A 115343-nucleotide genomic window follows, 5' to 3' on the forward strand; every position below is an offset into this window, starting at 1 on the left:
GGTCAAGCAATCATGTTCTTGCGCAACACCAGCGTAATAAGCTTAAGTGTAGCATGTGTATGCAATTGGGCTCAAAGCTTTGGCCGCCTCATATAAAAATAAAGTATGACGCTTGCTACCAAGGTCATGATTAGCACGTCAGCGCTTATGTTGAAATTGAAACTGAAATAACTGGGATCAATGAAATCCAATAAAACGACCGTGTAAGTGATCGCCAAAATCGCAAAAAAGAGGCGAAACAAAATTTGAGACATTTGCACGTGACTACCTTTATTTTTATTATTCGGCCGCGTTAGCGGACATGTTGTTGCCGGTGCGAGTAAGGACAAAGGGGCGCTCAATTTAGCGCCTAAAAATTCTGACGCAAGAGTTTGCGTCAAGTTCAAACTAATTTCAGTCAGCTGGCAGCGCCATAAATTTATATAAGCTTGAACTTAATTTAGTAATTTCACCTTAAGGTATTATTTGTTAGCGTTTAAGTAACGATAGGGACGGTATACAGTGTTGTTACCACCATATTAAAACGGACAAAAAGGCGCAAAATGAAATATACAGCTAGCCACCTAAAACACACTCTTACTCTCGTTTTGTATTGCCTCACTATTTTTGCTTTAAGTGCGTGCTCAGACGCAGACAGAAGCACAAGCGCATCAGATGCACCAGACAATGATGTACCAAAAGTAGGTTTGGTCATGAAATCACTGGCGAATGAGTTCTTTGTCAATATGTCTGAACAAGCAAAAGCCCATCAGAATGAAAACCAAGCCCAGTACTCACTGTTGGTTAATGGTACAAAAAACGAAAGCGACCTGGCGCAGCAGGTTGCCTTAATCGACCAGATGATCGCTTCAGGCATGGATGCAATCGTACTGGCACCCGCAGATTCTAAGGCCGTTATTCCAGCCGTAGTGCGCGCACTCAAAGCCGGTCTAGTAGTTGTGAATATAGATAACAAGCTAGACGAAAGCGCACTGACTGATTTTGGCGTTACTGTTCCCTTTGTTGGGCCTGACAATGAGAAAGGCGCATATATGGCAGGCCAACTAGCAAGCGAGCAACTTCAAAGCGGTGATGCGGTTATTGTACTAGAAGGCATTCCATCAGCCGTTAACTCCACCCAGCGTCGGGACGGCTTTATGCGCGCCATTAACGAAAAGGGCCTTGAAGTAGTTGCCCTGCAAAGTGCTGACTGGGAACAGACGAAGGCTGCACAGGTCACATCATCCTTACTGATACAACACCCCGATACAAAAGCCATTTTTGCGGCTAATGACAACATGGCACTTGGTGCGCTTGCTGCTGTTAAACGGGCTAATTTGAGCCAAGCTCCCATTATTGTTGGCTTTGATAATATAAAGGCAATAGCACCGCATATTGCCAGCGGCGACGTGTTAGCCACTGTAGATCAGTTTGGCGGTCAATTGGCAGTTTTTGGTATAGAAAAGGCGCTCAGTGCACTTGCGGGAGAGCCACTTGACGACCTTACTGAAACGCCATTGGAATTGATAACAAAAGAGCTTTAAGTTAGTTATCCGTGTTAATTCCGGCAAGTTCAACTAGCGTTGTTAAGGATAAGGTTTGATAAAGCACAATCAACCTCGCCTCACCATAGAAAATCTCCATAAGGCCTTTAACGTGCCAGTTTTAAGGGGTGTCGATTTAAAAATTGCACCGGGTGAAATATGCGCGTTAGTAGGGGAAAATGGTGCTGGGAAATCCACACTCATTAATCTTCTGTGCGGTCTTTTACCAAAAGATGACGGCGTATTGCTTATCGACAACATTGCCTATACGCCCAAGAATGTGACAGATGCTATGGAAAACGGCGTATCCGTTGCCCTGCAAGAGCTCAGTTTAATTGAAAATCTAAATCTTGCAGAAAATATCTTTTTGCGCAAACTGCCGCAATCGGCCAGCCTCATAGACCGCGAACTTATGCACGCCAAAGCCCGTCAACTCTTAGACGACTTCGGTCTTCACAATTGTGATACCTATGAAAAAGTAGAGCGTTTGTCGTTAGCACAAAAGCAGCTTTTAGAGCTTTGCAAAGCCTTAAGTGAAGGCGCGAAGTTGCTTATTCTCGACGAGCCAACCGCCGCACTCAGCCAACAGCAAAGCGATATTTTGCATACACACATGCATCGTCTTGCTGAAGGTGGTATGAGTATTCTTTACGTGAGCCACCGCCTTGAAGATGTGCTCAGCCATTGCGACACCGTCGCTGTGCTAACGGACGGAGCATTAGTGCAAACGGCCCGTGCTAAAGACTGCAGCGTTAAGCAATTAATAAAGTGGATGTCTAAGGGGATTCTTCAAAATCCAAAACGTGAACGAATACAAACCACCACGCTGGAAAAACCACCCGTTGTGTTACGCGCAGATTCATGCACAACTACCAACCTCCCCTTTGCGATAAACATTGAGCTTAAGCAAGGGGAGATTCTTGGCGTTGCAGGCCTTGCCGGCGCTGGACGAACAGAATTACTAGAAGCACTGTTTGGAATCACGCCATGCCTGAGCGGCGGCGTCTATCGAACACTGAAAACAGTTGCTATGGAGCCGGGCAAGGGCATAAAAATAAGAAACAGTACTCATGCGGTATCGCTGAACATCGGTATGTTGTCTGAGGATCGAAAAGCATTGGGGATATTTGGAGAACAATCTTTGGACTTCAATGCGAGCATTGCAAAGCTCAAGCGCGCGACTAAAGGATTTTATTTATCGCAGTCTAAAATTAACGGACTCGCTAATGCGCTTTTTGATTCACTGTCAGTTAAATATGATGCACTGTCACAGTCAATTGAAGAGCTAAGCGGTGGCAATCAACAAAAAATCTTATTGGCTCGATTGCTCTTTGCACAAACGAACGTCTTTCTCTTAGATGAGCCCACCCGCGGTGTTGACGTGAATACCAAAGCACTTATCTACGATAAATTGAAATCGCTAAAAGAAGAGGGGGCAAGCTGTATAGTGGCCTCAAGCGAAATAGAAGAACTATTTAAATTGAGCGATCGCATTATTGTAATGGCTTCAAAACGCATTGTAGGGGAGCTAATGCCCTCCCAGTTCAGCAATGCAAATGTACTGAATCTTGCATTCAGCGACCACAAAAACGCAGAGCTCGCTTGAAAAGATGATGTACGCAGCTCAATGGATGACGGACAACTAATATGCAGTTTGTAAAAAACTATTTTTTAATCATTGTGCTAGTACTTTTAGTGCTGTTTTTCTCTTTGCAAACTAACAATTTCTTCTCGCTTATCACACTCTCAACAATATTAAGTCAATTACCAGCGCTAACATTTGTAGCGGTTGGCATGACGCTAGTGTTGATAGTGGGAGGAATTGATTTATCAGTCGGCTCTTTAATGGCGCTTTGTAGCGCTGTTATCGGAATTCTGATTGTTCAATCTGGTTTATCGTTTACCCTCGCTATTTTCTGTGGGTTAAGTTTAGTGTGCATCGTAGGTGCAGCCAGCGGGTATTTGTCGTCTTATTTAAAACTCCCGTCGTTTATTGTCACACTAGGCGTACTGGAGGCAGCAAGAGGCTTAGCCTATGTCATATCCGACTCGCAAACGATGTATGTGGGTGCAAGTGTGCAGGGATTAACAGATCCCATTGATGGCATAGGTATATCGATAATGATGCTATTGGCATTCGCTGTTGTGATAGTGGCTCACGGTATGTTGAATTACACCGTATTTGGCAGGCAATTAATCGCTATTGGCTCTAACAAGAAGGCGGCTTTAATGAGCGGAATAACGCCTGACCCTCGCGTGTTAGTTGTATTTGTGATATCAGCCTCGCTCGCAGGCTTAGCCGGTCTTGCTAATTTAAGCTATTTAGGCTCAAGCGATCCTAACGCAGGAATTGGTCTGGAGTTATCGGCCATCGCTGCAGCGGTGATTGGTGGCACAAGCTTGATGGGTGGACGCGGCACGGTGCTAGGTACATTCATAGGCGTGCTAATTATCGCAGTTCTCGACAGTGGGCTGGCACAAATGGGGATGTCTGAACCCGCTAAACGCATTATCACCGGCGCAGTGATTGTGATGGCAGTGTTGCTCGATAAGTGGCGCGCCAAGCACTAAGGCTCGTGTGAACGCGTGCTTTGAATTACTAGGTCGTTTTTATCAAATTCGATATTGCATGTAACAATATTGAGGGTAAACAATGAGCTCACATGAATCTTAGAGCCTGTGTCTACTTCAAACTCCTCGTAGTCTAACAAGTCACCCGTATTAAGCTGGCGAATAACCGAGGCTTTCGCCACACCTTCGGAAAAATTGCCGCACAGATACAATACTTCTTTTCGTGCTGAATCAACAAAGATGCCAGAAGCAACTAAGCTTCCAATGATAAGGATAATTACAATAACACGATTAACTAGTGCTAGATTCATAGCGTAATCTACAAATACCTCTATTTGTTTTCTTGTTTATGACACGATTGATTCATCAAGCACCTTCTTTATCAGACCACACGGCAAACTCATTACCCGTGGGATCAATAAAATGAAAGCGACGTCCACCCGGGAAAGAGAAGATATCTTGCGATATTTTGGCGCCGCAAGATTTCACTTTATCACGCGTTTGTTCCAACAAGTCGCTATATAAAACAACTAGTACGCTGCCATTTTCAGCAAGAGCGGGCTTATCAAACAAGTAAAAGCCACCGTCAATTCCCGCATCTTGAAGCGCGACATACTCTTCACCATAATCGACAAATTTCCAAGCAAATGCCTCTGCAAAAAAGCTTTTGGTGACTGCTAAGTTAGTGGAAGGCATTTCGATGTAGTTAATCTTTCCCGTTTGGTCCATGTAGACTTTTCCTTACTGAGTATTTGCTAGTCAGAATATGCGTCGTTGAAGGTAAGCACATGTTTTTTGCCTTCAAATTCATTATATAAGCGTTTATGGGCGTTGAGCGAGAGCACATCATCTCTATTAGGGTATTGCGCTATCCAATCGCACAGCATCTCTAAATTTGCATCTTGCGCCTGTTTAGAGGCGTATTTGTGTGGCTCCCATGGGCGGCGTATTGCATTTTCAATACACTGCTCCACTGGCAAATTCATAAATATTAGCTCATTGGCCTTATCAAGCAACAGAGACAGCAAATCGGCATAACAACCCTCAATCACCCAGTCGTCATGAGCTAGGGTAAACTCTGAAATTGCGTTGTGTGAGTCACCAATACTTTGGCGCGTGGGCGGTTCGCCTGGTAGCCAAGCAATGGTATCTAAATCCATATGCGCTAGTGCGTGTTTTGAGGCAAGTTGTTTAGCCAAGGTAGATTTGCCAGAGCCCGAATTACCGAACACTAATATTCGTTTGTTTTGTGTACTCATGCTGAACTTGAATTGAAGAAGCCCAACATTACCAAGGCAAAAATAACCATGCTAAGCTCCATTACAATGCACTTCCCTTTGAAAGACTAAAATCTACTATAGCGAAGCCGACCAGAAATAACGAACAGAATATGGCATAAATTAGCAAGAAGAGTGTTTTGTTTAGCCCTGATGCTGGCGAAGTTGAGTGACATGCAGTAACTCATCACTTGGGCCCCACAAATAAAACACTTTGCCCCATGTTTCAGATTGAATCTCTGAGATTTTTGTCTTGTGTTTAGACCGTGAACATAACGCGAATGCTTCATCAATATCAGACACACAAATTTGAAGCATAAAATTGCGAGCCAATTCCTCTTGATAAAACCGTTGAAGGAAGAGCAAACACTCGCCGTTTTGAAATACAGTCAAATCGTCCGTCACATATTCTGACTCAAACCCAATTTCCGAATAAAAGGCTAACGATCTCTCGTAGTCTCGACTTGGAACAAATGCCTTAATGTCTATTACGTCCATCACTGCTCCCTGCTTTTATATGTTGCTTGCAAATGGCCTATACAGCCTGCGCAGAATGCCATTGTTCTGATTAGTTTTCATGTATCGCAGGTAATATGCAATAACAAATATAAAAGTAGGGAGAACTAATAAGGAATATTAAAGATCATATTTTGATTTCGCTTGTCGCACAGTTTTTACAACAAGGAATGTAAACAGATAGACAAGCACAAACTGTCCAGTTAAAAGCATGGCAAGCTTGGGCAATAAATCCACTTCTTCCGTGAAAATGGGATGCCAAAAATACACCAGAGACAAATTGCCAGGAAAGAGCAAAACGCTATAGCCAAAAATGGGGCCGCCCCAATAGTCAAAAAAATTCCAGCTAAGTGAAAAGGTTATCAGGCCAATTAACACTGCGGCTAGAGCAGCGTACAGAGCAATTTGTGTGGGTTTGTGGTGCAAAGGTCTTAAAATATCTCTCATGATTGGAGGTCATTGATATACGACATAGTTACGATATCAATTGGAGGACATTTCTACTTTCGTCTTCGACGTCGACGCTAGTTCGAGTATTTGAGAGTATGTTAAGCCATCTAACTTTTTACTTAAAACGGCGTAATTCGTAGTTCTCATATTCGGATCACTTAGCATTTCTTGTGCGCTATCAATATCTGATAGCTGAATCGCCAGTAAAGCCATCAGGAACTCCATCCGCTTTTGTTGTGGTAGCGTGTTAAGGGTATTGTTGATATCTCTTTTTATTGTTGCTTCGTTGCTGCCATCGAAAACAAAATCTATTTGATTACTTGCGCAAGCAATCAAACTAAACAACAGAGCTATTAAAACTATTGATCTCATAATAATCCTTAACGGAAGCATCACACACTCAACCGTTAACTTTTTGTATTTGCAGTCTTAAAAACATCAATTATGACTCTTTCAAAAAATGACATAACTAACGCCATTGCTATAACAATTAATCCGCTAGAGTAGGCCATAATTGAGATTGCCTTGTGATTATCTGAATAAATGTGAATACCAAGAATAGCAATAGAAAAGATAATGAAGAAGACTATCACTCGATTGCGATACCTATTAATTATTGAACGTAGCTCTTTCTCTTTCATATGTTCTTATCCTAAGTATGCAGTGCGGCTAACGAGGCTGTAGAAATAACAAAACGTAAAAATTAGACCGTGCTCTGTGTCGATTTTTTGTAAGTGCAGTGCACTTATTATCCACGATTTGCGCACTCGCGCATTTTTTGTATGTAAATTGTACAACTTTTTAAGCGCTGTTTGATGATTGGTGTTTTCTACAGCCTCAACACCGTTTTATGCGGCAAAAACAGCTCTTGTTTTTATCCGTCTTCAACTTATTGTTATAGCTCGCTACCGACGTTGCTTGATAACGATTCCACAACAATCTGATTTATGCTTTTACCTGTGGCAGAAGCTTTTAAAACGAGGTGCTCATGTAGCTTTGGACTTATACGAACATTAAATTTACCCGAATAGGTTTTCTTGGGCGCTACACCATCTTCCTCACACATTTTAAGAAACACTTTTAAAGAGGCTGAACCCTCTTCATGCAAACCCTTGATGTCAGACGCATAAAAATCAGCACCGCCATTTAAGTTAATAAACTCACCTCTAAACATCTCTATTTCAGGATCGTACGTGATAACAGCGTCGTATCCATTTATGTTCATAATATTTTTCATGGCTTCACCCCATTTGACTCTAACCAACGTCTGACGCTACTAACCGCACCCTTGTCTGTATCAGGGGACGGATGTGGTCTATGAAAGACGCGTCTGTCGCCAAAAAGCCTAACACCAATTCAAGAACCCTCAACCTCGGATATCTCAGCTCCAAGCTCAACAAATAGTAGCTCGATATCTTTCCACTTTACATTACCGCTGACAGGTCTTGAAAATATGAGAGCTAAAGTCTTTTGACGTTTTCTCTTCATTCAATAATGGTAGTACTAAAAGTTAGTACCGTCACTCAGGTCTTAACTAGAGCTATAACACTGAGTTACCGAGTTACCGAGTTACCGAGTTACCGAGTTACCGAGTTACCGAGTTACCGAGTTACCGAGTTACCGAGTTACCGAGTTATCAGATTATGGCGTGACGCTTGCGAATGCAAGCGACATGAAATGAGCTGATAATCTCCGTTAAACGTTTTGTCAGATCACGCTCATGCAGCAAATGAAGGACAAAATAGACAGTAAACCAGGAAGGCATCAATACGGTAAACGCTTAGGGTGCGTTGAGCCTGTTTTTGCTAATATTACCATCAATGAAAAGATGAATTACTTTACCTTACGCGGTAAAAACAAGGTCAACGCGCAGTGGAAGATGTACTGCTTAGTGCATAATATTGAAAAGCTAAGGTTTAGCCTTGGGTAGCGGCTCCCAGCACCCATTAAATTACCTCAGTCGCCCTTCCCATCGCTCCTATAGCCCAACATTACCCTCTCTGTCAGCTGTGAAATTGTCAACAATGGGAAATGCATAAAACAACGGAGAACAAACTTGCTAAGAGATGAGCAACTATCTATTTTAACGCTCGACAATCAAAGAAATAAGCTTGGGAAAGGATAAATTCTACAGTCTCAACACCAGCTTAAGCGGTAAAAATTGCTCTTTATTGTTATCCGCTTCAAGCTTTTTATGCAGCGTTTTCACTTTCAACATCCCAACCAGGGAAAACAAGAATTGCAGGATGACACTTTAAAGCCCTAGCTAGAGATTTAGCTCTTTCTATGCCAAGATTGACACGGTCATTTTCAATTGCAGAAATTGTAGATTGCGGGATATTAGCGAGTCTTGCTAGTTCGTTTTGACTCAATTCTTGAAGCTCCCGAAGAATACGGACAGACTCTCCACTCGATACGGAAATACGCTTGGTCGCTTTTTGAAAATCATCCATTATGACCTCCTTCGATAATCATGTGCTGTTACATCAAGGACTTGAACAAACATTTCTCCATTTTCTACAGAGTAAATAACACGGTATTGTTGATTTAGGCGAGAAGAACGAAATCCTTTCCAATTCCCTGAAAGTGCTTCATCGTTAAAACCCCGAATCAGCCTTACACCAGAGGGGCCCGACAACTCAACAATATCCTTCCATTTCTCATACCGCTTCTGAATTTCAATTGGAGCTTTCGATAACTGCTTATTTAGTTTTTTATGTTCAAATATCGTCCACATACCTAAAAGTATATATACCTTTTAAAGTATGTCAAATCCTCAAGCTGCAACAATTTCTATAACCGGTGGTGGCCGCTTTTGCCAACATCCGGTTCATAGATTTGTTAGGCGGCATTCAGATCTAGACGCTGAACTTTACCCAAATCCAAACTCTGCTTTGCCTGCCATAATTCATAATTATCTTGCATACTTAACCAACTTTCGGGTGTTCGTCCTAACGTTTTGGATAGTCGTAATGCCATTTCGGGGCTTATTGCGCTCTTGCCTTTGACTATTCGGCTTAAAGTAGAAGCGGCTACGCCTAAATGAGTTGCCAATGTGCGGCAACTAACACCGTAAGGTTCAAGATAAATAGATTCTATAAATTCGCCAGGATGTGGCGGGTTATGCATATTCATTAGTGATAATCCTCATAATTTAGAATGTAAGCATTACCATCCTTGAACTCAAATGTTACTCTCCAATTTCCGTTTACAGATATAGACCATATCTCCGCTCGCTCTCCTTTCAATTTGTGAAGGGAAAATCCTGGGATATTAATATCGTCAATTTCATGCGCAGTATTGATAGCAGCAAGCTGCATACGAAGCTTTTTCGCATGGTGTGTTTGAATGCCAGATGTCTTACCTTTTTCGTAAAACAGTCTAAGACCTTTGTGCTTGAACGATTTGATCATGATGGCATTGTAGCGTGATGCGCAACACGACACAAGCAATAGAGCCTAACGAGACTGTAGAATTTATCCAAACAACTCTAAAATTATTTTGACTCAGTGTAACGGCAAATATTGCGCAATTAAACCTTGCTGTGCAGATCTAGGCATGATCTAATGATCATCATTCGCGGCGAGTTCAGCTAATGCCAAACTACAAACCCGATTTATCCTGCCAAGACAAGTTCATCCCTGTTAACTTCACCCAACAAATTTTACTCGGTACCTTTGAATACGCGCTGAATCACATCGTCAATCACCATCTCGATTTTCGCTCATTTGATGCCATGTACAACAACGACCAAAAAGGCGCAGCCGCCTACTCACCCGCCATTATGCTTTAAATCATTCTCTACGCATATGCACATGGGATCGTGTCGAGTCGCAGCCATCTCCAAACGTGTAATTACGCCCACCTCACACACAAAAAGCGACTATCCGCATCCGCAGCCTGTTCACAAACGAAATTATCCAAAACCCAAATTGATAGCTGACATCTTGAGGAACAAAAAGAGAAACTCAAATAATGGTCTTAGGCGACAAATTTACTGTGAAAAACGATTAATTCTAAAGTCTCAACACTTTACATAACCGGCGTTGGCCGCTCTTGCCAATGTCCGGTTTATGTTTTTGTTAACTGTCATTGTATATTACAACCGCTGGTTTCTGATTTTGCACAAACTGATAGCTACTAGCAGCGATTACAAATATCAAACTCAATATATTTAAGAGTAGCGAAAAAGAACGATATCGCCTCTCATTGTCCCGTTTATCATAATGGTCAACGATAGTGATTATTGAATTAACAGCGGCTGAAACTAGGGCCACCAAAAATAACCAAAGACTACCCCCCGTGAGTAGCATCCCATTAGAATAACCCTTTCCAGGAATCAACAAAGAACCGTTTATCCATGCATATATTGCAATAACGGTAAGCAAAATTACCCACAAAAAATTGAAAAGCCTCGTCATAGGCGATATTTGATTTGGTCTATATTCTTGCATAAGTCCTTTTGACAGTTAACGAGGCTGTAGAAAAAATAAAACGCCTAAAATATATCGCGCTCTACGTTGTTTGTTTTTATATTGCAATGGTCAAACCTATCTCAAATTTACGTAGAATCACGAAAATTGTACATAATTTAAACAGCTTCTCAGTCTGAAAATTAAAATCCATTTATTCTACATCCTCAACGCCCCAATAAGGGGCAGTTGCTTACCGGCGATAATCGCGGGAGCGCCGGTGAGTAACTGTCCCAGCGAGCGAAGCGAGTGTGCTTGATTGGTTTGTTAGGTTTCAATGCTAATAAACCTCTCGTAACACTCAGTGCAAACCCAAGTATTACCTTCCTCGTTTTTAAAGGCGGTACCATGCTCTTCCTTGTCTGTACAATAAAATGTCCACCAACAGATTTGACAATGCTCATGATCTAGAACCGCTGATTCTGATTTCCATAATTGCCGTGACCAATGATTCGTCTTTGCCCACTCGATATCTTCTTCGATATCAGAATAAGCCCACTTTTCGCCATGAATAAATACATATTTATCTTCCATGTTACTACTGAAACCTAACGCCCCAATAAGGGGCAGTTGCTTACCGGCGATAATCGCGGGAGCGCCGGTGAGTAACTGTCCCAGCGAGCGAAGCGAGTGTGCTTGATTGGTTTGTTAGGTTTCAATGCTAATAAACCTCTCGTAACACTCAGTGCAAACCCAAGTATTACCTTCCTCGTTTTTAAAGGCGGTACCATGCTCTTCCTTGTCTGTACAATAAAATGTCCACCAACAGATTTGACAATGCTCATGATCTAGAACCGCTGATTCTGATTTCCATAATTGCCGTGACCAATGATTCGTCTTTGCCCACTCGATATCTTCTTCGATATCAGAATAAGCCCACTTTTCGCCATGAATAAATACATATTTATCTTCCATGTTACTACTGAAACCTAACGCCGCGCCAACAGGCAGGCACTGTGGAGGAATTTTTGGTGTAAACTGGCGACCAAAAAAGCCGGAACAGTGACTGTCCTTGTTGAGTGCCTTGTTACACGTTTAATTTGCAGTATGGTCATTAAATAGAACTTCTAAGCCCGGCTGCATAGTACGAACTTTTGGTTGATATAAATAGCAGCTGATTCTAGCGTAATTGTCTGGGTCGCTGCCTACCATACAAGTTTGCTCAAATTTGATTTCACTTTCTTTGAACCTAATACGAAGCACCTTTGCGTCACCATTCAGTGCGGGTTCAATTGTCGCAGTACCTTTGGTGGATCTGCCATTGATTTTACGAAACACCACTAGCTTGCCTTTATTATCTGTGATCTCAACTTTGCCGTGGTAGGTTACGTTTGAATCTAGTGCTTTACCAACAAGTATATATTTGCCCTGCACCATCATGTGCAAGAAGTTATCTTCTGCTGAGCAGAAAAATGGAAATAGTGTTAGCAATATTGCAATCGTTCTTTTCATGACGTGTAACACTTTAGATAAGTGGCGCGCAGTCACAAGTCAAGAAATGAACAATTGCCTCTCGCGTCCACTTGATCGGTTTGTTATACGAGCACGAGGACCTGGCCTTAACTGTTACTCGTATGCTGTTCCGTTGCCCCATGAGCGTTCCCTGTTTAGCCGATGCCACACGGGCTCTCGACGATGTTTGATTCCACACTTTTAGCGTCTGTGGCGTCCGTCAGTAAACGCGTTTCTGCGTGCGCCACAGACGCTAAAAGCGTGTCATAAAAAGCCAAACTCTTCCACTGGGCTTTGGTTCAGTTCGCCAATGTTGGGCCCCTGAAGAGCATAAAATACATAATTGCCCGTGTCGTAATCGTGGTAGAGCGACCCATTACTGGGTCGACCCCACACAGATCCGGACGTGCGGAATTACCGCATCCGGCTCTTCAGTTATATATTCACTCGTGTAAAACATCACCCTAATACCAGTCAACTTCTATTACTCGCTTCCTGACGCGTAATGGCTCAATCTGAAAATAGATTAGCATCTCTTTAAAACTGCGCCAATTGTAACTTCGTCTACCACTGCGTCGGTTGAGCCATTTGTAAAGGCTATGCAATACAAATGCGCTTACTTTCGCTAGGCTGCGACTGTTATCGGGTAGTCCAAAGTAGTGGCTAAACCCCCTAAGCTTGCGCTTTAGTTGTGGCAGCCAAATGTTCAACTTCTGTGAACGCTTGGCTTTAATCCAACGATACAGCTCATTAAGGGTTGACCGCTGTTTCTTCGCTGCGGTCCGACGCCTTAAGCGGGGCTGACCACCGGTATCTTTACCCCAGTAAAATGCAAACCCCAGAAACACAAATTGACGTTTACAGCTGGGATGAAAACGACTGAAACGCATCAGTGACGTTTTCTCTTTTGCCACGTCTAAGTTAAATCTCTGTAATCGTGTGGGTAATGCCTGATAAAAGTACTCAGCGTCTTGAGCATATTGAAACGCACACACAAAATCATCTGCATAGCGTATCATCATGGCGCGACCACGCAGACTCGGCTTTACACGCTTCTCAAACCATAAGTCTAATGCGTAATGCAGATAAATGTTCGCCAGCACAGGACTGATAATTCCGCCTTGTGGACTACCACTAGTCGGCTTATTAAACGCCCCACGAGGCTCTTTTATCCGCGCCTTTAACCATTGTTTGATTAAGCTCAGCAATGCCTTATCGTCTATGCGCTGTTTGAGCATACGCATTAGCCAGTTGTGGTCAATATTATCAAAGAACCCCTTCATATCTGCTTCCACCACATAACCATAGCCCTTAAATTGCAAGTTCAAGGTCAAACTATGCACGGCTTGATGCGCACTTTTATGCGGTCGATAACCATAGCTATGGCGTACAAAATCTTGTTCCCAAATACCTTGCAGTAATTGGCTCACACTTTGTTGCACTAACTTGTCATCTACCGTAGGTAACCCTAATGGCCTTTGCTTGCCATTCGATTTGGGGATATATACGCGCTTTATGTCATTCGCTCGGTAGCATTTCTGCTTAAGCGCCCAACTTAAGCGTCGTATATTTTCTGGCAGGCTATCCTCATACGCCGGCATCGTGATCCCGTCTATACCTGGTTTGGCCTGCTTGTTGAGTTGACCCCAACTTTGATACAGTAAATCAGTATTTAGCTGTCCGTATAAATTCTGAAACCTGTGCTTGGGGTGGGTCTGTGCTTTAAATGCGATGGCGTTTAGTGTAGTTGTCATAGTGGCTCCAGCCCTACTTTGTCCGGCCTATGTGTCTGCTAAACACCTCATATAACTGTCAGCTCCTTCGCCATGTACAAGGCTTTCCCCTGCTCAGACTACTATGGGCTGATCTGACTGCCAAAGCGTCATCGGCTCACCTTGCTTTTGGCTAAGTTTACCTACCCCTTCCTTAGGGAACACCTTTGGCTCTCTCAAGTTCCTAACGCATCTCTTTATACATGCCACGGCTTGATAACTCCGCTGACTCGCCACAACCTCACCAATATCGGTTGCTTTACGTGGACTTCGGCTGTGTTACAGGCCTTGTCAGTCAGATCTTAAGTATTATCGAAGCGATACCAGCACTTCAGGGACACGTATCCCCTATGGCCTATATAATTCGCTGTCTACGCTTCACGTTACTTGTTCATTTGATTGTGTCTGCACACTGGAAAGCAATTCCCATCCTCAAACTCCGCACAACGCGCAAGACTCGCTACAGGTGGCTGGCTAAGCCTTACCCGACAGGGACTTTCACCCTGCAAGATGCATCAAGCTTGCTTGACGCACTAACACCGAACTAAGCGGCGGGTTGTATTGGTTAAAAACTGCGATAATTGAACGGAGTGAAATGCAGTTTTTAACCAATACAACCTGTCCGAAGGAGCGACAGCGACTGGCTTCAGTGTTTTGTTAGGTGCTGATGGCATTTAAAACTCCTGAGCGCCATTGCGACAATGAGTAAGAAATAAACGGCTGTAAGCATTGATACAACCACCGCTGATTTTGTAATACTATCAAACAAGCTAATCACATAGGCTAGAGAAAACACAAAGCCTAATATCGACGTAACAATAATGACGGAGAGAGATGTTTTGATGTATTCCTCAGCAAAGCAAGCAAATAAAAAAAGCACAGCCATGATTAAAATCAACAAGCCTACCTCTTCTGATAACGCTCGCGAGCCTTTGCTCCCAGTAATTACGAACGCACTTAGTACCAACGGCATGCCCAAAAAGAATATAACAGCCTTCAAATGACTCAAGTGTCTAGGGCTAGTTATAAACGATTTCGAAGACGGCCATTTCAATCCATAATAATTAAACATCCGGTAGCACCTAACACTTTGCATAACCGGTTTTGCGGCGCTTTTCCGCAAAATCCGCGTTAATGCATTTGTTATACATGCGTTACCTCTGAGTCCTTAATTGCTCGATAATCTCGATATAAAGCTGACAGAAGAGACGCTAAAAGAGACATAAATAAAATACTACTGACTAGCGAAGTAGTGAAACCTTCGAACCACATTTTTAAGAGTATCGCTGATAATAATGCTATGACCTCGACCGTCCCTAAAATCACCGCCCATAACTTCTGTCGACGAAGCCCATAAACTATCAGTGCATTTAACGAGAGCAATACAACAAAGACTGGTGCTGCAAACGTCAAGCTTACAGTTGGAAGGAAACCTATAATCACGCCTACCGTTGCCCCCATTAACAGCAAAGCAAAGATAATAACGATTATTAATGTCAAAAAACTGAAGCCTAGCGCTGCGCCCTTCAACTTAACCTCCTATGTCAATTAGCGTGTATAACGCAAAGCTAACGGGCACAAATGCAGCGCTATAATGCCGAAGGCGCGCTGCGTTTGTGTCCCAGTGACCGCAGGGAACGAGTTTAGCGCCTTGTTAGCTGCTACCACTTGGACTCGTTCGAAGAGGGTAGAACAGCGATGATAGACTTTAGCAGCTTTTGTTGCTCGCTACTTGGTTGACCCTCTATATTGGCAATGTTTGTTAAGAGTTGTTTGGTTGACTCTGATTGTTCTGGGGTAAAAGATTCAAAGCTTTTAGCGATAACAGACTTTGGATTAGATTTAACGTCTGCGCCATTGCCCAAGATATGAGAGCTAGAAGCCAATAGACTTTTTGACTGATCTGGAGATAGCTTAAATTCCGATTGGAAAAGTTCCAGAAGCCCGTTTTTTTGTTCTTTTGTTATGTCTCCGTCTGCTTTTGCGATTGAGAGCATAAACAAAGCTGCGACATCCATCGGGGAATCTAGAGAATAAGACGGAGGCAATTCGTATTGTTGTCTGAATTTTCGTCTTCGGTTCCAACTGAATGGATTTAACCATCCGATGTCGATGCCGCCTTCCTGTAACCGATTAAGTAAAACCAAAATGGTTACGACTACACCTAAGACTCCTAAAATTATATGCATAAAATTTCCTTATTAGTTAATTTGGCAGCTAACACTAAACTAAGGGGCAATTACTTGTTGGCGAAAATGCGGAACGCGCCAACGAGTAATTGTCCCAGTGAGCAACGCGAACGATCTTGAGTGCCTTGTTAGGTTTGAGCACTTGAAACGACCCCTAAATTCAATAGCTTTTTCTGTGCAGGTAAATCTATCACTTTTGATACTACGACGTGCTGTTTGCATTTCACGGTTAAATTATATGTTTCTGGCTCAGGTGAAATAGTGAAATCCATCGCAAAATTCCCGTTGATCACTCTAGTTTGAAAGTCATAGTCTTGCGCATCAATTTGTTTGAAGCGAAGTGTACAAGTTTTATCTATTTGTCCGCTAATAATTACTGCGTTTTCGCCTATTTTGAATGCGCAGCCAAGTAAACTAGCACTCAAAACAACCAAAAATAAAATTTTAATCATGAAACCTAACACCTTACATAACCGGTGATGGCCGCTCTTGCCAGCATCCGGTTAATGTATTTGTTATACGTTAATCGAAGAAACAATCTAGTCTCAGCTATCATTGTCTATACTCCTTTGACTAACTAACGATTTAAAAAACGTATCACCACTATTCTCGATACTAATCGCATTTTTCGTGAGATCTGCTAGCCTCTCATCAGACATCCAATGCGGCTTTTCATCAACTATAATTAATTCAGGGTATTTCTCTAAAATCTGAGATTTTCCATCAGCATCAATCACTCTCCAAATTCCCCCACAATCATAATCATAGGCAACTAAAAACTTAACTTTCAAAATAGCCTCGTTTACGACTTAAAGAACAACGTATAACACCGATTTGAGCGGCGCAATGTATTTCCTAAAACCTGCATCAATGGAGCGCAGCGTAATGCAGGTTTTAGGAAATACATTGTGTCCGAGCGACCGCTAGGAAGCGACTCTAAATTTTTGTTAGTTGCCGTTATCAACTGGTCGCCATTCCTCATTATAATTCTGAGACTCAATATCAATCCAAAGCTCAACATCGCTGCTCATAAACATGTAACCAAACCCTTCAGGAACAAAGTCCAATTCCGTTTCATAGGTAATGCCAGAGCTCTCAAGTGAAGAATATGGAGTACTGTTATACCCAATTTTTTTAACGCTACGAAGGTTTTCAAATAACAAGTTTTTACCTTCCCAAGAGATATTAAAGCCTTCCCAAGTATTTAATGCCGATTTTGCTAGTAAAATCGGCTCTGGGTTCGTATTTTCATCATTATGAAGAACTACCAATTCAGCCTCTTGAGTTTCGACATTGGCTTGTACACCAAACGAAATAGACTTCCCCTCAACCGTATTAAAAACCAGTATATATGCACCTGATGCAAACTCTTCGTCAAAATGCAATTTCGCTACATCTAGATATAAAAGAAATGAGCACTCATCCGTACAAGTTTTGGGAAACTGATTTGATTCTGCCATTCCTTTTTTAACTGAGTGCTCACTTTTCACAAGCACCTGTGAAAAGCACATGTTGGAAAAGAGAGCAAAAAACAAAAGTGGAATTATCTTCATGGCATCCTCAGGCAACTAACGCAAAGCTAACGGGCAGTAACGGAATGGCAAAATATGCGAAGCATGCCATTGCGTTACTGTCCCAGTGACCGAAGGGAACGAGTTAAGCGCTTTGTTAGCCACCCTTTACATCCGCGATGGAGAAATGATGACTGGCAATGTTAAAACCTTCCCGTAGATAAAATTTATGAGCGGGAAAACGCTGCACGCCTGAATCAAGGTGTATTTGTTCGCAGTTATTTTTAGCCGCAAATTCCTTGAACCAATTTATGAAAAATCTTCCCACGCCCGTTGAGCGATAGTTAGGATTTGTAATTAAATCGTCGATATAAATATGCTTACCCCACGCAAGCTTCTCGCCGACACAAAACCCTGCAACGGCTAGAATTCCATCTGAAGACCTTACATACGCTACTTTGTACCCATACTCATACTGTTTTTGAATTTGATTTGAAAGCGTATCTAAATCGTAACTGGTTCTTAAACTTAACAAGGCTTTTAGAACCGCCTCGTAATCATCATTTTTTTCAAGGAAATGAACTTCCATACCTACTCCGATTTGGGTGGCTAACGCTAAGCTAACGGGCAAAAATACAATGCGATAATGCGAAGCAGCATTGTGTTTTTGTCCCAGTGACCGAAGGGAACGAGTTTAGCGCCTTGTTAGAGCTGGACCGCATATTCGCCCCTTTAAATCTGATGAATTGAGCATACTTGCTGAACAGTTTACAAACAAGCGATGCGTGGGAAACGACGCACTTTTTGGACTAGATGAGCTTAAGCCGCTTGAGAGGTTTAGCCGCGCAAATTGCGATTAAAGAAAGATGAAACAACCTTTTAGTTAAAACGCATATTTGAGCAAGTGGAAGTGAGGCGGCGACGTTTAAACCACCAAAAGCTTGGGCTTAATTTAAAACAACGAGAAACACCTAAGTGACCTTCACAGCTGTTAGTGCAAAACACAATTTAAAACAGATGGATTTTGAAGTTCAAAGAACTGCTGTTTTATCTTGAAAACGGTTTTTGATAGACAGCACTCAATTGAAAAAATGTGCGCGACTGTAAAACCATTAAAATCAATGAAGCAAAGCGCCGGAAAAAAGGCTTGGGCTGACGTACTCTAACACTTTAGATAAGTGGCGCGCAGTCACAAGTCAAGAAATGAACAATTGCCTCTCGCGTCCACTTGATCGGTTTGTTATACGAGCACGAGAACCTGGCCTCAACTGTTACTCGTATGCTGTTCCGTTGCCCCATGAGCGTTCCCTGTTTAGCCGATGCCACACGGGCTCTCGACGATGTTTGATTCCACACTTTTAGCGTCTGTGGCGTCCGTCAGTAAACGCGTTTCTGCGTGCGCCACAGACGCTAAAAGCGTGTCATAAAAAGCCAAACTCTTCCACTGGGCTTTGGTTCAGTTCGCCAATGTTGGGCCCCTGAAGAGCATAAAATACATAATTGCCCGTGTCGTATAACACTTTGCATAACCGGTTTTGCGGCGCTTTTCCGCAAAATCCGCGTTAATGCATTTGTTATACATGCGTTACCTCTGAGTCCTTAATTGCTCGATAATCTCGATATAAAGCTGACAGAAGAGACGCTAAAAGAGACATAAATAAAATACTACTGACTAGCGAAGTAGTGAAACCTTCGAACCACATTTTTAAGAGTATCGCTGATAATAATGCTATGACCTCGACCGTCCCTAAAATCACCGCCCATAACTTCTGTCGACGAAGCCCATAAACTATCAGTGCATTTAACGAGAGCAATACAACAAAGACTGGTGCTGCAAACGTCAAGCTTACAGTTGGAAGGAAACCTATAATCACGCCTACCGTTGCCCCCATTAACAGCAAAGCAAAGATAATAACGATTATTAATGTCAAAAAACTGAAGCCTAGCGCTGCGCCCTTCAACTTAACCTCCTATGTCAATTAGCGTGTATAACGCAAAGCTAACGGGCACAAATGCAGCGCTATAATGCCGAAGGCGCGCTGCGTTTGTGTCCCAGTGACCGCAGGGAACGAGTTTAGCGCCTTGTTAGCTGCTACCACTTGGACTCGTTCGAAGAGGGTAGAACAGCGATGATAGACTTTAGCAGCTTTTGTTGCTCGCTACTTGGTTGACCCTCTATATTGGCAATGTTTGTTAAGAGTTGTTTGGTTGACTCTGATTGTTCTGGGGTAAAAGATTCAAAGCTTTTAGCGATAACAGACTTTGGATTAGATTTAACGTCTGCGCCATTGCCCAAGATATGAGAGCTAGAAGCCAATAGACTTTTTGACTGATCTGGAGATAGCTTAAATTCCGATTGGAAAAGTTCCAGAAGCCCGTTTTTTTGTTCTTTTGTTATGTCTCCGTCTGCTTTTGCGATTGAGAGCATAAACAAAGCTGCGACATCCATCGGGGAATCTAGAGAATAAGACGGAGGCAATTCGTATTGTTGTCTGAATTTTCGTCTTCGGTTCCAACTGAATGGATTTAACCATCCGATGTCGATGCCGCCTTCCTGTAACCGATTAAGTAAAACCAAAATGGTTACGACTACACCTAAGACTCCTAAAATTATATGCATAAAATTTCCTTATTAGTTAATTTGGCAGCTAACAATTTATTAGCGAGCATTTACAATAAATACCACACGACATTTTCGTATCTCACATTCTCATTTATCGTTAGTTATTGTTTTACCTCTTATTTCTAAAACTATCAAGCACGATTGTTAATATCTGGCCTATGTATTTAGCGAGCATGCTTTTAGCGTGCCGCTTGATAAAAATCAGATTTTAGTAAAGGCCAATAATTTCAATAACATTAAAGTGGCTGGAGCTGTATTTTGCAAGACGTCAGACGAGTTATAACGAGAACAGAATGAATTGTAAACGTTGGGATTGAGTAGGAGGAGAGTTTACACTCTCCGTCCTCTCACACCACCGGACGTACGGTTCCGTATCACGGCGGTTCATGTTAAATACTTGAGACGATGATAATAGTCCATTAATGATATTAAACCTAGGCTGTCGAAGAACTTTTTAGGTAGTGCTTGATTCATGTGAGAAGCCCCTGAGTTGAACCACGGTCCTCTGCCATTCGTCGCGCTTGTCGCCGCCCTCGCTTCATCAATACCCAATCCGATTAGTCTCTTAATGCGTGTGTGAACACGTTTCCATTGACGCCATAAAATCTTGCGTAGATGTCGGCGAAGCCAGCCATCCAAGTCAAGAAGTACCTTTTTGACGTCTATATGTCGGAAGTAAGTTATCCAGCCTCGCAGTTTCAGGTTCAGCTTTTCCACCGTACGGTGAATTGACCATCCTCTTGCACTGCGCAGTGTATGTTTTACGTCCTTTTTAAAACGCATTTGCACCGCAGGCGCTATTCGCAATCGAACATTTTGCTTGCGATGACAGACACTATACCCCAAGAACTTTCGTTGCCACGGTCGACCCACATCACTTTTCTCTTTGTTCACCTTTAATTTTAAGGTGCTCTCTAAGAAACTCGTCACGCTTTTCAATACACGATGTCCTGCACGCTCGCTTTTGACGTAGATATTACAGTCATCAGCATAGCGACAGAACTTATGCCCTCGGCGCTCAAGCTCTCTATCTAAGTCGGTCAATATGATGTTCGACAGTAACGGCGATAATGGTCCACCTTGAGGTGTCCCCATCACCCGTTGACTGGTTTTGTCATTCTGTGACACACCTGCCCTCAGATAAGCACGAATGAGTTTAAGCACCGCTTTATCCTTGACATGGCGCGCTATTCTCGACATCAATATGTCGTGATTAACATTGTCGAAGAACTTCTCCAAGTCGATATCGACCACCCATCTATAACCTTCCTCGATATAGGCTCGCGCTTGTTGAACAGCTTGCCCTGCATCGCGATGCGGCCTAAATCCATAACTATTCTCTGAGAACTGCTCCTCAAATATAGGACTTAATACCTGATGTATCGCTTGCTGAATCAATCTGTCCAACACCGTTGGGATGCCTAATTCGCGTTGCCCACCGCCTGCTTTAGGAATACTCACCTTAAGCACCGCTTGTGGACAATAACGCCCTGCCAATAAATCGGCTTTGTGGTCTTGCCAGCGTGTTTGCAGATACGCTTTAAGCGCATCTACACTCATACCGTCAACTCCTGCCGCCCCTTTATTGCGCATAACTCGCTGATAAGCACCTTGCATATTAGGTCTTGATAGTATCTTTTCGAGTAAGGTCATCGTCTCCTCATGAGAGTAAATCCTTGTGCGCCGCGTGGCTTGAAGCCTTATTCACCTACTCTTGCAGATACTGTCTGCACCCCTTGGCGATAATCAGCTATATCTCAGTAGCTGTTTCTGCTCCTTCTACCCTCATCGAGCACTTGGCTCTCAAACCATTTAACATGTTCAGCCCTTCAGTTGACGGCAATCAACCTACTATGGCCTCGGCTGACTTCTGTTTACCCATCTCAATACCTCTCGATATTAATAGCCAGTGGCAGATAAACAGACCTCCCAAGGTAATGCGCGTGACCTTCACACTTATGCCCGCCGTATCTACGTCCGCAGTTTCTGGACAAGTATTGGGCTTTGAAGATAATGGCCTTCTCACCCACTGCGACCGCCTCATATACGATTCCTGTTCGTCAGGCCAGTGCTTTGCTTTCGGCTTTCTTCAGATTTCACCTCACGATGAACACCCTTGCCGTTCAGCTAATTATTCCCCTTGTCGGGCTAATAGTGGACTTTCACCACCAAGTCATCTGATCGCCACCATGCGTATCAGAACAGCACCATTAAGGCGCTACGCGCCATACTTGGCGCACCATACAAAAAGGCCGCTCAATGAGCGGCCTTTTCAATGTGGTTTGAAATACTAGATTAGTCTAGGATTTTCGCTACAACGCCTGCACCTACGGTACGGCCACCTTCACGGATTGCGAAGCGTAAACCTTCGTCCATCGCGATAGGAGCAATTAGCTCAACTTTAAATTTCAAGTTGTCGCCAGGCATCACCATTTCTACGCCTTCTGGCAGCTCAACAGCACCGGTTACGTCAGTTGTACGGAAGTAAAACTGTGGACGATAACCTTTGAAAAATGGTGTATGACGGCCACCTTCGTCTTTGCTTAGTACGTATACTTCAGCTTCAAACTTAGTGTGTGGGTTGATTGAACCAGGCTTAGCCAATACTTGACCACGCTCTACTTCTTCACGCTTAGTACCACGTAGTAGTACACCCACGTTCTCACCTGCACGGCCTTCGTCTAGTAGCTTACGGAACATCTCAACGCCCGTACAAGTTGTTTTTGTGGTTTCTTTGATACCAACAATCTCAACTTCTTCGCCAACTTTTACAATACCTTGCTCAACACGACCGGTAACAACTGTACCACGACCTGAAATTGAGAATACATCTTCAATTGGAAGGATGAACGGCTTGTCGATGTCACGCTCTGGCTCTGGGATGTATGAGTCTAGTGCTTCGCCTAGCTCAACAATTTTCTTTTCCCACTCAGCGTCGCCTTCAAGTGCTTTAAGTGCTGAGCCTTGAATTACCGGTAAGTCATCACCTGGGAATTCATACTCTGAAAGTAGCTCACGCACTTCCATTTCAACTAGCTCAAGTAGCTCTTCGTCGTCTACCATGTCGCATTTGTTCATGAAGACAATCATGTAAGGTACGCCAACCTGACGACCTAGCAAGATGTGCTCGCGCGTTTGCGGCATGGGGCCGTCAGTGGCAGCTACAACTAGGATCGCGCCGTCCATTTGAGCAGCACCGGTGATCATGTTTTTAACGTAATCAGCGTGTCCTGGGCAATCTACGTGTGCGTAGTGGCGAGTTGGAGTATCGTACTCAACGTGAGACGTTGCGATAGTGATACCACGCTCGCGCTCTTCAGGCGCATTATCGATTTGGTCGAATGCTTGAGCTGAACCACCATAGGTTTTTGCCAAAACAGTTGTAATTGCTGCGGTTAACGTCGTTTTACCGTGGTCAACGTGGCCAATTGTACCTACGTTTACGTGCGGTTTCGTACGTTCAAACTTTTCTTTTGCCATTGCTCTACTTTCCTAAGTTTAACGCCCGTTCCAACATTAGACCGGACCAATTCTACATAAATGCTAGTTTTAACTTACAACTACATGCGCGACTCAACAATGGCTTTAGTAACATTGCTGGGTGCTTCCGCGTAATTATGAAACTCCATTGAATACGATGCACGTCCTTGCGTTTGTGAACGCAAATCGGTGGCGTAACCAAACATTTCTGAAAGCGGAACTTTTGCGCGCACAATTTTCACGCCCGCTACTCCCTCTTCCATTCCTTCTATCATGCCTCGGCGGCGATTGAGGTCACCAACAACATCTCCCATCCAATCTTCAGGGGTGGTAACTTCTACCTTCATCATTGGTTCAAGCAATACCGGATTGGCCTCAGCCGCGCCGTTTTTGAATCCCATTGAAGCGGCAATTTTAAAGGCCATTTCTGAAGAGTCAACATCATGATACGAACCATCATATAAGGTGACCTTCACATCCAACACTGGATAGCCCGCCACTACACCATTTTGTAGCTGCTCTTGAATGCCTTTATCTACCGCTGGAATAAATTCTTTGGGCACAACGCCACCTACAATCTTATCGACAAACTCGTACCCTGTGCCTTCTGGCTGAGGCTCGAGCTTAAGCCAAACATGTCCGAATTGACCACGACCGCCCGATTGGCGAATGAACTTACCTTCGGCTTCAACGGTTTTGCGAATCGTCTCACGATACGCCACCTGAGGCTTACCCACATTGCACGACACATTAAACTCTCGCTGCATGCGATCGACAATAATGTCTAAGTGAAGCTCCCCCATACCGGAGATGATGGTTTGGCCTGACTCTTCGTCAGTTTTAACTCTAAACGACGGGTCTTCTGCCGCAAGCTTGCCCAGGGCTATCCCCATTTTCTCTTGGTCGGCTTGGCTCTTTGGTTCAACTGCAATGGAAATAACGGGATCAGGAAAATCCATTTTTTCAAGCGTTATCACGCTGTTGGTATCGCACAAGGTTTCACCCGTGGTGACATCTTTTAAGCCGATAGCCGCTGCGATATCCCCCGCACGTACTTCTTTAAGCTCTGCTCTATCGTTCGCGTGCATTTGTACCATGCGTCCAATACGCTCTTTTTTACCTTTAATCGGGTTATAAACGGCATCACCCGTTTTGATCACGCCAGAATAGCAGCGAAAGAAGGTTAGGGTGCCCACAAATGGGTCGGTGGCAATTTTAAAGGCAAGTGCTGAAAAGGGCTCATCGTCGTCGGAGTGACGCTCGGCTTTAGTATCTTTGCCATCATCTAAAACGCCCGTAATGGCTTTAACTTCAGTTGGCGAAGGTAAGTATTCGACCACTGCGTCAAGAACGGCTTGTACACCTTTATTTTTGAACGCTGAGCCGCAAGTCGCCAGTACAATCTCATTGTTCAGCGTGCGAATTCGCAAGCCTTGTTTAATTTCAGCCTCGCTTAGCTCTTCACCGCCTAAGTACTTATCCATAAGTTCTTCATTTGCCTCGGCAGCCGCTTCAATCATATCTGTACGATATCGCTCAGCGCGTTCAATCTGGTCAGCGGGGATGTCTTCGTATTTGAAGGTAACGCCTTTGTCAGCTTCGTTCCAGTTGATGTACTTCATCTTGATTAAGTCAATGACACCGGTGAAGGTTTCTTCAGCGCCCACATTTATTTGAATTGGCACACAAACGGCACCCAATCGCTTACGAATTTGTTCAACAACGCGCTCAAAGTCCGCCCCGGCTCGGTCCATTTTATTCACAAACACTATGCGCGGCACTTCGTATTTGTTCGCCTGTCGCCATACTGTTTCAGATTGAGGCTCTACGCCTGAGGAACCGCAAAAAACAACAACAGCGCCATCCAACACGCGTAATGAGCGCTCTACCTCAATGGTAAAGTCAACGTGTCCAGGAGTATCAATGATATTGATTCTGTGCTGTTCGAATTGCTGATCCATGCCTTGCCAAAAACACGTTGTCGCAGCCGACGTGATAGTAATGCCTCGTTCTTGCTCTTGCTCCATCCAGTCCATGGTTGCCGCACCGTCGTGCACCTCGCCAATTTTGTGCGAGATACCGGTGTAGAACAAAACACGTTCTGTGGTGGTGGTTTTGCCTGCATCGACGTGCGCAACAATTCCAATGTTACGATAGCGTTGTATGGGCGTTTGGCGTGGCATCTACTTACCTTTTTTGTTTTTGTTAGTTATTTGGTTGCTTGTGCTTGAGCAACAATTGTTAGTACGTAAAATAAAAACAAAGCGTTTTGCATAAAATATGCACAATGCTTTGTTTTTACTGCCTTAAATCGTAAAACAGTCTGCCTTTTAGAGGCAGACTGTTAACAACTTACGACAAATTGTCAGTAGCTTACCAGCGGTAATGAGCAAACGCTTTGTTAGCCTCTGCCATACGGTGAACGTCTTCACGTTTCTTAACCGCACTACCTTTGTTGTCTTGAGCGTCAATCATTTCAGCAGCAAGTCTCTGCGCCATTGATTTTTCACCACGTTTACGTGCCGCTTCTACCATCCAGCGCATACCTAGTGCATTGCGACGAACTGGGCGAACTTCTACCGGAACTTGGTAAGTAGAACCACCTACACGACGAGATTTAACCTCTACCGTAGGGCGGATGTTCTCCAGCGCTTCCTCAAATACTTCTAGGTGTGGCTTACTGGTTTTTTCAGCAACAATATCAAGCGCACCGTAAACGATTTTTTCAGCGGTTGACTTTTTACCGTCTAACATGACGACGTTCATAAATTTAGCAAGTAGCTCTGATCCGAACTTAGGATCAGGTAGGATTTTACGTTGACCTACGACTCTTCTTCTTGGCATCTTAATTCTCCGTGGAATTCAGGGATTTCCCAAAACTCAAATTAACAGTTTGGCCTTACTAACGGAGAACCGTTATGACTTAGGCTTTTTAGCGCCGTATTTAGAACGGGCTTGTTTACGATCGCTAACGCCTGCGCAGTCCAATGTACCGCGAACTGTGTGATAACGAACACCTGGTAGGTCTTTAACACGACCACCGCGAATAAGCACAACGCTGTGCTCCTGAAGGTTGTGACCTTCACCGCCGATGTACGAAGAAACTTCGAAACCGTTGGTTAAGCGAACACGGCATACTTTACGTAGCGCAGAGTTCGGCTTCTTTGGTGTGGTGGTATATACGCGAGTACATACTCCACGACGTTGTGGGCAGGCCTGTAGGGCAGCAACGTTCGATTTCTCGACCGGCTTTTTACGAGGCTTACGCACTAACTGGTTAACTGTTGCCATTAACTAGCTCCTGAATAAAACAATAAAACCCGATGCTATTCTTAGTGAATGCTCGGGTGACGATGCAAGATGTTGTGTATACCAAGTTAATACCAACATCTTGCTGTAATTCTGTTAGAGCCTTTAACAATAAAGCATTGAAGAACTTCAGTAACATCTAGAAGCACAATGACTTATCTAAGCTTTGTACAGATCCCAAAATTAGGGTCGCGAGATGTTATAGATCAATTGCTTGGATGTCAAGAGAGGCGCGGCGTAATTATGAATTTGGCTTTAATTGTCCTGACCATAATAACCCATGACCATCTGGTGTTCTTCAGCGGCCATTTTCTTTAGGCGATGATAGGTTTCAATCTTTTCAGGTCGCTGCATCTGCTCCCCCCATTGCATGATGTACGGAATTGACCAGTCATCCGTGTCGAGCATGGCAGCATCACCTGCTTTTGTTAACTGAGCTTGCAGGCTAGCGTGCATCTTTTTAATGCGATCTGCATGCGCTGGCAGTGAAGCAAGGTTGTTTCTTTCCAAGGGATCCGATTTAACATTGAATAGCTGTGTATGCTTGCTGCCTTTGACGTTGTATTCAATGAGCTTGTAATCATCTTGCTTTATCGCGCGCTGCACGTTTTTGTAGGCGAAAATCGGAGACTCATGAATCACCGTGCTTTCAACTTGCTTTGACCCATTCAACAATGGATAAATAGAGGGCTGTGTCACACTAGCAGGCGCGTCAATGTTCAAAATATCGAGAAGGCTTGGAAACATATCTGAGAGATACACCAGCTCATCACGCGTCTCGCCTACCGGCATGTTTGGCCCTGCTATCAACAGCGGGACGCGCAAACTATGTTCGTAAAGCGATTGTTTGCCAAGTAGCCCGTGCTGACCAAGACTCAAACCATTATCTGAACTAAATATAATGAGCGTGTTATCGAGCATGTTTCGGGCTTTGAGGACATTGAGCATATCGCCAATGCGCGCATCAATGTGAGTGATCATCGCATAATAGGCGGCAAGATGGGTTTTTGCGTCCCTTTGTGTTCTAGGAAGTGGACTCAGCCACTCGTCGCGTACATCCAGCTCACCATTATCAAAAGGGTGTTGAGGAAGTAAATTTGCAGTATCATCAAACTCGTTTGGCTGATACAGCTGAAAATATTCCGATGGCACTTGTTTGGGATCGTGTGGAGATTGAAACGCTACATAGGCAAAAAACGGCTGCGCTTTATCGTAGTTTTCTAGAAAATCTATGACTGCATCTGCATATAAATCGGTTGAATGCTTTACAGGGTTGATGCTTGGTGCAGCGCTATAGTTGCCCTTTTGGTCAAAATCATAAAGCGGAATTTGATATTGGTCGCTCATTCCGCCGAAGAATATATGCTCTGCGCCTGAGAAACTGCGTGCAAAGCTGGCCTTGTCGTTGTGCCACTTTCCCGTGTGAAAGGTGAAGTAGCCATTATTTTTAAGTACTTGAGGTAAGGTCGCAATACTTGGGTCAATAAACTCACCTTGCGCGCTTACCTCAAACACATTGCGTCCTGTCATCAGCATAGCTCGACTGGGTGCACACACCGCAGCGCTCATTGCACCCATAATGTGGGCATTGCTGAAACTCACGCCGCGTTGACTCAAGTCATCAAGGTTAGGTGTGATCACAGGCTCTCTTTCCGCATAACCAACCGCACTATGGCGCTGATCGTCAGTCAATATGAACAAAATATTGGGATGACTATCAGCGCTTAACTTTGGGTTTGTTAACTTTGGGATTGATAATGCAGTAGCGCTATGCGCACTTCCGGCAGAAGCAACTCCGGTAGACCCAAGCAAAACATCAACGATTAAAAAGGTGGCTAAAAATACGTTTAGTTGCATATGGAAAGTTAATACAAATTACAAAAACCTACACTACAACTACTCTCTAATAACTCGCAACTACTATGCATTGAGAAGTTTAGTAATCCCATTACATTAAAAGGTTTGCACGTATGCGCTTAGCTCGCTTAGAAATACGCTTTGTTTTCGCTCGCGCGAATGATGCCTTTAATGCTGCGATAGGTGCAAAACAAACCTAGTAGAATACTCATGGGCAAGAGCAAAAATAGCCCCAAAGGAATCGTAGAGACAGCAGCCATTGCAATTAACACAAATAAAAAACAAACAACGCCCCAAAGGCAAGAAAACCAGAAGGTAGATTTGAGTTTTGAATAATGCGACCGCGCTGCTGCGTCATCCGTGTCGCCACTGGCAATTACGGCAATAATGATCGCTGCAATAGGAGCAAAGGGCATGAGCACCCATCCTGCTAAAAGTAAGCCCCACGCGACCATTACGAGTGTCTTACTCTCATCCTTCAGGGTATTGCGTTGTCTTATAGCCGCTGCGGCTGGATTGATAGTCATGTTTGAATCCTTTCTATTACTTGACTTAAATCAGTTGATTTGGGAATTATACAACGAGTGCTACGCTCATGAAAGTTAACTAGAATCAACTTTCTACATCACGATATAAAACCTTTACTACATGTAATCACACCTACCTGTTTTGTTTCTGGGATAGCGCAAGGAGTCGTGCCCAAACAAAGTGTCCAAAGCCATGGAAGGCTTTGGTCAAGCGCCCATGGACGGCGAAGAGCGACTTTGTTTGGGCACGACTCCTTGCGCTATCCCAGAAACAAAAACGCCGAGCGTATGCTCGGCGTTCAAAACGACTTAATGAAGCTTATCGATTATTCAGCATCATCACTATCAGCATTCAACGCTTCAGCAAGCTGTGCTTGCGCTTCATCAGCAGATACTGAAAGTTCTTGGTGCAGAGCAAGGTTCTTACGCTCGGCACGCTGTTGGTGATAAGCAAAGCCCGTTCCTGCAGGAATCAAACGACCTACAATTACGTTCTCTTTCAGACCACGTAAGTCATCTTCTTTTCCTTGTACTGCGGCTTCTGTCAAGACACGTGTTGTCTCTTGGAAAGATGCTGCGGAGATGAAGGACTCAGTAGACAGTGAGGCTTTAGTAATACCAAGCAACTGTATTTCGTAAGTTGCTGGGATCTTACCTTGCTTCTCAAGGTCGCGGTTTGCAATTTTCACTGCAGACACTTCTACCTGCTCACCTTCTAAGAACATGCTGTCACCCGCATTCAGAATGATACACTTACGTAGCATCTGGCGAATAACCACTTCAATGTGCTTATCGTTAATCTTAACGCCTTGCAAACGGTAAACTTCTTGTACTTCGTTTACGATGTAGTTTGACACTGCACTTACACCGCGAAGACGCAAGATGTCATGCGGAGATTCAGGTCCGTCAGAAACAACTTCACCTTTCTCTACGCTCTCACCTTCAAACACGTTAAGTTGACGCCACTTAGGAATCATCTCTTCGTAAGCGCCATTAGCGTTTAGGTCAACCAAGCGCGCTGCTTCGTTGTCTTTCGGCGTAATTGTAAGACGCTTCTTACCTTTGGTTTCTTTACCAAAACCAATCGTACCTGAGATTTCTGCCAAAATAGCGGGCTCTTTAGGCTTACGCGCTTCGAACAAGTCAGCAACACGTGGAAGACCACCGGTAATATCACGCGTCTTCGAACTCTCTTGCGGAATACGCGCCAGTACATCACCTTCAACAGCCATCTTACCGTCAGTGGCTTCGATAGTCGTAAAGCTAGGTAAACGAATTTCCTGTAGAGCGCCGTTTTCACCTTCAAGAATTAGTTTAGGCTCTTTTGCATTTGCCTTAGACAGATCTTTAACAACAATACGCGTTAAGCCCGTTAGCTCATCTTGTTGCATTTCAGTGTTGGTGTCGTCAACGTCCGCAAAGGTAATCTTAGAAGCACGCTCAGTCACAATTGGGTGACTATGCGGGTCCCAAGTAGCCACGATGTCACCAGCACCAATAGACGCTTCATTATCAACAGATAAGGTTGCACCATATGGCACTTTATAACGTTCTTTCTCGCGACCTTGCTCATCAATCACCGTTAGCTCAGTTGAACGAGAAACGATAACTAATTTGCCATCAGAATTGCGCACGTATTTAGCATTATGCAGCTTCAACGTACCGCCAGTTTTCACCTGTACGCTGTTTTCTGCTGAAGCTCGAGATGCTGCACCACCGATGTGGAAAGTACGCATGGTAAGCTGTGTGCCCGGCTCACCGATAGACTGCGCAGCAATAACACCTACAGACTCACCCGAACCAACCATATGACCGCGTGCCAGATCACGTCCGTAACACTTAGCGCATACGCCGTGGTCGTTGTCACAAGTAATGACAGAACGCACCATAACTACGTCAACAGAGTTCGCTTCCAGCATGTCAACCAGTTGCTCGTCGAGCATCACATTTCGCTCAACAAGTACTTCGTCTTTCGTTCCGGGTTTAATGACATCTTCTGCCACAACACGGCCTAGTACACGCTCACGAAGCGGCTCAACCACGTCACCACCTTCGATTAGAGGCGTCATTTTCACGCCTTCAAAGGTACCGCAATCATCATTGGTGATAACCAAATCTTGGGCAACGTCAACCAGACGACGTGTTAAGTAACCTGAGTTAGCCGTTTTAAGTGCCGTATCGGCCAAACCTTTACGCGCGCCGTGAGTCGAGATGAAGTACTGAAGTACGTTCAAACCTTCACGGAAGTTAGCGGTAATTGGCGTTTCAATGATAGAACCATCTGGTTTTGCCATCAAACCACGCATGCCCGCTAGCTGACGAATCTGAGCTGGGCTACCACGAGCGCCAGAATCGGCCATCATATACACAGAGTTAAATGAAGGTTGGTCTTCTTGCTCGCCGTCACGGTTAGTGACCGATTCAGTTTTAAGATTATCCATCATCGCTTTTGCAACGTTATCGTTGGCCGTTGACCAAATATCGATAACTTTGTTGTAGCGCTCACCCGCAGTTACAAGACCTGATTGAAATTGTTCTTGTATTTCAACCACTTCCGCTTCGGCAGCATCGATGATTTCTTTTTTCGCTTCTGGGATAACCATGTCGTCGATGCCTACCGAAGCACCCGCAATCATTGCGTAATGGAATCCGGTATACATGATTTGGTCAGCCGCAATCACGGTGTCTTTCAAACCTAGGGTTCGATAGCACTCATTAAGAAGCTTAGAAATCTGCTTTTTGCCCATGGCTTGGTTGATTAACTCGAAGTTCAAACCTTCGGGCAAAGTAAGAGAGAAAATGGCGCGACCGACAGTAGTGTCAATCAATGAAGTCTTTTCAACTTTTTCGCCGTCCTCGTTCACTTCATATTGCGTGATACGTACTTTAACGCGCGCATGCAACTCAGCCGTGTCGGTGCGATAAGCTTTTTCAGCTTCATTCGGGCTAGTGAAAACCATGCCCTCGCCTTTGCCGTTTACGCGGTCACGAGTCAAGTAATACAAACCTAAAACAACGTCCTGTGAAGGTACAATAATAGGCTCACCGTTTGCAGGCGATAAGATGTTGTTGGTAGACATCATCAGCGCACGGGCTTCAAGCTGAGCTTCAATGGTCAACGGTACGTGTACCGCCATTTGGTCACCATCGAAGTCGGCGTTGTAAGCCGCACATACTAATGGGTGCAACTGTATCGCTTTACCTTCAATCAAGGTCGGTTCAAATGCTTGAATACCTAAACGGTGAAGCGTGGGTGCACGGTTAAGTAATACCGGGTGTTCACGGATAACTTCGTCAAGCACGTCCCATACTTCCGGTGCTTCGCGCTCTACTAATTTCTTAGCGGCTTTGATAGTAGTGGCTAAACCACGACCTTCAAGTTTCCCGTAAATGAAAGGCTTGAATAATTCCAATGCCATTTTCTTAGGCAGGCCGCACTGATGTAAACGCAGGGTAGGACCAACGGTAATAACCGAACGACCGGAGTAATCAACACGCTTACCAAGCAGGTTTTGACGGAAACGCCCTTGCTTGCCTTTAATCATATCAGCAAGTGATTTAAGCGGACGCTTGTTAGAGCCAGTGATGGCTCTGCCGCGACGGCCATTGTCTAGCAAAGCATCTACCGCTTCTTGTAACATACGTTTTTCGTTGCGCACAATAATGTCAGGCGCTGCGAGATCTAATAAACGCTTAAGACGGTTGTTTCGGTTAATCACTCGGCGATACAAATCGTTCAAATCTGAGGTCGCAAATCGACCGCCATCAAGCGGTACTAAAGGACGCAGCTCTGGTGGAAGTACCGGCAGAACAGTCAAAATCATCCACTCTGGCTTGTTGCCAGACTGCTGGAAAGATTCTAGCAATTTCAAACGCTTGGTAATTTTCTTACGCTTGGTTTCAGAGGTTACGCTTGGTAACTCTTCACGCATCGCGGCAACGTCAGAATCAACATCTAGTTCTTTTAGCAGTTCGAAAACGGCTTCTGCGCCCATTTTCGCTTCAAAATCGTCGCCATGCTCTTCTAAAGAATCTAAATACTCTTCTTCATTGAGAAGCTGACCGGCAATTAGGTCGGTCATGCCAGGCTCTGTCACCACGTAGCTTTCAAAATAAAGCACGCGCTCAATATCACGAAGCGTCATATCTAGCATTAAGCCAATACGAGAGGGAAGTGATTTTAGGAACCAGATATGCGCAACTGGGCTGGCAAGTTCAATGTGACCCATGCGCTCACGACGCACTTTCGTTAAGGTCACTTCAACGCCACATTTCTCACAAATAACACCGCGATGCTTAAGGCGCTTGTACTTACCACACAAACATTCGTAGTCTTTTACCGGGCCGAAGATACGCGCACAAAATAGGCCATCACGCTCAGGCTTAAAGGTACGGTAGTTGATGGTTTCCGGTTTTTTCACTTCACCGAATGACCACGAGCGGATCATGTCCGGTGATGCAAGGCCGATTTTGATATTATCAAACTCTTCGACCTTGTTTTGTTGTTTAATAAACTTTAATAAGTCTTTCACATTTCTCTCCCAACGGAGTTTTTTTCATGACCCAGTGGTAGTTTTCACTGCGCACTGGGTCGTCCTGTCTTGTTGCTCTTTCGCTCAAAAGCCGCTTATTGCTCTTCCAGCTCGATGTTGATGCCCAAGGAACGGATTTCTTTCAACAATACGTTGAAGGATTCTGGCATGCCAGGCTCCATTCTATGGTCGCCATCTACGATGTTTTTATACATCTTGGTACGGCCGTTCACATCGTCTGACTTAACAGTAAGCATTTCTTGCAAGGTGTAAGCAGCACCGTATGCTTCTAGTGCCCACACTTCCATCTCACCGAAGCGCTGACCACCAAACTGTGCTTTACCACCTAGTGGTTGCTGAGTAACCAAGCTGTATGAGCCAGTTGAACGTGCGTGCATCTTATCATCCACTAAGTGGTTGAGTTTGAGCATGTACATGTAACCAACCGTTACTGGACGCTCGAATGCACGGCCAGTTCGACCGTCAAACAGGGTAATTTGACCAGACTCTGGAATGTCTGCCAGTTTCAGCAATTGTTTGATTTCTTCCTCTCGCGCACCATCAAATACTGGTGTGGCAATTGGAACACCTTTGCGAAGATTCTCCGCTAGACGCTTGATTTCATCATCACTAAAGCTATCGATATCTACTTCTTGATGCGACTCACCCGAGGTGTACACCTCTTTCAAGAAATCACGAAGTTTAGCCACTTCTTGCTGCTCTTTGACCATACGGTCAATTTTCACACCAAGTCCGTGGGCAGCCATTCCTAAATGCGTTTCTAGGATTTGACCAATGTTCATTCGCGAAGGTACACCAAGCGGGTTGAGTACGATATCAACCGGCGTGCCGTCAGAGTCATAAGGCATATCTTCAACAGGTTGAATAGTTGAAATAACACCTTTGTTACCGTGACGCCCAGCCATTTTATCACCTGGCTGAATGCTGCGTTTAACCGCTAAGTAGACTTTCACAATCTTTAAGACACCCGGCGCTAAGTCATCACCTTGAGTGATTTTGCGACGCTTGGCTTCAAACTTCTTATCAAAGTCCGCTTTAATCTCGCTGTGTTGCTCAGCCGCTTGATCAAGCTCAGTTTGTGCATCATCTGATTTAAGCGCAATATCAAACCACTTTTCACGAGGCATGCTGTCAAGCTTAGCTTGATCTATACCCGATTTAAGCAATAAGTTTTGTGCTCGTGCAAAGATACCGTCAGCTAAGATGTTGAATTCATCACCCAAGTCTTTTTTGACTTGACGTAACTGCATTTCCTCAATCTCTACTGCGCGCTTGTCTTTTTCAACGCCGTCACGAGTAAATACCTGAACGTCAATAACGGTGCCCGTTACGCTATTTGGTACGCGCAAGGAGGTATCTTTAACATCAGACGCTTTTTCACCAAAAATGGCTCTTAGCAGTTTTTCTTCTGGCGTAAGCTGAGTCTCACCTTTAGGCGTCACTTTACCCACTAGAATATCGCCGCCTTTTACTTCTGCGCCAATATACACAACACCTGATTCATCGAGTTTACCAAGCGCAGACTCACCCACATTTGGAATATCAGAGCTTATCTCTTCTGGCCCAAGTTTAGTGTCACGAGCGATACAGCTTAGCTCTTGAATATGGATGGTAGTGAAACGATCTTCTTGCGCAACGCGCTCTGAAATAAGGATTGAATCCTCAAAGTTGTAACCGTTCCAAGGCATAAATGCGATACGCATATTTTGCCCTAGCGCCAACTCACCTAAATCTGTCGATGGACCGTCGGCCAGTACATCGCCAGCAACAACCGGCTCGCCTACATTACAAGTAGGGCGCTGGTTAATACAGGTGTTTTGGTTAGAACGTGTATATTTAGTCAGGTTATAAATATCGATCCCTGCTTCACCTGGCGTCATTTCACTTTCATTAACTTTAACCACAATTCGGCTTGCATCAACAAAATCAACTGTACCGCCACGCTTGGCAACTACCGTTACACCAGAGTCAACGGCAACCGTTTTCTCCATGCCCGTACCCACTAGCGGCTTGTCCGCGCGTAAGGTAGGAACGGCTTGACGTTGCATGTTCGAGCCCATAAGTGCTCGGTTTGCATCATCGTGCTCTAGGAATGGGATGATGCTCGCAGCGATAGAAACGATTTGCTGTGGAGACACGTCCATGTATGTAATGTCTTCGCGCTGAACTAGAGTCGTTTCACCGCGCAGACGACATGGAATCAAGTCTTCTACTAAGCCGTTGTTCTTATCAAGCAATACGTTTGCCTGAGCAATCGCATATTGACCTTCTTCAATCGCAGATAAGTATTCAATGTCGTCAGTCACGACACCGTCAACAATTTTACGATAAGGTGTTTCCAAGAAACCAAAGTCATTAGTGCGCGCGAAACTTGCCAAAGAGTTAATCAAACCAATGTTTGGTCCTTCAGGCGTTTCAATAGGACATACGCGGCCGTAGTGAGTTGGATGTACATCACGTACTTCAAAACCAGCACGTTCACGTGTCAAACCACCCGGGCCTAATGCAGAAATACGACGCTTGTGCGTGACTTCTGATAAGGGATTGTTTTGATCCATAAACTGAGACAGTTGGCTTGAACCAAAGAACTCTTTCACAGCTGCTGAAATTGGCTTAGCGTTAATAAGATCTTGCGGCATTACTGCATCTAGATCACCAAGGCTCAAACGCTCTTTCACTGCGCGCTCAACTCGCACAAGACCTACGCGGAATTGGTTTTCTGCCATTTCGCCCACAGAGCGAATGCGGCGGTTACCCAAATGATCGATGTCGTCTACTTCGTCTTTACCATCGCGGATGGTAATTAACTGCTGCATTACGGCTACGATATCGTCTTTATCAAGCGTACCCGCACCAGTTGATTCATCACGACCTAAACGACGGTTGAACTTCATACGCCCAACAGCAGATAAGTCGTAACGGTCTTCTGAGAAGAACAAATTATCGAACAAGTTCTCTGCTGCGTCTTTTGTCGGTGGCTCACCAGGACGCATCATGCGATAAATTTCAACAAGCGCTTCTAAACGATTGCTTGTAGGGTCAACACGCACGGTGTCAGAGATATACGAACCGTGGTCAAGCTCATTAATATAAAGCGTGTGGAATTCTTTTATGCCCGCTTCTTTTAATGCCTCAAGAATTTCCAGTGTGATTTCGTCATTTGCATTAGCAACGACTTCACCCGTTTCTTCATTGATGTAGTTTGACGCAATGACTTTGCCAAGCAAATACTCAGCCGGAACCGGAAGCTCTTTTACTTTCGCTTTTTCAAGTGCGCGGGTATGGCGAGCAGATATTCTGCGGCCTTCTTCAACAATCACTTTACCCTTAGCATCAAGGATATCGAATTGGGCAGTTTCACCGCGAAGGCGATCTGCAACCACGTCCATCATGAAATGCTCTTCACCAACGCGAACAGATACTTTATCAAAGAACAGGTCAAGGATTTCTTCTGTACCCATTTCCAATGCACGCAAAATGATTGTCGCGGGAAGCTTTCTACGACGGTCTATACGAACAAAAAGATTATCTTTTGGATCGAATTCAAAGTCTAACCATGAACCACGGTATGGGATAACGCGAGCGTTATAAAGCACCTTACCAGAGCTATGGGTTTTGCCTTTATCATGGTCAAAGAAAACACCAGGAGAACGATGAAGCTGTGAAACGATAACACGTTCAGTACCATTGATAACAAAAGTACCGTTTTCGGTCATCAAGGGGATTTCACCCATGTAGACTTCTTGTTCTTTGATATCTTTTACAGTGCCTGGGGCAGCTTCTTTATCAAACAATACGAGTCGCAACTTCACACGCAATGGTGCGGAGTAGGTAACGCCTCGGATTTGACATTCTTTCACATCAAATACGGGCTCACCTAAACGATATGAGACGTACTGGAGCTCTGAGTTACCAGAATAGCTTTTGATGGGAAAAACAGAGCGAAACGCAGATTCCAAGCCATACTGGCCTTCTGGGTCTAGCTCAATAAATTTTTTAAATGAATCTAGTTGTATTGATAGAAGGTATGGAATTTCCAATACCTGAGGGCGCTTGCCAAAATCCTTACGGATACGTTTCTTTTCACTATAAGAGTAAACCATGGGTTCCTCAGCCGACTGATTTTAGACCCAAGTAGCTACACTACTGCAATTTGTGTAACAAACTTCCAACACCCTTTTACAGGATTGCGCTTAAGAATAAACCATAACTGCCGATATTGCGTTAAGGAAATCAAAAACTTATGCACATTCCCGCTCTATTTCACAATTATAAATAAAGGGTAGAAATTTTATAATTGATATAGCGCAAAAAGGCTGATGGTTAAAAACCATCAGCCTAAGCCTAAATAAGGCCAATTAAATAATTAATTTAATTATTTAATTTCAACTTCAGCACCAGCTTCTTCAAGCTGCTTCTTCAGTTCTTCTGCTTCTTCTTTTGCAACGCCTTCTTTGATTGCTTTTGGTGCAGACTCTACCACTTCTTTAGCTTCTTTCAAGCCAAGACCAGTCGCGCCACGTACAGCTTTGATTACAGCAACCTTGTTACCGCCGAAAGAAGTCAACACTACGTCGAATTCTGTCTGCTCTGCAGCAGCTTCACCGCCACCTGCAGCAGGACCAGCTGCAACAGCTACAGCTGCAGTTGCTTCAACGCCGAATTTTTCTTCAGCAGCTTCAATCAACTCAACCAATTCCATAACTGGCATTTCAGCAATTGCGTTTAAAATATCGTCTTTTGTTAGAGCCATTTCTCTAAACTCCTGGGTATAATGTTAAAAATTTAAGTTCCAAAGACCCCAATTACTTGGTGTCTTTAACTGCCGCCAATAACCGCACAAATTTGGAAGGTACTTCGTTGATTGTTTGAACGAATTTGCCAACCGGTGCTTTGAATGTAGCAAGTAGTTTCGCTAATGCCTCGTCTCTGGTCGGTAATGATGCCACTGCGTCCAATTTGTCTGGACCCAATAAACCGCTACCAATAGATAACGCAGTCACTTTTAATTTTTCATTGCTCTTTGCGTAGTCTTTAAACAAACGCGCTGCACCGCCAGGTGCATCTAAAGAGAAACCGTAAATTAACGGACCGGTTAAGGCAGAATCGAGATCTGAAAACTTACTTTCGGCTAAAGCACGCTTAGCAAGAGTGTTACGAATAACTCGTAAGTACACACCTTGTTCACGGGCTTTAACACGTAGTTCAGTAAGTTCCCCTACTTCCATACCACGGTATTCAGCGACGGCAACGGATAGAGCGTTAGATGCAACATCGGAAACCTCTGCTACGATCTCTTTTTTAGCTGCTAAGCCTAGTGCCACTGCTTTCACCTCTTAAAATCTGACAGCTTGTATCAACGCACCATGCGAATCACAAAACAGTCAGGGTTTACAGATTGATACCAACGTCTTCATAACGAATTAATTGATACCGCTCTACGGTGTACATTCCCAGAGAGTCTGAGTCATACCACCGTCTGCGCAGGCGAATCATTAAGCGGGTCATTGAATGCGGGAGTTCTCTTACCTCTCCTGCTGACCTGCACCTGCGGTCTTGGACGGGAGTCAATGCAAACTGCACAATAACTCCAACCCATAACCTTACAGAGACCTTCCTTTACATCAGAAGGTTGAAAATTTAAGCCTGACCTACCGTACCGGCGTCAAGCGTTACGCCTGCACCCATCGTTGTGCTCAAACTAATTTTCTTAATATATGTGCCTTTAGCAGAAGAAGGCTTGGCTTTTTTCAAGGCTTCTAATAATGCTTCAAGGTTTTCTTTAATTTGATGCTCTTCAAAGGCGATTTTGCCGATGCTTGCGTGGATGATACCGTTTTTGTCGTTGCGGTATCTTACTTGACCAGCTTTTGCGTTTTTAACTGCTGTAGCCACATCGGGTGTCACTGTGCCGGTTTTTGGATTCGGCATCAAACCGCGTGGGCCTAAAATTTGGCCAAGTTGACCAACAACGCGCATAGCATCAGGACTAGCCACAACTACGTCAAAGTTCATTTCGCCTTTTTTGACTTGCTCAGCCAAATCGTCCATGCCTACCACGTCAGCGCCAGCTTCTTTTGCTGCGTCTGCATTAGCGCCCTGCGTAAACACAGCAACGCGAACATCTTTACCGGTGCCGTTTGGCAGTACAGTTGCACCACGTACATTTTGGTCAGATTTCTTAGCATCAATTCCAAGATTTACCGCAACGTCAACACTTTCTGCGAATTTAACCGTGGCAAATTCTTTTAACAACGCAACGGCTTCATCAAAACCATACTCTTTAGTTACATCAACTTTTTCATTGATTGCGCGCATGCGCTTGCTTAACTTAGCCATGCTATTAACCCTCTACCTTCAAGCCCATGCTGCGAGCAGAACCCGCAATCGTGTTTACAGCTGCATCTAAGCTCGCTGCAGTTAAGTCTGGATCTTTCGCTTTTGCAATATCTTCTAATTGCGCGCGAGTTACTGTGCCCACTTTTTCGGTATTTGGACGACCAGAACCACTCTTAATGCCTGCTGCCTTTTTCAATAAGAATGACGCAGGTGGGGTTTTCGTTTCGAAGGTAAATGAACGATCTTCATAAACTGTAATAATTACAGGTACTGGAGCGCCTTTTTCAAGCGAATCAGTTTTCGCGTTAAACGCTTTACAAAACTCCATGATGTTCACGCCGTGTTGACCTAATGCTGGGCCAACTGGCGGTGAAGGGTTTGCAGAACCAGCCGCAACCTGTAGCTTAATTAAGCCAGAGACTTTCTTTGCCATGTTTTTGATGCTCTCTATAGTGAGGGTATAGCGCCTAGTAAACACAGAGGATATCTACTTCGCCGGCTTCCCATCGATAAAAAAGGGCGCAAAGTATAGGCTTTTTAATAATTAGACGCAAGCGATGAATCAGTATTATACAAATAAAACTTTATAAGGTGGGTCATTACTCGTTGAATACCTATCTTTCTTGCAATTAGGTAATAGTATCTATACTTATATATAAGGCTCACATACCCCATTGAACAGTATTCGATTAACCCTTTTTGTGATCAGCCGATATACTTTGGATAAGGTCACAAGGTGCACAAGCATCTTTAAGCGTGCTTGTATTAGCACAACATCATAATCATGAAAATATTTAACGACACTATTAATCTTGCTAAACCGCTATCAATGCTGTGCTTATACTGTCTCGAGGTATTGCTTATCGGCGTCATTCCTCTCAGTGTCTGTTAATAACATTGCGACTGGCGCCAAGCTCGGATAGATTGGGAGTCATAGTTAATATCAATATCGACATGCAATCTCCCTAAACAAATAAGATATCATCGATATTTATATGGGAAGACTTGACAGTTTCCCTAACGGGAACGAGGCAGAATCGATTGACCAGCCAACCTGCAGCCCACAGAAAAGGGTTTCACGAAGACCTTGTTGGTAAAGGCACGTAATGGCCGAGATTCAACTGATTAAATCACATCCTGACATCGCGCAAATTGACGCAGATGCATAAGGCGGAAGAGAGTGGCAAAAATTATTATAGAATTGAAAAGATATAAGCATGTATTCAGTACATGAGAAATTCTGTATGAAAAGAGTGGCCAAATGACCACTCTTTCTTTTATTACACGACTAATTTTACAAATTAACTCTGTGGTAAAATTACTGTATCGATTACGTGAATCACACCGTTGCTAGCATCAATATCCGTCTGAATAACGGTCGCATCATTTACCATTACTTTATCGCCATCTACGGTCACATTGATAGCTTGGCCCTGCAAGGAGTTTGCAGAATCCACCATTACCACGTCGGATGCGGTTACTTTCCCTGGTACAACATGATACGTCAGCACTTCAATTAGCTGATCTTTGTTTTCAGGTTTTAACAGGTTTTCGACTGTGCCAGCAGGCAACTTAGCAAACGCTTCGTTCGTGGGGACAAATACAGTGATTGGACCGTCGGCTTTCAGGGCCTCTACTAATCCTGCCGCCTTAACTGCAGCAACTAATGTAGAGAAGTTTTCGTCTGAGGCAGCAATATCAACCACGTCCATTTCACTTTTAGCCATTTCTTTTGCTTTATCTTTCGCATCGCCATAACCTGCAAATGCTGAAAAACTCAATACTGTTGCTAAAAATATTCCGCTTGCTTTTAATATAATTGATTTCATGGTAGGTAATCCTTAATTGTTCACATTTGACAAGTGTCGTGTTCAATACCCATCAAGCCAGAAGAGGGATTTAAGATTAATTATGTTTAATTTTTAATCAATTTAGTGAGATTCAACAATGCGCTTGTTGGATAGCTGAAACGCTTCTGTCGCTTAACAGACATTTTGCTTTGAGCCAGCACTGTCAACTTACAGCCTTGCGGTTTATAGTTACGAGTATACTTTTTCAACTCAGTTGTAGGCCTGATCTCAATGAAACACACTCAAATTAGATTATTCTTGCTGGCGCTTGCGTATAGTTTGTTTATGGCTAGCACCTTTGCCACTTCGCAGGAATCGGAGCAAATCGAGCAAATCGAGCAAGAAAACAATCTAGAAAATGAACCAACAAAAGAGCTTCCAATGTCACTACAACCCATGGTACATACCGCCGAGTGGGCGGTTGACTGGTGGTTACCGCGCCATCAACAAAAATTGGCAGAATTAGAACAACGCAATTTCGATATTGACCTAGTATTTCTAGGTGATTCTATTACTCACAATTGGGAGTCGAAAGGAAAAGAGCACTGGCAAACGTTCTATGCCGAGCGAAAAGCGCTTAACTTAGGATTTGGTGGAGACCGCACAGAGCATGTGCTTTGGAGGCTGCAGAATAATGCGATTGATGGTATTGATCCAAAACTTCTCGTGCTACTAATCGGCACCAACAATACCGGTCACAGGCAAGACCCAGCGGATGAAACTGCCTTAGGCATTCGTGCTATTTTAGATGAATTAGTCACACGCTTACCAAATACAAAAATTCTTATGCTTGCTGTTTTTCCACGCGGTGAAACGGCCTCTGATCCACTTAGAATTTTAAATACACAAGTGAATAAGCAGATCCAAAAGTTTGCTGACAATAATTCGATTTTTTGGCTAAATATCAACCACATGTTTTTAACTGAAGACGGTGTATTACCTAAATCAGTGATGAATGATTTTTTACATCCAGAGTCTGAGCAGTATCGTAGATGGGCATTGGCCATTGAGCCCTATGTAAAACGCTTTGTAGACAATGCACCTAAACCTACTGACGCTGAACCTAAAGATATAAGGTAGTTACTTTTGTTGTTGTCGTAGATTCATTGCCGACGACAAACGCTTAAAAAACGCATTGTAAAAAGCGACTTTATCAATGCGTTTTTCATCATCTTCCCCCATTCTCACCACTACCATATTCCATTGCGGTATCACAAACAGCATATTGTTATTAAAGCCACGAGCGTAAAACATACCTTTGGGTGCATCAGGCATTTGCCATTGACCGTCACGATTTTGCCCGTTTACCCACCAGTTGAACCCGTAGTAACCAACCCCGTCTATACTCTTGCGATCAGTCTCGGCGACAGGAATCTGAAGGCTCACCTGATTTCGCGTGGCTTGTTCGATCCAATCTTTGCTTAACAGTTGCTTACCGTCATCGCTTTTGTCATCTATCATCGTGTTTTGATAGGGATAGTGACCTTCGTTCAGCATGAGCATGCCGTATTTGGCAAGTGATACTGCAGAGAGCTCTATGCCTCCGGGAGCATAGTTCATATCAAAGCCACTAATTGCATCACTTTCATGCCACCACGCCCATTCATTTACTCCCATCGGTTTCATTAGACGACTATCTAGATAATCGTAAAGAGATTCACCAGCAATCTTGGTCAATACTGCGCCTAAAATAATCATTGCTTCATCCCAATATGCATAGGCACTCCCGGGCACAAACAAGGGTGATGCTTGCAAAAATGGCGTCTTCGACCAGTCCTCACTGTCCTCATTCCAGCGATTTTCACCCGCCGCGTTGTAGCCAGACGTCATAGTAGTAAGATGCTTGAGAGTGACATGGGAATAGTGATCACAATATTGCTTATCAATACTGCAAATCTTGGTATCTAGGGTGGTTTTACCGTCTTCAATTAATAAGCCAAGGGCAGTGCTGACGAAGCTCTTGGTAACCGAATAAACGTTGTGCACCTTGTGCACCTCTTCACCTGCGTATACGACTTCGTCGTCTTTGATAATAAGGGTTTGTGAAATCCCATCACTTCCTGCATTCTTTTTAATGTAATCAAGCGCATATAAAAGCTTATCGTTGTCCAAAGCTTTCACTTCGCCGTCTTGCTTCGCGCTTGCCAGCATCCAGGGACCAAGCATCGATGGCTCATCGAGCTCAGCTGCAAGACTCTCAGAGCCAAACGGGACAAGTGTAAAAGCAAATACTATTGCTAATGTGCATAATTGTAGTTTCATAGTTCACAACCCAGACAAAATAGAATGATGAGCATACATTAAATCCAGAATGTAGCTTAGCCCCTCGCTTAAAAATTGATAAGTAAAAATATATAAAGTAATTGTTCAAACGAGATTGCTTTGGTGATCATGATAGGATTGCCAATGATCTTTAAAAGTTAACCCTACACTTTTTATCGAACAAAAATAAGAATGAGAACACATGAGACAATTTGCCGAGCAATTTTTTAAGCTTCAAGAAAAAGGCGCTAGCTTTAAAAATGAATGCATAGCGGGGCTCACTACATTTGCTGCCATGTCATACATTTTAGTGGTCAATCCGAATATTCTGGCAGCTGGCGGAATGCCTATTGAAGGATTAATTACTGTTACTGCATTGGCGGCGTGTTTCGGTACCTTGATGATGGCACTGATGACGAATTACCCCGTCGCACTAGCACCTGGAATGGGTTTAAATGCCTTTTTTGCTTTCACCATTTGCATTGGGCGTGATATTCCTTGGGATGCCGCCTTAGGCATAGTATTTTACAACGGAGTACTATTCGTACTGCTCTCGCTTACTGGCGTTAGAACGAAAATCGCAGATTCGATTCCCCAAGCACTTAAAGTAGGAGTGCAATGTGGAATCGGCTTGTTTATTGCGTTTATTGGACTGAAAAATGCTGGTCTGATTATTGACAACTCTGCCACATTGGTCAGTTTAGGTGATTTGTCTGAGCCGTCTGTGATGCTCGCTTTATTTGGTATTGTGTTCACCTTAATTCTGGTGGTGAAGCGAGTAACAGGCGCCATTTTGATTTCTGTGGTTCTTTTAAGTATTGCGGGTGTATTTATCATGGTCAGTGGACAGCCACTCACCGCGACACCCGATGCGATCGTAGGCCTACCACACTCAATCGGCGATACCTTTTTTGCAATGGATTTAATGTATCCGTTGCTGAACTTTGCACAAACTTGGGATTTAATTTTTGCCCTTCTTTTTGTCAATATGTTTGACACTATCGGCACACTTATTGGCGTATCGCGCAAAGCAAAACTACTCGATAGCACTGGTAAACTTCCTAAATTTGGTCGCGCAATGACCGCTGACGCAGGAGCAAGCGTTGTGGGTGCAGCTCTTGGAACATCACCTGTAACCTCGTATGTTGAATCAGCAGCGGGCGTCTCGTCTGGGGGCAAAACCGGTCTTACCGCAGTCGTCGTTGCACTTTGTTTTTTGTTGTCACTATTTTTAACGCCCGTAATGGAAGTGATTCCGTTGATGGCAACTACGCCAGCATTGGTAATGGTGGGTATTTTCATGATGGAGTCTTTTCGGCAGTTAGACTTCGACGATATGACATCAATGGCAACGGCTACCGTAGCAATGATCGCAATGCCTTTGACATTTAGTATAAGCGAGGGGATCGCAATTGGCTTTATTGTGTACACGGGTATAAAGGTTGGCGCTGGCAAGTTCAAAGAGGTTTCGCTACTTACCTATATACTTGCTGCGGTATTCTTGCTTCGGTATATCTTTGGTTTAACATGACATCAAAGCTGTGCGATTGAGTAGGAGGAGAGTTTACACTCTCCGTCCTCTCACACCACCGGACGTACGGTTCCGTATCACGGCGGTTCATGTTAAATACTTGAGACGATGATAATAGTCCATTAATGATATTAAACCTAGGCTGTCGAAGAACTTTTTAGGTAGTGCTTGATTCATGTGAGAAGCCCCTGAGTTGAACCAAGGTCCGCTGCCATTCGTCGCGCTTGTCGCCGCCCTCGCTTCATCAATACCCAATCCGATTAGTCTCTTAATGCGTGTGTGAACACGTTTCCATTGACGCCATAAAATCTTGCGTAGATGTCGGCGAAGCCAGCCATCCAAGTCAAGAAGTACCTTTTTGACGTCTATATGTCGGAAGTAAGTTATCCAGCCTCGCAGTTTCAGGTTCAGCTTTTCCACCGTACGGTGAATTGACCATCCTCTTGCACTGCGCAGTGTATGTTTTACGTCCTTTTTAAAACGCATTTGCACCGCAGGCGCTATTCGCAATCGAACATTTTGCTTGCGATGACAGACACTATACCCCAAGAACTTTCGTTGCCACGGTCGACCCACATCACTTTTCTCTTTGTTCACCTTTAATTTTAAGGTGCTCTCTAAGAAACTCGTCACGCTTTTCAATACACGATGTCCTGCACGCTCGCTTTTGACGTAGATATTACAGTCATCAGCATAGCGACAGAACTTATGCCCTCGGCGCTCAAGCTCTCTATCTAAGTCGGTCAATATGATGTTCGACAGTAACGGCGATAATGGTCCACCTTGAGGTGTCCCCATCACCCGTTGACTGGTTTTGTCATTCTGTGACACACCTGCCCTCAGATAAGCACGAATGAGTTTAAGCACCGCTTTATCCTTGACATGGCGCGCTATTCTCGACATCAATATGTCGTGATTAACATTGTCGAAGAACTTCTCCAAGTCGATATCGACCACCCATCTATAACCTTCCTCGATATAGGCTCGCGCTTGTTGAACAGCTTGCCCTGCATCGCGATGCGGCCTAAATCCATAACTATTCTCTGAGAACTGCTCCTCAAATATAGGACTTAATACCTGATGTATCGCTTGCTGAATCAATCTGTCCAACACCGTTGGGATGCCTAATTCGCGTTGCCCACCGCCTGCTTTAGGAATACTCACCTTAAGCACCGCTTGTGGACAATAACGCCCTGCCAATAAATCGGCTTTGTGGTCTTGCCAGCGTGTTTGCAGATACGCTTTAAGCGCATCTACACTCATACCGTCAACTCCTGCCGCCCCTTTATTGCGCATAACTCGCTGATAAGCACCTTGCATATTAGGTCTTGATAGTATCTTTTCGAGTAAGGTCATCGTCTCCTCATGAGAGTAAATCCTTGTGCGCCGCGTGGCTTGAAGCCTTATTCACCTACTCTTGCAGATACTGTCTGCACCCCTTGGCGATAATCAGCTATATCTCAGTAGCTGTTTCTGCTCCTTCTACCCTCATCGAGCACTTGGCTCTCAAACCATTTAACATGTTCAGCCCTTCAGTTGACGGCAATCAACCTACTATGGCCTCGGCTGACTTCTGTTTACCCATCTCAATACCTCTCGATATTAATAGCCAGTGGCAGATAAACAGACCTCCCAAGGTAATGCGCGTGACCTTCACACTTATGCCCGCCGTATCTACGTCCGCAGTTTCTGGACAAGTATTGGGCTTTGAAGATAATGGCCTTCTCACCCACTGCGACCGCCTCATATACGATTCCTGTTCGTCAGGCCAGTGCTTTGCTTTCGGCTTTCTTCAGATTTCACCTCACGATGAACACCCTTGCCGTTCAGCTAATTATTCCCCTTGTCGGGCTAATAGTGGACTTTCACCACCAAGTCATCTGATCGCCACCATGCGTATCAGAACAGCACCATTAAGGCGCTACGCGCCATACTTGGCGCACCATAAAAAATCCCCGGCGAGTTAACGACGGGGATTCCAATAATTAACCCGAACTCTGGATAAGAGGCAGTGCAGGAATATAAAAAGTGCTGAGATTTCAGATTGTTAGACTCAGTAGTCCTAATGGCGTGGAGGACAAGGCGTAAAAGTGATTCTATTGCTCACTTTTATAACGCAGTAATCCGCGCCATTAGGGCTGCTGAGCGCTGTCTCTTATCCAGAGTTCGGGTTAATAACAGTGGATTATATGCGTTTAGCCTTAGCCCTTTTCAACCTGACCAAACTCTAGCTCAACTGGCGTAGAGCGCCCGAATATTAATACAGATACTTTCAAGCGGCTTTTCTCGTAGTCTACTTCTTCTACTACGCCGTTGAAATCAGCAAAGGGACCGTCAGTAACACGAACCACTTCGCCTGGCTCAAAGAGTGTCTTCGGTTTAGGCTTATCTACAGACTCTTCAAGGCGATTTAAAATGGCATCCGCTTCTTTTTGCGTGATCGGCATAGGTCGATCCGACGTTCCGCCAATAAAGCCCAGCACTCGTGGGATACTCTTAACCAAATGCCACGAATCTTCATTCATTTCCATTTCGACCAACACGTAACCAGGAAAAAACTTACGCTCTGACTTGCGTTTTTGTCCAGCTCGCATTTCGACGACTTCTTCAGTAGGGACCAGTATCTCACCGAAATACTCTTCCATACCGTGCATCTTAATGTACTCTTCTAGCGTCTTCTTAACGCGTGCCTCATATTGCGAGAATGCTTGTACAACGTACCATTTCTTATCCGCCATCGTCTACGCTCCGATACCCGTGACTAATCCAATGAGAAAAACAAGCACCATGTCGATAAGGTACAACATCAAACCAACGACCGCGGTAGCAAACAAAATAATCAAAGTCATACGAACCACTTCTTGTCGGGTCGGCCATACTACTTTACGCACTTCTAATCGCGCATCTTTGGCGAAGGTTAAAAAGGTCTGCCCTTTTTGTGTAGTCGCGGCAATACCCAAGGCAATGACGACTACTGCCACGGCAACTAGCGCTCGATACAAAACGGATATCTCGTCATACGACTCATACGCATATACAAGACCGCCTAATAGCGCAAACACCACTAGCCATTTAATTATGTCTAATGGGTTAGATGAACTTTCTGCCTTCTCACTCATTCGTGTTACCTTTGCGAAATACCGCGTATTGAGGCGATATTATCAATCTGTTTATTTATCTAAAGTGGCAGGGGTGGAGGGACTCGAACCCCCAACCATCGGTTTTGGAGACCGCTGTTCTACCAATTCGAACTACACCCCTAACTCTGAACACTATCTAATCCCAGTTTGGGATAAAAAGTAGTTACACTACCCTTGTGAAGTTGTGAATCGTGTGGGAATCGTCAGCGTCATAAGGGAGGGAGCGGTATTATACTGACACCGTCAAATGATACAAGCTAAAACCGAATGTGTAAGCGATTATTTTGCACAAAGTAGCTTCAAGTTGCTTTTTTCAGGTATATTTGAACATTAAAAGATGCTTTTAAGATTACGCACATGCAAAACCATGAACAGCAAGCTCTTGCAGATTTCATTGAATACCCAGAAGCTCAAATGCTTAGGCGAGCTGAGGACTTTTATAAAGACATAAAGCGACGCCACAGCATAAGAATGTTCAGCGAGCGCGCTGTTGACAAAGCTATTATTGAAAATTGCATAAAAGCGGCCGGGACAGCCCCGAACGGCGCCAATCGTCAGCCTTGGCATTTTGCCGCCATACATTCGGCCGATGTAAAACGTCAGGTTCGAGAGCAGGCAGAAGCTCACGAGCGAAGGTTTTACGGAGGTTCAGCGGGCGAGCAGTGGCTAGATGCACTTAAACCTTTAGGTACTGATGCACAAAAACCATACCTTGAAACGGCACCATGGCTCATCGCTGTGTTTTCGCAAAAAAAATCAAGTTCTGATGAAAAGCAAAATGGCAGTGCTTCAAAGCAGCAAAACTATTACATTCATGAGTCTGTCGGGATAGCGACTGGCTTTTTGATTACCGCTTTACATCACGCCGGGCTTGCAACACTTACTCATACCCCTAAACCAATGAGTTTTTTGTCTAAAATATGCAAGCGTCCTGACGATGAGCGCCCTTACATGCTTATTATTACGGGCTATCCTTCAGCGGATGCGACGGTGCCAACACATGCTTTACAAAAAAAAACTCTAGATGAAATCGCAAGCTTTTTATAAGGTTAGCTGCGACTAAAATCCGCTTGCGTAAATCGGAGCCGCTCCCACCACCGCTTGCTCTTCATCAAACAGGACAATAGCGGGGAAATACGATACGTAATTGCCTTGAGTAGCTTTATCAGCAACCCAGATCAAGTGATTTCCGTTTCTTAACTTACCTTTGTACTGGATTTGAATATCGGTGAACTCATCATTATAGGTGAGCATAGACCGTTCCAACCAAAGCTGAAATCCAGACTGTGAAAGGCTTTTGCCTCGTTCTGTGCTTGGCCCAAGTGAAGTAGGCAAAGCACGAAGCTCCAGTTGGTGAAAAATGGCACGCATCGTCTTCGTATTTTGTTCATCTACTTGCAAATCGAGAGACAATGAGCACCTTAAGTACTCAGCCGAAATAATCTGATTTGCGAGGGTTTCGCTAATTCTAAAAGCAGCGCGCGCCTGCTCGTATTCCGCGCAACTACTTACCCGCATGCCGCTTTCTAGCGTAAGTGAGGACATTTTGCTCTCGGGTGGCTCTTGTGGACTCTGGCACGCAAACAAAGATAATGCGCTCGTTAAGATTAGAAAGTATATACGCATAATATTCGTCTTAATTTAAACGGCAATGACTGCGATGCTCGGAAAAGCTAAAAAGTTCAAAAACTTAATGTCATGCATGCTCAACATAGTCTGCCTCTTTATTGCGCCTTGAAGGATATCTGTCACCAAAATCTCTCAGCTCCACAATGGCTCCATGCCAATCTTGGTTGATTACGCAGCGCCAAAAGCTAGGACAGCGTTTGGGTAAACTGCCATATTGAAATGATACCGAGGCAATGACGGTTTGCCACCTAGCACTTAAGCTAGCAAACTTCGATTCAGACGCTTCATTGTAATCGTTCACCACGCGCGCAATCATGGCAGCCTTTACCGATTTATTAATGGTAATGGCATGCTCAGAGCTGATTGAAAACGGATGCTGATCCAGATACCGCTTGGCGTCCATTCCTTGTAAGCCCAAATAGGGTGAAAGCTGGCTTATCAATTCAGGTGGAAGTCCTAATTCTCGCAAATCGTGCTCATTTCGAGCACCAATATCAAAACCCACCGCTAAAGTAACACCACTTTTGCTATTTTTTGGATCAGGCACATAAGCCTGTAAAATATTGCCACCTTCAAGTGAGCTTATAAAATCAAAATCAATCTGGTGACCATCACTAGCATTTTGCATATTTACTCCAGATAAGGATGAAACTAGCGCCTGTAGACCGTTACATAAAATAAAAACAGCAGTCTTACAAAAATACGACGATTGTCTAGTGCTTTTTACAACAAACCTGACTACTATGAATTTAAGAAGAATCGATGATACGTTTTTGGAGTGCAAATGGAGTCTTTGAAAGTCGCAGATCATATGAACCGTCGCGCAGTAAAGTTAACGGTTGACATGCCCGTCGCTGAAGCAGTTGAAGCCTTGCTAGTGGGCAAACAAACGGGCGCGCCCGTGGTAGACAGTCATAATAAGCTTGTAGGTTTTTTATCTGAACAAGACTGTTTAAGTCAGATGATTACATCCAGCTACTACCGAGAGCAAGTTTGTCGCGTAAAAGAGCTGATGAAAACACCTGCACTCTCGGTTAAGGGCTATGACTCAATTCTAGAGTTGGCTCAGACAATGCTCAAAGAAAAGCCTAAAGTCTACCCGGTGATTGAGGATAATGGAGAGCTGCTTGGTTCGATCAATCGTTCTGAAGTGTTAAATGCAATTGATATGCAGCTTCGGGATGGTTACAAAAGCCACGCATAAATACGCGCCAAGAGCCCATTATTCAACCCCAATGAAGCCCCCCGTTTGGTGTGCCCATAGCTTGGCATAAATACCGTTTTGCTGAATAAGTTCAGCGTGCGAGCCTGCCTCAACAATTTTACCTTCATCCAACACCAATAGCTTATCGAGTTGTGCAATCGTTGAAAGACGATGTGCAATCGCCAGTACCGTTTTATTTTCCATAATTTTTATTAGGCAGTCCTGAATGGCTGCTTCAACTTCCGAGTCCAGTGCTGATGTAGCCTCGTCCAGAATTAATATCGGCGCATCCTTTAACATGACGCGTGCAATTGCGATGCGTTGGCGCTGGCCGCCAGAGAGTTTTACGCCGCGCTCGCCTACATGAGCATCGTAGCCTGTGCGACCTTTTGCGTCGCTGAGCGATAAAATAAACTCATGCGCCTCAGCCTGTTTAGCAGCTTGAATCATTTGCTCTTCACTTGCATCCATGCGCCCATACAAAATGTTATCGCGTACAGAGCGATGCATAAGTGAAGTATCTTGGGTAACCATACTAATTTGTGAACGCAGGCTTTCTTGCGTCACCTCATCAATTTTTTGTCCATCAATGCTAATAGTGCCTGACTGAATATCATAAAAGCGCAACAGCAAGTTCACTAATGTTGACTTTCCTGCGCCAGAGCGCCCAACCAAACCTATTTTCTGTCCCGGTTTGATATCTATGGACAAATCTCTAAATACGTCAATTTGCTGATTAGCTTTGCCAGCATAGGCGAAGTTGACTTGGTTGAAGTTCACCGCGCCGCCACTAACTTGTAGTGCGGTTGCCTGCGCTTTATCAACAATGTTCGCAGGCACGGCCAGACTGTCAATTCCATCTTGCACCGTACCAATATTTTCAAATAGCGATGATACTTCCCACATGATCCATTGAGACATACCGTTGAGTCGCAAACTTAAACTAACCGCGATAGCGATATCGCCCGGGCTGACTACTCCGTTTATCCACAGATATACCGACAGTGCAGCAATACTGAAAACCAATAGAGAGTTGCTAAACCATACGCAAGCTTGCAAAACCGTGACCAGGCGCATTTGCGGATATACAGTCTGTAAAAAACCATCCATCCCTTCTTTGGCATAGTTTTCCTCGCGCTTGTGATGACTGAAGAGCTTTACCGTCATGATGTTGGTATAACTATCAACAATGCGACCAGTCATAATCGAACGCGCATCTGCCTGTTTTTGCGATACTCGTTTTAATCGAGGAAGAAGCGAGCGCAAAATCAAGATATATATCAATAGCCAAACGAGCAAAGGCATGGCAAGTCGCCAGTCAGTTGCGAATACCAAAACCACAACCGAGATAAAATAAACGCAAACATAAACCGCTAGGTTGAGAATTTTAGTGACCGTCTCGCGCACCGACAATGCGGTTTGCATCACCTTAGTCGCCACACGACCTGCAAACTCGTCTTGGTAGAAAGATAGGCTCTGCCCCAGTAAATAACGATGTGCCATCCAACGAATACGCATGGGATAGTTGCCCATGATCGACTGATGCGTAATCATTGATTCGAGTATGACAAAGGCAGGGAGTATCAATAGCACCAATGCGCCCATCCAAACAAGCGTCCATTTTTCTTCATCTAAGAAGGTCGCTGGGTCTCGCTGTGCGAACCAATCAACAAACTGCCCCATAAAGCCAAATAAAGACACTTCTAAAATCGCAACCAATGCACTGAGCAAGCTAACGCTAAGTAGCACTAACCACATACCTTGAGAATAGTATTTGCAAAATTCAAACAGAGATCGCGGCGGCTGTTTTGGCGCTTCTATTGGGAAGGGTTTAGTTAAGCCTTCGAAAAATGAAAACATTTAGTGCTCTTTATTAGATTACTTTTGAAAGAATAAGCCGTATTTTTGCCGCTAACGCGACGTATCGCAACGCATTGCGACTGCGAGCAGGGCAGAATATGTGTCACTCATGGCCATTAAAGTCACGCATTACAAGAATTTAATTAGCAGCATCACCGCCCAGTATGCACAAATTCCAAATTGCACTAAAAAGAATACAAAGCGCAATATCACTGCCGCGTTGCTGATAGATGAAATATGAATAATAGACTGTGCCAAACGAGCACCGAGTACGATAAACGCTAAGGCATTAGTAATCGCACTTGCATTTATGGCCAAGGCAAGCAGCATTATTCCCCCAATAAAGGGAAAGCACTCTACCGCATTCAAATGTGCGCGGGTAAGCCGCTGCCCTAATGCCCCGACATCTGACCCGTCTGCTTTAAATACAAGAGACGTGCGTTTTTGGAGTTGATTAAATACAGTTCGATAGGATGCTAAGGCCAAAAGCATAATCATTATCCAAATAATGTATCCAAGCAAAGCGAGTATCGTGGCGTTCATAATGATTCCTTGTGACTTTCTATTTTTTCAGATCTAATACTCAAGGATGCGTTTGTTTGGGACTTCTTGCAATAAAAACTTTGCCAAGCGATCATAACAAGCTTACTACAATACTGCTTTTTTCCCTTTGGAACATACTATGACCTACCAAGACATTAACGCTCAAGAGGCAATTGAGCTAATCGCCACAAAGAATGTGCAGTTAGTTGACGTGCGTGAAGCGATTGAGTTTGCTGGCGGCCACATTCCCGATAGCGAACTTCATCCTGTCTCACACATCTCAACTGATGCGATCAAAATGGATAAGGACGCTGTGATTGTTTACTGTCAGAAAGGGGTGCGTGGGGCTAAAGCGTGTAAAAAAATTTGTGCGATGATGGAGCAAACAATAGACACTCCTCGCAAAATTGAAGTGTTTAACTTGTCGGGTGGCATTGAAGCTTGGGAAAGCGATGGACTTGACATTGTACGCTTAAAAACTAAGGTTTTACCGCTTCAAAGACAGGTTCAGTTGGCGATCGGACTGTTGCTCTTGCTGTTCAGTGCAATGAGTATTTTTGTTAACCATGCTTTCGTTTGGGCGATTGTCTTTATGAGCGTTGGGTTAATCATTGCTGGAATAAGCGGTTTTTGCGGGCTGGCTCGACTTGTTGCGATGATGCCCTGGAACAATCGTGTGAGTAACCCGAACTCTGGATAATTCCTAGCTTAGCTTGCGCGCTCTAATACGCTTCCCTTTTACTTTTTCTTCCCTAAACATCGCTAAAATACGCTTTGCACTTCTTAATTTGACTGCCACTAAGGCTTTCTGTGGCCCGACCTGGATTTTACCGATGTCTTTGGCAGGAACTTTCGCCAGTTTTGTAATCGCGCCTAAAATGTCGCCTTTACTCACTTTTTGTTTCTTCCCGGCATCCAGCTGAATCCCAACGTACTGAGGTAGCTTAATGCGATTCGCGTGGAAACGAAGAGATTGACCACCTTTTATGGGAATGTCTTCATTTAGTTTCGCGTTGAAAGCGATAAGTTTGATTTCATCTTCATCGTCAATTAGCGTAACCGCATGGCCCTTTTCTCCCGCTCGACCCGTGCGCCCTATTCGGTGGGTATGAATGTCAAGATCGTCTGAAATTCTATAGTTAATGACTAAATCAACCTGCGCTATATCAAGCCCTCGCGAGGCTACGTCTGTCGCAACAAGCACATTTGCACAGTTGGTGCTAAACAAATTAACCGCATTACTGCGCTCAAATTGCTCCATATCGCCTTGCACCTGCACCACGGAAAATCCATCTAACTTCAGTTGCTCACTCAACTCAACGACTTCCACCTTGGTTTGGCAGAACACGATAGCAGACTCACTTTGCTTCTCAGTTAATATTGCAGCGACTGCGTAAGCTCGTTTATCACTGGGTACCTTGTATGCAACTTGAGTGATGTTGAGTCTTGCAGCATCGTCACCAAGCCTAATAATGCTTGCTTGATGCTGATAACGCTTACTCAAAGCCTCAATTTTGCCACCGAATGTGGCCGAAAAAAGCAGGGTTTGCAAGCGGTCAGCAGATTGTTGAGTTACCGAGTTTTGCCTGAGCTGATCGTGCAATGCATTGAGTATCCAATCCACTTGGTCGGAAAAGCCCATATCCAGCATACGGTCTGCTTCGTCAAGCACCATCGTTCGCACCCCACCTAAGCTTAGTCGCCCTTGCGAAACAATATCCATTACCCGACCTGGTGTACCCACCACGACTGCAGGGGCGTGACGCAATGACGCTAACTGGGGCGCAAGCGCTACGCCACCAAAGAGCGCAAGTATTTTAGTATTCGGGATGTCTCTGGCTAAAAGCTGAAGTTGATAGTTTACCTGTTCAGCGAGCTCACGAGTGGGGCATAACACCAAAGAGTGTGGGTGAGCAGTTTCGTTCTCAGCAGCAGCAAGTTTATTCAATATACCAAGGCCAAAGGCGAGTGTTTTCCCACTCCCCGTTTTTGCCTCAACTGCAACATCTTCCCCGGACAATACTTTGTCTAAACACGCGCTTTGTGTCTGAGTGGGTTGGCTAAACTTTAATTTATCAAGCGCACTGATGAGCGCGGCATTAAGATTGTATTTATCAAAACCTGACACTACGACTGGCTCTTTGAGTTTGAGATCTGATATTCGCTGGACATTGTTTGACCATTGACTTTAGACAGCTTCCACTTAAGTGACTCCCCCGCAAAAAAGGGCACAATTTTGTCCTCTCCTGGTAAAATGGTGCTTTGGGATGATTTTAAGGTGATAAGCTCTGGCACAGTCCATGTTTCCTTATTTAAGGTGATGCTACCTGTGTTTCGCGGTAAACCATAAAAGTCGGGGCCGTAATGGCTGGCAAAGCCTTCTAGTTTATCAAGCGCATTCAGGTCATCAAACACTTTGGCGTAGAGTTCAATCGCACTCCAAGCACTGTAACAACCCGCACATCCGCAGGCTGATTCTTTTTTGTGTTTTTCGTGAGGCGCGGAATCAGTGCCTAAGAAGAACTTAACGCTGCCACTTTTCACTACGTCTCTAAGCGCCTGCTGATGAGTATTGCGCTTTAGCACAGGCAGGCAATAATTATGCGGACGGACGCCACCAACGAGCATATCATTGCGATTAAGCAGCAGATGTTGTGGAGTGATGGTAGCGGCGACATTAGCATCGGACTCGAGTACAAAGTCGACTGCATCTTTGGTAGTGATATGTTCAAACACGACTTTTAAACCTGGGAAGCTCTTTACGATGTCGCGCAAGTAACGGTCAATAAACATTTGCTCCCGATCGAAAATATCAATCTCACCCTCCGTGACTTCGCCGTGAATAAGCAGCAACATCCCCACCTCTTGCATAGCTTCAAACACCGGATACAAAGAATTAATCCCCGACACAGCTGCATCAGAATTGGTAGTTGCTCCTGCCGGATATAACTTACTCGCCACTATCCCCTGTGCTTTAGCCTTTCTAATCTCCTCTGGGCTTGTGTCATTGGTAAGATAGAGTGTTACTAAGGGCTCAAAATCGCTTTTTTTAGGTGCGGCAGCCAAGATTCGCTCTTTATACTGTAAAGCCAACTCAGTAGTGGTGATAGGCGGAACAAGATTGGGCATTGCAATAGCGCGCCTGAAACATCGTGCAGTTGCGGGTACGGTCTCAAGTAACATGTCGCCATCGCGAAAATGTAAATGCCAGTCGTCAGGAGTTTGGATGGTAATTGAGTCAGTCATATTGAGTATCAGTGTATTGAGCTTTAGTTGGAGGAAAAGGCTTATTCGCACACAGCTTTTACGATTATTTATGAAATGCAACGCGCACAACATCCGATTATAGCCTGATATCTTACGTTAACGCATAGTTTTACTTGGCTTTTTGAAATAAACTTAAGCAAGTGAAGGTCTTTTGATTATCTATCTGCGTCTTGAAAACCCTTGCGCACGCTTATGAGTTGCATCCTTAGATGCGTCCTTCGTCGCAAAACAGTACGCTTAAAAGAGGTTATGTCTTAGTAAATGTCCCGCGTTATCAGTATCAGCAATATTGTTTCGAAACCTAGTGCACTCGCACGCATCTATGTGTGGATTTTAGACCGATTGCTAGGTGTTGCAAAAATGAATAGGCTGTATCAACAGCATCAAATGCAGGGACTAAGCAAAGAGGCCTTTGCTGATAAGCTCATCGACCTGTTGGAACTGGACATTTGCGGCCTTGAGGAACTTAAAGCTAAAATTCCCAAAAGCGGACCCGTTGTGATTGCCAGTAACCATCCCTTTGGCGGCATTGAAGGCGTAATTTTAGCGCGAGCCATTGGCCAAGTGAGGCCTGATTTAAAAGTTTTGGCGAACAAAGGATTGGGGATATTTCGTGAGCTCAAAGACTACTTTATTTTCACCAACCCTCTAGCACCTAAAGATCCGCGCAATGGCCCAAGTTTGCGGCAGTGTATCGCGCATGTAAAAAACGGGCATGCGCTACTTATTTTTCCAGCCGGGAAAGTATCATTTTTTGCCAAAGAACACGGCCAAATATCAGAGCACCCTTGGAACAAGGTACTAGGAAAGCTTATCAGCGCTGAAAATTGTGCCTACATCCCTGTTTTTATTAGTGGCCAGAATAGTCCGCTGTTTTACAGGGTAGAGCGGGTATTTTATAAAATGCGCATGTTGTTGTTAGGACGCGAATTACTCAACAAGACAGGTGCCAAAATTAACATCAACGCAGGCAACGCAATTTCCAGCAAACATATAGGCAGCGGAACAAAAGAGTTCAAAGCCGCATATGCACGCGCTTTGAGTTATGCGCAAGATTCGTCGTGGCGCTATGAATGGCCCGCAGATACCGTAGTAAGGCAAAAACCTCTCGCACAGCCGGTGGCCGCTGACATACTCAAACAAGAAATTTCATTGCTTCCTAAAGAGCAATACCTCACTCGCTTTAAAGGTTACGACGTTTACTATGCTTCTAAGCACCAAGCACCCATGGTCATCCATGAAATAGCGCGATTGAGAGAACTGGTTTTTAGGCAGCACAACGAAGGCAGCGGAGAGGCTATCGACACTGACCATTTTGACGCAAGCTATACGCACCTTTTTATTGTGAATTCTGCGACCAGCAAAATCATTGGCGCATATCGCATGGGACAAACGGACAAAATACTTGCTCAAAGCAGTGTTGAGGGGCTCTACTTACACAAAATGTTTGATTTCAAAGAGTCTTTTTTGAACAGACAAACTCCTTGCTTGGAGATGGGGCGCTCATTTCTTATTCCTGAATATCAGGGGTCTTATCAAGGGCTCTTACTCTTGTGGCGAGGCATTGGCGCTTTTGTTTGCAAATTCCCTCAGTATCGAACCTTGTATGGAACCGTCTCAATAAGTAAATTGTACGATCCGCGCAGCGTAAGACTGATTGAAAGCTTATTGATACATGAAAGCACCCACGACGTTTTCCCGCGGGAGCGTTTTCATTTTAAAATGCACCCAGAAATTGAAGCATTCACAAACAATCATCTACACAATCTCGAGCAGAAGTCACAAGCGCTATCAGGTTTTTTGGCAGCCATTGAACATGATGGAAAAGACATTCCGGTGCTGGCCAAGCAATATCAAAAAATGGGCGCTAAATTCCATGCCTTGGGTATCGACAGCAGCTTTAACCACACACCAGGTTTGTTGCTTAGTGTTGAATTAAGTAAGTCTCCTAAACGCTTATTAAAACAGTATTTGGGCGAAGGATATGAGGGCTATCTGCGCAATAAGGGAGAATAAAACTCCCCTTCAGTAAAAGAAATCACAGTCTTGGGTCGCGTTATTATTGATTAATTTAACGAACATGCATCCAAATTAGCGGCCAATTGCATCTTATAAATACACTTTCCTACATAGACCGATGCAATGAATCAATTAAACACCTATTTTACCACTGTGATTACGCTACTATTATTGGGCATAAGCACGAACATAAGTGCACAAACACCACAATTAAATACCGACAGATCTTCAATTGATGAGCACTTAGCTGCTTGGTTGACAGAGCATGACACACCCAGTGCTGCGGTAGCCATAGTGGTGGACGGTAAGCCTTTATGGGCGATCGTCGAGGGCGAGCAGTCTATAGGTAAACATGCGGATCACGCCACACTATACAATGTCGCTTCACTGGCCAAACCTGTGACAGCAGAGCTGGCCTTGCGCTTGAGTGTCGAGGATCATTCGTTTTTATCTGCTAACCCCAGCAAGTGGTGGGTTGACCCTGACATAGAAAACCATAAGTGGCTAGATTCTCTGCGTATTTCACATCTGTTGGCGCATCAAAGTGGATTGCCGAATTGGAGATATCAAACTGATGACTCCCTAAGGTTCTTGTTTCAGCCCGGCAGTGCTAGCGGATACTCGGGAGAAGGATATCAATACTTAGCGAAAGCCATCGAGCATAAATGGCAGCAGCCATTTGAACAAATGATGCAGGAGCATGTTTTCGAGGCAGCCAGAATGTCCAGTACATCGTTCACCCAAACTGACTATTTTGCCGACCATATCGCTCATCCCAAAGGACGTAAGGGCGCCTATGGCAAACCTAGTATTCAAACATCATATGTCGCTGCAGACGACCTATACACAACGATTGATGACTTTTCAAAATTTTTGTCCTTCGTGCTACAAGGCAAAGCATTGACGCAAGGTACAAGGTGGCAATTAGACTTTAATATGGCTGACAAACTATGTGCTTCTGGACGTTTAGGTCAGCATTGTCCTGACGAATTAGGCTTCGTTATGGGCTGGAGTAAACTCAGTTATCCAGATGCAACTTTTTACATCCAAGGCGGTGGCGATTGGGGTGAAAGGACCTTCGCCCTCATTTACCCGGACATGAATCAAGCAATCGTGGTATTTACTAATGGCGCAAACGGCATGCATGTGATTAAGCGTGTCTTTGAATCCATATTACCTCACGAAGGATTGCTCGCGTTTTTAACGATGCAAACAGGCCAATAACTCATGAATACAGATATTCTATTTCCCTTAAGTTTTTTATTGATGATCTTTGTAGTAGTCAAGCTGCTGCTCGAGCATCTTCTTAAACGACGCCAAATGCAGCAACAAACTTTGCAAAGTGCAATTGTGAGTGGAAAATCGATACCGGAGGAGCTTTGGCAGCGTTTTTTAATGTCGGTAGACCCTAAAAGGAATGATTTACGCAAAGCAATACAGTTCTTTGTATTAACCATTATTTTTTTGGGCATCGCAGTTTTGCTGCCTTTCGAAGAGCCCCATGCTCGCAGCTCACTGCTGGTAGTCGCCATGTTTCCTGCTGGTATTAGTGCGGTTTACTTTTGCTATTGGTTATTTTGGTACCCGAAGCTAAATGAGTGAATCTCAACTTGAGCTTCAGCTCATCGTTCGGGCTGCATCCGGTGAGCATTATGCCTACGAACAACTAGTAATACGATATCAAGCATTGGTGTATTCGGTGCTTCTGAACCTATGCCGCCACAGGAGTTTAGCAGATGATTTACTTCAAATGACCTTTTTAAAAGCGTGGGAAAAGCTAAACACATATCGCAACGGCTCCTTTCGGAGCTGGCTGTGCAAAATAGCGGTGAGGGAGTACCTTATGCATCAGCGAAAACATGCACGAGAGAATAAGCTGACTGAGGCGCTTGATCTCGGGGATGAAAACAGTGAAACCAAACGCGATGCAACTGAGTCTTCTTTAGATTTACAAAAAGCACTTGGTCTATTGCGCCATGAAGACGCTCAGCTCATTGTCATGCATATTCAAATTGGCTTCACGCATTCAGAAATAGCCACCTTGATGAACATGCCGCTAGGAACCGTAAAGTCGAAAGTTCGTCGGGGACTGAACTTAATACAAAACACTTGGGAATCTAACAGTCATGAGTGAGTCGAACGTTAAAAGTACGCTAGAAAAAATGTTTAAAGAGCACGAACAGCATTGCTCAAGCAGTATTTCGAGCTTGGCCTTATTTAAACACCTAAAGCAGCGGGAAAAACGCAGGCGTCAACATATGGCACTGTTTTGGGGATTTATCATGCTAAGCGCAGTAGTGTTATTAGTAAGCAACGTAAGCTTGGTAGATTCGATATTTTCTATACTCACGAACATGAGTCTTATGATGCTAATAGCAGTGGGACTTGTTGCGAGTATGTTTATCGCAGCAGTAGCGGATTAAGCTATATAAGCTGCTATCGCTAATTCTTTTTGGTAAACGCAGCAATAATCACAACTCGCGTACCGTTGACTCGCCCCTCTTTATGCAGCGGATTTTATCACAGTCTAATATTACGCACCGGCACTGGGCAGACAAACAAACTTGCGTGCGTGAGCTTAAATTCACAAGCCACTGCCATTGATTAACAAATGCACACCGATGCTGGCCGCATAACCCAGCGCAATCGCGGGTGTCCATTTGAGATGAGAAGCAAAGGTGTATACGCCTCGTGCGGTACCTAACAGAGCAACACCCGCGGCTGAACCTATGGCCAGCATACTGCCGCCGACACCGGCTGTGAGTGTGACCAACTGCCATTGCTCAACTGGCATGACCGGATCCATAGTGAGTACCGCGAACATCACCGGAATATTATCGACGATTGCGGATAGCACGCCCACCAGCGCATTTGCCCAAATAGGTCCGAGGTCGCTATACATCAGTTCGGAAATCATTGCCATATAGCCAAACTGGCTTAGCCCAGCAACGCACATAATTACGCCATAAAAAAATAATAAGGTATCCCATTCAGCGCGAGATACACGTTCCATCACGTCAAACTCTTTCACATCGGCTCTTTCATCCGTCATGTCCTCAAACAATTCTACTGAACCAACAGTTTCGCCATTGTTATTGGTCACAGGCGCTGCGCTAAACATAAGATAGGCACCTGATTGACCAATATTTTCAAAGTAATTTGCGGCATCGTATGCTTTACCTTGAATCGGGTTGTCACGATACAGGCCACCATAGTGCTGGCGCACGCCGACACCGGATTCATCGTCGAGCATAACATCCGCCAAAGTCGGCCGTTCGTCTTTATAAAACGCTTGCCAATGATTTTTTGTGCCGATCATGTCTGAGGCCTTGATGCCAGTAAGCTCTTCCAGAGCTGCATTCCAGTGAGTCACTTCGTGGTCGGTATTGAGCATAAACGCCGGATAGGGTTGGTCATTTAAATGTTCACCGATGTCCTGACCATAAGACTGCAATACGCTCAACGGGTTTTTATGCGCTTCACTGCGTCCTCCAAAAATGGAATCCGCCATTACAGTGCGCCCTTCGACGCGTTTTAAGTAAAACGAATACAGGCCCAAGTAACCCAAACCAAACATCATACCGGCCGCTGGTGGCAGGTGCAGAAAGCTGTGAAAACTTACGGCCGTGACTATAGTGGCAAGGAATAACACCATCATCACTTTTGCACCCAGTTTCATGCGCGCTTTTTCCTTTGTGGCCTGAGGTATGCCATCAGGAAGCGCGAAATGCATCAAGACTGCGGGCACCAACCAGTTGACCAGCGATGGTACAAACAGTGGCAAAAACTGCAAAAACTCAACCTTACCTTTTTGCCATACCATTAAAGTGGTGATATCACCAAACGGTGAAAACGCGCCTCCGGCATTGGCCGCAATCACCACGTTAACACAGGCAATGGATACAAATTTGATATCTTTGCCGCCAACGGCCATCACTACGGCACCCATTAACAATGCAGTGGTCAGGTTATCTGCTATTGGCGAAATCGTAAAAGATAGCGCGCCTGTCACCCAGAACACTTTCTTTAAGGAATAACCACGCGAGACAAGATAGGCGCGCAAGGCCTGAAATACATTACGGTCTTCAAGCGCGTTGATATAGGTCATTGCGACTAACAGAAACAGAAACAGTTCTGCATATTCGATAATCGCATGGCGGATGGCGTAATGTGCTTGCTCTGATGCGCCTACATCATTAAACGCCAGTGCCACCAGGATCCAGATAATACCGGCAGCAAACAGAACCGGTTTGCTTTTGAGCAGATGTATATTGTTTTCCAGCGGAACCAGTGCATAAGCCAAAACGAAAATGGCGATGCTGGCATATCCATAGAAGGTGGCACTGAGCTGAGGTATTTGTTCGAGTGCAGGTGTACCTGCCGCCTCTGCCATGGCAGCAAAAGGAAACAGCAACAAACTCAAAATAGTCGCAGCAATTGGCAAGCGGGAAGAACAAAGCTGAATACGAAACGCCGGAATACCCATATTAATATCCATTAATGAAGATTTTTTGTGTGCTAAATCGATAGTAAGCTAACAACACTAAATTGCGTTTACCATTCTACTTTGGGTGCAGATAAAACTGAGATGAACGCGGGAATGATTTTTTCACGAACGATGCTTTTGCAACTTAATCAAGGTGGCAGTTGCGCTGACGGCGCGTAAGTGCCGAGAGTCAGCGCACTGTAAATAGATTTCATTTATAGTGTAAAGAAATCACATTAATAATCTCCAGCATACCAAGCGAGTTATTGTAATCACTTAACATAGGTGCAAAACCCTATTTGTTTCCAAAATAAGGCTCGGGAACAAGATAGTTGTTATCGTTATTAAAGAGCAAGCGTTCAGATTTCAATAGTTTACGAGACTTTTACAGTTAATAAATATGGTTCAATTGATAGTTGCAAGTTTTCCCATTTTACTTCTGATTTTTTTAATGACGAAAAAACGCAGTATGGCATCTCAAGAAGCCATTCCGCTGTGTGCATTAGTCATATATTTAATATCTTTGTTTTATTACCAGTTTCCAGCTATTGAAGTGCATGCAAAAATCATCAGTGGCTTACTAAGTGCTTTGACGCCGATCAGTATTATTGCGGGCGCTATTTTTCTATTTCGGTGCATGGAACATTCGGGCGCATTGGCACAGATCAAGGTTTGGCTAAACGGTGTAAGCACCCATTCTATCGCGCAGCTTATGATTGTGGGTTGGGCGTTTTCATTCCTAATTGAAGGGATTAGCGGATTTGGAACACCTGCGGCAATTGCTGCACCAATACTCTTTAGTCTTGGTTTTCCTGCTGTAAAAGTGGCAGTTTTTTGTCTTATTCTTAACACAGTCCCCGTCACATTTGGTGCTGTTGGCGCCCCTATATGGTTTGGCATGTCGGTGATAAATATCTCTGAAAACGACCTTGCCGGGATCGCAAAATCCGCTGCATTAATCAACGCAGCGATTGCGCCTTTCATTGTGATTTTAGGCCTACTTTTTGTGGTGGAAAAAGCAAGTATAGTGTTCAGAAACCTACTATTTATTATGCTCTCTATATTTGCCTGCACTTTGCCGTTTGTAATAGCAAGTCATTTTAGTATTGAGTTTCCAACCGTGATAGGTGGCACTGTAGGCATCGTGATCACAATTCTTCTCGCCAAATATTCGATAGGTATTGATTCCAAAGATGCTGAAGAAGATGATTCGATTACAAAAATCGGCGGCCTAGCTTTATTAAAAGCCAGCTTCCCGCTATGGGGAACCGTGGTATTGCTATTTGTCAGTAGGATAGAAGAATTTGGGCTTCAACAATTATTGCGATTATCCCAGCCAGCTCTTCAATTCGACATTCCATTGCTTGGAGAACTATCAATCAGTGTCTCTTTGGTTTTTACACTAAGCAACATTTTGGGCACACAAGAATCATGGAATCATAGCCTTTTGTATATTCCATCTATTTTGCCCTTTGTAGTCATCGGGTTTATGACGCTAATTTGGTTTAACAGTGCTTCTTCAGGACTAGCGCTTGAAGATACAAAAACTAAAATGAAGTATCCTTTTATCTCTCTTTTAGCCGCAATGGCCTTCGTAAATTTGATGATGATGGGAGAGGAGAAATCTGCTGTGCAGACAATTGGTTTGGCGCTGTCATCGTTTAGCCAAGAGTACTGGACATTTTTTGCACCATTCTTGGGGGCACTGGGTTCTTTCTTTTCGGGCTCAGCAACTATTTCGAACCTCACATTTGCCGGCATCCAACTCAGTATTGCTAAGCAATTATCATTGGATTCTCAGGCAATACTGGCTTTGCAAGCTGTTGGCGCGACAATGGGTAACATGGTCTGCATCAATAATATTGTAGCGGTCAGTTCGGTTCTTGGTTTGCATAATCGAGATGGGGAAATACTCAAGCGTAGTTTTTTAATACTGCTTGTTTATGGCGTAATGGCTGGTCTTTTTGGCATTCTAGTCTTGTAACTCCAGTATTTGCTGTGATTGACTACTGTTTCAATATGATTAAGTTTAATAAACCGTTAATTTGGAACAATTGGAAGGAATGCAGTTTTGTATTGGTTTTTTGTACTTTTAGCGCTAATGATAACAGTGATCATAGTCGCATTATTAGGCATGCGATTTCGCGCTCCAAAACATGAAGGGGATAGCTATCGAACCTTATGAAAAAGTTAAGCGTTCGAGGCTAACATATATCAGCATTAGTTGAAAATTACTCAGAACCAATGCAGTGTGTTTTAATTTTTCGATTGCTGAGTGCAGCGCCAGCAAATGGGGGCGATTTATTCTCTATCACTAAAATGTTGGCAACCCCACTCGACCCAGCCCCCACATCGGTCAGCGATACGGTCAAACGACGGTTGTAGAAGACTCAAGGTCATAAAGCTTTACCAATTGACACAACAACTTAGTTTCAAGGCGATGCCGTATGTACTTTTGTTGTTGTGGTATTTCCAGCAAAACCCTTTGTTCTTGGAAAGTGGCATTCAAGGATGTCGAACAAGCACCTAAAAATCTTTAATGGCAAGATACTCGCTAAAGCGCCACTTCAACAATTTAAGTTCCCAGATATGCTTATAGCACAAACCCTCTATCCAAAACCGATACGAATGACGATTATTTGTCTAAAGCCGACTGCCAGGTCAGAACGTTCAAGCAAAAGTGTCAGATTAGATATGAGCCTTTACCGATTAAGCTATGCAAGCTTCTATCTCTAATTTTTTTTGGTAAACGCAGCAATAATCACAATTCGCTGACCGTTGACTCTCCCCTCTATATGCAGCGGGTTTTCTGACAGTCCAATATTACGCACCGGCGTGCCGCGTTTGGCTGTAAAGTTTGCGCCCTTCACATCTAAATCTTTGATGATTGTAACACTATCGCCAGCCTCTAGGATTGCGCCATTTGCGTCTAGCGTGACTTGTTGAGCCATCAAAGGTGCTTTGTGTGCCCACTCGAGCAGCGCATCATCAAGATATAGTATATCCAGAGAATCTTGCGCCCACGCTTGTTCACTATATTGTTTTAGCAAGCGATAACTAAGGACCTGAACAGCCGGGATGGGTGACCACATGCTTTGGCTTAAACATCCAAAGTGCTCGGCGCTCGCAGCAACACCATTGACAAGATGGTCATGGCATATACTGCAAAGTAACACGGCGCTGTTTAGTGAGCTATCTGGGCTGCCATCAAGCAAATACGCTTGAAGGTTTTCTGTTTTTGAACACAGTTCACAGACAGAATCTGCGCGTTTTTTCAATTCATCAATCATTTATTAGGGATGCGATCTTGTTGTTTAAGCGCTTTGAGTAAGATGAGTGATAGTTGCAGGAGCGTATCCAAAATATTCTGGAACTGTCTTATCTTGCATAGCGCAAATAATGCGGATTAAAGCATAGTGATGGATAGCGTGACTGCTAACAAAAATAAGCTCTCGTTCAAGGGTGGACTCACAACTAGCAGATTTTGTATGGCTGATATCAATTTCTGTGGTCACTCGCACATTTTGTTTGCAATCATCGTCACTTAAAGAATTCAACCATCTTTGTAACTGCTCCAGCTCCTCAAGCGCAGCGTTTGGCGACTGTTCCACCTCATTATGACGGTGCCGAACATTATAATTGATATGAGAGAGCGACGAAGCATCGTGAGTGGCCATGGCGCTTTGGATAGCGACAAAATGATCAATAACATGACGCATGTGAGCACCAATGCTGCTGGGAAAGTGTGGCTTTATCACTTTTTGATATTCGGCTCGACTGAGGTTTTCGAGCAACAAAATGGCTTGCTCAAGTATCGCTGAGTAACTGTTCGACATATGTGTTCCTTTTGGTCAGCTTCCGTGTTGTCGTGCCGACTTCTATTAAGCTTCGCATGAAATGCCTCAATAGTGTAGACCTTATCTCCTTCATTTTTATTTCATTTTTAATTTTTTTTCATTTTTGTGATCCAAATCGACTGTGCGCAAAAGCTGAAAACTGGGTTAGAGTAGCCTCCGCTAATCCCGCATACGTATTCAACGGCCTAAAATCGATTGGTTTTGTTAATATTATGTTTCATTTTTTAGGAGTGTTCATGTCTAAGCTACCCATTCACCAGCACTATCCCGATGCTAGCCAACTCGTGTTTGGCACAATGAATTTAGGCGGAGGATGGAATAACAATCCGATAAGCAAAGCAGATCTTACTCAAGCTCATGAACTTCTGGAAACCTGCGCGAGTTTAGGCATTAACATCATCGACTTAGCTGACATATACACCTTCGGTAAAGCCGAAACGGTGATAGGCCAAGTATTTCGAGAAAACAAGTCGCTGCGCAATCGGTTTATTGTGCAGTCGAAAGTGGGCATTCGGCTCGGCCCGGACGTCAAAGTAAATCACTATGACCTGTCAGCCTCTTGGGTCACCAAAGCGGTATATGCCAGCCTAGAGCGCCTAGGGCTTGACGGTATAGACATACTATTTTTGCATAGAAGCGACCCATTAATGGAAATTGAACCGCTGTGTGAAGCGCTGAACAATCTCCACAATCAAAACAAGTTTTCTGCCTTAGCCGTATCGAACATGCATGCAGGCCAAATGGCGCTTATACAAACGCACATAGAAATGCCGCTCATTGCAAACCAACTCGAGCTAAGTCTTGCGCACAGTGGTTTTGTGGAAGAAGGTATGACGACCAATATGGATGAGAACGCGAGTTGTGGTTTTCCTCGGGGGACTTTGGAATTTTGCCAGCAACAAGGTGTGCAGCTTCAAGCATGGGGAGCTCTAGCGCAAGGTAAATATAGCAGTGATTCAGGCACAAGAGGCAATACTGAGCAAGATAGCCATGTTGCTAATACCCAAAGCGTCATCTCCCGCATTGCACGAGAGTATAAAGTGAGCTCATCTGCAATCGTTTTGGCTTGGCTTATGCGCCACCCGCAAAATATTCAACCCGTTGTGGGCAGTACCAAGGCAAGCAGAATTGAAGAAGCGCATCAAGCGCTAGGAGTGAAACTTACGCGAGAACAATGGTACGAAATTTTACAGGCACGTAGAGGTGGCGAAGTACCATAAGGGCTTTTTGCTAAGCGCTCTAATATGGAGTGCTGAAGCTCTCAAGCTCACTTAAGACATAAATGTGCATATCCAAACGGACAAAAAACCTTACGCTTAGGAATCAATATGAAAAATCAAGTAAAGCAATCTATGAAATCACGCACAACTGCATCAATCATAAAATTCAGTACGCTTGCTCTGTCCGTCAGCGTACTCCTTGGTTTAAGTGCTTGTAGCGATTCCCAACAAGCAGAAAAAACCGAGGCGGCAGCTTCGCAAGCGCAAGCAGTAGCGAGCACTTCGTACAGCAACTCCCTTAGCGCCAGCGAACAATTACCCCATTATTTAGAGCGCGATATTACCGACGAAGTTTTCTACTTTGTCATGCCCGACCGCTTTCATAACGGGAAGAGCGAGAACGACATGGGCGACCCCGAAACACCCATATCTTACGGCGGTCTCGATACTACTTCAAAATGGGCCTTTCATGGCGGCGATATGGTGGGCGTCGAAGCGAAACTCGATTACATTCAAAACTTGGGGATCACATCCATTTGGATGACACCTATTTTACGCAACAAAGCGATACAAAAAGACGGCTTTGGTCACCATGGCTACTGGGTGGTTGACTTCACCGAGATAGACCCACACTTTGGTACCAACGACGAGTTGAAAAGCCTTATTGACGCAGCACACGAGCGAAATATTAAAGTATTCTTCGACATTATTACCAACCATACCGCTGACGTAATTAAGTTTGAAGAGTGCCACAATGAAAACGGTAAATTTTTAGAAGAAGACCAAACATCGTGTGAGTTCATTACCGAAGCTGAAATGGCCGCAGGCAAGTCATACACGCCTTTTGTACCTGACGCTGAAAAAGGCGTAAAAGTACCTGAGTGGTTAAATGACCCTAAGTACTATAACAATCAAGGTGACAACTTATGGCAAGGTGAAAGTGTTATCACCGGTGATTTTGCCGGGCTTGATGATATAGATACAAGCTTGCCCGAAGTTCAGGAGAAAATGATTGACATATTTAACAATCTTATCACTGAATTTAAGCCTGACGGATTCAGGATTGATACAGTAAAGCATGTTGATATTGAGTTTTGGCAGCGCTTTGGCCCTGCGATAACAGAACATGCACAATCCATCGGCATTCCAAATTTTCATATTTTTGGTGAGGTATACGATGGCAATCCTGCTGGTTTAAGCAAATATACGACAGCTGGCAAGTTACCCTCGGTGTTAGATTTTGGCTTTTTCTTTAATGTGAAAGACAGCGTGTTGCAAGGACAAGACATTAATCGCTTGGGCACGCTATTTGATAATGACGATTACTATCGCGACCACGATTCATCTGAAGACTTACTTTTGAATTTCTTAGGCAATCATGATGCGGGCCGGGTGGGCCACTTCCTGCAAAGCGGCGGATATTCTGATGATGCCGACTCGCACCTACAAAGAAGTCAATTAGCGCATGCGCTGATGTACTTCTCGCGAGGTGTACCCGTTGTGTATTATGGCGACGAACAGGGATTTAGTGGTGACGGGGGTGATGTCGATGCACGTGAAAACATGGACCCTTCAAAAGTCGATGTTTATAACGACAACATCTTAATCGGCTCCAACAAAACAACCGCAGACGACAACTTTGATACCCAGCACCCGCTTTACAAAACACTTGCAGACCTTGCAAATGTGCGAGTTAACCACGCAGCATTGAGAACAGGCATCCACCAAGTTGCCAGTATTGATGACGATACGGGAATGCTTGCGTTTAAACGAATCCACCTTGAGGAAAATGAAGCAACAAGCACGACTGAGGCCACTGAATACCTTATTGCCTTCAACCTTAGCAATGCAGCAAGACAGTTTAAGCTCGCTGTAGATAGCAATGAGTTTGAACATGTTTATACCTTGGGAGGCAAAGTTGAACATCAAATAGAACAAGGCGTGTTAAGTCTTGAAATGCCAAAACTATCAGCGATTGTGTTGGCAGCCAAAACACCCGTTCCCACTGCTTCAATTGCTCAGGTAAACATCGCAGATATCTTTGAGGAAAATGATCGTAGTTTTATTCCCGTTGAAGTTGCGTTCAAAACTCCGCATGCCACAAATTTGGCAAAAGTATCCTATTTCTTTGTTAATGCCGACGGGAGCGAACGTTTTATTGCAGCTGATGATACAGCGCCATACCGCGCGATAGTGATGCCTGAGCAGCTTGAAGGAATTAAAGAAATACGCGTTGAAGTATCAAATTTTGCGAATGAAACGCTTAGCAAAAGCATGACGCTGTAAACCCTGTGCGCTTATTCTGTTGTAAGCGAGTGAAGCTTCGCTAGGTATCGCTTCTCTTGCTCTTTTGTTTTAGATAAGGTTTTGGCCTGCTCAAGTGCCTTACGACTTGCACCCAACTTGTGAGTATCGAAATGCACCTTTGCTATCAAGTGGTAAGGTTCGTGCAGGTAAGGCGCTTTCTCAGAGGCTTTTTGCGCATATCTTAACGCTAGGCGCATTTCGCCTAATTTATAGTGCTGTTGAGCAATACGTAGCCACTGATAAGGATTGTCTTCATTGATATTCTTCGGTAGATTTTTCCAAATTTTATGGGCTTGATCGTCAAAGCCAATCTCATTTAACAGATTAGCGTAGTTTTCAACAGCATTAAGCGAGTATAGCTCATAATCAAGCATGTCCTGATAAATAGCCGCCGCCTCTTGTTTCAGCCCAGAACGCTTCATCAACAAAGCAAGTAAATTCAATGACTCTGCGTCTTTGATGTCTAAACTAAGACCTTGCGCAATGTATTGATATGCTAATTGAATGTCTTGATCAATCAGCGCTTGGGCGGCGACGTTGCGATAGTACATGCCCAGAAAAGTCTCGGCACTCACGTAATCCCCTCTGACATCGCCTCGATTTGGGAAATAGTCGATGGTAACAAAGGGGCGAGAAACAATGGTGTTCGGCTTGAAGGGCGGGCGCTTTCCATAAACCCGCGTTCGCACATGTGTAGATAAAAGCATAATGTTGCCATGCTTTGAATATACGGGAGCTGAGTTGACGCGCTGATATTCTATTTCTAGTCCGGCATGATTAGCCAGCGCGGTGGTTAAAATTGCTAACGACAAGCAGTTCCCGGACATTTTTTCAAATGCCTCGCCAGCTTTGTAGGTGGCACCATGATAAGTAAAGCTTTCGAGTCTTGATTCAAGAAAGTACGCAAAACGGGTATGCTCTGAGATATGGGCATATTTTTTATCCAAAAAATATGCGTCAAACTCAGCTTTTTGAGCCCTCGAGAGCGCAAAAATGTCGCTGTTCGGGCTCAGGTTCTTTGTAATACTCTGATCAGAAAATGACTGCTCACCTGCTAGTATTGCTGATCCTGCGTTGTGTAAGTGCTCACTAAATATGCTTATTGGTTTGTCATCAAAATTTAAATCGTTTTGTTTGATTTGCGAGCGTAATAAAGCATTATCCCCTCGCTCATCAAATTGGATTGAGCTACACCCTGTTGCAAACGCCAGAGACAAAACGACAACGATACAAAACCATTTGATATTCAATGAGAACTCCGTTTACTCTTTATAAAACAAAAACGCTTTGTGAATGCCTATCATGTCAATTTGTTATCGTCTTGTCACTTCTATTATTTCCATTTGCCTACACGCCAGCGCCCTGTTGCTAACGGCAAGCTTTGCCATGGGTCAAACAAATTCTGAAGAATTAAAACCAGTATTGGGCTCAAACTCTCAAGCTTTAAGTCAAATAGTCGAGATGCGCAAGCGTTCTGCGCTTATTGATGAAATGCTTAACGATAAACTTCAAAATACCCTACCGAATTTAATGAGAAACACAGGAATTGACATGTGGATTCTTATTTCACGCGAATATAATGAAGACCCTGTGCTAAAAACGATGTTGCCGTCTACATGGTTGTCAGCAAGGAGGCGCACAATTTTAGTGCTTTTTGACCCCGGCCATGGAAAGCCGATAGAGCGCTATGCTGTTGCGCGTTATCAAGTTGACACGATGTTTCAAAAAGCTTGGGATAAAGAAAAACAACCAGACCAATGGCAGCGCCTTGCTCAGCTAATAGAGCAAAAATCACCAAAGCGAATTGGTATCAATAAATCAGAACATTTTGCTCTTGCAGATGGCATAACCGCCACTGAATATGAAGCTTTTTTTAATGCGATTGATGAGGCGACTCAAAGCAAAGTAGTGAGCAGCGAAAAGCTCGCTATTGCATGGCTTGAAACACGAACAAAGTTTGAAATGGAATACTATCCCCATATAGTGGCAATGGGGCATGACATTATCAAGCAAGCCTATACCAGCGGTTTTATTATTCCAGGTAGCACATCGACCGAAGATTTAATGTGGTGGTTACGCGATAAATCTAAACAACATGGCCTTGAAAACTGGTTCCATCCAAGTGTCTCTATTCAGCGCGCGGACGCTAAGAAATTTGATCACGTGCAAGCGTTTAGTGAAAGTAAGAAGGACAATATTATTCAGCGTGGTGACCTGGTGCATATGGATTTTGGTATCACTTATTTACGTCTAAACACTGACCAGCAGCAGCATGCATATGTGTTAAAAGAAGGAGAGTCAGACGCGCCAGAGTATTTAAAACAGGCATTAGCTAACGCCAATCGCCTGCAAGACATATTTACGAGCTTGTTCGCGCTAGGAAAAACTGGGAATCAGGTGTTGGCACAAGCACGAAAACAAGCAATATCCGAGGGTATAAAGCCTTCCATTTACACCCATCCACTTGGCTACCACGGGCATGCTGCTGGCACAACTTTAGGAATGTGGGATGCACAAGCTGGTGTGCCAATTCAAGGGGATTATCCATTGCACGCTAATACGGCTTATTCAATCGAGCTAAATGCCGCTACCTTTGTCCCACAGTGGGGGAAAGAGGTGCGAATAATGCTGGAGGAAAATGCATTTTTTGATGGTGAAAACGTTAGCTACATGAATGGGCGACAAACTGCTTTTCACCTCATTGACTAAACAAAAAAGCCAGCGTGAACGCTGGATTTTTTAACAGCTAAGGTGAATCTGCAAGTCAGCTACTGAGATCGAGAAAACGCTCGTTTTAATTCTGCGTCAGTTTTAAATACACCACCCAATGATGATGTCTTGGTGTAAGAGTTTGTATCGCGAATTCCACGAGCTTTAACGCAATAATGGGTTGCGCTTATGCTTACAGCCACGTCATCAGTGCCCGTCAATGCTTGCAGCGCTACCATGACCTGCTGTGTTAATCGTTCTTGAACTTGAGGGCGTTGCGAAAAAAAGCCAACTAGACGGTTAATTTTTGATAAACCTATCACCGTATCTTTCGGTATGTAAGAAACCGTTGCCGTACCGTCAATGGTTACAAAGTGGTGCTCACACGTGCTGGTTAGGCTTATGTTCGTCACCTGAACGGGCTCTTCAATACGCATCTTATTTTCAATTTGTGTAATTTTTGGGAATGCGCGGTAATCCAAGCCCGAAAAGACCTCATTCACATACATTTTAGCAATACGATTCGGCGTATCTTGCAAACTATCGTCATTCAGATCCAAACCGAGCGTCTGCATTATGTCTCGCATGGACGCCTGAATACGGGCGCGCTTTTCTTCGTTTGACAAATTGTTCTCAACCATAGGCGTTTCCAGTCCGCTGGAAATAAGCGCATCACGAACAAGAATGGCTTGCTCGGACAGCGCCAGCTCAGTGGCTTCATGCATTACTATCGCTTCTTTGGCTAACATAAACGGTCCAGTTGTTGTCAGTTTGATGTCATATACGCAGGTTTATATGACAACGGATTACTATTATTATAGCGCCATATTCAACTAAGGCATAAAAAGCGCGATCTACAGATGTATATTCCGCGTAAATAGCTATCCTTAAAGTAAGTACTTATTAATACTTACCTATTTTTAATCATTTGGAATACATACACTGTTTATGAAAACCCCTATTTTAATCACAGGAGGCGCTCAACGCCTTGGCCTCGCTATTGCCAATGATTTACTCCAGCAAGGCATAACGCTGATTATAACATATCGAAGCGACAAGCCGTCAGTGCAGACCTTGCGTGAAGCTGGCGCGAAAATGATTCAAGCAGATTTTGCTAATGATGCAGGCGTCAAAGCGTGTATTAAACGAGTAAAAGCGCTTATTGGTGGTGATGGGCTCAGAGCAATCATTCATAATGCATCAGATTGGGATCAAGAATCCGATAACGCCGACTACAACGCGTTGTTTCAAAAAATGATGCAAGTGCATGCTAATGCTCCGTATCAAATGAACCTTGCATTTAAAGATGCTCTTCAAATTAATGAAGGCTTTGGTGATATCGTCCATATGACGGATTACGTTCAGGAAAAAGGCAGCAAAAAACATATTGCATACGCAGCAAGTAAGGCTGCACTGCATAATTTGACCCTGTCATTTAGCGCGCTAATGGCGCCAAAAGTAAAGGTCAACAGTGTTGCGCCAGCACTGGTTATGTTTAATGAACATGACAGTGCAGAGTATCGTAAAAAAGCACTTAAGAAGTCATTGCTTGAAAACTGCCCTGGCGCGCAAGAAGCTGTCAAAGCAGTCAATTACTTGCTCGAAAGTCAGTATATTACTGGGCAAACGATTCATCTTAACGGCGGGAGGCATCTTAAATGACTCGTTTGCCGAGAAAGCTTCTTTTGACCCTTGCGTTGTTCGGTGCACAATATCTCCATTGCAATGTTGTTCATGCAAACGAAAGTGCGCTGGAACAAGATATTGAAGTAATTAGTGTTAGCGCAACTAAGCGCCCCATCGCACTTTCACAGGTAGCTTCTAGCTTAAGCGTGATTTCAAACCAAGAGATTTCACTTATTGAAGCGCAGCATATTAATCAAGTTATGTCACGCATTTCAGGTACGTGGATCAGCAGAGGGAACGGACAAGAACACCTTACAGCTATCCGCTCTCCTGTGTTGACGGGCGCGGGCAGCTGCGCCGCTTTTTTTATGGCACTTGACGGTATATCCCTTCGCGCTCCTGGATTTTGCAACGCCAATCAACTGTTTGATGCAAACAGTGAACAAGCTGCGCGTATTGAGCTGCTAAAAGGTCCGTCTAGCACCTTGTACGGCACCAACGCATTGCATGGCGCAATCAATATCATTAGCCCTGACGCATTTGACTCAAATGGCGCACTGACAAATCCAAACGCCTCTTTTGGCCTTCAGCTAGGCGCATACGACTTTGCTCGATTATCCGGCGACATCCAAATCGAAAATGGCCAACACGCGTTTAGACTCCTAAGTAATGTGACCCAAGAGAACGGCTTTCAGAGTGACAGTGGCTATGATCAACAAAAAGCAACCCTCATTTATCAAGGCAGAGACTTTCGATTTGGCAGTCAAAACTGGGACAACAAAACGGTAGTCGATATTGCAAATCTCAATCAAGAAACGGCTGGCTTTATCCGTGGTTTTGAAGCCTATGCAGATGAACAAATTAGAGAGACTAACCCAAATCCCGAAGCATTTAGGGACGCAAAGTCGCTACGCGCCTATTCCAGCTTTAGCACACAAATAGATGACTCAACCTTAGCTATCACGCCCTATATCCGATGGAACGATATGCAGTTCTTGCAGCATTTTTTACCCTGGCAGGGCTTAGAAGAAAACAGCCACCGCAGTGCGGGTTTGAAAATACAGTACAACCATTATGGATTGGGCGCAGATTGGATAAGCGGAATTGATATTGACTTTACGCAAGCGAATTTACGAGAAACGCAAGACGAGCCTTTTTCGCCCAGCATTCCTGAAGGTGAACATTACGATTACAATGTTGATGCAAGTGTTTTTGCAGCCTTTGTACAGGGTGAATGGCGCGGGAACAAGCTTGCATTTATCGCCGGGACGCGTATTGAACGCACAGAGTATGACTACGATAATCTATTAAGTGATGGCAGCGCTTGCGCTGATGAGGTTGAAGTGTGCCGCTTTTCAAGGCCAAGTGACCAATCTTTGTCTTTTACCTCGTTTTCTCCGCAAGCTGTTTTAGAGTATTCTGTTAATGATGCATCTTTAGCGTATGTTAAGTATTCACAGGGTTTTCGCGCTCCTCAAGCCACCGAATTGTTCAGACTGCAAAACAATCAACTGGCGAGTGATTTAGACGAGGTGAGAATCGACGCTTTTGAACTTGGCTATCGATTCAATACCGACGCTCACGGCCTGCATATAGCGTATTTCGATATGCAAAAACAAGACGTGATTGTGCTAGATACCGACCGCCAGTTTATTTCTGATGGCGACACTTCTCACCGAGGATTAGAGCTAGAGTATCGTTGGCAAATCACGCCAAACTGGCGATTTTCCACCAACGCCACCTGGCAAAAACACGTCTATGAAAGCGATCTTGCCATTGCCAATACTTCAATTAAAGGAAATCGCATCGATACTGCACCCGATGAGCTTTATGGCGCGCGCCTGCTCTGGGATAGTGGCAACAAGCTCTATTGGGAACTTGCATGGCAATACCTTTCTGAATACTTCTTGGATCCTCAAAATACAGCGGAGTATGAAGGTCACTCATTGCTTGATCTGACTTTAGAATATGAGCTGTCAGATAATGTGCGTTTGAAACTTAGCGTATTCAATCTCACTGACGAAGACTACGCCGAGCGCGCTGACTTTGCATTTGGCGGCTATCGTTATTTTGTTGGCCAGCCAAGGCGTGTTTTCGCCAGCATTAAATGGGACGTCTAAATGAACATCGATAAGCCTGCCGTTCACGGCACCTTAACAATGTTGCCTGAATGGGCGCAGCAAGAGGCAGTTGTGCTAGCTTGGCCTCATATGCAAACCGACTGGCAAGAATGGATTGATGAAGTACGCAAGACTTATCTGCAGCTGATTGAAGCGATTAATCATTGCTCAGCGCTTGTTATATTGCTATGTCCTGAAGACGAGCTTGGGCTGGTAAAGTCAATGGTAAGCATGAATGCCAAAGTCTTGCTTGTTCAAGTAGACTACAACGATACTTGGACCCGTGATTACGTCTTTATTACCTGTGAAAGTGCTAATGGCAACGTGCCTGTTAACTTTAACTTCAACGGGTGGGGTGAAAAATTTGATGCTAGCAAAGATAATAAGGTTAATACACTGCTTAGCAAACTATGCAGACAAGATTTAATCAACCATGCTGCCGTTCTCGAGGGCGGCGCCGTTGAAATTGACCAGAACCAAATGCTGATGAGCACCTCGTCTTGTCTTCTTAACCCTAAACGCAATTCGCAATTAAGCTTAGATGATTACGGCAGTCTGTTTGAGTCTGTTTTAGGAGCACGCGAAAGTCATATATTCAAGCATGGACATCTTGAGGGTGATGATACAGACGGCCACATCGACACATTAGCAAGGTTCACACCCCTTCGTTCGATTGTGATGCAAAGCGCCTTTAATCGACCAGCGGACCTTCATTTCAAACCTTTGAACGCCTTGAAAGCGGAAATCAAAAATGCTTTTCCAGGCTTTGCAATATTCGAACTGCCTTTACCTGAAATACATAATGCAAGTGGCGAACGACTGCCCGCCTCTTACGCAAACTTTCTTATATGCAATAAAGGCATACTGGCTCCTATTTATCAGCAAGAAGAAGATGAACAAGCCATTGAAACGCTACAAAAAGCTTTTCCTAATCACGAAGTCATCCCTATCGATTGCTCAAGCTTAGTGCAGCAATATGGTTCGCTTCATTGTGTAACGATGCAAATTCCTGAAAACACGATGAAAACGGAAATACTTGAGCTTGCAACTAATGGCCTCGCAAGCTATACCGTTTAGATTACGTTTTGACTATGTGGAAGATACTTAGATGACAACAACGACAAAGCAAAGTAGCGTATTGAGAGTTGGGCTTGTGCAGCAAGCTATCACGAGCAACAACAAACACGAAAACTGGCAAGCAAGTGCTCAAAAGATAAAGGCGCTGGTTGAAGATGGTTGTCAGTGCATTTTACTTCAAGAACTTCACTCCACTTTATATTTTTGTCAAAACGAAGACGTTTCTAATTTCGATTTGGCCGAGCCAATCCCGGGCGAGGCTACGGCGTTTTTTGGAGCGTTGGCTGAGCAGCTTCAAATTGTGCTGATTTGCTCCTTATTTGAAAAACGTGCATCTGGTCTTTATCACAACACCGCTGTTGTGTTTGACAAAAAGACCGACATGGCAGGAATGTATCGCAAAATGCATATTCCCGACGATCCAGGTTTCTATGAAAAGTTTTATTTCACGCCGGGTGATTTAGGCTTCCAGCCTATTGAGACCAGCGTCGGTAAATTAGGCGTGTTGGTCTGTTGGGATCAGTGGTATCCAGAAGCCGCCCGTCTTATGGCAATGAACGGCGCCGACATACTGTTTTATCCCACTGCAATCGGCTGGGATCGAAACGACACGATGGAAGAGCGCAAGCGTCAGCAAGATGCCTGGGAAACTATTCAGCGTGCTCATGCAGTGGCAAACTCTGTTCCGGTTGTTGTCGCTAATCGCGTAGGCTATGAAGTCTCGCCAGATACAAATGGCGAAGGCATCGATTTCTGGGGGCATAGCTTTATTACCGGCCCACAGGGAGAGCTACTCGCTCTTGCTAGCGATACACAGGAGCAGCTGCTCATGGCTGACATAGACTTATCGCGCACCGAAGACATCAAGCGCATTTGGCCCTACTTCAGAGACCGGAGAATTGACGCATATGACGGACTTAACAATCGTTGGGGAAAGTAGTTAACCCGAACTCTGGATAAGAGACAGCGCTCGAGTTAGTTAAAAAGCTTAACTATTGGGGAGAAGTCAGTACTGCGCGCGTTTTGGAATCAGATCTCATATTTGCTGCGCTTTGCAACGCTGTTTTTAATGATTCGGCAATGGCCTGATGGTCTTTATGCAAATAGTGATACATTTGATTACTTTCTATTTGCACATAACGGTATTTGCTTTCATCACGCAAAGATTCGGGCAAATACGTATCGCAAGTCACTATTGCGTTGACTCTGCCTGCCTTGAAAAAATGCCAAAGCCTTTCGTTTTCGCTAAGCTCAATCTTGTAATTTTGGCTACCCGATATGTTCAAGCTTGTTTCCGGGAAGCTAAAACCAGAGACGTGCGCGATGGAATAGAGTTGAGAAAGCTTGCAATTCGGACATAAGGTTTTATTGATGACAACAATAGTATTACTGACAGGGAATGGGAGCTTTATTCGAATTAAGTCAGAGTAGCCTCGCGTGTGATTTTCAGCGCGAAGCATAATCCCATCAATCGTTTTAGAATTCGCGCTGACAACACTTCTCGTATAAGGGAGTTCGGTGAAATTTATTCCGACGCCTATATCCTTGTACGCGTCTATTAGCGTCTGATAAATGTACTTATGCTCTTCGTGTAACTCTGTCTTATCTAACACCAAAGAGCTGGCACTTGCCATGCTCGCAAAAGAGAAGATTGCGAGTGAAAACCAAGAACATATTATTATTATTTTGCTTGGATATTTTGTCATCTACTCTGATTCTGTGATGCGTCGGCGCTCGAAATTATTTATAAAACAAACGCTTGCTACTTAAAATCGACTGCGTATAGAGATATTTACAACATAAACAGCTTTGTATGGTAGGTCAATAAAATTTGCATTTTTTTTCCGTCGAAAAGAGATTTAATAACCTCACTATTACTATTAAGCCCCCCAGTGTACTTGCCAAATGCAGGCATTAACAATAAATCTTCGCCCACAATAAACGACTTATCGGTCAGCTTTTTATGACTGAGCTTGTAGCTTGTTTTAGGGTGGTAATGACCCACAATTTGTGAGTCGCAGAACTCGCCGTTCATCGCTTTGAAGGTGCTAATTTCTTCCGGCTCGTGCACAAACAGTACGCCTGAAAAGATACAGTGATGCTGTCGCTTTCCTAGCAGGCTTTCGGGAATATCAGGGTCGTGATTTCCAAGCACCCAAATCCACTTGGTCACTGACCTTACCATGTCATTTATTGCAGCGATGTCATCGCTTTCTAACCTTGAGCCAGCGTTGCCATCATGAAAACTATCACCTAAACAAATAACCACTGAAGGTTGATAAATGCTTATCAAATGTTCCATTCGCTTGATAGTTTCTCGGGTATCAAAGCGTGGAAGGGGATGCGCAAACTGACTGAGAAAACTGCCTTTCTCAAAGTGAAGATCCGAAAACACCAGTAAATCGTGAGCTGGCCAAAAAAGCACCGCTCGCCCATCAACAATTAACTTGTGATCACAAAACTTAACGGGAATGATGGTATTGTCTAATACGTATTGTTTGAGTTGTTCTTGTGCAATCATCTTTTACTACTCAATGCGCTTGGCTTAAAAGCTCACGAATATCGTCCATCATGTCTTCCGCTTCCTGATATAAATTCGCTTGTTCCAGCAAGGCTTGTGTGCCTGCACCAGTGACTTGTTCACTGCGCACATCCAGCACAATGGGAATAGACATTGGTGAGGGCTTTTCTAAGCACTTAAAATCAAAAGCTCCGTCAAAGCGTATCAATAAATCAGCGGTTCGCGACAAATCCAGCAGTTCACGTTCAGCATCTTCACGTGTTACGCGCAACAGCACGTGATCTTTGTCATATTCGCGAAGCGTATCGTATATCAAGTCAGTGGAGAAAGTGACCTGTCGCATAGTTTTTTTAGTGCTATGATATTGTTGCTCTATTAAGCCACTGACCACGGCCACCCGCCTAAATGAACGTTTTAACATCGCCGCCTCTAACATCCAGTCCTCTAATTCATCTCCTAAAATATCTGGATTAAACAGTCTTGGAATATGCTCGCTCGTGACTTTTTTTAGTGAGCAAATAGATAAGCCGTAGTCGGTAATAGAAAAACTTAAAGGCTGCAAGCCTAACTTTTCCATTCTGCGAGTAATAAGCATGCCAAGCGTTTGATTGGCTTTGCGCCCCTCAAATGTATAGAACAACACAAACTCGGTTTTGCGAAATGGAAATTGCTCAATCAACACTCGATCAATGCGGGGAAGTTGAGAAAACTCCCTTTGTAAGTTAAGCCACTCAACCACCTGCTTTGGCAATTTGTTCCAGTTTTCGGGCTGATTCAGCAAGGCTCGCACCGCATCCGCTAAGTAAGTCGAAAGCGGCATCTGCCCACCAACGTAGCTCGGAACCTTTGGCTCTTTTGCTTTTCCTGGTCGAGCCTCTACCATCATATCCCTGATGCCCTCGAAACGAAGGACTTCACCTGCGAAGAAAAAGGTATCGCCTTTCACCAACTGCTGCGCAAAATATTCCTCAACCTCACCAATAATTTTGCCTTGATGTGAGCGGCGCAAACGCTTCACTTTCAATCTGCCAGCTTCAACAATCGTACCTATATTTTGTCGATGGCGCATGATGACACGCTTAGACGCCGGCTTGTATATGTCGGGCGCCACCTCAACCAGTCGGTTATATCGCTCATAAGATGCGAGTGCGTATCCGCCGTTTTCAGTAAAGCGCCAAAGCTGTTCGAAGGTGTTTTTGTCAATACTACTGTAAGGCGGCGCTTGGGTAACTTGGGCGAAAATTGTATCAATGCCTGAGGGCTCACTACACAAGCAATTTAAAATAAACTGCGGCAAAATATCCAATGCGCCAGACATAGGTGCATCACCATCGAGCTCGCCCTTCTTTATTGCGTTGATTGCTGATAAGCATTCCAGTGACTCAAAACGATTTCCGGGCACCAAAATCGCTTTTGAGGGTTCATCTAAACGGTGATTTGACCGGCCAATGCGCTGCAACAAGCGACTAACGCCCTTCGGAGCACCCATCTGGATGACCAAATCCACATCCCCCCAATCGATACCTAATTCAAGCGCAGAAGTCGCCACAATCGCCTTAAGCTGACCCAGCGCCATCATATTTTCCGTTTTAGCACGTTGCTCTTTGCTCAAAGAGCCATGATAAATTGCAATGGGCAATACCAAACTATTGACTTCCCAAAGCGCTTGAAAGATCAATTCGGCAGTGGCTCGAGTATTCACAAACACAATACTGGTGCCCGCATCACATATGGCCTTGTACACATCTTTGATAGCATATTTTGCCATGTAGCCACCAAAAGGGATCCGCGCTTTCGTTTTCAGAATACTCACTCTAGGCTTAACTCTTGTTTTTGCCTCAATAATGTTGCATGGAATGCCATCTGCGCCTAACCAACTTGCCAGCACCTGCGGGTATGCCACTGTTGCAGACAATCCATAGCGCACATAACCTGAGCACAAGTAAGTGAGCCTGGCAAGCGCAAGCGCTGTAAAATCACCGCGTTTTGTATGTGCAAAACTATGGACTTCGTCAATAATCACACACTTTAAATTAGCAAATATCTGCGGCGCATCGGTGTATGAGAGCATCAACATCAAAGACTCAGGTGTGGTAAGTAAAATGTGGGGAGGAGATTTGCGCTGTTTTTGACGCTGATAAGCGGTAGTATCACCCGTTCTGCTTGCCACCTCAATATTCAATTTCATATCCGTAACTGGCTGAGTTAGGTTGCGCTCAATATCATGAGTCAAGGCCTTTAGCGGCGATATATATAAAGTATGCAGTGTTTTCTTTGCCTTTCTCCCCCTTCGCTTTTCTTTTTGTTGATCGTTATAAATATCGATTAAGACAGGCAAAAAACCTGAAAGCGTTTTTCCCGCACCAGTTGGCGCAATAAGCAGGCTCGACTGCGCCCTTGCAAAGGCGGTGAGCATCTGCTTTTGATAATTGCGAATTTGCCAGCCTTTTTGCTCAAACCACTGTTTAAACAAATCCGGCACTCGAGCACGTTTTTCAGATTGATAGTTTAACGACGAAATAGCTCAACCTCATATTGTAATTACTTATTCGTGTTAGGACCTATCGTCATCAATCGAATCTCAGACTATGACTTTCGAGCCTATGGAGGAGGCAAGGTATGTGAAAACATCGAAATCATGGAAGATTTCGTTGAGCGCCCAAGGACGGGTTCACAGCGGTTTTCACATACCTTGCCTCCTCCATAGGCTCGAAAGTCATGCGATTTATAATCGAAGAAGGTTCTAACGCAAACACTTCACGAATTGTTTACAGTAAAACACCCTTAAGAGTTTTAAATAAAACTTTGTATGGTGCTGTGCGTACTCACACAGTTATTATAAAAAACGGAAACGAAGTTTGGCCAAGCACCCTCAGCATTGGATAAAGACAGATAACAATGGGCTTTACTGTAGCGCCTTGGACGCGTATATCGATCCCATGCAGCCTGTCAAACGTGCAATTATTACTCACGGGCATGCAGACCATGCCAGACCTGGCCATGAAGAAGTGTTTGCAACGCCTGAAACCCTAGGGATCATGAAAATTCGCTATGGCGACGATTTTTGCGTATCCCCTCGCCCGCTTGAATATGCGCAACAAGTTGCCATAGGCAAAGGACAACTGCACTTTGTGCCCGCCGGGCATATTTTAGGCTCCGCACAGGCCGTAATTGACCATGCTGATCATCGATTAGTGTTGTCAGGTGATTACAAACGCCATTTTGATCCGACCTGCCCAGCCTTTGAGGTAACGCCTTGTGATGTGTTTGTCACCGAAGCAACCTTTGGCTTACCCGTATTCAAACATCCTCGAATCAACGATGAGATGCAAAAACTTATTGATTCAATGTTGCTTTTCCCACAACGCTGTCATTTAGTTGGAGTGTATGCACTAGGGAAATGTCAGCGCCTTATTATCGCCTTACGAGAGCTCGGTTTTGACGAACCCATTTATCTGCATGGCGCGCTCTTAAAACTGTGTGCTTTCTACCAAGAGCACGGTGCAGACTTGGGTGAGCTCATTGCTGTTAAAGACGTGGCTAACACAAAGAGCTTAGCAGGTAAGTTAGTACTCGCACCCCCATCAGCGCTTAACGATAGATGGTCAAGAAAGCTTCCTAACGTAATCACCGCCATGGCATCCGGTTGGATGCAAATTCGCGCACGCTCCAAGCAAAGGCGAGCCGAGTTGCCGCTCATCATAAGCGACCATTGTGACTGGCCCGAGTTGATTCAAACCATCACAGAAGTTGATCCGGGCGAAGTTTGGGTCACGCATGGCCGTGAACAAGCCTTGGTTCATCAGGCACAAAAGATGGGTTATAAAGCAAAGGCGCTTTCGCTCGTAGGCTATGACGAAGATGAGAGCTAGAGGGTTTGCATGGAATCATTTGCGCAATTAGTCGATAAACTTTACTTCACATCGAGCAACCTAGCAAAAGCGGCGTTAATCAAAGAGTATTTGGCCAATACTCCCGATCCTGACCGAGGCTGGGCAATTTCCGCCATTGCAGGAACATTAAGCTTTGATTTTTTTAAGCGCAAGTTGATTAAAGACTTAATTACCGAACGCGTTGACCCACTATTATTTGAGCTCAGCTACGATTACGTAGGAGAGATGAGCGAAACCGTATCTCACCTATGGCAGCCACAAATAGATGATCCACCGCGTTTTGAGAATCTGCCCGCGCTACATGAAATTATTGAATGCTTTTCGCAAGGTAAGCGTGCTGATAATCGTCTATTTCTCATACGCTTATTAAACAGTATGGACGCACCACAGCGCTGGGCTTTGTTGAAACTTGGTACCCGTGGACTACGAATTGGTGTTTCAGTTCGCTTCTTAAAAAAAGTGCTTGCGGAGTATGCTCAGCATTGCGGGCAATCTATCAGCGTAGAAGATGTTGAAAGGCTATGGCACGCCATGTCTCCACCCTATTTAGAGCTGCTAAATTATTTAGAAGGCAAAGCAGACAAACCCGACGTTAGTAACAGCGTTACCTTCCAACCCGTCATGCTGTCTCATCCATTTGATGAGAGTGCGCTCACCAGTCTTGTTGCAAACCAATGGCAAGCTGAGTGGAAATTTGATGGTATAAGAGTTCAGCTTGTTGTTACTCAAGCGGGCAAAGCGCTTTTCAGCAGAACTGGTGACGATATCAGTGGCTCATTCCCTGAGATTCTTGAATCCTTAAACACAAATGATATACAAGGCATATTCGATGGCGAACTTGTCGCATTGAACAACGCTAGAGACAAGGTCAAGTCAGATTCCCCTGCACCAGCGGATGCCGACGTGGTCACCCAAGCTCTCAGCAACATCGAGTCGCATTTTCAAATTGCCTCTTTCAATGAGCTGCAGCAGCGCCTCAATAAAAAGAAGCCGAGCAAAAAACTCATCAATGAATATCCCACAGGCATTATTTTGTACGATGCACTTAAACTCGGGCAAAAAGACTTGCGAGAATCACGCTTAGAAGAACGTTTTAACACGCTTCAAGCTTGGCACGAAGGTCAACCATACACCCACTTGTATCTATCAAAACCCTTGGCATTCTCGACAAACGCTGAATTAGAACAACTCAGAGAAAGCGCCTCAAGTCTTGAGCAAGGCTATATTGAAGGCCTTATGCTTAAGCGAAAAGACAGTCAATACGTATCTGGCAGGCCGAAGGGAAAGTGGTATAAGTGGAAGCGAGACCCTCGCATTATTGATACGGTAATAATGTATGCACAGCGAGGTCATGGCAAACGCTCCTCATTTTATTCCGATTTTACCTTCGGGTGCTGGCAGGGCGATACGCTTCTGCCTGTTGGAAAAGCGTACTCAGGGTTTACAGACGCCGAGCTCAAGCAATTGGACAATTGGGTTCGTAAAAATACGATAGGTCGATTTGGCCCGGTTAAAGAGGTTAAAAAAGAGTTGGTATTTGAAGTTGCCTTTGATTCGGTGCATCACTCTAAACGGCACAAGTCGGGTGTGGCCTTGCGATTTCCGAGAATTAGCCGAATTCGTTGGGATAAGCCTGCTGCAGAAGCGGATGTATTAGATACTCTAATTGACATGATTTGATGAGCCTCAAGTAGAAATAAACAATGATGTTCCGGGATATTGAAGTTTGAACACGTTCATCTTTTTGCAAAATGCATCGTTTTTAAGCTATTGTCCGCAACGTGCATTCATTATGCGTGGTTCTTAATGCTTCTTCGTCGAAAACTTAATTTGTTAATATCAGCCGTTAGCCTAGTGGCTGCAGTGGTTATTTATGCTGTAACCATTTGGATCTTAGATAATTTTTTAACACAAAGCGGTGCAACACAGCGACACGCTATTGCTAGCAGTATTAGCCAAGATATTGAAGTGTTTGACCGATTGTTGCTTCTCGTTGAGAAGCGCTGGGATCAAGAGCTAGCGGAATCTCTTCCGAAGCTGGCTGAAGAATTACAAGCGCTAAATCTCTCAAACAATGAAATTAACGAGGCCTTGCTAAATAGTTTACGAAATAAATATCGCCTGTCGGACCTCCATTTAATCGATAAAAACCTGATCGTTTTTGCCAGCACGTCCAGCAGTGAAGTGGGCCTGGATATGACAGGCTATGGCGAAGATTACGAAAACAATTTACGTCAGCTAATGAACAATAATGCTTTTTTCACCCATCGTGTATCGCTATCGACGGTCGACGGCAATTTAAAAAAATATGCCTACTATAGCGTTGAAGGAAGCGATCTTATCATCAATGGCGATTACGATTTAGCGAAGCGTCTAGCGCGCCAAAAAAATGAACAGCTCGCTGACTATCTGTTTGGTGATTATGTTAAAGAGCTAGTAGATAAATATCGTGAAATTAAACAGGTCGATTTATTTATACTCAGCCCCGTAGATCAATGGTCGCTGTTCAACCCAGGTAATAGAATAGAGGACAAAGCAGCGCGTGCACTGTTTAATGGTGAAATGATGCCTGCGGATGACACGAATATACTCATGGAGCATGTGGATTTGCAGTCTTATCGGCAGGTCGGCTTTAAAGCATTTCTCAAAATAGAGTTTGACACTTCACTCTTAGCGCAAACTAAAAGTAACTTAAAACTCATTTTGTTTTCAGTTGCAATGGCCATTGTGATAGTGACCACTTTGATCTTGCGTTTTATTTCTCAGCGTTTAGTCGTCGATCGATTTACCAACTTACTGCACCAACTGCGCCAAAAACAAGCAGGAACATCAGAAAGAATAGAGATGTCAGGTAAGGATGAGCTAGCCATTTTGAGCCACGAAATCAATGAAATGATGGATCGTATCAAACGCGAAGAAGAAATGAATATTTGGCTTACCGGCATTTCTCAGAAAGATAGTCTGACAGAGCTAGCGAATCGGCGTTGGTTTGATGAAAAATTCGAATTTGAATACAGCAGGGCAAAGCTCGCTCAAAGCAACTTAAGTTTAATCATGATTGATATTGATCATTTCAAAGAATATAACGACGAGTACGGTCATTTAAAAGGTGACGATTGCCTGCGCACTGTTGCCAGTACAATTGCCCGAAGTTTATCTCGTCCCACCGATGAAGTCGCTCGCTTTGGCGGTGAAGAATTCATATGTCTGCTTCCTAATACAGATATACACGGCGCTCAAAAACTAGCAGAGGAGATGCGCTCGTCGGTTGAACACTTACAGTTAGACCATGCGAGTTCACGGGTCGCAAAGCACGTAACAATAAGTGCTGGTTGTTTTACGTATAACGGTACTAAAGAACTTAGCGCTAAAGATGTGCTTAGAGAAGTCGACGAGCGTTTATATACCGCAAAGCGCAAGGGAAGAAACTGCGTCGTTGCGCATAGCGAGCAAGGTCGTTCCTAGGTCCCCCGCTTATCGATTCTGGTGAATTATAGAAGTAGAATTGATTGAGCCTTCACATCTTTGCATGCTGAAGGCTTTTTTTTTCCTTTTTCTTCTTTAATCGTAGTTAATTAAAACCAATTTCAAACATCGCGACTTCGTTATTAGAATTTATAAACAATTTAGCTAAGTCTTGCACGCGCGCTGCACTTTGTGCGCTTATTACGCAGCTAAAAAATTATTTACCCGTCGCTTTTCGCTAAAACCTTATCAATCTGAGCAAGCAAGTATTGCTTAGCGTAGCGTGCATGCAGCTCTCTTTTTTCTTTCCATGACGCCTCAAGCGCTTCTTTAGTATGACCTTTACCTTTCATCATTCTGAAGAAGTTCACACGCTGTAAAGTGTCAGGAGAGCTAAATGAATCATCTGTTTTTCTTCTTTCATACTCTTGCTGCCAGTAGTTTGCAAACTCTTCATAGCTTGGATATTCGCCGCTTTTCCATTTGTCTTTTATCCAATCCATGCCGTAGCTTTTGAAAGAAAAATGCGGGCCAATCATGTTTTTAAATAAAGCTCTATATTTCTTATTATTACTATAAACACCAGGGATGATGTATTGGTTCGGATCGTAATCGACTTTGATTTTTGAAAGTGCAACAGCCGAAAGTCTTGGTAAACACGAAGTCTTTGCAGAACTCGATGTCTGTTCTTTGGTATTTGGCTCAATAAAATGGAGCAAAGTATTTATCAGCGTTTGCTTGCTACCCTTTGGTGACAAAGCTGCTTTTTGCGCGAGCGCTTTTAGTTCTGGGACTTTAAGAAAATAGATAGAAGAAGCAATTTGCATAAGTGCTTAGGCTCTTTTTTATTATTTTTATTTTTCATCATGCCTAAAAGATCAAAACAATTAAAAACGTTCAGCTAGCCAAGCATTTTTTGAATAGGAGTTTCGTTTCTCTAAAATCTATGCTGATGGCGAGAACGTGTCATTTAATAATGTTTAGCCTCGTATTCTATTGTTCTGTTTCAAGATGGAGCCACAAGCTGTTTGCACTATAATTAAACGCGTTAAACATGCAACTTTCAAAAATTGTCGTCGCATTGTGTTTTGTATGAATTAATTTTTGTAGTTAGCTCCCGTCAAATCAATAGAAACTAAATAAGCCTGCTTTAAACCACAAAGTCGTCAGTCAAAAGCACTGATAGGAAATAGTGATTAGGTAGCAGACATGTTCGCTTTAACCAAGGAGCCGCACCACCCTTTTACATTATCATCACACTGTGCTTCGAATTTATGAATTATATTTTTTGGTAATCTAAGTCTTTCTAGAAGCATCTTGAGCGGCTTGTCTCGTGGAACTTTCAGCCCTACCTTACCTTCTCCCTCCTTATCGAAGAAGAGCGAGGGAACAACATGAAGGGTAGTATCGTCTAAACTCATCTTTTTATTAAAAGTAAATTCATTGCCCGATTTAGTCCTGATAATCACAAATTGAGGATTGCCAAGCCGATTGAAGAAAAAATAATCTATCTGCAAAAACACTATCACTTCAGTCCAGACATGATTGTTTGGCTACGCAGTGTGAGCACTGCACAAAACACAATGTCAAAATCATTGCTTGCATCGCGGATCTACTTATGATCAATAAGATCATCGACCATCTCGATAAGATAGCCTCGCCAATTACTACATCGTTACCATCACTGTTACCGCCACTCCGCGCCCCGCCAGTAACAACATTTGATGATAACCAAACGATCCAGCGACATGTCGACTGGGCTGCGCGCGGTCACCGTAGCCTAATCTATCGAATCTGCATCCACGCTGACAATTAAGGCTTGTTCGGCGCCCCTTCATCTATTCGTTTTCAAAATTTCCTGTACCAGCAGTCAGGTGAACCCGATTACCACTTCACGTTACGCACTCAATTCAACCTCAAAAGGCATCGATTGGTGACAGAATCGCACTCAAGTGATACCGTTATGAAGTATTGGTGAAGTAGTTAATCCTTCTTATACTCTTATCGACATGTCTTTGATTTTTATGAATTCACTTTATTACTGATGAAGCTGCTGAATAATGGAATCAGCCCGTGATATCATTTCGATGTCGACACCCGCGTAGTCTACGGTAGACAGAATTAAACGTTCTCGACTGGTATCAAAAGCCAGTGGCATTCCAGAAGGAAATGTTCGCAGCGGTGCTTTCGCTATTGTAGATACTTCTTTGTCAGTCAGATTGAGTTTATTAATTTGTTCGTGCTCAGAATAGCGCTGTAAAAAATAAATACTATTTCCCACTTTCGTCCAGCTTGATGAGCTGGCCAGCGTTTTTCCCGCTAACAAAACTTGTGGCGTAGCTTCTCGTGAAGAAAGCGAAGCCTGATAAAGCGCCTTTGTATGATCACTAAACCAAATTGTCTCACCATCATCGCTTATCGTAATCGCACCGTTTGAGTGCTGGCTTAATTTTTCAACATGATTAGTCTCCAAATTAATGGCAAAGTAACCGTCTGATTGAATGCCGATTGCGTCTGTGAATGTTGCTGAGCTGAGTATTTTTGTCCCGTCCGAAGACCAATTGGGGACAAACAAATTGCTTAAAGCATCGACATTTATTATATCAATTGCCTTCGTTCTAACGTCGAGAATAGCAATAGATGTTTCTGAGGAGGCCGATTTACGTAGCAAAAACGCAATTTGATCTCCTGAAGGAGACCACTTAGGGAAAAAAATGTTACTTTGCAAATTGGTGAGCTGGGCGGCATCGCTACCATCAATCTTGCTCATCCAAAGCTCTCGCTCACCCGATTCGTTACTAATGAAAGCCATACGCTCAGAGCGACTATCGACAGTTGGGTAACTGTATGAAAACTCAGATTGCAAAACGGGAAAGGGTAAGGCGTTAACTTCAGCTGTGGCATCTAATGCAGCAATATGACTACGAGTATTGAGGTGGTGATAATAAATGGTATCACCTGATGGAGAAAAAGTCGGATAGCTGAATCCATCAATAGCTAACTCTTCCACCTCAAAAGTATCCATATTTATTACAAAGCCGGAACGAGATTGAGAGTATTCTGCGGCAAAAACAGCGTAGTTTTGGTATGGATGCCAAGTCTTTCCTAATACATTTCGAAAGCCGGTTGTAAGACGTTTACTTTGTTTAGTTTTTCGGTCCACTAAAAACAAGTCTTCTTCGTGCAGCTGAGTGCGCCGTGTCATTAGAAATTGGCTGTCATCAGGTGAAAATACCGCATCACGATCGGAAAACTCACACTCATCTGTGCACGAAAAGCGCGCTATACGATAAGGCTGTTCGGTCAAATCCACCGTGTAAATACCAACGCTTTTTGTAAGTTCGTCAGCACCTGCATATGCCAAGGTGTTGCCGTCATTCGACAGTGCCAAAGCTGGATTAACATCTGCGCGGCAACTTGCTATTGTGTTTTGTGCTAAGGTCGTTATGTTTAGCTCCACAATGTTACAAGCGCTTAGATTCCATGCCTTTTGTACAAAAAAGATGCGTTGTCCATCTTTACTCCATACAGGCCGAGTTTCAAGATAATCGTCAAATGTAAGCTGTATCGGATCAGCATTTTGGCGCCCTAATGATTGCACATATAAATCTTGATTCTTTGTCAAAGGTCGCCAGTAATATGCTAAGAGCTCATCATTGGGCGACACTGCAGGAAACGCTTCACGTCCAGAAAGTTTAGTAACTTTGCCGTGAAAAGTATTCTCTAAGGTGTGGCTATCTTCTAGATTGGAATGCCAAAAATCGCGCCCAAATATCAATGCAACAACGGCTGCAAACATACTCAACACCAACAAGGCTGGCCTTAATTTAAGCTTCAGTCCATTAACTGCTGGTTGCTTCATGACATGTGGTTTTTCGAGCAAATAATATCCGTTTTTCCGCACGGTTCCGATTAATTCGCCCTTTTCTGTAGTGAGGGCTTTGCGCAAATGCCAAATTGCATTAGTGAGAGCTTTTTCACCAACATAGTTGTTACCTTGCCACACTCTTTCAATTAACGACTGTCTAGATACGACATTAGGATATGCTTGAACAAGACGTTCTAACACTTCTAGGAATTTAGGTTGTAAATGGACTGGCTGCTTATCTTTGTAAGTAACCATACCTGTAATGAGGTCTATGCTCACCTCATTTATAAGCAAAATCCTCTCATGATGATCTGGCGACATTCCGCTAGAGTCCTTTCAAAATAAGGCCGTAGATATTATATAGATATTAAAAGGGGAAAAAATCGATTTGTCTAGCCTTTTAAAATTACATATTAATTGAATCATCGCTACCTCGCACACTTCTGGAACGTTTTCTTATGCAAGACAATACGCACGCTCACCTTAAACCTCTAACAAAATTCAAACAAAACACGCTTTCACTTGCGATTGTATCGGCACTTCTCACAAACATCCCCTTTGCCACAGCCCAAGACCAAGGCTCTAGTGCAGACGAAACGCTAGTTGAAAAAATAAGTGTTACGGGGTCTCGAATTAAACGGTATGAGTTTTCTCTGGCTAATCCGGTCATAGTCATTAGCAAAGAGCAGATTGAAGAACTAGGCTCGCCCGATATATCAGATGCTTTGTTAGAAATTCCAACTATTATTCCCGGAATTACAGACGACTTCTCTGGCACATCAATCAATAGCAGCGGTATACAATCAATCAACCTTAGAAACTTCGGTGACAATAGAACCCTTACTCTTATTGACGGACGACGCTCTGTGTCTGAGAGCAACAACATTAATCGTGTAAGTCAAAGCAGTATGCCAGCTAGCTTTATACAGGCAGTTGAAATAGTAACCGGTGGACGTTCGTCAGTATATGGCTCTGATGCTATCGCCGGTGTAGTAAACCTTATAACGGAAAGTGGCCAAGAGGGATTTGAGGCGGACCTATTAGCACGAAAAAGCAACGACCTCGATCGCGAGAGTCAAGCAATAGAGTTTAGTTATGGCTCTAACTTTAATAACAAAAAGGGCTATATTTTTGCAGCAATTGATTATGATAATCGAAAAGCGTCTCGCTCTTCTGCAATACCACGTACGCTGCTTGAGGCCGACTGGGACTACAACAATGGCCGCAACTTTTTTAGCAATATGCTGGGAGAAGACATTCCAGCAAACGAAATATCGCCCGAAGAATACGGAAATAAAAGTGCTGATCCAGATGGTGGGCGCTTTGACAACGGCAGTTACTGGTACGATGAGCAAAATATGCTAAGAGAGAACTTTGTTACTGACCGGGACGGATTTGATTTTAGGTCTGCTGATACTTTTCAGTCGCCACGTGAGCGCATTAATATAGGCATAAAAGGCACTTACTCTCTTACCGAAGATACTGAAGCATTTTTCACTTTCTTGCGTTCAAACATTAGACAAGTCAATGTTCGTGAGCCTGAGGGAGACGATTATAATGACGTTCACCTATTAATAAACCCAGACGGCTCGGTCGACGAGAGACTGACTGCTGGTCGCATAGCACTTGACAACCCATTTGTCCCACAATTTATTAGAGACAACGAGACAAGAGACTTAAGGTGGGATCGTCGCTTTGTTGAGGTTGGACAACAGCTAAGCGACAATGATAGAACAACAACGCGAGGCTGGATTGGATTACGGGGCTTTGTATTTAGTGATTGGGATTGGGAGACCTCGTTAGGCTACGGAAAGCATAAGCAGGTGCAGACGCGATTTAATGAAATCAATATTGTAAATTTGCGCTTGGGCTTGGATGCAGAAGTAGCTGATGACGGCACCATACAGTGCGCCGACCCAGAAGCACGGGCCGCAGGTTGCGTGCCTGTTAATCTTTTTGGAAGAGGTTCAATTACGGATGATGCAGCAGATTTCATTAGAGCCAATTTGTTCACGCTGTCTGAAATAGAACAGCTAAATTTTCAGGCCTACATGACCGGAGATCTATTGGAGCTGCCCGCAGGCCCTCTTGGGGCTGCATTTGGTGTTGAATACAGGAAAGATGAACAAGATATACAACCGGGCCCACTCAACCGGCGCGGTGGACACTCTTCAGGACACGTACCGGCTTACACTGCGTCTATTGCAGTGGCAGAGGTCTTTGGTGAAATTAACGTGCCACTTCTTGAGGACATTCCAGGGATTTCTTCTTTAAGCACCGATGGGTCCTTGCGTATTGCCAATTATGATATCGACAACGTTGGAACGGTGGTTAGTTTTGGCCTTGGTATTCAGTACCAGCCGGTAGATTCTGTGTTGATAAGAGCGAGCGTAAATAGAGCGCAACGTGCACCGGATTTAACCGAGTTATTTTCACCCCCAAGAGGAGATGCTGACGTAGTAACCGACATTTGCGATGGCGTGACTCTGGACTCAGCCAGTGATCCAGGTTTAGATGGTGTTATCGCGAGCAATTGTTTGAGCGAACCAGGAATCTTAGCTGCAATTAGCGACCCAGAATCGGAAACGCCTGGAGTTTTTACCCAAGAATCTCGCAACATCTCTGGTCCAAATTCGGGAAATCCAGACTTAGTTGAGGAAGAAGCCGACACATTGACGATTGGACTTGTATGGCAGAGCGAATCCATTAAAGGTCTTAACTTCTCAGTTGATTATTACGACATTGAAATTGAAAACGTAATCACTTCTTTAAGTGGTGCCGACATTTTATCCGAGTGCTATCGAGATAATCTTACCTTCGAAACTAATCCTCTGTGTGCTGATATCACACGTAACCCTGAAGATGGCCAAATAGAAAATTTAGTTAATCGCGAGTTTAATTTAGATAGCCGCCAAACGAGCGGTGTAGATTATTCTCTCGCATACGACTTTTCTTTAGATAGCATGGGAATACCCGGTGAATTTAGTATTTCTTATAACCATACTCATATCATCAAACTACTGGATATTCGTACCGATTTTGCTGAGCAAGGTTTAATTGATGAGTTGATTACCAGCGGTCGGGAATCAGAAATTGCGACAACCATAGCAGCAGATGGACAACCCCTAGATGGATTGGACATCGACAACGACAAAGGTGAACAAGTCAGTCGCTCATTTGAAGACAGGGGTAGATTATCCCTAGCATGGTCACATAATGACTGGAGGTTATCATGGCGTACCAACTTTTATGGTTCCAGCATTGGAAGCTATCAGCTGTTGGAAGAGTACGAAGAGGCACTTCAAGAGTTTGGGAATGAGGCAGAAGAACCACTCTTTTTATATTTTGATAGCGAAATGATTCATAATGTTACTGTAAGATACAATCTAAGATTTGGTGAGCACCGCATAAGACTCTCCGGTGGCATAAATAACGTATTTAATAATAATGGCCCGTTTGCACCACTAGGCGCGCCAAGTGGAAATGCGGGCAACTTCTCTGATGGTTTTGGTTTGCAGGGGCGCTCTGGATTCGTGCGCGCTAACTATCGCTTCTAGTGAGGTGATAGTGTTTACAACGAGGCTGCCTAACAACCAGCAGTGTTGACAAAGAGTCTTCAAGTTAAGGCGCCCTGCGCGTTGTTCCACTTGAAGCGCCATGTCTGCCGGCATCGTCACTTTAAGGTCAATATAGGGGAAAACTTGCAGGCTTCAGCTTGGAAGCTCGAGTTTTTGCTAACAAAGCTGGAACGGCTCTGTCGTTACATCGCAAGACCAGGAGTGAGCGAAGAGCGCTTAAGTCTTACATCCACAGGCAAAGTCAGATACGAGCTTAAGACACCATACAATGACGGTATCACGCATGTATTTTTTGAGACGCTATACTTTATGGGGAAGCTCGCGGCTTTGGTGCCAACACCAAGGCTCAATTTGGTTCGCTTCTACGGAGTATTTGCACCTAACGCATCCGTTCGCGCAGAGGTGACCGCATCAAAACGTGGCAAGAACAGTCCTAGGCTCGACGAAGGACTCAAAGAAACCATATCACACTAGAAGCATGAGCTGGGCGCAGCGGTTGAAACGAGTCTTTAATATCGATATTACGCAGTGTGAGCACTGCACAAAACACAATGTCAAAATCATTGCTTGCATCGCGGATCTACTTGTGATCAATAAGATCATCGACCATCTCGATAAGATAGCCTCGCCAATTACTGCATCGTTACCATCACTGTTACCGCCACTCCGCGCCCCGCCAGTAACAACATTTGATGATAACCAAACGATCTAGCGACATGTCGACTGGGCTGCGCGCGGTCACCGGAGCCTAATCTATCGAATCTACATCCACGCTGAAAATTAAGGCTTGTTCGGCGCCCCTTCATCTATTCGTTTTCAAAATTTCCTGTACCAGCAGTCAGGTGAACCCGATTACCACTTCACGTTACGCACTCAATTCAACCTCAAAAGGCATCTATTGGTGACTGAATCGCACTCAAGTGATACCGTTATGAAGTATTGGTGAAGTAGTTAATCCTTCTTATACTCAAATCGGTAGATGAGGGGATAAGGGAAAGATGAAAATTCACTTATCAAACGATAACTCATTCTATGGAACTAGGTAGATATTAGAATGAACACTCATAAAAAGAAATCTTCTTACACATTTACAATTTCTTGTTCGCTCGTTTTTTTGGTTTTGTTTTCCTTGGTGTTCTATACAGACATAAAGGTTACACAATTAATTAATCTTTTTATTTTTCTTTTTGCTGTAGAAACAGCTCTATGTTTTCGCAACGGTTTAATGCCTATCAGGACGCTAACAGACAATAATCACGGCTCTGGTTTGGATGCATCTTTTCAGATGTATTACCCTTTCTGTTTTATATCACCACTCCCTTTCTGTATTTTAGTCTATCGAGACGAAAGTATATTAATTAGGATTGAAAATAGTTTGACGGCGGCTAGTCCTGACGTGTTTTTTGCATATTGCGTATTTCATTCAGTTTTTATGCTAGGCGTGTTCTCGATTTTTTCATTATATTCAAAAATAATGCTTAGCTACACGTCAATATGTCTCTCTGCTCACATGCTTATGACTAGATTCGCTCTTCCCGTTTTATTGGCAGCATTGATATCGCTTTTCCTTTTACCAGCGCTTTTATTAAAAGACTTATCGTACCTGTTCGATGACCAATTCTGGATGGGCGGCTTTGGCCGATCACTGGTTCTGGGACTACATATTTTTATGCTTAATCTACTTTTATTTTTCTTTATAACGTCATGCTTGCGTTTATTTTTCATGGTTATTAATAGTTTAAGAGGAGTTTTTAATGTCAACGGAAAATAATACAGAACAAACCACAGACAACACTGATGCACAAGCGGTACTTGATCAAGCAAAACGGTATTGAATAGAAAGATTATGAGTGCGACACCTGTTGCTAGAATAAATTAGAGAAGTCGACGAGCGTTTATATACCGCAAAACGCAAGGGAAGAAACTGCGTCGTTGCGCATAGCGAGCACGGTCGTTCCTAGGTCCGCCGCTTATCGACTCTGGTGAATAAACGATTCGATATTGGAGTAGTCTAAATCGCCTGAGCCGTCTTCAATTACATTAATCGATTGGGCACCGTGTACATCAATATCCCCCGATGTATCCTTAATCTCCACATCGCCCTGTGCATTAAATATCTCTATATCGCCAGACGTGTCCGTGATGACGACATTCCCTTCGATATTTCGCACGAGTAAATCACCTGAGCGATCTCTAATGGTGGCTGAGTCAGATATATCTATAATGCTTAAGTCCCCTGAGCGGTCCTCTATATCAACCATACCACCTATGTTACGAATATGAAGGTCGCCTGATCTGTCTTTTACTTTAAGCGATTGATTAATATCCTTAATTGTCATATCACCTGAGCGCTGTTCCACTTGAAGCGCCATGTCTGCCGGCATCGTCACTTTAAGGTCAATATAGGGGTGAGCAGTCCAAGAGCCATTTTGCGAAGAATGGTGAGATGCCAAAAATGCTGTTGTCCCTCGTTTTTCTAAGCCCAGCTCGTAATCGCGCGCTTGCGTTGTTCTAATTTTAGCTAGCACCACTATTTGCTTTTGCCCTTCAACACCGACAATATCAATATCGCCTACGCTGGTATCAACGGCAAACGAAGTGAGCTCTTCAGCATCAAGCTCAAGCCTTTCATCAAGCTTTACATCGGCCGTATTGAAGTCAGAGCCAACACTAATAACGCAGCCAGAGGACAACATCAACGCACAACCTACACAAACTCCCGCGATTAACTTAAATTTCATCTATCCATTCCAAATTTCAATTGCTTTAGCACAGGCAATTACAAGTCTTGTACCACTATTTTAACCATATGATTTTTATCTAAAAAACTCTCAACTAACGAAAACCTTGAACACTTTATGTTAATGAGCTGGCTAAACATTGGTGTATTTGCCTAATTAGTTAGTGGGTACACATTTTGTTAAAGAGGAGATTTTGCATAGTGAATATATCTACCCTATGCTAACTGATACCCATCCTTAACAAGCATTAATGATCTGTGCGAACTTATTTAAAGCGTATCGTATTCACTGCTCTTATTTTATGTCTTGGCCTGACCAGTGCCTGCCAAAAGAATGCAAAGGATGACGATTTCACAATCACTCTGCGGCTTAGCCACGTATTTAACGTGAATGAAGAGCTAGCGCAATCCATTGAATTGGTGGCTAAACGCATCAACGAGAAAACTAACGGGGCGGTTAGAGTACTGACCTACCCTGGGGCTCAAATTGCTGCATATAAAGACGGCGTCGAAATGGTAGTTCGCTCAGCCTACTTTATTTCAGTCGAGGACCCATCGTATGTGGGTGACTATGTACCGGAGTTTACCGCACTTGTTGGACCTATGCTCTACAATAACTACGACGAATATAGGGAGCTTATTAAAACGCCTCTAGTGCAAGGCTGGGTGAAAAAGCTCGAAGACAAAGGTATAAAAGTCCTCTCATTGGAATACATTTTTGGTTTTCGAAACTTAATCACCGATAAAGTCATCACCACCCCTGAAGACTTAGAAGGGCTTAAACTTCGTACCCCCGGTAGTAAGCTATTTATTGAAACCTTGACCGCCATGGGAGCAAGCGCAACGCCTTTGCCATGGGGCGAAACCTTCAGCGCCTTGCAGCAGGGCGTGGTAGACGGGCTCGAAGGCTCTGAATTTACTAATCTTGGCACAAAAGTGTATGAAACTGGCAAAAAGAATGTAGCGTTAACCAAACACTTTTTGGGCACCTGCGGGGTCTATATCTCCACACAGGTGTGGTCAAAAATTCCGCCAAAGTATCAAAGCATCATTGAATATGAATTTGCATATGAAGCGCAGCAAATGATTCAAGGCCTCAAGAATAAACATGAACAAGTGATACAAGAGCTCGAGCAAAATGGTGTGCAATTTAATGAAATTGATAGAGCGGCCTTTGAAGCTAGAACAATAGATCTATACGATGGAAAGTTACCGGGCGTCACCATTGATATGTATCAGCAAATTCAGACTGAGCTAAAAAAAATCAGAGCAAAACAAACGCAATTGACGAGCGAGCAAACAAGCGAATCGAGCGATGAGTAAACTTCAAAGCGCTTTTTTAACATTACTTCACTACTTCGAAGAAATACTGTGCAGCGCACTGCTAGTGATCATGATTACACTAGTGATCATAAACGTATTTCTTCGCTATCTATTTGATTATTCAATTTTTTGGGCAGAGGAAGTCGCAACCATTTGTTTCGTTTGGTGCGTGTTTGTTGGTGCAAGTGCAACGTACAAACATAAGATGGACATAGGGGTTGATATTATTGTCGCAAGCGCGCCACCCGCACTGGAAAAATGCTTGCGCATTCTGGTTAACATCGTTTTGCTCGCCATCAATGCTTACATCTTCTATATGTCCATAGTGTTCACGCATATTGCGTGGGGAAAGCCAACGGCAGTGCTTGGCGTGAGCTCAGCTGCACTTAATTCTGCGTTGATTGTCGCCTTCGGACTCATTACAGTCTACACCCTAAAGTTTTTGTATCAAGACATATTGGTATTTTTAAACAAAGCGCCACCAAGGAATACCTTGTGATTTATTTACCCATTGTTTTGCTATTTGTATTGTACTTTTTGGGTATTCCCATCGCCTATGCTTTGCTAGGCTCTGCCATTTTTTACTTCACCTTCTTTGATGCCGGCATGCCTCCCGACCTCGTCTTGCAAAAGTTCATTAGTTCAGCGGCATCTTTTCCCCTGTTGGCCATACCCTTTTTTGTGATGGCAGGGTCGGTGATGAACTATTCTGGGATAAGCAAAAAGCTCATGCAAATGGCGGATGTACTCACTGGGCATTTAATTGGGGGCTTGGCGCAGGTCAATGTAGTGCTAAGTACCTTCATGGGCGGTATTTCTGGTTCAGCAAATGCTGATGCCGCGATGCAGAGTAAAATCTTAGTCCCGCAAATGGAAAAGCGGGGCTATAGTAAACCGTTTTCCGCTGCTATTACGGCCGCATCTTCTGCTATCTCGCCTGTCATTCCGCCGGGGATAGTAATGATTATCTATGCCCTAATTGCACAAGTGTCAGTTGCCGAGATTTTTGTGGCCGGTTACGTACCGGGTTTGCTGATGGCGGGCGCACTTATGATCACCGTTTCGCTGATTGCTAAAAAGCGTCAATACAAACCCTCGAGAGTAAAACGCGCGACGCGGGGCGAAATCGGCAAACAGCTTATTGATTCTATCTGGTCGCTTTCTCTCCCTTTTGGCATTATTTTAGGTTTACGATTTGGCTTGTTTACGCCAACGGAAGCTGGCGCGATGGCCGTATTAGCCTCTATCCTGATTGGTGTGTTCGTTTATCGCGAACTGACCCTTAGTCACATCAAACCGATTCTGTTGGAAACCGTGTACGGAACGGGCACGGTGGTGCTGATTATTGTTGCTGCATCGGTCTTTGGTTACTACCTTACTTGGGAGCGCATTCCACAAGCATTTACGCAAGTGCTCCTCGATTTCACATCGGATAAGTACGTGATGCTGGGTGTAATTAATATTTGCCTGCTCATTATCGGCATGTTTTTAGAAGGGGGTGCGGCACTGATTATTCTGGCGCCCCTGTTAGTCCCTGTTGCGGTGGCGTTAGGAATAGATCCCGTGCATTTTGGTATGATTTTAATTGTCAATATCATGATTGGTGGAGTAACCCCGCCCTTCGGCACGATGATGTTTACCACATGTTCAGTCACTCAAGTCCCTGTGAGGGACTTTATGCGAGAAATTTGGCCATTCATCCTCGCCTTGTTGCTTGCGTTGCTAGTGGTCACTTATGCGCCAGCAATTGTGCTCTTTTTACCGAGTTTATTGTGAAATAAAGCCGGAATCTCATAGCAACAGCAGCGCACTCTAGTGGTTTTCAATCAGCGGCCGATAAACTGAATACATTCGTCGAAGTTTGATCTTAAAAACATTCATGCATAAATACTCAAAGGGCTTTACATTAATAGAGCTGGTCATTGTGATTATCATTATTGGCATAATCGCAATCACGGCCGCTCCTCGATTTATCGAACTAGGCAGCGATGCACGAATTGCAACTTTAGACTCGCTGGAAGCAAACATGCTAAGTGCAGCAAACTTGGTGAATGTAAAGGCGCGAATCGAAGACAAAACAGATTGTGCATCTGACCCAATCATCGAGATGGGTGGTCAAAACATTACACTGCGCTGCGGGTATCCATGTCCCCATCCCAATGGCATTGCGCGCACGCTCGTAACGGATGATAGTGTGCAGTGGATTGGAGGCAATTGTGCAGGTCTATTAGGAAGAATAGAAGCTAGACTTAGTAAAGCGCCTGACCCTACAAATTGCAAATTGCGGTATGCAGCCTCAACTGGAACCGCACCACCGTTTATCATCAAAACGACTAGCGGATGTTAATACAAAAAAGAGCGAATTGTGAGCTTGTTACGTAGTCTTTTTATCGACTATATTTGAGCTATACGCATGCACTATCTTTTTGCTCTATTGTTTTTAAGTTTGGTTACTGGATTTATTCTCGGCGATAATAAAGGCCTGTATGTGATATTTATGCCGCTGACTATTATTCCATTCTTCTATTTTTCGAAAATCGGTGCAAAGCGCAAAGAAAATGCCGAACAACAAAAAGAAACCATGTCATTTTGGCAAACCCCAGTACCTTACTTGCTCGCAGTATTTTTGATTTTTGTCATTTCAAATATCGTTAGCAACCTGTTCTGACAAGTTTGCAACTACTTTAAATGGCTTAAGGGATAATCTCACAAAGTAGTCCTTACTTCATGCATTGGCGGACGGTCGGCTATTTATATCTGCATACCAACGCCGAAGATTTTCATGCTCCTCACCAAGTTTAATTTTCACGACCCTGGCAAAGTCAATTGCACACAGCGCTGTTATATCTGCAATACTAAAGCGCTCTCCCGAGATAAACGCGTTCTCTGCAAGGCGTTTTTCTAATACACGTAAATACTTGCTTGCGTTTATCCCCGCTTCTTTACCGTACTCAGGCACCGGCGTCATGCGGTCTTTAAAGTGGCCAGTGGAATGCTGAAAGCACATGCCTATTTGCATAAATAAGCAGAATTCGACTTGGCGCTGCCACATCATTACCTGCGCTTTTTCAAGGGCTGTCTCGCCAAATAGATAAGGTGCTGGCTGCAAGGCTTCAAAGTAAGTACAAATTGCGTCACTTTCGCCAATGCATGTGCCATCATCAAGCTCCAGAACTGGAATTTTGCCTATTGGGTTTTTGGCGCGCATCTCTTTTGATAAGTTCTCGCCTGCAGTCAAGTCAACTTGCACATACTCCATATCGATGCCCTTTTCCGCTAAGAAAATACGCACGCGGCGAGGGGTAGGAGCGGTTTTTGTGTCATATATCTTCATATTAGGTCTCTAGAATCTTAAAGTTGCTACTCGTTTTTTAACGTCGCTTATTGCGCCTCGCTATTTATCTTCGCTTACGCACTTATTGTTTCTTTGTAAGAGCCGGTAGTTTTCGGTAAATCTGCACATAATTGACGGCGGTACTCTTGCTTAAATTCCATTGTTTAGTAAACAAATTGTATTTCATGCCTTTTTCTTCTATGAGCTGCATACGATTAATTGAGGCCCAACTATTAAGCTCCAGCGGCTTAATGAACATATGCCAGTTGTGAGTGCCAATGGGCAAATATCGCATAATGTATTCAGCGCCAACTATGCCAATAATAAATGATCGCAGCGTTCTATTTAGCGTGGCCAGCACAATGCAGCCACCTTCTTTTGTCAGCTGGCTACACTGCGAAATAAGCTCTTTGGGCATGGGGACATGCTCCACCACCTCAGCATTGATCACAACATCAAATTGGCGTGCTTCTTTTAGCATGTGTTCCGCGAGCATGTGTTTGTATTCGATGTCTAAGTTACTTTTCAAAGCGTGTCGTTTTGCCACCTGGACGCTCGTTTCGCTAGCATCAATGCCCGTTACAATTGCACCGGCTCTTGCCAAAGCTTCACTGACCAGACCACCGCCGCTTCCAACATCTAAGACTCTCAAAGCTTTTAAACAATCTATTGAATGAGGATTACGGTCAAAATGAATGGCTATTTGTTCAATAAAATACTCTGTTCGAGCGCGATTGAACTCAAGTGCTGTTTTAAACTTACCCTTTGGATCCCACCAGTTTTCAGCGAGCTTATCGAACTTAGCAATTTCCTCTTTCGAAATATTCTGCTCATCTTCTCTCGTTTTAGTAAGCTTACTTTTATCTAACATCGTATACCCTTGCTATACACTCTAATACTTGATGGAACTCACGCATGGCGAATGAAAAAAACGTACTTGGCGGCGCACTTCAACTGTGCTGCGGTAATACTGGTTTTACCCGCGAGGGCTTCTGCTACGTGCCCAATAGCGATTACGGAAACCACAGCATTTGTGCCATTATGACCGACTCCTTTCTTCAATACTCAAAAGCCGCCGGAAATGATTTGATCAGCCCTAACCCGCACTATCAATTCCCCGGTCTTAAAGCGGGTGACCGATGGTGCCTTTGCGCAGTGCGTTGGCGCCAAGCCCTTGCTGTGAATGCTGCACCACTGGTCATTCTTGCCGCCTGCAATATCAAAGCACTAGAAATTGTCAGCCTTGAAGATTTAAAAAACCACGAGTACAAAGCTTGAATCGCGTTGCTTGAGCCGCTAATTTTGCTTGTCTTCCCACTCTTTTAGCATTTTTGCTCGCAGCTTATCAATTTCAGCCTTATTTTCGCTTACCCACCATAGCTCTAAAATACGCACATTGCGCTGGTTGGCTTTAAAGAATATGTCGACTATATCGCCTAAAACGGGAACAAACCCTAACAACCAATCAATGAAAGTGTTAATCAGCATCTTTGTTTTTAACGGCTTTGGAATACCCAGTTTATGCGCTAAGTGCACAATGCGCAGTGACGCAAACAACATAATCGTATCACCCACCACTGGAATCAGCCCCACAAGAAAATCTAGACCGACTTTAATATTGATAATGGGCAAACGTACCGCCGTATCGAGCAAATTTCCAAGCGCCTGCGCTTGAGTGAGTTCCTTCGGGGCTTTGATATTGCCATGCTCATCAAGCTCAACGCTTGTGGACGGTAGCACTTTCCCCCTGCTCATTTAGTCGCACCTAAGGACTTAGCGAGTGCATTGCGTTGCTGGTAGTCTTCTTTTTCACCTTTAGACAAGTTGTTGCTTATTTGCGCGTTCACATGCCATCCAACCAAGTTATCTTTGATAAGGCAAAACAACATGTCCAAATGTGCGTCGTCACTATTTAAGCATTCAATATATTCGTAACGCTCGCCACCGGCCTGTTCAAAATATTCACGATTTTCTTCACCAATTTCCTCAATGGTTTCCAAACAATCAGAGGAGAAGCCAGGACACACTACTTGCAATGATTTAATCCCTTCACTGGGTAATTTTTTTAGGGTTTCATCTGTATAGGGCTTCAGCCATTCTTCTCGACCAAAACGTGATTGAAAGCTAGTCATATATTCATCTGCCGAAATACCAAGTTTTGCTGCTATCAGGCGCGATGTTTTATGGCACTCACAATGATACGGGTCACCATTGAGCAGATACCGCTTGGGAATGCCGTGATACGAAAACAGGAGCTTATCAGCTCGCCCGTTCTCATCCCAATGCGCCTTAATTTTGTTGGCAATGCAGTCAATGTAGTCTGCTCTGTCATGATAGTGACTAATAAAACGTAAATCCGGCAACCATCGACGCTTTGTGAAGTCCTCTGCCAACGCGTCAAAGGTAGACCCGGTCGTTGATGCACAATATTGAGGGTAAAGAGGTAGCAACAGTATTTTTCGCGCACCTTGAGCGAGCAAACGCTCAACTGCGTCTGAGACTGAAGGGCGACCATAGCGCATTGCATAGTCTACAAGCACGTCTTCGCCAAAATGCTCTCGACAGCGCTTTTCTAAGCCTTGCGCCTGATGTTTGGTATGCGTTAATAGCGGTGAACCATCTTCGGTCCACACTGTTTTGTAGGCCTGTGCAGAGCGCTTCGGCCGTATATTCAAAATGATGCCGTTAAGTACAAACCACCAAATAGCTTTAGGCACCTCCACCACACGGGGGTCAGACAAGAACTGTTTTAAATAAGGACGTAGCGCCTGTTTGGTAGGTGCTTCAGGTGTCCCTAAGTTGCTTATAACAATCCCTATTTTATCAACTTGTGCGTGGGTAAAGGCGTCCTGCGAACGATACTTCATATTGCTTGTTAGTCTTATGATTGAGTTTTAATAGTGTTCCATACGCACAGCTGAAAGCTTTGGACTTTTTCAGGCTTTTACACGCTTTAAGGTACTGGATTGTAATACGTTGCCGCACCTGGTCCAACCGGAAGACCAAACAGAAATACCCATGTGTAAAACAAGATGCTCCACCCAACGATAAACGTTAAGGTGTAAGGCAACATCGTGGCAATGAGCGTCCCCATCCCAAGATCTTTTTTGTAGCGGGCCGCTATTGCGAGAATCAATCCAAAATAACTCATCATTGGCGAAATTACATTGGTAACTGAATCCCCGATTCGATAAGCCGCTTGAATAAGCTCGGGCGCAAAACCAATCAGCATTAACATAGGAACAAAGATAGGCGCGGTAACCGCCCATTGCGCCGATGCGCTGCCAAGAGACAAGTTCACAATACCGCACATTAAAATAAACAGTAAGAATACCTCGGGGCCATCTAAACCGGTTGCTTGTAAAAAGGCTGCGCCTTTTACCGCTAGAACCGTGCCTAAGTTCGTCCATTTGAAAAACGCAACAAATTGAGCGGCAAAAAATACAAGGGTGATATACAAGCCCATTGAACTCATTGATTTTGCCATCGCATCTATCACATCGCGGTCGTTTTTCATCGTACCTGCGATTCGACCGTAGACAAAACCAGGAATAGCAAAGGTAATAAATATAAACGCGACAATGCCTTTTAAAAATGGTGAGCCAGCTACTTCGCCTGTCTCAGGATGTCGCAGAATACCGTTCTCTGGCACGATGGTTAATGCTAGCACGGCACACACGGCAACAAATGCTACGCCAGCCCACTTCATCGCTTTAATCTCTTGGGAAGTAGGAACATCCATTTGCTGTTTGCCAAGGTCGATAGCCGCTTCGCTGGGGTCGTATACACCCAAACGAGGCTCCACTATTTTTTCGGTAACAAATGCCCCCATAATGGCAACTGCAAAAGTACTGACGAACATGAAATACCAATTTACTTCCGGACCGACCACATATTCGGGATCAATCATGCGTGAAGCATCTTGCGTAATTCCGGCGAGCAATGGGTCTACCGTTCCTAATAACAAATTAGCACTGTAACCGGCAGAAACACCCGCAAATGCAGCAGCAAGCCCGGCTAAGGGGTGACGCCCAAGTGAATGAAAAATCATTGCTGCGAGCGGAATTAATACTACATAGCCAAGCTCTGAAGCGGTATTTGACACCACGCCTGCAAATACAATGACAACGGTAACTACCTGCTTAGAAGCATTCATCACCATAGAGCGCATCACGGTGCTCAAAAGACCGGAGTGTTCTGCAACCGACACGCCAAGCAGCGCGACAAGCACTGTGCCAAGGGGCGCGAACCCCGTAAAATTAGTCACTAAGCCTGTCACAATGCGCTGCAAGCCTTCCGCATTCATTAGAGATATAACTTCAATAATGCCGTCGGCCTCACGCCCCTTTGAGCCAATTGGACGCGGATCTGCCACGCTGACATCGAAGTATCCTAAAATGCCACTGAGCACGACGATGAAAAGCGCTAAGGAAGCAAACAGAGTAATTGGATGAGGTAATAAGTTGCCCAGCCACTCTACACCAGATAAAAAGCGAGAGAACCAGCCTGAATTTTGCGGCGAGCCATTGGGAAGGTTTGAATTAGACGGGTTCGAGGATGAGCTACTGGACGACAAAAGAAAACTCGCTTGTTGTTATAATCTTGTAAATACTACCTAACTTCCTGAGAATTTTCATATTTAATTGTCTGAAGCATCTAAGTTGTGTACAGTCGTGTAGCTTTATAGAGACAGTTAAAGCGATATTTTTTGTATATGTGCTATAAGTAGCTATGTGAGCACTTGCTAGCATTACTTTGCAACGATACGGGCGGGAAACTATGGAAAAGAAATCCAGCGGTAGTGTAAGTCCACAGGCTTCTAATGACGCGTTTTCAGACTTAGAACAGCTTAGGCTAATTGTTTTCGGACAAGCAAAGCAGGCACTTGAAGATAAAATTGACGCGCTCAACCAACGTGTAAGCGATGAAATGAATATGCTTCAGGAGCAGGTGAATCAACGCCACTCTGAGTTACTAGAAAAACTTGCCGAGAATCACAGCACCCTTTTGCAAAAACTGAATGAGCTAGACGAGCAGCAGCAAAGCGACAAATCTGATTTATCTGAATCTATTGCATCTGTGGCGAGCGAATTGGAGATGGCAGACAACGCTAGTAAAGATGATTCGCAGGCGCTACATAAACGTATAGATCAAGAAGTCGATGACATTCAAGATGCGCTTAATAAAGCGGTTGCCCAGTTGAGTGAGAAGCTCGACACCATGAACAATAACTTGGCGACTAGCAAGACTGACCGCAAAATTTTGGCAAAACTCCTTGCTAATGTTGCGACTAACTTAGACGCCGACGAATAGATAGTTCGCCCAATGAGTGAACGCTCAACGAGTGATCCAAAGGTGACTCAATCTTCCAAAGGTCTGCAAAGCGAGCTGGATTCTTCGAATCTTGTAAAGCAAAAAGCCATGGATAAAACTCAATCAAAAAGGCATGGGTTATCCGAGCATCAAAAACCGGATGATGCCCTGCTGCAAATTGAAAAACTTCGAGAAATTATTGTAAGACCGGCACTTACCGAGCATGACGAGCAGCGCAAAGAGAAGCTTCGTCAAGATGTCACTCAGGTATTCACCCAAGCCCTTTATGACAGAGAACACCTAGATGCAAGTGTTAGCGCTAGCTTAGTACCCCACATACAAAAATCTGTGAAGCATGCCATGCTTTCGCAAAAAAAAGAGTTCACCAATGCCATGTTTCCTCTTGTGGGTGGACTCGTGCGCAAATATGTGACGGTGTTGCTTAGAGATTTTATTGAAAAAACGAATCAGCTTATTGAAAACAGTCTGTCGATAAGAGGATTAAAGTGGAGATTCAATGCTTGGCGCTCAGGCATTCCATTTGCAAAGTACGTAATATCACAAACTTATGTGTATCAGATAGAACAAGTGCTGCTGATTCATCGTGACACCGGTACCTTGCTCAATGCCGTTAATCATTCACGAGAAGATCATGAAGACTCGGTGCTTGTGTCGGCTATGCTCAGTGCAATCAACGATTTTGTCAGCGATTCATTTTCAAAAGACCAAACAAATCAAGAGCAACAACTTGATGAAATAAAAACCGATGAACTAACCTTATTACTTATCCAAGGCCCAAGCGCAATGTTGGTAGCCGCAGTAAATGGAAATATTTCTCCTCAAGGTAAGCTTTATCTAAGAGAAGCTATGGAAAGACTGCATTCTCAGTTCAGTGCTCAATTTGAAAACTTTGACGGCAACACTGAGGATTTGGCCGGCAGTACCGAATTACTCGAAACCTGTTTGGTGTCGGAATTCAAAGATAAAGCGCAAGGAAGTACCAAAAACCATCCCGAAAAACAGGAAACACCGATTTTTGCAATCACGCTTGTATTTATAATATTGCTTGGTATTGCTTACTGGTGGTATCTGCACTGGCAAACTGCTAGTGCGGTGGGCAGACTAAATGAAGTGACATCAATTGAGTCAATCGTTCCAATTTCTATTGAAAAGCAAGGTATTCACAGTATCCATTTACGCTACTTGAGTAGCAAGGACGCTGAAAACAATGGAATTACTGACTTTATAAAGGAAGCGGATGTCCCAGAAGATTGGGTACATCTATTCAATTATCCACTTTTACCGCAGCAAAATGCCGTTTTTAACGAAAAATTGACCTATATCTTATCCATGTTGCCATCGTTATCGTATGATAATCAACGCGCAAGCTTTTCCGGCCAGTTATCCGCTCAAGAGTATGACCAGCTAGTGGTGCTAAACAACGCGCTTGAGACGACAAGTGGAAGAAGTATAGATACATCACAAGTCATCATTACGCAGGCTGAGGCGGCGGATGAACTTGATATCAACATGCAGGCACTGGAGCAACTATCGTCGCAAATATCGCAATATCAAGTCGACTTTGCCATATCAAGCAGCGTGGTAGATGCTAGCCAGCAAAACAAGCTTGAGATGATTGCCCAACGCTTTAATGCTATCCGCGCGCTTGGCGATACTCTTGGCAAGAAAAGCTATTTGCTTGTTATTGGCAGTAGTGATAATTCAGGCGTTTTAAGTGATAATATCGAGTTAGGTAAAACAAGAGCAGATACGGTGGCTCAAGTCCTAATAGATATGGGTATTGATGAAAACGAAATACTATTAACAGGTGTACTCCCCGTCGATGTTGGCGGACGCTCAGTGAACGCGAGGAAAACTCTCGTAACTGTCATTCATTCAGACGCTGCAAGGAATTGATAGCGATATGTTGCAAAAGAAGATTTGCATATTAGGTCCCTCTGGTGTTGGAAAAACAAGTTTAATTAAACGCTATGTTGATGGCATTTTTTCGGATAAATACCTGACTTCCATTGGTGTGAAAATCGATAAGAAAATGGTGCATTCGACTTACACGCCTGTGCAGCTTTTGCTATGGGACTTAGAAGGCGTTGACAAGTACTGTGGTTTTAATCCACGGTACTTGAGAGGCGCATCAGCGATTATTTATGTTGCAGACCAATCTCGATTCGCCTCAGTTGCTGAGGTGATGGAAATCTACGCTTTAGCACAACAGCATGTGGATATACCTTCGGTTATGACGATTAACAAAAGTGATTTACCTGCATCCATCGGGTGGGATGACGACATCATGCAAAAACATCAAAGCGCCTTTGATTCAGTCTTCCTTAGTAGCGCAAAGACTGGGGAGTCGGTTGATGCGATGTTTGAGCGTGTTGCACAACTTGTAACGGCATAGGCCTTTTTTATGCATTCTTCTCTTATTCAAGCTCTCGGTATTGTGGATTGCGTTATCCTGCAACGCATGCAAGATAAACAATTTCAAATCATCCAAAACAACATGCAGTGGTTTCCGCGGCTTTTTGATACCAAGGAAGACCAACATCTTATCGACCTGAATGGTCAGTCTTTGTTTTTGAGTGACTTTTTAGTTGATGCGGTGAATTTTTGGAATATGCACAGCATCGGACAAGTAGAGTCAGGGATTTGGACTGAGCAGCGTGGTGATGATCAGTTTTACTTAGAGGCAGTTGCAGCAAGCACAGAAGACGCGCAGTATCTGGTAATCAAGAACGTCCACCAAGACTTTCAAAAAAAGCAAGAAACTTTGCAGGTCGCCAGAGAGCTACTGATTTCAAATGATGAAATAGTGGAGCGCCACGATTATTTAAATGAACGTTTACGATCAATGCTTATTGATGGCGTTGAAGAGATAAGTGGCTTGCCTTTATATGACGCTATCCAAATGGCAGATATCGGTGTCATCATTTTAGATGCACAGCTCATGGTTCAAGAGACAAATCCCGCAGTTAGGCAAATTTTTGAGATGCCACCAACAGCGGATGCCAGCAGCATTTTTAAAACCTTAAGTGATTTGCTCAGCCGTCAATTCCCTGAGAAAGAGCAATTGTTCAAATCTTATCATCCCTTTAGTGGTGAACTATACTGGCATCAGCCTCCACTTTTACACAAATGGCTAAAGACCGACATTCAGCCCATAAAGGGCAATAGCGGAGAAGTTAATAATTGGGTGGTAACCATAAGTGATGTCACTAGAATCAAATACCTAACCCAGACTAACGAAGAACTCGTTCTGCATGACCCACTCACCGGTCTTCCAAATCGGCAGTATTTTTGGCAGGAGTTAAATCGACAAACTGGCGCGCATAATGAGTTGCAGCTTTTGGTCGTCGACATCGTTAATTTTAAAAAAATTAATGAGTCCTTCGGCTATACTCAAGGCGATGAGCTTCTTAAGCAGTTCTCTTCGCGCATCAAGAGCTCCCTGCCTTCGGGAGTATTTATGGCAAGAGTAGGAGCGAATGAATTTATGGTCATTTACCCTCAGTCAGAGCAAGTCGATTCGCAAGCTGAAACATCGCTCGTTGAAGCGCCCAACAAAAGCAGGCGCGACCTTGGAAACAGAGTGTTGGAGTTAGTTGCTGCCCCCTTCTACTTAAACAATGCGACTCGATGCGAGCTTAAAGTAAAAGCAGGGATATCATGTTTCCCAACAGACGCAAGCTCGCCAGAAGAATTACTTAATTGTGCGGATTTGGCCCTGACTAGCGCCAAACGCAGTGACGAACTAGATTCTCTAAGCTACAGCTCAGAGTTGAAAGTTGCCTCACAGCGCCGAATAATGCTAGAAAATGCACTTAAAATGGGGCTAGATCAGGGGCAACTTGAACTTTACTTACAGCCTATTTTTGACCTAAAAGACAGTCGAATTATCAAAGCTGAGGCATTACTAAGATGGCGCTTTGGTGAGCAACAAGTATCACCAGATGAATTTATTCCCATTGCAGAGAGTAGCGGACTGATAAACCTACTCGGGCGTTATGTCATTAAGCATGCTTGTATCTTGGTGTCTAAGCTAAACGCGCAAGGGATCACCATTCCCGTGTCGATAAATTTCTCACCAAAGCAGATCCATGATTCAAATCTTATCGACTACATTCGAGAATGTATGACTAATTCAAGTATTGCCTCCGACGCCTTAGAGTTGGAAGTCACTGAAGGTGTCTTTGTACACGACTATGAAAAGGTCAGTGGTTTTTTGCAAGCCATAAAAGAAACGGGCTTAAGTGTATCGGTGGACGACTTTGGAACGGGCTATAGCTCATTATCCTATCTTAAACATCTTCCGATTGACGCACTCAAAATTGATCGCTCCTTTATCAGTGATGTCGCGCTAAACGAAGACGACCAAGCAATCGTCAGTGCTATCTTAGCAATGGCTTCTAAATTGAAACTTCAGGTTATCGCTGAGGGAGTGGAAACGTCACCACAAATGAACTATTTGCTTGATAATAGCTGCTCACAAGCGCAGGGTTTTATCTTTAGTGAAGCGTTGCCTGTAGACGCTTTCATCTCCTTGTATCAATCAAAGGCTGATAGCCACTAATCATGCCCAAAGCACGATCAAAAAAAGCTGACCACTACAGGCAGCTTTTTTAGATGTACATACTTTCGACACAATGGGTTTTAGCCCCTAATTCGCAACGCCGCCTTGATTATTCAAGTAGCGGAAAAAATCGCTGTCAGGCTCAACAATAAGCACGTCTTGCTTACTGTTGAAGCTTTGGCGATATGCGTCCATGCTGCGAAGGAAACTAAAGAACTCAGGATCTTTAGAATAGGTTTGCGCATAAATTTGAGCCGCTTGCGCATCGCCCTCACCGCGAAGCTGCCTAGCGTTTCGCTCCGCATCCGCTAGCATGACAGTGACTTTTGCATCGACGTTAGCGCGAATAATTTCAGCTTGCTCTTGGCCTTCAGAACGATACTCTCTGGCGGCCGCAGCACGCTCAGCGCGCATCCGTTCAAAAATCGAGTTTGAAATTTCCTGAGGTAGGTTGATTTGCTTTACGCGCACATCGATTATCTCAATACCAAGCTCATCTGAACTAGTTGATGCTTGAATCATCGCCTCGTCCATTAATTCGCTACGCTCACCCGATACAATCTGCTGGATAGTGCGCGAACCAAATTCTGAACGCAGGCCATTATTAACCTTTTGCTTCAATAAAATTTCAGCTTGCTCTTTCACGCCTCCGGTTGATAACCAATAGCGGCCGAAATCTTGTATTTTCCACTTAACATAAGAATCAACAATCAAATCTTCCTTTTCGATGGTAACGAATCGGTCAGCTCGTTCGTCCAAGGTCTGAATACGCGCGTCTAAACGCTGTACTCGGTCGAAAAACGGGATTTTGAAGTGTATACCTGGTGAGTATACCTTCGTTGAGCCATCGACTTCTTGGCCAACTTTACCAAAAGTAATCACGATGGCACGTGTGCCCTCAGCGACGACAAAGATTGAGTTAAAGCCCAGTATAACAAATACTACAACTAAAATAGCAGCAAAGTTCTTCATCTAGTTTCTCCCTTGTCTACCGCTTGTGTTACTTCGTGAATTGTTCAACACCGGTGTTGCATTAGGACTGTTGTTTACGCGATCCCGAATCTCTTCAAAACTTGTTGAGTTTAGGCTATTTGGGTCACGTTGATTACCACCGCGTTGCTCCATAATCTTATCCAGAGGCAAATACATGATGTTCCCGCCGCCCTCAGTGTCCACCATAATTTTACTGGTGTTGCTATAAACGGTCTCTAAAGTTTCAAGGTAGATACGTTGACGAGTTACCTCAGGTGCTGCGATATATTGTGGTAATAACTCCTCAAAACGAGCAACCTCACCTTGCGCCTCCAAAATGGAGCGCTCTTTATAGGCCTGCGCCTCCTCATTCATACGATTGACTCTACCTCGCGCTTCCGGCTCTATTGCGCGCTGGTAAGCCTCTGCTTCACGAATGAAACGCTCCTCATCCTCCTGCGCCGCAATTGCATCATCAAATGCCGCTCGAACTTGCTCCGGCGGTCTGGCATTGGTGAAGTTTAAGTCAATGATATCAACACCCATGTTATACGGCCCAACGATGCCTTGAAGTTCTTCAAGCACGCGCTGGCGAGCCACTTCACGTCCTTCCGTTAATACCT

At 44.0% G+C, this 115343-nt stretch carries 105 protein-coding genes, 1 tRNA gene and 1 pseudogene (1 of these 107 running past the window's edge); 40 read left to right on the plus strand and 67 right to left on the minus strand.

The annotated features are described in order from the left end of the window. The first annotated feature begins 542 nt into the window (after positions 1-542). The 3 genes from PN836_RS10015 to PN836_RS10025 all read left to right on the plus strand — a co-directional run bounded on the left by PN836_RS10015 (position 543) and on the right by PN836_RS10025 (position 4094). The gene (locus PN836_RS10015) at positions 543-1523 is read left to right on the plus strand and encodes a sugar ABC transporter substrate-binding protein (RefSeq protein WP_395345289.1); all 981 of its coding nucleotides are present in this window, start codon (positions 543-545) and stop codon (positions 1521-1523) included. 112 nt (positions 1524-1635) lie between these two features. After that, complete coding sequence (locus PN836_RS10020) at positions 1636-3129, plus strand: sugar ABC transporter ATP-binding protein (RefSeq protein ID WP_395345292.1); 1494 nt, start codon at positions 1636-1638, stop codon at positions 3127-3129. 41 nt (positions 3130-3170) lie between these two features. After that, positions 3171-4094 carry an ABC transporter permease gene (locus PN836_RS10025; protein ID WP_395345295.1) on the plus strand — a complete coding sequence of 308 codons (924 nt, stop codon included), beginning with the start codon at positions 3171-3173 and terminating at the stop codon, positions 4092-4094. Here PN836_RS10025 and PN836_RS10030 read toward each other — a convergent pair. From PN836_RS10030 to PN836_RS10060, 7 genes are all read right to left on the minus strand, one after another. Then, positions 4091-4405: a hypothetical protein gene (locus tag PN836_RS10030; RefSeq protein ID WP_395345298.1), complete on the minus strand. Its 315-nt coding sequence runs from the start codon at positions 4403-4405 to the stop codon at positions 4091-4093. The genes PN836_RS10025 and PN836_RS10030 overlap by 4 nt on opposite strands. Before the next feature lie 55 nt (positions 4406-4460). Further along, positions 4461-4823, minus strand: coding sequence for a VOC family protein (locus PN836_RS10035; protein WP_395345301.1), 363 nt, complete (start codon positions 4821-4823; stop codon positions 4461-4463). A 26-nt stretch (positions 4824-4849) separates the two neighbouring features. Further along, positions 4850-5353, minus strand: coding sequence for a shikimate kinase (locus PN836_RS10040; protein ID WP_395345304.1), 504 nt, complete (start codon positions 5351-5353; stop codon positions 4850-4852). 162 nt (positions 5354-5515) lie between these two features. Continuing rightward, the gene (locus PN836_RS10045) at positions 5516-5869 is read right to left on the minus strand and encodes a lactoylglutathione lyase (RefSeq protein ID WP_395345307.1); all 354 of its coding nucleotides are present in this window, start codon (positions 5867-5869) and stop codon (positions 5516-5518) included. A 138-nt stretch (positions 5870-6007) separates the two neighbouring features. Continuing rightward, positions 6008-6334 (minus strand): hypothetical protein, encoded by a 327-nt coding sequence (locus tag PN836_RS10050; protein WP_395345310.1) that lies wholly within the window; start codon positions 6332-6334, stop codon positions 6008-6010. 36 nt (positions 6335-6370) lie between these two features. Further along, positions 6371-6709 (minus strand): DUF6694 family lipoprotein, encoded by a 339-nt coding sequence (locus PN836_RS10055; protein WP_395345313.1) that lies wholly within the window; start codon positions 6707-6709, stop codon positions 6371-6373. A 523-nt stretch (positions 6710-7232) separates the two neighbouring features. Next, positions 7233-7574, minus strand: coding sequence for a type II toxin-antitoxin system HicB family antitoxin (locus PN836_RS10060; RefSeq protein ID WP_395345316.1), 342 nt, complete (start codon positions 7572-7574; stop codon positions 7233-7235). A gap of 483 nt (positions 7575-8057) precedes the next feature. On the opposite strand from PN836_RS10060, the gene PN836_RS10065 reads away from it, so the two are divergent. Next, the gene (locus PN836_RS10065) at positions 8058-8267 is read left to right on the plus strand and encodes a transposase (RefSeq protein WP_395345319.1); all 210 of its coding nucleotides are present in this window, start codon (positions 8058-8060) and stop codon (positions 8265-8267) included. A 262-nt stretch (positions 8268-8529) separates the two neighbouring features. On the opposite strand, the gene PN836_RS10070 is transcribed toward PN836_RS10065, so the two are convergent. The 4 genes from PN836_RS10070 to PN836_RS10085 all read right to left on the minus strand — a co-directional run bounded on the left by PN836_RS10070 (position 8530) and on the right by PN836_RS10085 (position 9750). Further along, entirely contained in the window at positions 8530-8790 is a 261-nt protein-coding gene (locus tag PN836_RS10070; RefSeq protein WP_395345322.1) for a helix-turn-helix transcriptional regulator, read from the minus strand. Further along, positions 8790-9074 carry a type II toxin-antitoxin system YafQ family toxin gene (locus PN836_RS10075; RefSeq protein WP_395345325.1) on the minus strand — a complete coding sequence of 95 codons (285 nt, stop codon included), beginning with the start codon at positions 9072-9074 and terminating at the stop codon, positions 8790-8792. The genes PN836_RS10070 and PN836_RS10075 overlap by 1 nt, the downstream gene beginning before the upstream one ends. Before the next feature lie 104 nt (positions 9075-9178). After that, complete coding sequence (locus PN836_RS10080) at positions 9179-9472, minus strand: HigA family addiction module antitoxin (RefSeq protein ID WP_110430434.1); 294 nt, start codon at positions 9470-9472, stop codon at positions 9179-9181. Further along, positions 9472-9750, minus strand: coding sequence for a type II toxin-antitoxin system RelE/ParE family toxin (locus tag PN836_RS10085; protein ID WP_110430015.1), 279 nt, complete (start codon positions 9748-9750; stop codon positions 9472-9474). Before PN836_RS10085 ends, PN836_RS10080 begins: the two co-directional genes overlap by 1 nt. A gap of 182 nt (positions 9751-9932) precedes the next feature. On the opposite strand from PN836_RS10085, the gene PN836_RS10090 reads away from it, so the two are divergent. Then, positions 9933-10130: a transposase gene (locus tag PN836_RS10090; RefSeq protein WP_395345328.1), complete on the plus strand. Its 198-nt coding sequence runs from the start codon at positions 9933-9935 to the stop codon at positions 10128-10130. A 946-nt stretch (positions 10131-11076) separates the two neighbouring features. Here the strand turns inward: PN836_RS10090 and PN836_RS10095 are convergent. From PN836_RS10095 to ltrA (PN836_RS10160), 14 genes are all read right to left on the minus strand, one after another. Next, the gene (locus PN836_RS10095; protein ID WP_395345331.1) at positions 11077-11343 is read right to left on the minus strand and encodes a hypothetical protein; all 267 of its coding nucleotides are present in this window, start codon (positions 11341-11343) and stop codon (positions 11077-11079) included. Between the two features lie 114 nt (positions 11344-11457). After that, positions 11458-11724 carry a hypothetical protein gene (locus PN836_RS10100; RefSeq protein ID WP_395345331.1) on the minus strand — a complete coding sequence of 89 codons (267 nt, stop codon included), beginning with the start codon at positions 11722-11724 and terminating at the stop codon, positions 11458-11460. Between the two features lie 120 nt (positions 11725-11844). Continuing rightward, the gene (locus PN836_RS10105; protein WP_395345334.1) at positions 11845-12261 is read right to left on the minus strand and encodes a hypothetical protein; all 417 of its coding nucleotides are present in this window, start codon (positions 12259-12261) and stop codon (positions 11845-11847) included. A 464-nt stretch (positions 12262-12725) separates the two neighbouring features. Continuing rightward, positions 12726-14015: a group II intron reverse transcriptase/maturase gene (ltrA, locus tag PN836_RS10110; RefSeq protein WP_395341225.1), complete on the minus strand. Its 1290-nt coding sequence runs from the start codon at positions 14013-14015 to the stop codon at positions 12726-12728. Between the two features lie 664 nt (positions 14016-14679). Beyond that, the gene (locus PN836_RS10115) at positions 14680-15042 is read right to left on the minus strand and encodes a hypothetical protein (protein ID WP_395345337.1); all 363 of its coding nucleotides are present in this window, start codon (positions 15040-15042) and stop codon (positions 14680-14682) included. A 134-nt stretch (positions 15043-15176) separates the two neighbouring features. After that, entirely contained in the window at positions 15177-15533 is a 357-nt protein-coding gene (locus PN836_RS10120) for a hypothetical protein (RefSeq protein WP_395343784.1), read from the minus strand. 161 nt (positions 15534-15694) lie between these two features. Continuing rightward, positions 15695-16222, minus strand: a complete 528-nt coding sequence (locus PN836_RS10125) for a TerB family tellurite resistance protein (RefSeq protein ID WP_395345340.1) — start codon at positions 16220-16222, stop codon at positions 15695-15697. Between the two features lie 128 nt (positions 16223-16350). Next, positions 16351-16674, minus strand: coding sequence for a hypothetical protein (locus tag PN836_RS10130; protein WP_395345343.1), 324 nt, complete (start codon positions 16672-16674; stop codon positions 16351-16353). Positions 16675-16767: 93 nt separating this feature from the next. After that, positions 16768-17013 (minus strand): hypothetical protein, encoded by a 246-nt coding sequence (locus tag PN836_RS10135; RefSeq protein WP_395341219.1) that lies wholly within the window; start codon positions 17011-17013, stop codon positions 16768-16770. Positions 17014-17169: 156 nt separating this feature from the next. Then, on the minus strand, positions 17170-17775 hold the full coding sequence (locus PN836_RS10140; protein WP_395345346.1) for a hypothetical protein: 606 nt from the start codon (positions 17773-17775) through the stop codon (positions 17170-17172). A gap of 115 nt (positions 17776-17890) precedes the next feature. Continuing rightward, the gene (locus PN836_RS10145) at positions 17891-18322 is read right to left on the minus strand and encodes a GNAT family N-acetyltransferase (protein WP_395343821.1); all 432 of its coding nucleotides are present in this window, start codon (positions 18320-18322) and stop codon (positions 17891-17893) included. Positions 18323-19307: 985 nt separating this feature from the next. After that, the gene (locus PN836_RS10150) at positions 19308-19664 is read right to left on the minus strand and encodes a hypothetical protein (RefSeq protein WP_395343784.1); all 357 of its coding nucleotides are present in this window, start codon (positions 19662-19664) and stop codon (positions 19308-19310) included. Between the two features lie 161 nt (positions 19665-19825). Beyond that, a complete protein-coding gene (locus PN836_RS10155) occupies positions 19826-20353 on the minus strand; it encodes a TerB family tellurite resistance protein (RefSeq protein ID WP_395345340.1) in 528 nt (175 codons plus the stop codon). 387 nt (positions 20354-20740) lie between these two features. Beyond that, positions 20741-22009 (minus strand): group II intron reverse transcriptase/maturase, encoded by a 1269-nt coding sequence (ltrA, locus tag PN836_RS10160; RefSeq protein ID WP_395342555.1) that lies wholly within the window; start codon positions 22007-22009, stop codon positions 20741-20743. A 164-nt stretch (positions 22010-22173) separates the two neighbouring features. Here ltrA (PN836_RS10160) and PN836_RS10165 point away from each other — a divergent pair, with 164 nt between their 5' ends. Then, positions 22174-22650 (plus strand): hypothetical protein, encoded by a 477-nt coding sequence (locus PN836_RS10165; RefSeq protein WP_395341186.1) that lies wholly within the window; start codon positions 22174-22176, stop codon positions 22648-22650. A gap of 1 nt (position 22651) precedes the next feature. On the opposite strand, the gene tuf is transcribed toward PN836_RS10165, so the two are convergent. The 13 genes from tuf to PN836_RS10230 form a co-directional block, all read right to left on the minus strand. Next, positions 22652-23836 (minus strand): elongation factor Tu, encoded by a 1185-nt coding sequence (tuf, locus tag PN836_RS10170; protein WP_395341183.1) that lies wholly within the window; start codon positions 23834-23836, stop codon positions 22652-22654. Positions 23837-23916: 80 nt separating this feature from the next. Then, positions 23917-26019 carry an elongation factor G gene (gene fusA / locus PN836_RS10175; protein ID WP_395345349.1) on the minus strand — a complete coding sequence of 701 codons (2103 nt, stop codon included), beginning with the start codon at positions 26017-26019 and terminating at the stop codon, positions 23917-23919. 190 nt (positions 26020-26209) lie between these two features. Continuing rightward, positions 26210-26680, minus strand: a complete 471-nt coding sequence (gene rpsG, locus PN836_RS10180; protein WP_395345352.1) for a 30S ribosomal protein S7 — start codon at positions 26678-26680, stop codon at positions 26210-26212. A 72-nt stretch (positions 26681-26752) separates the two neighbouring features. Then, complete coding sequence (rpsL, locus tag PN836_RS10185) at positions 26753-27127, minus strand: 30S ribosomal protein S12 (RefSeq protein WP_395345355.1); 375 nt, start codon at positions 27125-27127, stop codon at positions 26753-26755. Between the two features lie 273 nt (positions 27128-27400). Continuing rightward, the gene (locus tag PN836_RS10190; protein WP_395345358.1) at positions 27401-29002 is read right to left on the minus strand and encodes a sulfatase-like hydrolase/transferase; all 1602 of its coding nucleotides are present in this window, start codon (positions 29000-29002) and stop codon (positions 27401-27403) included. A gap of 128 nt (positions 29003-29130) precedes the next feature. Further along, positions 29131-29529: a hypothetical protein gene (locus PN836_RS10195; RefSeq protein ID WP_395345361.1), complete on the minus strand. Its 399-nt coding sequence runs from the start codon at positions 29527-29529 to the stop codon at positions 29131-29133. 326 nt (positions 29530-29855) lie between these two features. Then, positions 29856-34061, minus strand: a complete 4206-nt coding sequence (gene rpoC / locus PN836_RS10200) for a DNA-directed RNA polymerase subunit beta' (RefSeq protein ID WP_395345364.1) — start codon at positions 34059-34061, stop codon at positions 29856-29858. A 95-nt stretch (positions 34062-34156) separates the two neighbouring features. Beyond that, entirely contained in the window at positions 34157-38185 is a 4029-nt protein-coding gene (gene rpoB / locus PN836_RS10205) for a DNA-directed RNA polymerase subunit beta (protein WP_395345367.1), read from the minus strand. Positions 38186-38457: 272 nt separating this feature from the next. Then, complete coding sequence (gene rplL, locus PN836_RS10210) at positions 38458-38835, minus strand: 50S ribosomal protein L7/L12 (protein WP_395345370.1); 378 nt, start codon at positions 38833-38835, stop codon at positions 38458-38460. A gap of 52 nt (positions 38836-38887) precedes the next feature. Next, positions 38888-39406 carry a 50S ribosomal protein L10 gene (gene rplJ, locus PN836_RS10215; RefSeq protein WP_395345373.1) on the minus strand — a complete coding sequence of 173 codons (519 nt, stop codon included), beginning with the start codon at positions 39404-39406 and terminating at the stop codon, positions 38888-38890. A 316-nt stretch (positions 39407-39722) separates the two neighbouring features. After that, positions 39723-40421, minus strand: a complete 699-nt coding sequence (gene rplA, locus PN836_RS10220) for a 50S ribosomal protein L1 (RefSeq protein WP_395338004.1) — start codon at positions 40419-40421, stop codon at positions 39723-39725. Between the two features lie 4 nt (positions 40422-40425). Further along, positions 40426-40854 (minus strand): 50S ribosomal protein L11, encoded by a 429-nt coding sequence (gene rplK, locus PN836_RS10225; protein ID WP_395338006.1) that lies wholly within the window; start codon positions 40852-40854, stop codon positions 40426-40428. Positions 40855-41722: 868 nt separating this feature from the next. Beyond that, positions 41723-42250, minus strand: coding sequence for a fasciclin domain-containing protein (locus PN836_RS10230; protein WP_395338007.1), 528 nt, complete (start codon positions 42248-42250; stop codon positions 41723-41725). Positions 42251-42502: 252 nt separating this feature from the next. Between PN836_RS10230 and PN836_RS10235 the strand changes: the two genes are divergently transcribed. Then, a complete protein-coding gene (locus PN836_RS10235; protein ID WP_395338009.1) occupies positions 42503-43351 on the plus strand; it encodes a GDSL-type esterase/lipase family protein in 849 nt (282 codons plus the stop codon). Here the strand turns inward: PN836_RS10235 and PN836_RS10240 are convergent, their stop codons facing one another. Beyond that, a complete protein-coding gene (locus tag PN836_RS10240) occupies positions 43352-44533 on the minus strand; it encodes a serine hydrolase domain-containing protein (RefSeq protein ID WP_395338010.1) in 1182 nt (393 codons plus the stop codon). It lies immediately after the preceding gene. 202 nt (positions 44534-44735) lie between these two features. Between PN836_RS10240 and PN836_RS10245 the strand changes: the two genes are divergently transcribed. Further along, complete coding sequence (locus PN836_RS10245) at positions 44736-46064, plus strand: NCS2 family permease (protein ID WP_395338011.1); 1329 nt, start codon at positions 44736-44738, stop codon at positions 46062-46064. Between the two features lie 87 nt (positions 46065-46151). Here PN836_RS10245 and ltrA (PN836_RS10250) read toward each other — a convergent pair whose 3' ends face one another. Next, the gene (gene ltrA, locus PN836_RS10250; protein ID WP_395338013.1) at positions 46152-47420 is read right to left on the minus strand and encodes a group II intron reverse transcriptase/maturase; all 1269 of its coding nucleotides are present in this window, start codon (positions 47418-47420) and stop codon (positions 46152-46154) included. A 164-nt stretch (positions 47421-47584) separates the two neighbouring features. Between ltrA (PN836_RS10250) and PN836_RS10255 the strand changes: the two genes are divergently transcribed. Next, complete coding sequence (locus tag PN836_RS10255) at positions 47585-48031, plus strand: hypothetical protein (protein ID WP_395338014.1); 447 nt, start codon at positions 47585-47587, stop codon at positions 48029-48031. Positions 48032-48265: 234 nt separating this feature from the next. Here PN836_RS10255 and nusG read toward each other — a convergent pair whose 3' ends face one another. The 3 genes from nusG to PN836_RS10270 form a co-directional block, all read right to left on the minus strand. Continuing rightward, complete coding sequence (gene nusG, locus PN836_RS10260; RefSeq protein ID WP_395338017.1) at positions 48266-48802, minus strand: transcription termination/antitermination protein NusG; 537 nt, start codon at positions 48800-48802, stop codon at positions 48266-48268. Positions 48803-48805: 3 nt separating this feature from the next. Next, the gene (gene secE / locus PN836_RS10265) at positions 48806-49183 is read right to left on the minus strand and encodes a preprotein translocase subunit SecE (protein ID WP_395338019.1); all 378 of its coding nucleotides are present in this window, start codon (positions 49181-49183) and stop codon (positions 48806-48808) included. Positions 49184-49248: 65 nt separating this feature from the next. Beyond that, a tRNA-Trp gene (locus PN836_RS10270) sits at positions 49249-49325 on the minus strand. A gap of 236 nt (positions 49326-49561) precedes the next feature. On the opposite strand from PN836_RS10270, the gene PN836_RS10275 reads away from it, so the two are divergent. After that, entirely contained in the window at positions 49562-50251 is a 690-nt protein-coding gene (locus tag PN836_RS10275; RefSeq protein WP_395338021.1) for a nitroreductase family protein, read from the plus strand. Positions 50252-50263: 12 nt separating this feature from the next. Here the strand turns inward: PN836_RS10275 and PN836_RS10280 are convergent, their stop codons facing one another. Further along, on the minus strand, positions 50264-50749 hold the full coding sequence (locus PN836_RS10280; protein ID WP_395338022.1) for a hypothetical protein: 486 nt from the start codon (positions 50747-50749) through the stop codon (positions 50264-50266). 151 nt (positions 50750-50900) lie between these two features. After that, complete coding sequence (locus PN836_RS10285; RefSeq protein WP_395338024.1) at positions 50901-51461, minus strand: pesticin C-terminus-like muramidase; 561 nt, start codon at positions 51459-51461, stop codon at positions 50901-50903. 156 nt (positions 51462-51617) lie between these two features. Between PN836_RS10285 and PN836_RS10290 the strand changes: the two genes are divergently transcribed. Next, positions 51618-52037 carry a CBS domain-containing protein gene (locus tag PN836_RS10290; RefSeq protein WP_395338026.1) on the plus strand — a complete coding sequence of 140 codons (420 nt, stop codon included), beginning with the start codon at positions 51618-51620 and terminating at the stop codon, positions 52035-52037. 18 nt (positions 52038-52055) lie between these two features. Here PN836_RS10290 and PN836_RS10295 read toward each other — a convergent pair whose 3' ends face one another. Beyond that, a complete protein-coding gene (locus PN836_RS10295) occupies positions 52056-53897 on the minus strand; it encodes an ABC transporter ATP-binding protein (RefSeq protein WP_395338028.1) in 1842 nt (613 codons plus the stop codon). A gap of 129 nt (positions 53898-54026) precedes the next feature. After that, positions 54027-54440, minus strand: coding sequence for an MAPEG family protein (locus tag PN836_RS10300; RefSeq protein WP_395338029.1), 414 nt, complete (start codon positions 54438-54440; stop codon positions 54027-54029). A 139-nt stretch (positions 54441-54579) separates the two neighbouring features. Between PN836_RS10300 and PN836_RS10305 the strand changes: the two genes are divergently transcribed. After that, complete coding sequence (locus PN836_RS10305; RefSeq protein WP_395338031.1) at positions 54580-55140, plus strand: rhodanese-like domain-containing protein; 561 nt, start codon at positions 54580-54582, stop codon at positions 55138-55140. A 3-nt stretch (positions 55141-55143) separates the two neighbouring features. On the opposite strand, the gene PN836_RS10310 is transcribed toward PN836_RS10305, so the two are convergent. Further along, the gene (locus tag PN836_RS10310; protein ID WP_395338033.1) at positions 55144-56568 is read right to left on the minus strand and encodes a DEAD/DEAH box helicase; all 1425 of its coding nucleotides are present in this window, start codon (positions 56566-56568) and stop codon (positions 55144-55146) included. Then, positions 56568-57686 carry a dihydroorotase gene (gene pyrC / locus PN836_RS10315; RefSeq protein WP_395338035.1) on the minus strand — a complete coding sequence of 373 codons (1119 nt, stop codon included), beginning with the start codon at positions 57684-57686 and terminating at the stop codon, positions 56568-56570. Before pyrC ends, PN836_RS10310 begins: the two co-directional genes overlap by 1 nt. 282 nt (positions 57687-57968) lie before the next feature. Here pyrC and PN836_RS10320 point away from each other — a divergent pair, with 282 nt between their 5' ends. The 5 genes from PN836_RS10320 (at position 57969) to PN836_RS10340 (ending at position 62149) form a co-directional block, all read left to right on the plus strand. Further along, on the plus strand, positions 57969-59723 hold the full coding sequence (locus PN836_RS10320; protein WP_395338037.1) for a lysophospholipid acyltransferase family protein: 1755 nt from the start codon (positions 57969-57971) through the stop codon (positions 59721-59723). 126 nt (positions 59724-59849) lie between these two features. Beyond that, positions 59850-60950 (plus strand): serine hydrolase domain-containing protein, encoded by a 1101-nt coding sequence (locus tag PN836_RS10325; RefSeq protein WP_395338039.1) that lies wholly within the window; start codon positions 59850-59852, stop codon positions 60948-60950. 3 nt (positions 60951-60953) lie between these two features. Then, positions 60954-61328 (plus strand): hypothetical protein, encoded by a 375-nt coding sequence (locus PN836_RS10330; protein ID WP_395338041.1) that lies wholly within the window; start codon positions 60954-60956, stop codon positions 61326-61328. Beyond that, complete coding sequence (locus PN836_RS10335; protein ID WP_395338043.1) at positions 61321-61860, plus strand: RNA polymerase sigma factor; 540 nt, start codon at positions 61321-61323, stop codon at positions 61858-61860. The genes PN836_RS10330 and PN836_RS10335 overlap by 8 nt, the downstream gene beginning before the upstream one ends. After that, on the plus strand, positions 61853-62149 hold the full coding sequence (locus PN836_RS10340) for a hypothetical protein (RefSeq protein WP_395338045.1): 297 nt from the start codon (positions 61853-61855) through the stop codon (positions 62147-62149). Before PN836_RS10335 ends, PN836_RS10340 begins: the two co-directional genes overlap by 8 nt. 161 nt (positions 62150-62310) lie before the next feature. On the opposite strand, the gene nhaD is transcribed toward PN836_RS10340, so the two are convergent. Beyond that, positions 62311-64224, minus strand: a complete 1914-nt coding sequence (gene nhaD / locus PN836_RS10345; RefSeq protein WP_395338047.1) for a sodium:proton antiporter NhaD — start codon at positions 64222-64224, stop codon at positions 62311-62313. Between the two features lie 439 nt (positions 64225-64663). Here nhaD and PN836_RS10350 point away from each other — a divergent pair, with 439 nt between their 5' ends. Next, positions 64664-66196 (plus strand): L-lactate permease, encoded by a 1533-nt coding sequence (locus PN836_RS10350; RefSeq protein ID WP_395338049.1) that lies wholly within the window; start codon positions 64664-64666, stop codon positions 66194-66196. 748 nt (positions 66197-66944) lie between these two features. Here PN836_RS10350 and PN836_RS10355 read toward each other — a convergent pair. Together PN836_RS10355 and PN836_RS10360 are read right to left on the minus strand one after the other, a co-directional pair. Further along, on the minus strand, positions 66945-67490 hold the full coding sequence (locus PN836_RS10355; protein ID WP_415926371.1) for a PhnA domain-containing protein: 546 nt from the start codon (positions 67488-67490) through the stop codon (positions 66945-66947). 36 nt (positions 67491-67526) lie between these two features. Next, positions 67527-68048, minus strand: coding sequence for a DinB family protein (locus PN836_RS10360; protein ID WP_395338052.1), 522 nt, complete (start codon positions 68046-68048; stop codon positions 67527-67529). Between the two features lie 257 nt (positions 68049-68305). On the opposite strand from PN836_RS10360, the gene PN836_RS10365 reads away from it, so the two are divergent. Together PN836_RS10365 and PN836_RS10370 are read left to right on the plus strand one after the other, a co-directional pair. Beyond that, positions 68306-69289: an aldo/keto reductase gene (locus PN836_RS10365; RefSeq protein ID WP_395338054.1), complete on the plus strand. Its 984-nt coding sequence runs from the start codon at positions 68306-68308 to the stop codon at positions 69287-69289. A 108-nt stretch (positions 69290-69397) separates the two neighbouring features. Further along, the gene (locus tag PN836_RS10370; RefSeq protein ID WP_395338056.1) at positions 69398-71575 is read left to right on the plus strand and encodes an alpha-amylase family glycosyl hydrolase; all 2178 of its coding nucleotides are present in this window, start codon (positions 69398-69400) and stop codon (positions 71573-71575) included. Positions 71576-71586: 11 nt separating this feature from the next. Here the strand turns inward: PN836_RS10370 and PN836_RS10375 are convergent, their stop codons facing one another. After that, positions 71587-72846 carry a tetratricopeptide repeat protein gene (locus tag PN836_RS10375; RefSeq protein ID WP_395338058.1) on the minus strand — a complete coding sequence of 420 codons (1260 nt, stop codon included), beginning with the start codon at positions 72844-72846 and terminating at the stop codon, positions 71587-71589. A gap of 136 nt (positions 72847-72982) precedes the next feature. On the opposite strand from PN836_RS10375, the gene PN836_RS10380 reads away from it, so the two are divergent. Continuing rightward, complete coding sequence (locus tag PN836_RS10380) at positions 72983-74305, plus strand: M24 family metallopeptidase (RefSeq protein ID WP_395345601.1); 1323 nt, start codon at positions 72983-72985, stop codon at positions 74303-74305. A gap of 59 nt (positions 74306-74364) precedes the next feature. Here PN836_RS10380 and folE read toward each other — a convergent pair whose 3' ends face one another. Next, positions 74365-75054 (minus strand): GTP cyclohydrolase I FolE, encoded by a 690-nt coding sequence (gene folE / locus PN836_RS10385; RefSeq protein WP_395338060.1) that lies wholly within the window; start codon positions 75052-75054, stop codon positions 74365-74367. 199 nt (positions 75055-75253) lie between these two features. Between folE and folM the strand changes: the two genes are divergently transcribed. The 4 genes from folM to PN836_RS10405 are packed head-to-tail and all read left to right on the plus strand — an operon-like array spanning position 75254 to position 80068. Next, on the plus strand, positions 75254-75967 hold the full coding sequence (folM, locus tag PN836_RS10390; RefSeq protein ID WP_395338062.1) for a dihydromonapterin reductase: 714 nt from the start codon (positions 75254-75256) through the stop codon (positions 75965-75967). Then, positions 75964-78051 (plus strand): TonB-dependent receptor, encoded by a 2088-nt coding sequence (locus PN836_RS10395; RefSeq protein ID WP_395338063.1) that lies wholly within the window; start codon positions 75964-75966, stop codon positions 78049-78051. The genes folM and PN836_RS10395 overlap by 4 nt, the downstream gene beginning before the upstream one ends. Then, positions 78052-79128 (plus strand): agmatine deiminase family protein, encoded by a 1077-nt coding sequence (locus PN836_RS10400; RefSeq protein WP_395338065.1) that lies wholly within the window; start codon positions 78052-78054, stop codon positions 79126-79128. It begins immediately after the preceding gene. 31 nt (positions 79129-79159) lie between these two features. Further along, positions 79160-80068 (plus strand): carbon-nitrogen hydrolase, encoded by a 909-nt coding sequence (locus PN836_RS10405; protein ID WP_395338066.1) that lies wholly within the window; start codon positions 79160-79162, stop codon positions 80066-80068. 52 nt (positions 80069-80120) lie between these two features. On the opposite strand, the gene PN836_RS10410 is transcribed toward PN836_RS10405, so the two are convergent. The 3 genes from PN836_RS10410 to PN836_RS10420 form a co-directional block, all read right to left on the minus strand. After that, positions 80121-80762 (minus strand): hypothetical protein, encoded by a 642-nt coding sequence (locus tag PN836_RS10410; RefSeq protein ID WP_395338068.1) that lies wholly within the window; start codon positions 80760-80762, stop codon positions 80121-80123. A gap of 158 nt (positions 80763-80920) precedes the next feature. Further along, positions 80921-81649 carry a ligase-associated DNA damage response endonuclease PdeM gene (gene pdeM, locus PN836_RS10415; RefSeq protein ID WP_395338070.1) on the minus strand — a complete coding sequence of 243 codons (729 nt, stop codon included), beginning with the start codon at positions 81647-81649 and terminating at the stop codon, positions 80921-80923. 10 nt (positions 81650-81659) lie between these two features. Continuing rightward, a complete protein-coding gene (locus PN836_RS10420) occupies positions 81660-84065 on the minus strand; it encodes a ligase-associated DNA damage response DEXH box helicase (RefSeq protein ID WP_415926402.1) in 2406 nt (801 codons plus the stop codon). A gap of 442 nt (positions 84066-84507) precedes the next feature. Between PN836_RS10420 and PN836_RS10425 the strand changes: the two genes are divergently transcribed. The 3 genes from PN836_RS10425 (at position 84508) to PN836_RS10435 (ending at position 89007) form a co-directional block, all read left to right on the plus strand. After that, positions 84508-85521 carry a ligase-associated DNA damage response exonuclease gene (locus PN836_RS10425; RefSeq protein WP_395338074.1) on the plus strand — a complete coding sequence of 338 codons (1014 nt, stop codon included), beginning with the start codon at positions 84508-84510 and terminating at the stop codon, positions 85519-85521. A 9-nt stretch (positions 85522-85530) separates the two neighbouring features. Then, a complete protein-coding gene (locus PN836_RS10430) occupies positions 85531-87222 on the plus strand; it encodes a cisplatin damage response ATP-dependent DNA ligase (protein ID WP_395338076.1) in 1692 nt (563 codons plus the stop codon). A gap of 126 nt (positions 87223-87348) precedes the next feature. Beyond that, positions 87349-89007, plus strand: coding sequence for a diguanylate cyclase domain-containing protein (locus tag PN836_RS10435; protein ID WP_395338077.1), 1659 nt, complete (start codon positions 87349-87351; stop codon positions 89005-89007). A gap of 221 nt (positions 89008-89228) precedes the next feature. Here the strand turns inward: PN836_RS10435 and PN836_RS10440 are convergent, their stop codons facing one another. Then, positions 89229-89834: an SAP domain-containing protein gene (locus PN836_RS10440; protein WP_395338079.1), complete on the minus strand. Its 606-nt coding sequence runs from the start codon at positions 89832-89834 to the stop codon at positions 89229-89231. Between the two features lie 1211 nt (positions 89835-91045). Further along, positions 91046-93196 carry a winged helix-turn-helix domain-containing protein gene (locus PN836_RS10445; RefSeq protein ID WP_395338081.1) on the minus strand — a complete coding sequence of 717 codons (2151 nt, stop codon included), beginning with the start codon at positions 93194-93196 and terminating at the stop codon, positions 91046-91048. Between the two features lie 137 nt (positions 93197-93333). Here PN836_RS10445 and PN836_RS10450 point away from each other — a divergent pair, with 137 nt between their 5' ends. Both PN836_RS10450 and PN836_RS10455 read left to right on the plus strand, forming a co-directional pair. Continuing rightward, entirely contained in the window at positions 93334-96432 is a 3099-nt protein-coding gene (locus PN836_RS10450) for a TonB-dependent receptor domain-containing protein (protein ID WP_395338083.1), read from the plus strand. 183 nt (positions 96433-96615) lie between these two features. Then, a pseudogene (locus tag PN836_RS10455) lies at positions 96616-97165 on the plus strand (transposase); the annotation flags it as partial. A 1258-nt stretch (positions 97166-98423) separates the two neighbouring features. On the opposite strand, the gene PN836_RS10460 reads toward PN836_RS10455, so the two are convergent. After that, the gene (locus PN836_RS10460) at positions 98424-99194 is read right to left on the minus strand and encodes a DUF4097 family beta strand repeat-containing protein (RefSeq protein WP_395338084.1); all 771 of its coding nucleotides are present in this window, start codon (positions 99192-99194) and stop codon (positions 98424-98426) included. A 257-nt stretch (positions 99195-99451) separates the two neighbouring features. Between PN836_RS10460 and PN836_RS10465 the strand changes: the two genes are divergently transcribed. The 5 genes from PN836_RS10465 to PN836_RS10485 all read left to right on the plus strand — a co-directional run bounded on the left by PN836_RS10465 (position 99452) and on the right by PN836_RS10485 (position 103184). After that, entirely contained in the window at positions 99452-100516 is a 1065-nt protein-coding gene (locus PN836_RS10465) for a C4-dicarboxylate TRAP transporter substrate-binding protein (RefSeq protein ID WP_395338086.1), read from the plus strand. Further along, the gene (locus PN836_RS10470; protein WP_395338088.1) at positions 100509-101015 is read left to right on the plus strand and encodes a TRAP transporter small permease; all 507 of its coding nucleotides are present in this window, start codon (positions 100509-100511) and stop codon (positions 101013-101015) included. The genes PN836_RS10465 and PN836_RS10470 overlap by 8 nt, the downstream gene beginning before the upstream one ends. Further along, positions 101012-102292, plus strand: a complete 1281-nt coding sequence (locus PN836_RS10475) for a TRAP transporter large permease (protein WP_395338090.1) — start codon at positions 101012-101014, stop codon at positions 102290-102292. Before PN836_RS10470 ends, PN836_RS10475 begins: the two co-directional genes overlap by 4 nt. A 103-nt stretch (positions 102293-102395) precedes the next feature. Then, positions 102396-102863, plus strand: a complete 468-nt coding sequence (locus tag PN836_RS10480; protein ID WP_395338092.1) for a prepilin-type N-terminal cleavage/methylation domain-containing protein — start codon at positions 102396-102398, stop codon at positions 102861-102863. Positions 102864-102929: 66 nt separating this feature from the next. Continuing rightward, on the plus strand, positions 102930-103184 hold the full coding sequence (locus PN836_RS10485) for a hypothetical protein (RefSeq protein WP_395338094.1): 255 nt from the start codon (positions 102930-102932) through the stop codon (positions 103182-103184). Positions 103185-103241: 57 nt separating this feature from the next. Here PN836_RS10485 and PN836_RS10490 read toward each other — a convergent pair whose 3' ends face one another. Both PN836_RS10490 and ubiG read right to left on the minus strand, forming a co-directional pair. Beyond that, positions 103242-103850, minus strand: a complete 609-nt coding sequence (locus PN836_RS10490; RefSeq protein WP_395338096.1) for a glutathione S-transferase family protein — start codon at positions 103848-103850, stop codon at positions 103242-103244. Positions 103851-103932: 82 nt separating this feature from the next. After that, on the minus strand, positions 103933-104721 hold the full coding sequence (ubiG, locus tag PN836_RS10495; protein ID WP_395338098.1) for a bifunctional 2-polyprenyl-6-hydroxyphenol methylase/3-demethylubiquinol 3-O-methyltransferase UbiG: 789 nt from the start codon (positions 104719-104721) through the stop codon (positions 103933-103935). A 44-nt stretch (positions 104722-104765) separates the two neighbouring features. Between ubiG and PN836_RS10500 the strand changes: the two genes are divergently transcribed. Continuing rightward, a complete protein-coding gene (locus PN836_RS10500; protein ID WP_395338100.1) occupies positions 104766-105128 on the plus strand; it encodes a DUF2237 family protein in 363 nt (120 codons plus the stop codon). Positions 105129-105146: 18 nt separating this feature from the next. Here PN836_RS10500 and PN836_RS10505 read toward each other — a convergent pair whose 3' ends face one another. The 3 genes from PN836_RS10505 to PN836_RS10515 all read right to left on the minus strand — a co-directional run bounded on the left by PN836_RS10505 (position 105147) and on the right by PN836_RS10515 (position 108426). Continuing rightward, positions 105147-105605: a DUF4112 domain-containing protein gene (locus PN836_RS10505; RefSeq protein WP_395338102.1), complete on the minus strand. Its 459-nt coding sequence runs from the start codon at positions 105603-105605 to the stop codon at positions 105147-105149. Further along, complete coding sequence (gene hemH / locus PN836_RS10510) at positions 105602-106717, minus strand: ferrochelatase (RefSeq protein ID WP_395338104.1); 1116 nt, start codon at positions 106715-106717, stop codon at positions 105602-105604. The genes PN836_RS10505 and hemH overlap by 4 nt, the downstream gene beginning before the upstream one ends. 86 nt (positions 106718-106803) lie before the next feature. Then, positions 106804-108426 carry an AbgT family transporter gene (locus PN836_RS10515; protein ID WP_395338106.1) on the minus strand — a complete coding sequence of 541 codons (1623 nt, stop codon included), beginning with the start codon at positions 108424-108426 and terminating at the stop codon, positions 106804-106806. 203 nt (positions 108427-108629) lie between these two features. Between PN836_RS10515 and PN836_RS10520 the strand changes: the two genes are divergently transcribed. Genes PN836_RS10520 through PN836_RS10535 form a run of 4 tightly spaced genes read left to right on the plus strand, consistent with a single transcriptional unit; the run spans position 108630 to position 113748 of the window. Further along, positions 108630-109163, plus strand: coding sequence for a hypothetical protein (locus PN836_RS10520; protein ID WP_395338108.1), 534 nt, complete (start codon positions 108630-108632; stop codon positions 109161-109163). Between the two features lie 12 nt (positions 109164-109175). Continuing rightward, on the plus strand, positions 109176-111080 hold the full coding sequence (locus PN836_RS10525; RefSeq protein ID WP_395338110.1) for a hypothetical protein: 1905 nt from the start codon (positions 109176-109178) through the stop codon (positions 111078-111080). A 7-nt stretch (positions 111081-111087) separates the two neighbouring features. Then, a complete protein-coding gene (locus tag PN836_RS10530; RefSeq protein WP_395338112.1) occupies positions 111088-111579 on the plus strand; it encodes a Rab family GTPase in 492 nt (163 codons plus the stop codon). 9 nt (positions 111580-111588) lie between these two features. Continuing rightward, positions 111589-113748 (plus strand): putative bifunctional diguanylate cyclase/phosphodiesterase, encoded by a 2160-nt coding sequence (locus PN836_RS10535; protein ID WP_395338114.1) that lies wholly within the window; start codon positions 111589-111591, stop codon positions 113746-113748. A gap of 87 nt (positions 113749-113835) precedes the next feature. On the opposite strand, the gene hflC is transcribed toward PN836_RS10535, so the two are convergent. After that, positions 113836-114720, minus strand: coding sequence for a protease modulator HflC (gene hflC / locus PN836_RS10540; RefSeq protein ID WP_395338116.1), 885 nt, complete (start codon positions 114718-114720; stop codon positions 113836-113838). Further along, positions 114721-115343: the 3' portion of an FtsH protease activity modulator HflK gene (gene hflK, locus PN836_RS10545; RefSeq protein ID WP_395338117.1), read on the minus strand. The gene runs 547 nt beyond the window's last position; 623 of the gene's 1170 nt are visible here — the last part of the coding sequence; the start codon falls outside the window, past its right edge; it ends in the stop codon at positions 114721-114723.

The sequence above is a fragment of the Ningiella algicola genome, from assembly GCF_028401415.2.
Lineage (GTDB): Bacteria > Pseudomonadota > Gammaproteobacteria > Enterobacterales > Alteromonadaceae > Glaciecola.

Coding starts and splice junctions, on each gene's coding strand:
- PN836_RS10085 (WP_110430015.1), bottom strand. CDS start 9,750: ATGATCAAATCGTTCAAGCACAAAGGTCTTAGACTGTTTTACGAAAAA.
- ltrA (WP_395341225.1), bottom strand. CDS start 14,015: ATGACAACTACACTAAACGCCATCGCATTTAAAGCACAGACCCACCCC.
- PN836_RS10485 (WP_395338094.1), top strand. CDS start 102,930: ATGCACTATCTTTTTGCTCTATTGTTTTTAAGTTTGGTTACTGGATTT.
- PN836_RS10130 (WP_395345343.1), bottom strand. CDS start 16,674: ATGATTAAAATTTTATTTTTGGTTGTTTTGAGTGCTAGTTTACTTGGC.
- PN836_RS10275 (WP_395338021.1), top strand. CDS start 49,562: ATGCAAAACCATGAACAGCAAGCTCTTGCAGATTTCATTGAATACCCA.
- rplA (WP_395338004.1), bottom strand. CDS start 40,421: ATGGCTAAGTTAAGCAAGCGCATGCGCGCAATCAATGAAAAAGTTGAT.
- nusG (WP_395338017.1), bottom strand. CDS start 48,802: ATGGCGGATAAGAAATGGTACGTTGTACAAGCATTCTCGCAATATGAG.
- PN836_RS10405 (WP_395338066.1), top strand. CDS start 79,160: ATGACAACAACGACAAAGCAAAGTAGCGTATTGAGAGTTGGGCTTGTG.
- PN836_RS10075 (WP_395345325.1), bottom strand. CDS start 9,074: ATGTGGACGATATTTGAACATAAAAAACTAAATAAGCAGTTATCGAAA.
- PN836_RS10525 (WP_395338110.1), top strand. CDS start 109,176: ATGAGTGAACGCTCAACGAGTGATCCAAAGGTGACTCAATCTTCCAAA.
- PN836_RS10370 (WP_395338056.1), top strand. CDS start 69,398: ATGAAAAATCAAGTAAAGCAATCTATGAAATCACGCACAACTGCATCA.
- PN836_RS10165 (WP_395341186.1), top strand. CDS start 22,174: ATGTTCAGCCCTTCAGTTGACGGCAATCAACCTACTATGGCCTCGGCT.
- PN836_RS10360 (WP_395338052.1), bottom strand. CDS start 68,048: ATGTCGAACAGTTACTCAGCGATACTTGAGCAAGCCATTTTGTTGCTC.
- PN836_RS10050 (WP_395345310.1), bottom strand. CDS start 6,334: ATGAGAGATATTTTAAGACCTTTGCACCACAAACCCACACAAATTGCT.
- PN836_RS10055 (WP_395345313.1), bottom strand. CDS start 6,709: ATGAGATCAATAGTTTTAATAGCTCTGTTGTTTAGTTTGATTGCTTGC.
- PN836_RS10285 (WP_395338024.1), bottom strand. CDS start 51,461: ATGCAAAATGCTAGTGATGGTCACCAGATTGATTTTGATTTTATAAGC.
- PN836_RS10030 (WP_395345298.1), bottom strand. CDS start 4,405: ATGAATCTAGCACTAGTTAATCGTGTTATTGTAATTATCCTTATCATT.
- PN836_RS10140 (WP_395345346.1), bottom strand. CDS start 17,775: ATGAAGATAATTCCACTTTTGTTTTTTGCTCTCTTTTCCAACATGTGC.
- PN836_RS10440 (WP_395338079.1), bottom strand. CDS start 89,834: ATGCAAATTGCTTCTTCTATCTATTTTCTTAAAGTCCCAGAACTAAAA.
- PN836_RS10230 (WP_395338007.1), bottom strand. CDS start 42,250: ATGAAATCAATTATATTAAAAGCAAGCGGAATATTTTTAGCAACAGTA.
- ubiG (WP_395338098.1), bottom strand. CDS start 104,721: ATGTTAGATAAAAGTAAGCTTACTAAAACGAGAGAAGATGAGCAGAAT.
- PN836_RS10490 (WP_395338096.1), bottom strand. CDS start 103,850: ATGAAGATATATGACACAAAAACCGCTCCTACCCCTCGCCGCGTGCGT.
- rpoB (WP_395345367.1), bottom strand. CDS start 38,185: ATGGTTTACTCTTATAGTGAAAAGAAACGTATCCGTAAGGATTTTGGC.
- secE (WP_395338019.1), bottom strand. CDS start 49,183: ATGAGTGAGAAGGCAGAAAGTTCATCTAACCCATTAGACATAATTAAA.
- PN836_RS10340 (WP_395338045.1), top strand. CDS start 61,853: ATGAGTGAGTCGAACGTTAAAAGTACGCTAGAAAAAATGTTTAAAGAG.
- nhaD (WP_395338047.1), bottom strand. CDS start 64,224: ATGGATATTAATATGGGTATTCCGGCGTTTCGTATTCAGCTTTGTTCT.
- PN836_RS10190 (WP_395345358.1), bottom strand. CDS start 29,002: ATGCAACTAAACGTATTTTTAGCCACCTTTTTAATCGTTGATGTTTTG.
- PN836_RS10450 (WP_395338083.1), top strand. CDS start 93,334: ATGCAAGACAATACGCACGCTCACCTTAAACCTCTAACAAAATTCAAA.
- PN836_RS10500 (WP_395338100.1), top strand. CDS start 104,766: ATGGCGAATGAAAAAAACGTACTTGGCGGCGCACTTCAACTGTGCTGC.
- tuf (WP_395341183.1), bottom strand. CDS start 23,836: ATGGCAAAAGAAAAGTTTGAACGTACGAAACCGCACGTAAACGTAGGT.
- PN836_RS10305 (WP_395338031.1), top strand. CDS start 54,580: ATGACCTACCAAGACATTAACGCTCAAGAGGCAATTGAGCTAATCGCC.
- PN836_RS10070 (WP_395345322.1), bottom strand. CDS start 8,790: ATGGATGATTTTCAAAAAGCGACCAAGCGTATTTCCGTATCGAGTGGA.
- PN836_RS10530 (WP_395338112.1), top strand. CDS start 111,088: ATGTTGCAAAAGAAGATTTGCATATTAGGTCCCTCTGGTGTTGGAAAA.
- PN836_RS10535 (WP_395338114.1), top strand. CDS start 111,589: ATGCATTCTTCTCTTATTCAAGCTCTCGGTATTGTGGATTGCGTTATC.
- PN836_RS10255 (WP_395338014.1), top strand. CDS start 47,585: ATGTTCAGCCCTTCAGTTGACGGCAATCAACCTACTATGGCCTCGGCT.
- PN836_RS10505 (WP_395338102.1), bottom strand. CDS start 105,605: ATGAGCAGGGGGAAAGTGCTACCGTCCACAAGCGTTGAGCTTGATGAG.
- PN836_RS10400 (WP_395338065.1), top strand. CDS start 78,052: ATGAACATCGATAAGCCTGCCGTTCACGGCACCTTAACAATGTTGCCT.
- PN836_RS10240 (WP_395338010.1), bottom strand. CDS start 44,533: ATGAAACTACAATTATGCACATTAGCAATAGTATTTGCTTTTACACTT.
- rpsL (WP_395345355.1), bottom strand. CDS start 27,127: ATGGCAACAGTTAACCAGTTAGTGCGTAAGCCTCGTAAAAAGCCGGTC.
- rplL (WP_395345370.1), bottom strand. CDS start 38,835: ATGGCTCTAACAAAAGACGATATTTTAAACGCAATTGCTGAAATGCCA.
- PN836_RS10435 (WP_395338077.1), top strand. CDS start 87,349: ATGCTTCTTCGTCGAAAACTTAATTTGTTAATATCAGCCGTTAGCCTA.
- PN836_RS10325 (WP_395338039.1), top strand. CDS start 59,850: ATGAATCAATTAAACACCTATTTTACCACTGTGATTACGCTACTATTA.
- fusA (WP_395345349.1), bottom strand. CDS start 26,019: ATGCCACGCCAAACGCCCATACAACGCTATCGTAACATTGGAATTGTT.
- PN836_RS10235 (WP_395338009.1), top strand. CDS start 42,503: ATGAAACACACTCAAATTAGATTATTCTTGCTGGCGCTTGCGTATAGT.
- ltrA (WP_395342555.1), bottom strand. CDS start 22,009: ATGACCTTACTCGAAAAGATACTATCAAGACCTAATATGCAAGGTGCT.
- PN836_RS10090 (WP_395345328.1), top strand. CDS start 9,933: ATGCCAAACTACAAACCCGATTTATCCTGCCAAGACAAGTTCATCCCT.
- PN836_RS10105 (WP_395345334.1), bottom strand. CDS start 12,261: ATGAAAAGAACGATTGCAATATTGCTAACACTATTTCCATTTTTCTGC.
- PN836_RS10330 (WP_395338041.1), top strand. CDS start 60,954: ATGAATACAGATATTCTATTTCCCTTAAGTTTTTTATTGATGATCTTT.
- PN836_RS10040 (WP_395345304.1), bottom strand. CDS start 5,353: ATGAGTACACAAAACAAACGAATATTAGTGTTCGGTAATTCGGGCTCT.
- PN836_RS10430 (WP_395338076.1), top strand. CDS start 85,531: ATGGAATCATTTGCGCAATTAGTCGATAAACTTTACTTCACATCGAGC.
- rplK (WP_395338006.1), bottom strand. CDS start 40,854: ATGGCAAAGAAAGTCTCTGGCTTAATTAAGCTACAGGTTGCGGCTGGT.
- PN836_RS10155 (WP_395345340.1), bottom strand. CDS start 20,353: ATGCATATAATTTTAGGAGTCTTAGGTGTAGTCGTAACCATTTTGGTT.
- PN836_RS10060 (WP_395345316.1), bottom strand. CDS start 7,574: ATGAAAAATATTATGAACATAAATGGATACGACGCTGTTATCACGTAC.
- PN836_RS10295 (WP_395338028.1), bottom strand. CDS start 53,897: ATGTTTTCATTTTTCGAAGGCTTAACTAAACCCTTCCCAATAGAAGCG.
- pyrC (WP_395338035.1), bottom strand. CDS start 57,686: ATGACTGACTCAATTACCATCCAAACTCCTGACGACTGGCATTTACAT.
- PN836_RS10290 (WP_395338026.1), top strand. CDS start 51,618: ATGGAGTCTTTGAAAGTCGCAGATCATATGAACCGTCGCGCAGTAAAG.
- PN836_RS10320 (WP_395338037.1), top strand. CDS start 57,969: ATGTCCCGCGTTATCAGTATCAGCAATATTGTTTCGAAACCTAGTGCA.
- PN836_RS10480 (WP_395338092.1), top strand. CDS start 102,396: ATGCATAAATACTCAAAGGGCTTTACATTAATAGAGCTGGTCATTGTG.
- PN836_RS10350 (WP_395338049.1), top strand. CDS start 64,664: ATGACGAAAAAACGCAGTATGGCATCTCAAGAAGCCATTCCGCTGTGT.
- PN836_RS10445 (WP_395338081.1), bottom strand. CDS start 93,196: ATGTCGCCAGATCATCATGAGAGGATTTTGCTTATAAATGAGGTGAGC.
- PN836_RS10365 (WP_395338054.1), top strand. CDS start 68,306: ATGTCTAAGCTACCCATTCACCAGCACTATCCCGATGCTAGCCAACTC.
- PN836_RS10335 (WP_395338043.1), top strand. CDS start 61,321: ATGAGTGAATCTCAACTTGAGCTTCAGCTCATCGTTCGGGCTGCATCC.
- PN836_RS10520 (WP_395338108.1), top strand. CDS start 108,630: ATGGAAAAGAAATCCAGCGGTAGTGTAAGTCCACAGGCTTCTAATGAC.
- PN836_RS10245 (WP_395338011.1), top strand. CDS start 44,736: ATGAGACAATTTGCCGAGCAATTTTTTAAGCTTCAAGAAAAAGGCGCT.
- PN836_RS10470 (WP_395338088.1), top strand. CDS start 100,509: ATGAGTAAACTTCAAAGCGCTTTTTTAACATTACTTCACTACTTCGAA.
- PN836_RS10080 (WP_110430434.1), bottom strand. CDS start 9,472: ATGAATATGCATAACCCGCCACATCCTGGCGAATTTATAGAATCTATT.
- PN836_RS10015 (WP_395345289.1), top strand. CDS start 543: ATGAAATATACAGCTAGCCACCTAAAACACACTCTTACTCTCGTTTTG.
- PN836_RS10125 (WP_395345340.1), bottom strand. CDS start 16,222: ATGCATATAATTTTAGGAGTCTTAGGTGTAGTCGTAACCATTTTGGTT.
- PN836_RS10460 (WP_395338084.1), bottom strand. CDS start 99,194: ATGAAATTTAAGTTAATCGCGGGAGTTTGTGTAGGTTGTGCGTTGATG.
- hflC (WP_395338116.1), bottom strand. CDS start 114,720: ATGAAGAACTTTGCTGCTATTTTAGTTGTAGTATTTGTTATACTGGGC.
- PN836_RS10100 (WP_395345331.1), bottom strand. CDS start 11,724: ATGGAAGATAAATATGTATTTATTCATGGCGAAAAGTGGGCTTATTCT.
- PN836_RS10420 (WP_415926402.1), bottom strand. CDS start 84,065: ATGCTCACCGCCTTTGCAAGGGCGCAGTCGAGCCTGCTTATTGCGCCA.
- PN836_RS10065 (WP_395345319.1), top strand. CDS start 8,058: ATGCAGCAAATGAAGGACAAAATAGACAGTAAACCAGGAAGGCATCAA.
- PN836_RS10095 (WP_395345331.1), bottom strand. CDS start 11,343: ATGGAAGATAAATATGTATTTATTCATGGCGAAAAGTGGGCTTATTCT.
- folM (WP_395338062.1), top strand. CDS start 75,254: ATGAAAACCCCTATTTTAATCACAGGAGGCGCTCAACGCCTTGGCCTC.
- PN836_RS10035 (WP_395345301.1), bottom strand. CDS start 4,823: ATGGACCAAACGGGAAAGATTAACTACATCGAAATGCCTTCCACTAAC.
- rpsG (WP_395345352.1), bottom strand. CDS start 26,680: ATGCCAAGAAGAAGAGTCGTAGGTCAACGTAAAATCCTACCTGATCCT.
- pdeM (WP_395338070.1), bottom strand. CDS start 81,649: ATGATTGCACAAGAACAACTCAAACAATACGTATTAGACAATACCATC.
- PN836_RS10025 (WP_395345295.1), top strand. CDS start 3,171: ATGCAGTTTGTAAAAAACTATTTTTTAATCATTGTGCTAGTACTTTTA.
- PN836_RS10395 (WP_395338063.1), top strand. CDS start 75,964: ATGACTCGTTTGCCGAGAAAGCTTCTTTTGACCCTTGCGTTGTTCGGT.
- folE (WP_395338060.1), bottom strand. CDS start 75,054: ATGTTAGCCAAAGAAGCGATAGTAATGCATGAAGCCACTGAGCTGGCG.
- ltrA (WP_395338013.1), bottom strand. CDS start 47,420: ATGACCTTACTCGAAAAGATACTATCAAGACCTAATATGCAAGGTGCT.
- hemH (WP_395338104.1), bottom strand. CDS start 106,717: ATGAAGTATCGTTCGCAGGACGCCTTTACCCACGCACAAGTTGATAAA.
- PN836_RS10045 (WP_395345307.1), bottom strand. CDS start 5,869: ATGGACGTAATAGACATTAAGGCATTTGTTCCAAGTCGAGACTACGAG.
- PN836_RS10195 (WP_395345361.1), bottom strand. CDS start 29,529: ATGACTATCAATCCAGCCGCAGCGGCTATAAGACAACGCAATACCCTG.
- PN836_RS10380 (WP_395345601.1), top strand. CDS start 72,983: ATGGGTCAAACAAATTCTGAAGAATTAAAACCAGTATTGGGCTCAAAC.
- PN836_RS10300 (WP_395338029.1), bottom strand. CDS start 54,440: ATGAACGCCACGATACTCGCTTTGCTTGGATACATTATTTGGATAATG.
- PN836_RS10280 (WP_395338022.1), bottom strand. CDS start 50,749: ATGTCCTCACTTACGCTAGAAAGCGGCATGCGGGTAAGTAGTTGCGCG.
- PN836_RS10145 (WP_395343821.1), bottom strand. CDS start 18,322: ATGGAAGTTCATTTCCTTGAAAAAAATGATGATTACGAGGCGGTTCTA.
- PN836_RS10410 (WP_395338068.1), bottom strand. CDS start 80,762: ATGGCAAGTGCCAGCTCTTTGGTGTTAGATAAGACAGAGTTACACGAA.